The 106,000-nt window shown below is 69.6% G+C and carries 101 protein-coding genes, 4 tRNA genes and 2 pseudogenes; 25 read left to right on the top strand and 82 right to left on the bottom strand.

Features of this window, described 5'->3' with window-relative positions:
- Positions 1–31 precede the first annotated feature (31 nt).
- The 16 genes from Q673_RS36775 to Q673_RS34665 form a co-directional block, all read right to left on the bottom strand.
- Positions 32–184 carry a hypothetical protein gene (locus tag Q673_RS36775; protein WP_023007398.1) on the bottom strand — a complete coding sequence of 51 codons (153 nt, stop codon included), beginning with the start codon at positions 182–184 and terminating at the stop codon, positions 32–34.
- A gap of 147 nt (positions 185–331) precedes the next feature.
- Positions 332–673 (bottom strand): HGGxSTG domain-containing protein, encoded by a 342-nt coding sequence (locus tag Q673_RS37250; protein WP_081712109.1) that lies wholly within the window; start codon positions 671–673, stop codon positions 332–334.
- Between the two features lie 209 nt (positions 674–882).
- Positions 883–1,068, bottom strand: a complete 186-nt coding sequence (locus Q673_RS34605) for a hypothetical protein (protein ID WP_023007399.1) — start codon at positions 1,066–1,068, stop codon at positions 883–885.
- Positions 1,069–1,271: 203 nt separating this feature from the next.
- Positions 1,272–1,751 carry a hypothetical protein gene (locus tag Q673_RS34610; RefSeq protein ID WP_023007400.1) on the bottom strand — a complete coding sequence of 160 codons (480 nt, stop codon included), beginning with the start codon at positions 1,749–1,751 and terminating at the stop codon, positions 1,272–1,274.
- A 17-nt stretch (positions 1,752–1,768) separates the two neighbouring features.
- Positions 1,769–2,056, bottom strand: coding sequence for a hypothetical protein (locus Q673_RS34615; RefSeq protein WP_023007401.1), 288 nt, complete (start codon positions 2,054–2,056; stop codon positions 1,769–1,771).
- Positions 2,046–2,348, bottom strand: a complete 303-nt coding sequence (locus Q673_RS34620; RefSeq protein ID WP_023007402.1) for a hypothetical protein — start codon at positions 2,346–2,348, stop codon at positions 2,046–2,048. The genes Q673_RS34615 and Q673_RS34620 overlap by 11 nt, the downstream gene beginning before the upstream one ends.
- Positions 2,345–3,034, bottom strand: coding sequence for a hypothetical protein (locus Q673_RS34625; protein WP_023007403.1), 690 nt, complete (start codon positions 3,032–3,034; stop codon positions 2,345–2,347). The genes Q673_RS34620 and Q673_RS34625 overlap by 4 nt, the downstream gene beginning before the upstream one ends.
- 158 nt (positions 3,035–3,192) lie before the next feature.
- On the bottom strand, positions 3,193–5,157 hold the full coding sequence (locus Q673_RS34630) for a DUF927 domain-containing protein (protein ID WP_023007404.1): 1,965 nt from the start codon (positions 5,155–5,157) through the stop codon (positions 3,193–3,195).
- The gene (locus tag Q673_RS34635) at positions 5,154–6,107 is read right to left on the bottom strand and encodes a toprim domain-containing protein (RefSeq protein WP_023007405.1); all 954 of its coding nucleotides are present in this window, start codon (positions 6,105–6,107) and stop codon (positions 5,154–5,156) included. The genes Q673_RS34630 and Q673_RS34635 overlap by 4 nt, the downstream gene beginning before the upstream one ends.
- 107 nt (positions 6,108–6,214) lie before the next feature.
- Positions 6,215–6,433 (bottom strand): hypothetical protein, encoded by a 219-nt coding sequence (locus Q673_RS34640; RefSeq protein WP_023007406.1) that lies wholly within the window; start codon positions 6,431–6,433, stop codon positions 6,215–6,217.
- Entirely contained in the window at positions 6,430–6,636 is a 207-nt protein-coding gene (locus tag Q673_RS34645; protein ID WP_023007407.1) for a hypothetical protein, read from the bottom strand. The genes Q673_RS34640 and Q673_RS34645 overlap by 4 nt, the downstream gene beginning before the upstream one ends.
- Positions 6,633–6,803 carry a hypothetical protein gene (locus tag Q673_RS36875; RefSeq protein WP_023007408.1) on the bottom strand — a complete coding sequence of 57 codons (171 nt, stop codon included), beginning with the start codon at positions 6,801–6,803 and terminating at the stop codon, positions 6,633–6,635. Before Q673_RS36875 ends, Q673_RS34645 begins: the two co-directional genes overlap by 4 nt.
- A gap of 272 nt (positions 6,804–7,075) precedes the next feature.
- On the bottom strand, positions 7,076–7,318 hold the full coding sequence (locus Q673_RS34650; protein ID WP_023007409.1) for a helix-turn-helix transcriptional regulator: 243 nt from the start codon (positions 7,316–7,318) through the stop codon (positions 7,076–7,078).
- A 95-nt stretch (positions 7,319–7,413) separates the two neighbouring features.
- Complete coding sequence (locus Q673_RS34655) at positions 7,414–8,043, bottom strand: hypothetical protein (RefSeq protein WP_023007410.1); 630 nt, start codon at positions 8,041–8,043, stop codon at positions 7,414–7,416.
- Between the two features lie 108 nt (positions 8,044–8,151).
- Positions 8,152–9,435, bottom strand: a complete 1,284-nt coding sequence (locus Q673_RS34660) for a tyrosine-type recombinase/integrase (RefSeq protein ID WP_031218825.1) — start codon at positions 9,433–9,435, stop codon at positions 8,152–8,154.
- 101 nt (positions 9,436–9,536) lie between these two features.
- Positions 9,537–9,623 (bottom strand) — tRNA-Leu (locus Q673_RS34665).
- 138 nt (positions 9,624–9,761) lie between these two features.
- Between Q673_RS34665 and queA the strand changes: the two genes are divergently transcribed.
- The 5 genes from queA to secF all read left to right on the top strand — a co-directional run bounded on the left by queA (position 9,762) and on the right by secF (position 15,299).
- Positions 9,762–10,796, top strand: coding sequence for a tRNA preQ1(34) S-adenosylmethionine ribosyltransferase-isomerase QueA (queA, locus tag Q673_RS34670; protein ID WP_023007412.1), 1,035 nt, complete (start codon positions 9,762–9,764; stop codon positions 10,794–10,796).
- A 43-nt stretch (positions 10,797–10,839) separates the two neighbouring features.
- The gene (gene tgt, locus Q673_RS34675; RefSeq protein WP_200861430.1) at positions 10,840–11,955 is read left to right on the top strand and encodes a tRNA guanosine(34) transglycosylase Tgt; all 1,116 of its coding nucleotides are present in this window, start codon (positions 10,840–10,842) and stop codon (positions 11,953–11,955) included.
- A gap of 99 nt (positions 11,956–12,054) precedes the next feature.
- Positions 12,055–12,387 carry a preprotein translocase subunit YajC gene (gene yajC / locus Q673_RS34680; protein ID WP_023007414.1) on the top strand — a complete coding sequence of 111 codons (333 nt, stop codon included), beginning with the start codon at positions 12,055–12,057 and terminating at the stop codon, positions 12,385–12,387.
- A gap of 128 nt (positions 12,388–12,515) precedes the next feature.
- On the top strand, positions 12,516–14,366 hold the full coding sequence (gene secD, locus Q673_RS34685; RefSeq protein WP_023007415.1) for a protein translocase subunit SecD: 1,851 nt from the start codon (positions 12,516–12,518) through the stop codon (positions 14,364–14,366).
- Between the two features lie 9 nt (positions 14,367–14,375).
- A complete protein-coding gene (gene secF / locus Q673_RS34690; protein ID WP_023007416.1) occupies positions 14,376–15,299 on the top strand; it encodes a protein translocase subunit SecF in 924 nt (307 codons plus the stop codon).
- 87 nt (positions 15,300–15,386) lie between these two features.
- Here the strand turns inward: secF and Q673_RS34695 are convergent, their stop codons facing one another.
- Both Q673_RS34695 and Q673_RS34700 read right to left on the bottom strand, forming a co-directional pair.
- Positions 15,387–15,851, bottom strand: a complete 465-nt coding sequence (locus Q673_RS34695) for an META domain-containing protein (protein WP_023007417.1) — start codon at positions 15,849–15,851, stop codon at positions 15,387–15,389.
- Positions 15,845–16,285 (bottom strand): VOC family protein, encoded by a 441-nt coding sequence (locus tag Q673_RS34700; protein ID WP_023007418.1) that lies wholly within the window; start codon positions 16,283–16,285, stop codon positions 15,845–15,847. The genes Q673_RS34695 and Q673_RS34700 overlap by 7 nt, the downstream gene beginning before the upstream one ends.
- A gap of 94 nt (positions 16,286–16,379) precedes the next feature.
- Between Q673_RS34700 and Q673_RS34705 the strand changes: the two genes are divergently transcribed.
- Positions 16,380–16,916 carry a DNA-3-methyladenine glycosylase I gene (locus tag Q673_RS34705; RefSeq protein WP_023007419.1) on the top strand — a complete coding sequence of 179 codons (537 nt, stop codon included), beginning with the start codon at positions 16,380–16,382 and terminating at the stop codon, positions 16,914–16,916.
- Between the two features lie 82 nt (positions 16,917–16,998).
- A complete protein-coding gene (locus Q673_RS34710) occupies positions 16,999–18,066 on the top strand; it encodes a metal-dependent hydrolase (RefSeq protein ID WP_023007420.1) in 1,068 nt (355 codons plus the stop codon).
- A gap of 89 nt (positions 18,067–18,155) precedes the next feature.
- Here the strand turns inward: Q673_RS34710 and Q673_RS34715 are convergent, their stop codons facing one another.
- The 3 genes from Q673_RS34715 to metE all read right to left on the bottom strand — a co-directional run bounded on the left by Q673_RS34715 (position 18,156) and on the right by metE (position 22,140).
- Positions 18,156–18,764 carry an FMN-dependent NADH-azoreductase gene (locus Q673_RS34715; protein WP_023007421.1) on the bottom strand — a complete coding sequence of 203 codons (609 nt, stop codon included), beginning with the start codon at positions 18,762–18,764 and terminating at the stop codon, positions 18,156–18,158.
- A 105-nt stretch (positions 18,765–18,869) separates the two neighbouring features.
- The gene (locus tag Q673_RS34720; RefSeq protein ID WP_023007422.1) at positions 18,870–19,565 is read right to left on the bottom strand and encodes a COG3650 family protein; all 696 of its coding nucleotides are present in this window, start codon (positions 19,563–19,565) and stop codon (positions 18,870–18,872) included.
- A 274-nt stretch (positions 19,566–19,839) separates the two neighbouring features.
- Positions 19,840–22,140 carry a 5-methyltetrahydropteroyltriglutamate--homocysteine S-methyltransferase gene (gene metE, locus Q673_RS34725; RefSeq protein ID WP_023007423.1) on the bottom strand — a complete coding sequence of 767 codons (2,301 nt, stop codon included), beginning with the start codon at positions 22,138–22,140 and terminating at the stop codon, positions 19,840–19,842.
- 101 nt (positions 22,141–22,241) lie between these two features.
- Between metE and Q673_RS34730 the strand changes: the two genes are divergently transcribed.
- Positions 22,242–23,156 (top strand): LysR family transcriptional regulator, encoded by a 915-nt coding sequence (locus tag Q673_RS34730; protein WP_023007424.1) that lies wholly within the window; start codon positions 22,242–22,244, stop codon positions 23,154–23,156.
- On the opposite strand, the gene Q673_RS34735 is transcribed toward Q673_RS34730, so the two are convergent.
- Together Q673_RS34735 and Q673_RS34740 are read right to left on the bottom strand one after the other, a co-directional pair.
- Entirely contained in the window at positions 23,143–24,771 is a 1,629-nt protein-coding gene (locus Q673_RS34735) for an ATP-binding protein (RefSeq protein WP_023007425.1), read from the bottom strand. The genes Q673_RS34730 and Q673_RS34735 overlap by 14 nt on opposite strands.
- A 3-nt stretch (positions 24,772–24,774) precedes the next feature.
- On the bottom strand, positions 24,775–25,488 hold the full coding sequence (locus Q673_RS34740; protein WP_023007426.1) for a winged helix-turn-helix domain-containing protein: 714 nt from the start codon (positions 25,486–25,488) through the stop codon (positions 24,775–24,777).
- A gap of 359 nt (positions 25,489–25,847) precedes the next feature.
- On the opposite strand from Q673_RS34740, the gene Q673_RS34745 reads away from it, so the two are divergent.
- A complete protein-coding gene (locus tag Q673_RS34745; protein ID WP_023007428.1) occupies positions 25,848–26,060 on the top strand; it encodes a DUF3565 domain-containing protein in 213 nt (70 codons plus the stop codon).
- 63 nt (positions 26,061–26,123) lie between these two features.
- Here Q673_RS34745 and Q673_RS34750 read toward each other — a convergent pair whose 3' ends face one another.
- The 8 genes from Q673_RS34750 to Q673_RS34785 form a co-directional block, all read right to left on the bottom strand.
- Positions 26,124–26,303: a PLDc N-terminal domain-containing protein gene (locus Q673_RS34750; RefSeq protein ID WP_023007429.1), complete on the bottom strand. Its 180-nt coding sequence runs from the start codon at positions 26,301–26,303 to the stop codon at positions 26,124–26,126.
- Positions 26,304–26,406: 103 nt separating this feature from the next.
- The gene (locus Q673_RS34755) at positions 26,407–28,713 is read right to left on the bottom strand and encodes a helicase C-terminal domain-containing protein (RefSeq protein ID WP_152527161.1); all 2,307 of its coding nucleotides are present in this window, start codon (positions 28,711–28,713) and stop codon (positions 26,407–26,409) included.
- Positions 28,714–28,718: 5 nt separating this feature from the next.
- Entirely contained in the window at positions 28,719–30,425 is a 1,707-nt protein-coding gene (locus tag Q673_RS34760; protein WP_023007431.1) for a VRR-NUC domain-containing protein, read from the bottom strand.
- 31 nt (positions 30,426–30,456) lie between these two features.
- Positions 30,457–31,563, bottom strand: a complete 1,107-nt coding sequence (locus Q673_RS34765) for an NAD(P)H-dependent flavin oxidoreductase (protein WP_327050017.1) — start codon at positions 31,561–31,563, stop codon at positions 30,457–30,459.
- Positions 31,564–31,640: 77 nt separating this feature from the next.
- The gene (locus tag Q673_RS34770; RefSeq protein ID WP_023007433.1) at positions 31,641–32,162 is read right to left on the bottom strand and encodes a retropepsin-like aspartic protease family protein; all 522 of its coding nucleotides are present in this window, start codon (positions 32,160–32,162) and stop codon (positions 31,641–31,643) included.
- Between the two features lie 56 nt (positions 32,163–32,218).
- Entirely contained in the window at positions 32,219–32,965 is a 747-nt protein-coding gene (locus Q673_RS34775; protein WP_023007434.1) for a sulfite exporter TauE/SafE family protein, read from the bottom strand.
- Positions 32,966–32,977: 12 nt separating this feature from the next.
- Entirely contained in the window at positions 32,978–34,333 is a 1,356-nt protein-coding gene (locus Q673_RS34780) for an MFS transporter (RefSeq protein ID WP_023007435.1), read from the bottom strand.
- A 304-nt stretch (positions 34,334–34,637) separates the two neighbouring features.
- The gene (locus tag Q673_RS34785) at positions 34,638–36,272 is read right to left on the bottom strand and encodes a BCCT family transporter (protein WP_023007437.1); all 1,635 of its coding nucleotides are present in this window, start codon (positions 36,270–36,272) and stop codon (positions 34,638–34,640) included.
- A 244-nt stretch (positions 36,273–36,516) separates the two neighbouring features.
- Between Q673_RS34785 and Q673_RS34790 the strand changes: the two genes are divergently transcribed.
- Together Q673_RS34790 and Q673_RS34795 are read left to right on the top strand one after the other, a co-directional pair.
- Complete coding sequence (locus Q673_RS34790; protein WP_023007438.1) at positions 36,517–37,512, top strand: LLM class flavin-dependent oxidoreductase; 996 nt, start codon at positions 36,517–36,519, stop codon at positions 37,510–37,512.
- An 84-nt stretch (positions 37,513–37,596) separates the two neighbouring features.
- Entirely contained in the window at positions 37,597–38,001 is a 405-nt protein-coding gene (locus Q673_RS34795; RefSeq protein WP_023007439.1) for a hypothetical protein, read from the top strand.
- Positions 38,002–38,004: 3 nt separating this feature from the next.
- Here the strand turns inward: Q673_RS34795 and Q673_RS37130 are convergent, their stop codons facing one another.
- From Q673_RS37130 to Q673_RS34815, 5 genes and pseudogenes are all read right to left on the bottom strand, one after another.
- On the bottom strand, positions 38,005–38,154 hold the full coding sequence (locus tag Q673_RS37130) for a benzoate/H(+) symporter BenE family transporter (RefSeq protein ID WP_023007440.1): 150 nt from the start codon (positions 38,152–38,154) through the stop codon (positions 38,005–38,007).
- A gap of 88 nt (positions 38,155–38,242) precedes the next feature.
- Positions 38,243–38,506 (bottom strand): annotated as a pseudogene (locus Q673_RS37135) (benzoate/H(+) symporter BenE family transporter); the annotation flags it as partial.
- Positions 38,507–38,721: 215 nt separating this feature from the next.
- Positions 38,722–39,696: a catechol 1,2-dioxygenase gene (gene catA / locus Q673_RS34805; protein ID WP_023007443.1), complete on the bottom strand. Its 975-nt coding sequence runs from the start codon at positions 39,694–39,696 to the stop codon at positions 38,722–38,724.
- Between the two features lie 68 nt (positions 39,697–39,764).
- Entirely contained in the window at positions 39,765–40,055 is a 291-nt protein-coding gene (gene catC, locus Q673_RS34810; RefSeq protein ID WP_023007444.1) for a muconolactone Delta-isomerase, read from the bottom strand.
- A 60-nt stretch (positions 40,056–40,115) separates the two neighbouring features.
- The gene (locus tag Q673_RS34815) at positions 40,116–41,237 is read right to left on the bottom strand and encodes a muconate/chloromuconate family cycloisomerase (RefSeq protein ID WP_023007445.1); all 1,122 of its coding nucleotides are present in this window, start codon (positions 41,235–41,237) and stop codon (positions 40,116–40,118) included.
- Between the two features lie 102 nt (positions 41,238–41,339).
- Here Q673_RS34815 and Q673_RS34820 point away from each other — a divergent pair, with 102 nt between their 5' ends.
- Complete coding sequence (locus Q673_RS34820) at positions 41,340–42,242, top strand: LysR family transcriptional regulator (protein ID WP_023007446.1); 903 nt, start codon at positions 41,340–41,342, stop codon at positions 42,240–42,242.
- Positions 42,243–42,312: 70 nt separating this feature from the next.
- Here the strand turns inward: Q673_RS34820 and pobA are convergent, their stop codons facing one another.
- Entirely contained in the window at positions 42,313–43,497 is a 1,185-nt protein-coding gene (gene pobA, locus Q673_RS34825) for a 4-hydroxybenzoate 3-monooxygenase (protein WP_023007447.1), read from the bottom strand.
- Between the two features lie 161 nt (positions 43,498–43,658).
- On the opposite strand from pobA, the gene Q673_RS34830 reads away from it, so the two are divergent.
- Entirely contained in the window at positions 43,659–44,555 is an 897-nt protein-coding gene (locus Q673_RS34830; RefSeq protein WP_023007448.1) for a helix-turn-helix domain-containing protein, read from the top strand.
- A gap of 93 nt (positions 44,556–44,648) precedes the next feature.
- On the opposite strand, the gene Q673_RS34835 is transcribed toward Q673_RS34830, so the two are convergent.
- The 5 genes and pseudogenes from Q673_RS34835 to Q673_RS34855 form a co-directional block, all read right to left on the bottom strand.
- A complete protein-coding gene (locus Q673_RS34835) occupies positions 44,649–45,089 on the bottom strand; it encodes a hypothetical protein (RefSeq protein WP_023007449.1) in 441 nt (146 codons plus the stop codon).
- Positions 45,090–45,233: 144 nt separating this feature from the next.
- Positions 45,234–46,523, bottom strand: coding sequence for a TRAP transporter large permease (locus tag Q673_RS34840; protein ID WP_023007450.1), 1,290 nt, complete (start codon positions 46,521–46,523; stop codon positions 45,234–45,236).
- Positions 46,513–47,043, bottom strand: coding sequence for a TRAP transporter small permease (locus tag Q673_RS34845; RefSeq protein WP_023007451.1), 531 nt, complete (start codon positions 47,041–47,043; stop codon positions 46,513–46,515). The genes Q673_RS34840 and Q673_RS34845 overlap by 11 nt, the downstream gene beginning before the upstream one ends.
- A 3-nt stretch (positions 47,044–47,046) precedes the next feature.
- The gene (locus Q673_RS34850) at positions 47,047–48,078 is read right to left on the bottom strand and encodes a TRAP transporter substrate-binding protein (RefSeq protein WP_023007452.1); all 1,032 of its coding nucleotides are present in this window, start codon (positions 48,076–48,078) and stop codon (positions 47,047–47,049) included.
- 290 nt (positions 48,079–48,368) lie between these two features.
- Positions 48,369–48,566 (bottom strand): annotated as a pseudogene (locus Q673_RS34855) (3-hydroxybenzoate 4-monooxygenase); the annotation flags it as partial.
- Positions 48,567–48,661: 95 nt separating this feature from the next.
- Between Q673_RS34855 and Q673_RS0118855 the strand changes: the two are divergent.
- The gene (locus tag Q673_RS0118855) at positions 48,662–49,042 is read left to right on the top strand and encodes a MarR family winged helix-turn-helix transcriptional regulator (RefSeq protein ID WP_023007454.1); all 381 of its coding nucleotides are present in this window, start codon (positions 48,662–48,664) and stop codon (positions 49,040–49,042) included.
- 29 nt (positions 49,043–49,071) lie between these two features.
- On the opposite strand, the gene Q673_RS34860 is transcribed toward Q673_RS0118855, so the two are convergent.
- The 4 genes from Q673_RS34860 to guaB form a co-directional block, all read right to left on the bottom strand.
- Positions 49,072–49,527 (bottom strand): YchJ family protein, encoded by a 456-nt coding sequence (locus Q673_RS34860; RefSeq protein WP_023007455.1) that lies wholly within the window; start codon positions 49,525–49,527, stop codon positions 49,072–49,074.
- Positions 49,521–50,195 carry a glutathione S-transferase family protein gene (locus Q673_RS34865; protein WP_023007456.1) on the bottom strand — a complete coding sequence of 225 codons (675 nt, stop codon included), beginning with the start codon at positions 50,193–50,195 and terminating at the stop codon, positions 49,521–49,523. Before Q673_RS34865 ends, Q673_RS34860 begins: the two co-directional genes overlap by 7 nt.
- A gap of 138 nt (positions 50,196–50,333) precedes the next feature.
- Positions 50,334–51,911, bottom strand: coding sequence for a glutamine-hydrolyzing GMP synthase (gene guaA, locus Q673_RS34870; protein ID WP_023007457.1), 1,578 nt, complete (start codon positions 51,909–51,911; stop codon positions 50,334–50,336).
- A gap of 100 nt (positions 51,912–52,011) precedes the next feature.
- Positions 52,012–53,481: an IMP dehydrogenase gene (gene guaB / locus Q673_RS34875; RefSeq protein ID WP_031218839.1), complete on the bottom strand. Its 1,470-nt coding sequence runs from the start codon at positions 53,479–53,481 to the stop codon at positions 52,012–52,014.
- Between the two features lie 164 nt (positions 53,482–53,645).
- Here guaB and xseA point away from each other — a divergent pair, with 164 nt between their 5' ends.
- Both xseA and Q673_RS34885 read left to right on the top strand, forming a co-directional pair.
- Complete coding sequence (gene xseA, locus Q673_RS34880; RefSeq protein ID WP_023007459.1) at positions 53,646–55,010, top strand: exodeoxyribonuclease VII large subunit; 1,365 nt, start codon at positions 53,646–53,648, stop codon at positions 55,008–55,010.
- Between the two features lie 161 nt (positions 55,011–55,171).
- Positions 55,172–55,828, top strand: a complete 657-nt coding sequence (locus tag Q673_RS34885; RefSeq protein ID WP_023007460.1) for a peroxiredoxin — start codon at positions 55,172–55,174, stop codon at positions 55,826–55,828.
- A 66-nt stretch (positions 55,829–55,894) separates the two neighbouring features.
- Here Q673_RS34885 and Q673_RS34890 read toward each other — a convergent pair whose 3' ends face one another.
- The 6 genes from Q673_RS34890 to Q673_RS34915 all read right to left on the bottom strand — a co-directional run bounded on the left by Q673_RS34890 (position 55,895) and on the right by Q673_RS34915 (position 63,818).
- A complete protein-coding gene (locus tag Q673_RS34890; RefSeq protein WP_235048546.1) occupies positions 55,895–57,178 on the bottom strand; it encodes a sigma 54-interacting transcriptional regulator in 1,284 nt (427 codons plus the stop codon).
- Positions 57,179–57,323: 145 nt separating this feature from the next.
- Positions 57,324–57,902 (bottom strand): hypothetical protein, encoded by a 579-nt coding sequence (locus tag Q673_RS34895; RefSeq protein WP_023007462.1) that lies wholly within the window; start codon positions 57,900–57,902, stop codon positions 57,324–57,326.
- Between the two features lie 4 nt (positions 57,903–57,906).
- A complete protein-coding gene (locus Q673_RS34900; RefSeq protein WP_023007463.1) occupies positions 57,907–59,394 on the bottom strand; it encodes a sensor histidine kinase in 1,488 nt (495 codons plus the stop codon).
- An 834-nt stretch (positions 59,395–60,228) separates the two neighbouring features.
- A complete protein-coding gene (argA, locus tag Q673_RS34905; protein WP_023007464.1) occupies positions 60,229–61,542 on the bottom strand; it encodes an amino-acid N-acetyltransferase in 1,314 nt (437 codons plus the stop codon).
- Positions 61,543–61,798: 256 nt separating this feature from the next.
- On the bottom strand, positions 61,799–63,064 hold the full coding sequence (locus Q673_RS34910) for an inorganic phosphate transporter (RefSeq protein WP_023007465.1): 1,266 nt from the start codon (positions 63,062–63,064) through the stop codon (positions 61,799–61,801).
- 73 nt (positions 63,065–63,137) lie between these two features.
- Positions 63,138–63,818: a TIGR00153 family protein gene (locus Q673_RS34915; protein WP_023007466.1), complete on the bottom strand. Its 681-nt coding sequence runs from the start codon at positions 63,816–63,818 to the stop codon at positions 63,138–63,140.
- 104 nt (positions 63,819–63,922) lie between these two features.
- Between Q673_RS34915 and Q673_RS34920 the strand changes: the two genes are divergently transcribed.
- Together Q673_RS34920 and Q673_RS34925 are read left to right on the top strand one after the other, a co-directional pair.
- A complete protein-coding gene (locus Q673_RS34920; protein ID WP_023007467.1) occupies positions 63,923–64,789 on the top strand; it encodes a CYTH domain-containing protein in 867 nt (288 codons plus the stop codon).
- A gap of 24 nt (positions 64,790–64,813) precedes the next feature.
- On the top strand, positions 64,814–65,725 hold the full coding sequence (locus Q673_RS34925; RefSeq protein WP_023007468.1) for an ion transporter: 912 nt from the start codon (positions 64,814–64,816) through the stop codon (positions 65,723–65,725).
- Between the two features lie 15 nt (positions 65,726–65,740).
- Here Q673_RS34925 and Q673_RS34930 read toward each other — a convergent pair whose 3' ends face one another.
- Positions 65,741–66,364, bottom strand: a complete 624-nt coding sequence (locus tag Q673_RS34930; RefSeq protein WP_023007469.1) for an L-threonylcarbamoyladenylate synthase — start codon at positions 66,362–66,364, stop codon at positions 65,741–65,743.
- 2 nt (positions 66,365–66,366) lie between these two features.
- The gene (locus tag Q673_RS34935; RefSeq protein WP_043525529.1) at positions 66,367–67,272 is read right to left on the bottom strand and encodes a PHP domain-containing protein; all 906 of its coding nucleotides are present in this window, start codon (positions 67,270–67,272) and stop codon (positions 66,367–66,369) included.
- Between the two features lie 111 nt (positions 67,273–67,383).
- On the opposite strand from Q673_RS34935, the gene Q673_RS34940 reads away from it, so the two are divergent.
- Both Q673_RS34940 and mnmC read left to right on the top strand, forming a co-directional pair.
- Positions 67,384–67,683, top strand: a complete 300-nt coding sequence (locus Q673_RS34940) for a YciI family protein (RefSeq protein WP_023007471.1) — start codon at positions 67,384–67,386, stop codon at positions 67,681–67,683.
- A gap of 140 nt (positions 67,684–67,823) precedes the next feature.
- Positions 67,824–69,839 (top strand): bifunctional tRNA (5-methylaminomethyl-2-thiouridine)(34)-methyltransferase MnmD/FAD-dependent 5-carboxymethylaminomethyl-2-thiouridine(34) oxidoreductase MnmC, encoded by a 2,016-nt coding sequence (mnmC, locus tag Q673_RS34945; protein WP_023007472.1) that lies wholly within the window; start codon positions 67,824–67,826, stop codon positions 69,837–69,839.
- Positions 69,840–69,884: 45 nt separating this feature from the next.
- Here mnmC and Q673_RS34950 read toward each other — a convergent pair whose 3' ends face one another.
- The 13 genes from Q673_RS34950 to ccmA form a co-directional block, all read right to left on the bottom strand.
- Positions 69,885–70,157 carry a YheU family protein gene (locus tag Q673_RS34950; RefSeq protein WP_023007473.1) on the bottom strand — a complete coding sequence of 91 codons (273 nt, stop codon included), beginning with the start codon at positions 70,155–70,157 and terminating at the stop codon, positions 69,885–69,887.
- Positions 70,154–72,217 (bottom strand): NAD-dependent DNA ligase LigA, encoded by a 2,064-nt coding sequence (gene ligA / locus Q673_RS34955; protein WP_023007474.1) that lies wholly within the window; start codon positions 72,215–72,217, stop codon positions 70,154–70,156. The genes Q673_RS34950 and ligA overlap by 4 nt, the downstream gene beginning before the upstream one ends.
- Before the next feature lie 136 nt (positions 72,218–72,353).
- Entirely contained in the window at positions 72,354–73,934 is a 1,581-nt protein-coding gene (zipA, locus tag Q673_RS34960; RefSeq protein ID WP_023007475.1) for a cell division protein ZipA, read from the bottom strand.
- A 224-nt stretch (positions 73,935–74,158) separates the two neighbouring features.
- Positions 74,159–77,650, bottom strand: coding sequence for a chromosome segregation protein SMC (gene smc, locus Q673_RS34965; RefSeq protein WP_023007476.1), 3,492 nt, complete (start codon positions 77,648–77,650; stop codon positions 74,159–74,161).
- Positions 77,651–77,669: 19 nt separating this feature from the next.
- Positions 77,670–78,908: a c-type cytochrome biogenesis protein CcmI gene (gene ccmI, locus Q673_RS34970; protein ID WP_023007477.1), complete on the bottom strand. Its 1,239-nt coding sequence runs from the start codon at positions 78,906–78,908 to the stop codon at positions 77,670–77,672.
- On the bottom strand, positions 78,905–79,375 hold the full coding sequence (locus tag Q673_RS34975; RefSeq protein WP_023007478.1) for a cytochrome c-type biogenesis protein: 471 nt from the start codon (positions 79,373–79,375) through the stop codon (positions 78,905–78,907). The genes ccmI and Q673_RS34975 overlap by 4 nt, the downstream gene beginning before the upstream one ends.
- The gene (locus tag Q673_RS34980; RefSeq protein ID WP_023007479.1) at positions 79,363–79,893 is read right to left on the bottom strand and encodes a DsbE family thiol:disulfide interchange protein; all 531 of its coding nucleotides are present in this window, start codon (positions 79,891–79,893) and stop codon (positions 79,363–79,365) included. Before Q673_RS34980 ends, Q673_RS34975 begins: the two co-directional genes overlap by 13 nt.
- A complete protein-coding gene (locus Q673_RS34985; RefSeq protein ID WP_200861431.1) occupies positions 79,890–81,884 on the bottom strand; it encodes a heme lyase CcmF/NrfE family subunit in 1,995 nt (664 codons plus the stop codon). Before Q673_RS34985 ends, Q673_RS34980 begins: the two co-directional genes overlap by 4 nt.
- Positions 81,885–81,910: 26 nt before the next feature.
- Positions 81,911–82,414 (bottom strand): cytochrome c maturation protein CcmE, encoded by a 504-nt coding sequence (gene ccmE, locus Q673_RS34990; RefSeq protein WP_031218850.1) that lies wholly within the window; start codon positions 82,412–82,414, stop codon positions 81,911–81,913.
- Between the two features lies 1 nt (position 82,415).
- Positions 82,416–82,655 carry a heme exporter protein CcmD gene (ccmD, locus tag Q673_RS34995; RefSeq protein ID WP_023007482.1) on the bottom strand — a complete coding sequence of 80 codons (240 nt, stop codon included), beginning with the start codon at positions 82,653–82,655 and terminating at the stop codon, positions 82,416–82,418.
- Positions 82,655–83,395, bottom strand: a complete 741-nt coding sequence (locus Q673_RS35000) for a heme ABC transporter permease (RefSeq protein ID WP_023007483.1) — start codon at positions 83,393–83,395, stop codon at positions 82,655–82,657. The genes ccmD and Q673_RS35000 overlap by 1 nt, the downstream gene beginning before the upstream one ends.
- Before the next feature lie 14 nt (positions 83,396–83,409).
- Positions 83,410–84,153: a heme exporter protein CcmB gene (ccmB, locus tag Q673_RS35005; protein ID WP_023007484.1), complete on the bottom strand. Its 744-nt coding sequence runs from the start codon at positions 84,151–84,153 to the stop codon at positions 83,410–83,412.
- Positions 84,140–84,784 (bottom strand): cytochrome c biogenesis heme-transporting ATPase CcmA, encoded by a 645-nt coding sequence (gene ccmA / locus Q673_RS35010; protein ID WP_023007485.1) that lies wholly within the window; start codon positions 84,782–84,784, stop codon positions 84,140–84,142. Before ccmA ends, ccmB begins: the two co-directional genes overlap by 14 nt.
- Positions 84,785–84,972: 188 nt before the next feature.
- On the opposite strand from ccmA, the gene lexA reads away from it, so the two are divergent.
- Both lexA and Q673_RS35020 read left to right on the top strand, forming a co-directional pair.
- Complete coding sequence (gene lexA / locus Q673_RS35015; protein ID WP_023007486.1) at positions 84,973–85,455, top strand: transcriptional repressor LexA; 483 nt, start codon at positions 84,973–84,975, stop codon at positions 85,453–85,455.
- Positions 85,455–86,072: an IMPACT family protein gene (locus Q673_RS35020; protein WP_023007487.1), complete on the top strand. Its 618-nt coding sequence runs from the start codon at positions 85,455–85,457 to the stop codon at positions 86,070–86,072. The genes lexA and Q673_RS35020 overlap by 1 nt, the downstream gene beginning before the upstream one ends.
- A 243-nt stretch (positions 86,073–86,315) precedes the next feature.
- On the opposite strand, the gene Q673_RS35025 is transcribed toward Q673_RS35020, so the two are convergent.
- From Q673_RS35025 to Q673_RS35035, 3 genes are all read right to left on the bottom strand, one after another.
- Entirely contained in the window at positions 86,316–87,638 is a 1,323-nt protein-coding gene (locus Q673_RS35025) for a sodium ion-translocating decarboxylase subunit beta (RefSeq protein ID WP_023007488.1), read from the bottom strand.
- 10 nt (positions 87,639–87,648) lie between these two features.
- Positions 87,649–89,460, bottom strand: coding sequence for a sodium-extruding oxaloacetate decarboxylase subunit alpha (oadA, locus tag Q673_RS35030; protein WP_023007489.1), 1,812 nt, complete (start codon positions 89,458–89,460; stop codon positions 87,649–87,651).
- A 70-nt stretch (positions 89,461–89,530) separates the two neighbouring features.
- A complete protein-coding gene (locus tag Q673_RS35035) occupies positions 89,531–89,785 on the bottom strand; it encodes an OadG family protein (RefSeq protein ID WP_023007490.1) in 255 nt (84 codons plus the stop codon).
- 182 nt (positions 89,786–89,967) lie between these two features.
- Here Q673_RS35035 and Q673_RS35040 point away from each other — a divergent pair, with 182 nt between their 5' ends.
- The gene (locus Q673_RS35040; protein WP_023007491.1) at positions 89,968–90,969 is read left to right on the top strand and encodes a tRNA dihydrouridine synthase; all 1,002 of its coding nucleotides are present in this window, start codon (positions 89,968–89,970) and stop codon (positions 90,967–90,969) included.
- 160 nt (positions 90,970–91,129) lie between these two features.
- Here Q673_RS35040 and Q673_RS35045 read toward each other — a convergent pair.
- The 9 genes from Q673_RS35045 to Q673_RS35085 all read right to left on the bottom strand — a co-directional run bounded on the left by Q673_RS35045 (position 91,130) and on the right by Q673_RS35085 (position 98,244).
- Positions 91,130–91,206 (bottom strand) — tRNA-Arg (locus Q673_RS35045).
- A gap of 48 nt (positions 91,207–91,254) precedes the next feature.
- A tRNA-Arg gene (locus tag Q673_RS35050) sits at positions 91,255–91,331 on the bottom strand.
- 21 nt (positions 91,332–91,352) lie between these two features.
- Positions 91,353–91,445, bottom strand: a tRNA-Ser gene (locus Q673_RS35055).
- Between the two features lie 78 nt (positions 91,446–91,523).
- On the bottom strand, positions 91,524–91,721 hold the full coding sequence (csrA, locus tag Q673_RS35060; RefSeq protein ID WP_023007492.1) for a carbon storage regulator CsrA: 198 nt from the start codon (positions 91,719–91,721) through the stop codon (positions 91,524–91,526).
- A gap of 207 nt (positions 91,722–91,928) precedes the next feature.
- A complete protein-coding gene (locus Q673_RS35065) occupies positions 91,929–93,182 on the bottom strand; it encodes an aspartate kinase (protein WP_023007493.1) in 1,254 nt (417 codons plus the stop codon).
- 101 nt (positions 93,183–93,283) lie between these two features.
- Positions 93,284–95,899: an alanine--tRNA ligase gene (gene alaS, locus Q673_RS35070; RefSeq protein WP_023007494.1), complete on the bottom strand. Its 2,616-nt coding sequence runs from the start codon at positions 95,897–95,899 to the stop codon at positions 93,284–93,286.
- Between the two features lie 182 nt (positions 95,900–96,081).
- The gene (locus Q673_RS35075; protein WP_023007495.1) at positions 96,082–96,558 is read right to left on the bottom strand and encodes a regulatory protein RecX; all 477 of its coding nucleotides are present in this window, start codon (positions 96,556–96,558) and stop codon (positions 96,082–96,084) included.
- A gap of 3 nt (positions 96,559–96,561) precedes the next feature.
- Complete coding sequence (gene recA / locus Q673_RS35080) at positions 96,562–97,626, bottom strand: recombinase RecA (protein WP_023007496.1); 1,065 nt, start codon at positions 97,624–97,626, stop codon at positions 96,562–96,564.
- Between the two features lie 105 nt (positions 97,627–97,731).
- Positions 97,732–98,244 carry a CinA family protein gene (locus tag Q673_RS35085; RefSeq protein WP_023007497.1) on the bottom strand — a complete coding sequence of 171 codons (513 nt, stop codon included), beginning with the start codon at positions 98,242–98,244 and terminating at the stop codon, positions 97,732–97,734.
- 105 nt (positions 98,245–98,349) lie between these two features.
- Here Q673_RS35085 and mutS point away from each other — a divergent pair, with 105 nt between their 5' ends.
- Positions 98,350–100,932, top strand: a complete 2,583-nt coding sequence (mutS, locus tag Q673_RS35090; protein ID WP_023007498.1) for a DNA mismatch repair protein MutS — start codon at positions 98,350–98,352, stop codon at positions 100,930–100,932.
- Between the two features lie 156 nt (positions 100,933–101,088).
- Complete coding sequence (fdxA, locus tag Q673_RS35095) at positions 101,089–101,412, top strand: ferredoxin FdxA (protein ID WP_023007499.1); 324 nt, start codon at positions 101,089–101,091, stop codon at positions 101,410–101,412.
- 499 nt (positions 101,413–101,911) lie between these two features.
- On the opposite strand, the gene eno is transcribed toward fdxA, so the two are convergent.
- The 3 genes from eno to Q673_RS35110 all read right to left on the bottom strand — a co-directional run bounded on the left by eno (position 101,912) and on the right by Q673_RS35110 (position 105,808).
- Positions 101,912–103,204, bottom strand: a complete 1,293-nt coding sequence (gene eno, locus Q673_RS35100; protein WP_023007500.1) for a phosphopyruvate hydratase — start codon at positions 103,202–103,204, stop codon at positions 101,912–101,914.
- 91 nt (positions 103,205–103,295) lie between these two features.
- Positions 103,296–104,147, bottom strand: a complete 852-nt coding sequence (gene kdsA / locus Q673_RS35105) for a 3-deoxy-8-phosphooctulonate synthase (RefSeq protein WP_023007501.1) — start codon at positions 104,145–104,147, stop codon at positions 103,296–103,298.
- A gap of 5 nt (positions 104,148–104,152) precedes the next feature.
- Positions 104,153–105,808, bottom strand: coding sequence for a CTP synthase (locus Q673_RS35110; protein WP_023007502.1), 1,656 nt, complete (start codon positions 105,806–105,808; stop codon positions 104,153–104,155).
- Positions 105,809–106,000: the final 192 nt, after the last annotated feature.

The raw sequence follows: 106,000 nt of genomic DNA on the forward strand, positions 1-106,000 counted from the left end.
GCGTGACCTGAATAGTTACGTTTTCCCTACCTCAGTCATGGCCAGGACCAGCGCCCTCCTCGTTGTCGGCAGGGGTCAGGCTGTCGTCCTCCAGCACCTCCCGAATGGCGTCCTCCAGGGTCGGCGCCTGGCGGATGCGGTCGGCCAGCGAAGGCCGGTCGTCGTCGTGCGTCGTGTCGCCCATCACCAGCTCCTCGATGCCAACATTTGCCAACCTCGCATGGGGTTTGGACCTTGGGTTTTCTCAGGCTCTCATGGGGTATGGCCGTGATGAACCGTCATCGCCCATGGGGTATGGACCCGGCGCTCGGCTGGAATCTCAGCCGGTCGGCTACCGATACCGGACCCGTTCGGCAAGGTCGCCAACCGGGATGCCCTGACGACGCAGGGCGTCCAGCACCTCGGGATTGGTCGCTGGATCGTAGGGCGGTTCCACAGCCGGTGGCTCCGGTCGCTTCGCCCTCGGCCCCGACTTCGGCCCGGTGGATGCGCCCCCGTGGAGGTGGCAGCGGCCCGATGCGTACAGGTCGCGGCGCTTACAGGGTGTCCCGGCCCTCGTCTTCGCCCCGCAGCGCAGGTCGCGGCACTCCTCGGGAAAGGGTTGATGCTCGCCCCTGGCTCCGGCTCGGCACCATGCCCGGTATCGGCGGCGCAGCTCGGCTTGATCGTCCATCGGTGGTCCTCCTCACGTGCGTACTGCTCCGAAAACTCCCCCGCCTGGCGATGCCTCCAACTCTGGATGCGTCCAACCTTGGACACATCGGGCAGGGCCTCCAGGTGCGCACTTCCGACTGCGAACCAAAGGTGCGAACCACGGGATTCGTACCGGACCCTCGTACCAATGCGCGGCCAGGGTGCGCAATGCGGTGCGCGAACAGCCGTCTACCGCGTTGCCTTTGTCCACCAGCGGCGCAGCAGCAGCCAGCGGCAGCGCCAGCGGCGGGCGACTCGAACGGGCCATTCGTCGGGCAGCACCATGATATGCCGGGGCGGCGGTATGGCGACCATGTAGCGGTCGCCGTTCTCGAAGTGCAGGCAGCGGCTCGTGATCGTGTGGCGTCTCGGCATGGTGGGCTCCAACCGTAATGAATCGTCATGAGCATGGCGCCCTTGGGCCAGGACTGCGAGGGTCGCGCATTCGCTGTGCAGTCTCGTGTCGGCGTTGCGTTTTGTTGCCCTGAGCCGTTGCGTTCGTTGTCCGTTGCGCCAGGGCCAGATACAGGTCGGCCCCAGCGATTGCCGGGGCCGGTGGGTGCTCAGGTTTGCTCAGGTCAGTGCAGCGGGTGGACCTGGGGCGTCGTGCTCAACTGGTCCTGCATCCCCATGGCCTCGGCACGCGCCAGCAACTCCTCCTCGGACACGTCCAGGGCAGCGGCGATGTCGGCCAGGCGGTAGACCGGCTCGCCTGCATCATTGACCCCGGAAGGCGTCAGTCCCGGCAGGCACTCGACCATGCCCTGGCGCATCTCCTTCAGCATCGGCGCCCGGAGGAACATCGGGTGCGCCTCGTCATGTGCTGCCCGAATAATCGACTCGGCGTTGTCGCGGTCGGCACTGGCGAAGAACTGACGGGCGGCCATGCGCTCGACGTTCTCCAGCAGCGCGGCGATATGAGGCGCCAGCGGCTTCTCCAGGCGTTCCGGTGGCATGGCCAGACGATGGGCTGCCCATGCCTGCCCTGGGCTCAGGTGCGCGATGCCGGTGCCTTCCTGGGCGGCCTGGGCCAGTGAGTCGCGGGTGATAGTCGTCATGGTGGTGTCCTCCAGGGTCAGGCGGCAGATGGTGGCGTCGGGGTGTCGTCCTGCATCGCGGTGACGATGCCGGCCATGGTGCGGATGCGGACCCGCACGAACCCGGCCAGGGCGCCGTGGGGCAGGTTGGCGTCGATGCGCTCCAGGGCGTCGGCCACGAAGTCCAGCGTGTGGTGGCTGGGGTTGCCGTGCTCCAGGGCAGACAGCGCCAGCTCGGCCTCGTCCACCACCTCCTGGGTGGCACGCATCGAGCGCAGGCTGGCCAGCAGGCGGCTGGCCTCCAGAATGGCGTCGTCAATCAGCATGGCGCTTCCTCCTCCTGATAGACCCCTCGTCCACGACGCGCTGCCAATACTGGCGCCTGAAGGCGTGGCCACACGTCCGGCACCACAGGTCGCGTTGGTTGTTGTCGGGGTTGAGGGCGCGGTGGTGGCGAGTGTCCAGATGGACCCTGCCGCACAAGCTGGTGCCGTCCTCGAAGTAATGGGCCTTGCCCTTGAGGTGCGGCGGGCCGGCATACCAGCCCACTAGCCAGCGGGTGGAGGGCGACACGCTGCTGGTCGCCTTGTCGTCGATCTTCCTGAGCCAGCGATTCATTCGACCACCTCCACATCGGCATCGGGCCAGCGAGCCTTGGCGGCCTGCTGTGCCTGCTCTCGGGTGTATGGGTTGCCGGTCATCACCAGGCGCTTGTCGCCCACGCGGATCGTCCACGCCATCCTGACGCCTGCCGGTAGGCTGGGCGCCTCGGTGGTGGTGGTGGAGGGCTGGCGCGTGCTGCCTGTGGCCATCGGGCGGCTGTTTACCGGGAGGAGCGTCTGGTTCGCTGCCTGCCGGCCTGCATTGGCCTGGCGGTGGGGCTGGGCCTCTGCCTCGGCGGCGGCCTGCCAGGCGGCCACATAGCGGTGGGCGGCCTGCTCCTGCTCCCTGGGGGCCAGCCGCGCCAGCACCTTGCCGATGAACTCGACATCGCCATCCACCAGCGGGCACGCCTGCTTGATCCACTCCAGCCAGGTCGCCGGGGGCTGGGCCTCGATGCGCTGCCGGAGGAGCGCCAGCACGCGCTCCCTGCCCTTGGTGGCCAACTCGTCGTCGATCAGGGCGGCCAGGTCGGCACGGGCTCGCCTTCCCATCGCCAGCATGGCCAGCCGGATCGCTCCGGCCAGCTCGTTGTCGATGTCGTGAAGCGGCGCCCCGGTGTAGTCGAAGCGCAGGTTCTCCAGCAGCAGGTCGATGTCGGCCTCGGGTGCAGGCGGCTCCGGGTCGTTGGCGGCGCGCTCCACCTCTTGCTGGACCCTACCCTTGTGATTTGCCGGGGAACTCAGGGAACCGGGGGAACCTTGCTGATTTTCAAGGGGTTTTTCGGTTCCCTGGGGCGCCGGGGAACAGGGAACCGGGGGAACCGTGGCTGCCTGCCGGCGCTGTATCAGATCGCGAAGACTCATTGCTCGACCTCCTGGGGCAGAACCGCGAACAGCCGGTGCGTGCTGCCCTGCACCTTCTTGTTGACCGAACGCTTGCCGGCCTCCTTCTCGTAGAGCCAGCCGGCAGTATCGAGCGCGGCGGCAATCGTGCGGATGTCGTACCCCTTGGCCGATTCGCGCAGGGCGGCGCTGTTGAAGTAGAAGACGCGGCCATCATGGGTGTCGCACCAGAACCCGGCACGCTCGTTGGTACGCCTGGCGTCGTTCTCGTCGCCGCGCAGGGGCGCGAAGCGGGCGTCTCCGTGGCGCTGGATGAACTCGTTGACGCCATCGAGGATCGCGGCATCTTCCGGGGGCAGGCTGCCGCGCTCGGCCTTCCACAGTGCGAAGCAAGTGCTCACGGCCTCCAATGCCTCACCCTGCTGCCAGCCGGTGATGCCGGCCTCGGTAGCCAACTCGCCGGCCATGGCCAGCAGGCCGAAGGCGCCAGCGGCACGGCTGGCCACACCATCGGTCTCGCTGCTGAAGGCGGGGTCTTGCATCAGGTCGCGGTAGATACCGGGGAGGTCGTGGCCACAGCGCAGCAGGTAGTCGATGAAGGCCATACCAGCGTGGCCGTAGTGCTCTGCCGTGGCGGTCTTGATCGCGTTGGCGAAGTCGCTGGGGGCCATGCCATGCGGATCATCGAACGCGCCGTGGCGGCGCCCGGTGGCGGGAATATCGAGGAGTCGCGCATCCTGCCCCGCCTTGGTCGTCTTGCCGGCCTCGCTCAGATGGGAAGCCAGGGTGCGCTCGCCGCTGGACAACAGCATCAGGCGCCAGCGTTGGGCATCGCGGATGCCGCCTGTGCGAGCCGCCCGCTGCTTGCCGACGCCATTGGCCACCATGTACACCATGCTGCCGGCCTCGAACGGGCTGGCCTGGCTCAGCTCGTCCAGCACCATGCAGGTGTCGTTCTGGCTGACGGCCAGTGCCTCGATGCCGTTGCCGGTGGCGCTCCAGGGGCGAAGGAACTGCGGGCTACCCCAGACGCTTGCCGCAGCTTGCAGCCCGGTGGTCTTGCCCTTGCTGGAGGCGCCGCGCAGGTTGAAGCCAAGTCCACCAGCGGCCTGCTGTTTCGCCGGCCATATCAGCGGACCCGCCAGCGCTACGCATAGGCAGAAGATCAGGATGGGGTTGCCCTGGGCGCGACCAGCGACCTCCTGGCGCCAGCCGTCCAGGGTGCCCCGCGTCTCGAAGTAGGTGGAGCGCATCGCCTCGGCGCTGAAGTTGTAATCCTGATTGCCCAGCGTCCGGTGGGGCAGCACGAAGGCGCGGGCGTTGTCGTGCCAACCGGTGGTGGTGGCGGCGATGATGCGAGCCTCGGGGGTGCTCTCCATGATGAAGTCGGCCAGCTTGGCGCGATGCTTCAGGCTGTGCGTGTGCCCCATGTCCAGCAGCTCGCGGCGTAGGTCGGCCCCGCCCTCACTGAGCAAGCGCATGGGCAGGACACGCTTGCAGGTCTGCCCCTCGGCGTTGACGAAGCGCAGTTGCCGGCCAAAGTTGCCACCATGCTCGTCGCGGCTGACAGCCGTGACCTCGATGGGGTCGGCTATACGCACGTCGTCGTTGACCAGCTCGCCGCCCCGCTGCTTGGTGCCGTGCCACCACAGGCCGGCAGGGCGCCGCTTGCCATCCTCCAGCACGAAGCTGGCGTAGTGGGTGGCGAAGCATGGACGCTGCACCTTGGCAGGCAGCGGCTCGCCCTGGCGCGGGTCGATCTGCTCGCCCAGCGAGGTGATGCTGGTTCCCTGGGTTCCCTGGCGATTCCCTGCCGGGGGAACCGCCTGCTCGCCACCTAACTCGCTGTTCTGCTTAGGCTTGCCCTGGGCGGTTCCCTGGGTTCCCTCGGTTCCCTGGCCTTCGGTAGAGGTAGGGCTTTCAAGCGGCGGGGCGGCACCGCCGAACATGTCCAGGGTGTCGGTATCGGCGTAGTCGTTCATTGGCCACCTCCCAGACGGCACTGGCGCACGTCGGCAAAGTCGGTGCAGGTCTCGCAGCCCTCGCAGAAGCTCGGCATCAGCAGCGTGGCGTCGATAGCCAGGGCAGCGTGGCGGGCAGCGACTCGCCCCTTGTTGGCGAGCCCCTGGGCCGGCAGATGGCGGTCGTCGTCACCGCAGATGGTGATGTCCACCTCGGGGAGCCGCTGGCGCAGGCGACGGGCAACCAGGGCCAGGTTGTCGGCGTTGCGGGCGACCACGACCGGGCAGCCCATGGCTTCATGCAAGGCGGCAGCGGTAGACCAGCCCTCGGCCACCAGCACGCGCTCGGCGCCCTCCAGGCGGCCTATCAGGCTCGCCACGCCTTTGACGCGACCTCCCGGCAAGGGGCGCTTGCTGCCGTCAGGAAAGATGCGCTCCAAGTTGACCAGCTCACCCTCGAAGTACAGCGGCATCAGCAGCATGTCGCCGCGCTGGCGCAGGTTGAGGGGCGGCAGTTGCTTGCCGGCAAGGTAGTGGTGGGCAGGATCGCCGGGGCCAGCCTGAGCCCACCAGCGGCGGGCCTTCTCGGCAGCCTCGACTTGGTGCTGCTGGCGCTCCCGGTCGCGGCGCTCGCGCTCGCGCATGGCGTCCAGCCGTGCCTGGGCAGCGGCCTCGGGATCGCTGGGGCCGGCCAGGGTGACGGTCTCGGCCACGTCCAAGTGCCAGATACCGAAGCTCGCAGCCTGGGGCGTGTGGATGCGATACCAGCCGTTGGCGTTGCCCTTGGGCTTGTCCGGCGTGTCGAATCGCTCGAACCTGCCCGACGCCTTGGGCGTCAGCACGACGCCATGCTGGGCCAGGGCATCAGCCAGTGCGGCCTCGATGGTAGAATGGCGGCGAGTCGTCGCCCTGCTGGGCGCTTGCGCCTGCCCCTTCTTGGGGGTGGGCGTCTTTGTTTCTGGGGCCTGCATGAATACCTCCTGTCATCAGCGACGGTGGTGATTGGGGTGGCGCTTCGGTCGGATCGCCCCGGCCAGCCAGCGCCAGCAAGCGGCCAGGGCGTGGGAGATAGCAAGCATCAGTAAGCGGCCTCCAGCGTCTCCAGGCGCCGTTCCAGCAGCACGCTGAGGAACAGGCGGAGGTCGGCTTTCTCGCGCTCGGACAGCACGAGAACGCCATGCTCGGTGACGACCTGAAAGGCGGTGGGCGCCTGCTCGCGGATTGCCCAGCGGGTGTGGTCGATGGCATCGCCCAGACTCAGGGCGCCGGTCTCCATCACGATGTCGGTGGGCGTCATGAGTCACCCTCCTGCTCGCTGTTCAGCTCGCGGATGGCACGGAGGTGGTCGGCCATGTTCTCCATCAGGCCGGACATCACCTCGTTGCTCATGGTGCTGCGGTCCTCCTCGGCGTCGTTGTAGTACGCCAGCAGGAACTCGCTCAGCGCCCACGCCTGGCGGGTGTGATCGTCGATGCGGTCTTTGATCTGGAGGGGAGTCATGACGCCACCTCCTGGCCACGGGCAGCGGCCTCCAGGCGGCGGGCTTTCTCGGTGTGGTGGTTGTAACGCTTCAGGCGGGTGCTGGCGCTGGAGTCAGCGAACAGCGCAGCGCGGGCCATTGCCCGGTGGGCGGCGGCGCGTGCAGACGGATTGCGGGTAGGGAACATGGGTGAGACTCCTGAAGTTGAGGAGTCGTCCCCGGCTGCGGCCAAGCAGCGGATGGGGGCGACTGTACGCGGGTTGGCCGACCGGGACTTCAGGAACCCGGCACACCCGGAGGTGTCCCGCGCACAGCCGCCATTGCGCATGGCAGGCACGAAAAAAGCGCCCGACATGATGCTGGCGCTTGTGCGCCTGAAGTCTCTCGACCGGCCAAGGTCGGCTGCTGAATTTGCAGCAGCCCCCAGAGCATAGCGGCGCGGGGTGGCATGGGCAAGCATCAGGACGCCTCCCGCTGGCCCTGCTCCCAGCCTTCAACGTCGTTCAGTGACCAACGGGTGAGACTGCCCCCGGCCAGCTTTACGGGCTTGGGGTAGCGTCCCTCGCGCACCCAGCGCCAGATGGTCGCCTCATGGGTGCCATAGCGGTTGGACAGTTGCTTGACGGAAAGCCAGGCGCGGTCGGTGATGCTGGCGCCCTGGCTCTCCTGGGCGGTGGTGTCGCGGTGGGTAGCCTGTGCCATGTGGTTCTGCCTCGTGCTGTGGATTCACAGGCAGCATGGCGTGGCAGATTGGGGAATTGGTGCAGATGCATTTCTGCAAAATGCAGATGCAGAAACTACCGGCGCTTGTCGCGCCAGGCGTCCAGGGCGTCGCTCAGTAGGCCGGCCAGCTTCCTCTCGCCCATGCCGGGCGTATCGCCGGCCTGCTGGCTCATGGCCTGGGCTATCTGGGCACAGTTGGGCTTTCCTGCATCGCCTTTTCGATACTTCGGCCCCAGCTTGGCGAACGTCTCGGCCAGCAGCCCCAGCGCCTCAAGGGCACGCAGCTCATCGGCGCCAGCATCTTTCTGACGGTCGTCAGCGCCAAGGACCGCTTTCCCAGAACCGCCTCCTACCTTCAGTGCCTCGGGTATGTCGTCCATGGCAATGCCCAGCCCCATAAGCCATTGGCATAAATCCTCACGCTTGAACTTGGCAATCACCGTATGGTCGAGCGGGTGGTATCTCTCCATCCAGTCACTCGTCACGATCAGCGTCTCGCCTGTTTCTTTGCTCAATACCCGTAAGTTGCTTACTGGCTCAATGCTCCCTTCCAAAAGCGCATCAGCCAATGCGGTTCGCCAGTTGCACAGGCTCCTCATTTCCTCCGCGTTGAAGTTGATTTTCTCGTGCCCAATATCTGCCAGCAGCCGGGCAACATCATCGAAGCTCAGCAGCCTGCTGACGTGGTGCGGCGTCAGTGCCATGCGCTACTCCTCGCGCTCACTCCATGGAGGGATGGCTGGCGGGCATGGTGGAGTCGCCATGCTTTCGGGTGATCGGCCCTAGCCAGCCAACGGGGTCGGTGGCGCCGGCTACTCGGCGGCCACCTTGTTCTGGCGGATCGTTGCCACCTTGCCGCTGGCGCTGGCGGGGGTGGCCAGGAAGGTCGCCCACTGCTTCATCACGCGGGCACGCTTGGCCATGAGGTCGCCGCGCCGATAGGCGGCCTCGGCTTGGTTGCCGATGGCGTGCGCCAGCACCATCTCGGCCACGTCATGTGGGGTAGCGGTGCGCTCGCTCAGCCAGTCCCGCAGGGTGCTACGGAACCCGTGGACGGTCGCCCTCTCCTTCTCGCCCATGGTGGCCAGTAGGTCGGTCATCGCCCGGTCGCTCAGCTTGCGGCCATGGTTGCGGGTGAATACCAGCCCCTCCTCGGCCTGAGGGAGTGCTTGCAGCAGCTCGACGGCGGCTGGCGCCAGCGGAACTCGATGTTCGCGCCGGCCCTTCATGCGCTCAGGCGGGATGATCCAGGTGGCGTTGGCCAGGTCGATCTCCTCCCAGCGGGCGCCCAGCACCTCGCCGGACCGGCAGCCGGTCAGGATCGTGAATGCCAGCGCCAGGGCGGGGGTGTCGTCACGCTCGCGGAGCCGCGCCCAAAACTCGGGCATGGCGTCGATGGGCATGGCGCGGTGGTGGACCTTCTTCTTGATCTTGCCCGGTGCCGGCAGCACTGCATCCAGATTGCCTTTCCAGGCGGCGGGATTCGGGCCGGCACGGTGGCCATGGGCGGTTGCCCACGCCAGCACGGTCTCGATGCGCTGGCGCACGCGGGCGGCGGTGACGGGCTTGCTCTGCCAGATGGGCTCAAGCGCCTGTTTGACGTGGACCAGCTCGATGTCGCTCACCGCCATGCTGCCCAGCTCGGGAACTGCATAGGTGGCCAGCGAGGTCTCCCACTGGCGGGCGTGCTTGGCGCTGCTGGCCTCGGCCTGCTTGAGCTTCACCACGGCTTCAGCGGCCTGGGCGAAGGACAGCCGGCGCAGCTCAGCGGCTCGACGCGCCTGCTTGGCGGCCTTCTTCTCGGTGAGGGGGTCGATACCCTCGGCCAGCTTCTCGCGGATCGCCTCGGCCTTCTTCCGGGCGTTGGCCAGGCTGGTATTGGGAAAACTGCCCAGCCCAATATCGCGGTAGACGGAGAACGGCTTGCCGTTGGCAGATTCCCGCTTCTCCCCGGTGGGGTAGCGCAGCACCCACGACCGGCTGCCGGCTTTGGTCACTCGCAGGAATAGACCATCGACACCGCCGACCGCATGGCGGCCTGGGGCGGTGAGGCGTCGGACCTCAAGGGCGGATAGTTCGCGGGCTTTCCTCGGCATAGCGGCTTGTCCCAATACCTGTCCCAATATGGAAACGTTATTGGATGCTAGTCTATGCCACTCTCAGCCACAAGGAAGGAAGGCTAAGTGCTTGTTATGGCTGGTACCGGCGGTCGGACTCGAACCGACAAGGGCTTGCACCCGGCGGATTTTGAATCCGCTGCGTCTACCAATTCCGCCACGCCGGCAACGCGCGAAGCATTATACGTGGGCCCCACCGCGGGTCAATCGCGGGCCTGACTTCACGCCCGCCAGGCGGTATCCTAGACGGCTTGCCGGCTCCCGGCATCGCCCCCTTGCCCGCACCATCGGACCCGATACCGCCCATGCAGCGCGCCGACTTCCATTTCGAGCTTCCCGACGAGCTGATCGCCCGCTACCCCTCCGAGCAGCGCACCGATTGCCGGCTGCTGTGCGTGGAGGGCGAGAGCGGTGAGCTGACCCACCGCCGCTTCCCGGACCTGCTCGAGCTGCTCGAGCCCGGCGACCTGCTGGTGTTCAACGACACCCGGGTGATCCCGGCTCGCCTGCACGGCCACAAGGCCAGTGGGGGCAAGGTGGAGATGCTGCTCGAGCGCCCGCTGGATGCCCATCGCGGCCTGGCCCACCTGCGCTCGAGCAAGTCGCCCAAACCCGGCACCGAGCTCGTTTTCGAGGGCGGCATCCGCGCCGTGGTGGAGGGGCGCCGCGAGGCGCTGTTCGAGCTGCGCTTCCTCGGCGAGACGCCCCTGGTCGAGCTGCTGGAGCGCCACGGCCATATGCCGCTGCCCCCCTACATCGACCGCGAGGACGAGCTGGCCGATCGCGAGCGCTACCAGACCGTCTACGCCCGCCGCGAGGGCGCGGTGGCCGCGCCCACTGCCGGGCTGCACTTCGACGAGCCGCTGCTCGAGGCGCTTGCCGAGAAGGGCGTGGAGCGCGCCTTCGTCACCCTGCACGTGGGCGCCGGCACCTTCCAGCCGGTGCGCGCCGACGACATCCGCGAGCACGTCATGCACAGCGAGTGGCTGGAGGTGGACGAGACGGCGTGCGAGAAGGTGCGCGCCGCCCGCGCCGCCGGGCGCCGGGTGATCGCCGTGGGCACCACCAGCGTGCGCTGCCTGGAGAGCGCCAGCGACGCGCACGGCGAGATCGCCCCCTACCGCGGCGAGACCGATATCTTCATCTATCCCGGCTACCGGTGGCGCTGCGTGGACGCCCTGATCACCAACTTCCACCTGCCGGAATCCACCCTGCTGATGCTGGTGGCCTCCTTCGCCGGCTTCGAGACCACCCTCTCGGCCTACCGCGAGGCGGTGGCCGAACGCTACGCCTTCTTCAGCTATGGCGATGCGATGTTCCTCACCCGCCAGCCTTCCTGACCCGCAAGGGGCACCGAGATCGATCATGCGTAACGACTGCTTCATGACCTTCGAGCGCCTGGCCAGCGACGGCCGGGCACGCCGTGGCCGCCTCACCTTCCCCCGCGGAACGGTGGAAACCCCCGCCTTCATGCCAGTGGGCACCTACGGCACCGTCAAGGGCATGACCCCGGCCTCCGTGGAGGAGATCGGCGCCGAGATCATCCTCGGCAACACCTTCCACCTGTGGCTGCGCCCGGGCATGGAGGTGATCGAGGCCCACGGCGACCTTCATGACTTTGCCCAGTGGGACAGGCCGATCCTCACCGACTCCGGCGGCTTCCAGGTCTTCTCGCTGGGCGCCATGCGCAAGATCACCGAGCAGGGCGTGCACTTCCGCTCGCCGGTGGACGGCGCCAAGGTGTTCATGGGCCCCGAGGAGTCCATGGCGGTGCAGCGTTCGCTTGGCTCCGATGTGGTGATGATCTTCGACGAGTGCACCCCCTACCCGGCCACCGAGAAGGAGGCGCGACTCTCCATGGAGCGCTCGCTGCGCTGGGCAGGCCGCTCCCGGGAGGCCCACGGCGACTCGCCCTCGGCGCTGTTCGGCATCGTCCAGGGCGGGATGTATCCCGAGCTGCGCGAGCGCTCCCTGAAGGGGCTCATGGAGATCGGCTTCGATGGCCTGGCCATCGGCGGCCTCTCGGTGGGCGAGCCCAAGGAGGAGATGATCAAGGTCCTCGACTACCTGCCCACCTGGATGCCGGAGGACACCCCCCGCTACCTGATGGGGGTGGGCAAGCCCGAGGACCTGGTGGAGGGGGTGCGCCGCGGCATCGACATGTTCGACTGCGTAATGCCGACCCGCAACGCGAGGAACGGCCACCTCTTCACCGCCGAGGGCACGGTGAAGATCCGCAACGCCAAGCACCGCCACGACACCGCCCCGCTGGAGGCGGAGTGCGACTGCTACACCTGTCGGCACTTCTCCAGGGCCTACCTGCACCACCTGGATCGCTGCGGCGAGATGCTCGGCTCGATGCTCAATACCATCCACAACCTGCGCCACTATCAGCGCCTGATGGCCGGTTTGCGCGGTGCCATCGAAGCGGGTACATTGGCCAACTTCGTGGAAGGCTTCTATGCCCGGCGCGGCCTGCCGGTGCCTCCCGCCCCCTAACTGATCCGTGCGCGGTGCCGCCCCCGGCGGTCCGGCATCGCGCCAGGGCGCCCGACGCGGCGTCCCACCCCCTTACTCATAACCAGGAGACTCCCACCCATGCTGGACTTCTTCATCGCGCCGGCCTACGCCCAGGACGCCCCCGCCGGCGGCGGCATCGCCCAGATCGTCATGCTGGTCGGCTTCGTGGCCATCTTCTACTTCCTGCTGTGGCGCCCCCAGGCCAAGCGTGCCAAGCAGCACAAGCAGCTGATCGCCGGCCTCTCCAAGGGTGACGAGATCGTCATCGGCGGCGGCATGCTGGGTCGCATCACCAAGGTCAGCGACGACAGCGAGTTCCTGACCATGCAGATCGCCGAGGGTACCGAGGTCAACGTGCAGAAGAACGCCGTGGCCGCGGTGCTGCCCAAGGGCACCCTCAAGTCCATCTGACCCGCGGCCAACCCGGCCTCGCCAGCACCACGCGGCAGGCCGACCCACGACCGCCGCCGGCCTCGCCGGGGGCGGTCGTGGCGTGATCGCGCCAGCTCCCCTTCGTCAGCAACCTGGGACGAGCCCGCATGCTCAACCGTTACCCCCTGTGGAAGTACCTGCTGATCCTCATCGTGCTGCTCGTCGGCCTGGTCTACTCGCTGCCCAACCTCTTCCCCGAGGACCCGGCGATCCAGATCAGCAGCGAGCGCGGTGACGCCACCGTCGACGAGCGCCAGCTCGAGCGCATCCGCGGCGCGCTCACCGAGGCCGGCATCGACATCAAGGCCGTGGAGCGCAGCGAGACCAGCACCCTGCTACGCCTGGAGACCCCCGATGCCCAGCTGGCCGCCCGCGACCGCGTCGCCGCGATGCTCGGCGACGACTACGTGGTGGCCCTGAACCTCGCCGAGTCGACCCCCGAGTGGCTGCAGGCCCTCTCCGCCTCGCCCATGACCCTGGGCCTCGACCTGCGTGGCGGCGTGCACTTCCTGCTCGAGGTGGACATGGACGCCGCCGTGAGCAAGCGCCTGGAGGTCAACGCCAGCGCCATCCGCGAGCTGCTGCGCGACGAGCGCATCCGCTACCGCGACACCGACATCGACGGGCGCACCCTGACGCTGACCTTCACCGACGCCGAGGATCGCGACGCCGCCCGCCGCCTGATCAGCCGCGAGTTCCCCGACTTCCAGTACCAGAACCTGGGCGACGGCCGCGGCGCCGAGCTGGCCATGACCCTCACCGACCAGGCGGTCGACGAGATCCAGGACTACGCCATCAACCAGAACCTCACCACCCTGCGCAACCGGGTGAACGAGCTGGGCGTGGCGGAGCCGCTGGTGCAGCGCCAGGGGCCGGACCGCATCGTGGTGGAACTGCCCGGCGTGCAGGACACCGCCGAGGCCAAGCGCATTGTCGGCGCCACCGCCAACCTGGAGTTCCGCCTCGAGGCGCGCCCCGACACCCCGGAGAGCGAGATCGAGACGCTGCCGTTCCGCAACACCCCCTCGCGCTACGCCGACCTGATGCGCGACGTGATCATCACCGGCGACCAGGTCTCCAACGCCAGCCGCAGCTTCGACGAGAACGGCCGCCCCCAGGTCAACATCAACCTGGACGGCACCGGCGGCACCCTGATGAACCGCGCCACCCGCACCAACATCGGCCGCAACATGGCGGTCATCTACATCGAGCACAAGACCCGCGACCGGGTGGAGACGGTGGACGGCGAGGAGACCATCGTCCGCGAGCCCTACACCGAGCGCGGCATCATCAGCCTGGCCACCATCCAGAGCGCGCTGGGCAACAGCTTCCGCATCACCGGCCTGGACTCCCCCACCGAGGCCGCCGAACTGGCCCTGCTACTGCGCTCCGGCTCGCTCGCCGCGCCCATCTACTTCGCCCAGGAGCGCACCATCGGCCCGAGCCTGGGGGCCGAGAACATCGAGCGCGGGGTGATGTCGGTGCAGATCGGCCTGCTGCTGGTGGTGCTGTTCATGCTGATCCGCTACAAGGTGTTCGGCATCTTCGCCAACGTCGCCCTGGCGCTCAACCTGACCCTGCTGGTGGCGGCCATGTCGCTGCTGGGTGCCACCCTCACGCTGCCCGGCATCGCCGGCATCGTGCTGACGCTGGGCATGGCGGTGGACGCCAACGTGCTGATCTTCGAGCGCATCCGCGAGGAGCTGCGCACCGGACTCTCGGTGCAGCAGGCGATTCACGCCGGCTACGAGCGCGCCTTCAGCTCCATCGTCGACGCCAACATCACCACCCTGCTGGTGGCGGTGATCCTGTTCTCGATCGGCACCGGGCCGGTCAAGGGCTTCGCCGTGACCCTGTCGCTGGGGATCCTCACCTCGCTGTTCACCGCCCTGCTGGTGACCCGCGCCATGGTGAACCTCGTCTACGGCGGCAAGCCGGTCAAGAAGCTCTGGATATAAGAGGTGAGCATGAAAAGCCTGGCCAATCGACAGCTCGACTTCATGGGCAAGCGCAAGGTCGCCTTCGTGGTCTCCGGCCTGCTGATCCTGGCGTCGATCGCCTCGCTGCTGTTCCAGCAGCTCAGCCTGGGGCTGGACTTCACCGGCGGCACCCTGGTGGAGGTGCGCTACGCCGTGGCGCCCTCTCTGGACGCCGTGCGCCAGACCCTGGAGGCCGCCGGATTCCGTGACGTCTCGGTGCAGACCTTCGGCGCCGCCAACGAGGTGCTGATCCGCCTGCAGCAGGCCTTCGACGCCGACGTCGGCGACCGCGTGGTGGAGCTGCTGCGCCGCGGCGGCGAGGAGGTCACCCTGGTGCGCGCCGAGTTCGTCGGCGCCCAGGTGGGTGACCAGCTGCGCGACCAGTCCGGCCTCGGCCTGCTGGTGGCGCTGGGCATCGTGATGCTCTACGTCGCCTTCCGCTTCCAGTACAAGTTCGCCATCGGCGCGCTGCTGGCGCTGCTGCACGACGTGATCATCGTGGTGGGCATCTTCTCGCTGTTCCAGATCGAGTTCGACCTGACGGTGCTGGCCGCGGTGCTGGCGGTGATCGGCTACTCGCTCAACGACACCATCGTGGTCTACGACCGCATCCGCGAGAATATCCGCAAGTCGCGCATCGACGACATGGCGGCGATCTTCAACGAGTCGCTCAACCAGACCCTGTCGCGCACCCTGGCCACCTCCGGTACCACCCTGCTGGTGCTGGTGGCGCTGCTGGCGCTGGGCGGTGACATGATCGAGGGCTTCGCCATCGCCCTGATCCTCGGCGTGGTGGTGGGCACCTACTCTTCCATCTATATATCAGGCGCCCTGCTGCTGCCGCTGGGACTCAACCGCGAGGACCTGATTCCGGCGAGGAAGGAGGACCCCGAGGCCGAGGAGCTGCCCTGAGCGGCAGGCCTGCCGGGCCGAAAGGGAGCGCCCCCGCCGAGCCATCGGCGGGGGCGCTGTCGTTTCAGGTGCCCGATTGCCTGGGGCTCAGTTGGCCTGGCGCCAGCCACCCAGCACCCGCTGGTCGGGGCCGAAGAACACCAGCCGATCGTGGTCGATCAGGTAGCGGTAGGCGGTCTCCAGCATCCCGGTGACGCGGGCGGCGTCTTCCAGCTGCGGGCAGCCGCGCCGGGTGGTGGAAAGCTCGCTGACCTCGATGCGCTGGTTGTCGCCGAGGTGCACCCGGCCACGCATCTCGTTGCAGCCGTCGCTGCCCACCAGGCGACCATCGCGGTCGATCTCGAACCAGGGGGTCTCTGGCATCGAGAGCCTCTCGCTGGTGCCCACCAGCAGCAGGTTCCAGCGCTGTTCCACCAGCGGCCCCTCCAGGCCGCCGGAAGAGTCCTCGCTGGGAGCCGGGGAGCGACTTCCGCAGGCGGCCAGCAGGGCGGCGGCAGCCAGCACCAGCAGCGGGCGGGCCTTGCGCAGTCGCAGTGGTGTTGCCCTTACCATGTGCCGGTGTTCTCCATGGAGGCCCAGGGTTCGCGGGGCGGCTGTGCCTCGCCCTTCTGCAGGAGCTCCACGGAGATGCCGTCGGGGCTCCTGACGAAGGCCATGTGGCCGTCACGGGGCGGCCGGTTGATGGTCACCCCGGCGTTCTGCAGCTTCTCGCACAGGGTGTAGATGTCCTCCACCCGGTAGGCCAGGTGGCCGAAGTTGCGCCCGCCGGTGTACTCCTCGGGGTCCCAGTTCCAGGTCAGCTCGAGCTCCGGGGCCTGGAGCTCCGCGGAGCGCCCCTCGTCGTCGGGGGCGGCGAGGAAGACCAGGGTGAAGCGCCCCTTGTCGTTCTCCTTGCGGCGGACCTCGCGAAGGCCCAGCAGGTCGCAGTAGAAGTGCAGCGAGGCGTCCAGGTCGCTGACGCGCACCATGGTGTGCAGGTACTGCATATCGAACTCCCTGTCGTGTGGCATGAATCGTGTAGCGTGACGGGCAGTGTAAACCCGCAGAGGAGGGAAACGGAATGGCCAGGGAGATCCCCGCATGAGCGACTACTGTGACCTGGCCCCGGGGCATCCGTTTCATGGCCCCTACCATGACCACGAGTACGGCTTCCCGGTCGCGGGCGACGAGGCCCTGTTCGAGCGACTGGCCCTCGAGATCAACCAGGCGGGGCTCTCCTGGCTCACCGTGCTCAAGAAGCGCGAGGCCTTCCGGCGCGCCTTCGAGGGCTTCGATATCGACCGGGTGGCCGCCTACGGCGAGGCCGAGCGCGCCCGTCTGCTCGCCGACCCCGGCATCATCCGCAATCGTCTGAAGGTCGAGGCGGTGATCCACAACGCCGGTGTGCTCCAGACCCTGCGCGACGCCCACGGCAGCTTCCGCGGCTGGCTCGACCATCACCATCCTCTGCCCCACGCCGACTGGGTCAGGCTCTTCAAGCGCACCTTCAAGTTCACCGGACCGGAGATCGTCGGCGAGTTCCTGATGAGCACCGGCTACCTGCCCGGCGCCCACCGCGACGACTGCCCGGTGCAGGCGCGCATCCTCGCCGCCTCGCCGCCCTGGACACGCCGCTGATGCCGCCAGCCGGGCGGCCGGGGGAACCCTCGCCGCCGTCAGGCATCCCAGATCAGACCCCGACCACGAGGACACCTCGACCATGGATTCCCTGACCCAGGCGGCGCTGGGCGCCGCGGTGGGGGGCGCCGTGCTCGGCCGCCGCCTGGGCCGCAAGGCCGTGCTGATCGGCGCCGCGCTCGGCACCCTCCCCGACCTCGACGTGGTGATCGACTACGGCGACGCCGTGGCCAACGTCACCGAGCATCGCGGCTTCTCCCACTCGCTGTTCGTGCTGACGGGGCTGGCCGCGCTGCTCACCCTGCTGGCGAGGCGCCTCGCCCCGGCCCGGGACATCACCGCGGGGCGCTGGGCGACCTTCTTCGGCCTCTGCCTGCTCACCCACCCGCTGCTCGACGCCCTGACCACCTACGGCACCCAGATCTGGTGGCCGCTGGACGTGCGCCCCGCCGCCTACCCCATCGTCTTCATCATCGACCCGCTGGTCACGCTGCCGCTGCTGGTGGGGATCGGGGTGGCCCTGGTCACCGGCAACGGCCAGCGCGCCCCGGCCCGGGGGCTGGCGCTGGCGGGCGCCTACCTGGTGCTGGCCTTCGGCGCCAAGCAGCTGGTGGAGGCGCGTCTCGAACCGGTGCTGGCCGAGCGCGGCCTCGAGGCGAGCCCGCGACTGCTCCAGCCCACCCCCTTCAACATCCTGCTGTGGCGGGCCACGGTGGTGGCGGGTGACGACCACCACGAGCTGCTGGTGGGCGTGCTGGACGGCGACATCCCGCCAACGGTGGAGACCTACCGCCGCGGCGCCGAGCTCGAGGCGGCGGCACTGGAAACCGATCGCGGCCGGCGCCTGGCGTGGTTCGCCGGCCCCTTCCTGCGCTACGAGAGCCGTGAGATCGACGGCCGGGAGACCCTGGTGGCCACCGACCTGCGCCTGGGCTTCCCGGGATTCCACCCCTTCGCCTTCGACCTGGCGATCCGCGACGGGGAGGCATGGCGGCCGGTGGCGACCTCCCGCCAGCTCCCGGCGCCGTCCCGCGGCAACCGCGAGGCGCTGACGCGCCTCGCCGGGCGCATCCTGACCCCGAGCCCGGCACTGTGCACCAGCGACTTCGTCGCCGCCGGCTGGCTGCGGGAGGCGCCCGAGGGCTGCTGAGCCAGCACCGGGCAACACAAGCAACGGGGCGGCAACGGGGCGGCTCATGGGCCGCCCCGCTGCGTTGCCGTGGCTCGGCTGGTGTCGCCTTACAGGCGCTCCACCAGGCCATCGATGGCCTGGCGGGCCTCCTTGAGCGCCGCCTCGCGATGCGACTCGCCCATGTTGAGCCCCTCGGCGAAGACGGTGTCCACCTCGGTGATCCCCATCATGCCCAGCATCAGCTTGAGGTGAGGGGTCTGGGTGTCCTTCTCGGTGCCGGCGTACTGGCCGCCACGGGCCGCCAGGATCACCGCGCGCTTGCCCTCCACCAGGCCCTGGGGGCCGTTCTCGGTGTAGCGGAAGGTCTCGCCGGCACGCATCACCCGGTCGAACCACGCCTTGAGCTGGCTGGGGATCCCCAGGTTGTACATCGGCACCCCCAGCACCACGACGTCGTGGCCGCGCAGCTCGGCGAGCAGGACGTCGGAGCGGGCGGCCAGCGCGCGCTGCTCGTCGCTGCGCTCCTCGGCCGCCACCTGCCAGCTGCCCAGCTCGGCCAGCCCCAGGTGCGGCAGCTCCTCGGCCACCAGGTCGCGATGGGTGACCTCGACGCCGTCACGGGACGCGGCGCGGGCGATGAAGTGCTCGGCCAGCCCCTTGGACTGGCCGTTCTCGGCGAGGATGGAAGCGGTAAGCACGAGGACACGAGTGGTCATGGCGACCTCCTTGGATCAGACATGGAAGGATGATCGCCATGATAGTTGGATTATTTGCCAAGAAAAGCGCAAATATCCGCCTTCAATATTCGATAAAAACGAAAATCAGGGCGCAATCCCCTGGCCACAGCCCCGATACTGCTCCCCGTCGACGCTGAGGGTCACCCGCGCCGGGAAGGGCTCGCCGCTCATGTCGTCGAGGCAGGCGCCGGCCTCGATGCGCAGCGTGAAGGGGGTGTCGCCGCGCCCGCTGGCCAGGATCACCCGCCCTGCCTCGTTGTCGAGGGTCGTCACCCGATAGGGCAGGGTCTGCTCGCGGCTGCCGTAGTCGAGGGTCAGGGTAACCTCGGGCCGGTCGTGGGCGAGGCTCGCCATCCAGCCCGGCTCGTTGCCCCGGGCGTGGAACATCACCCCGGGGCGCTGCTCGCGGGTCAGCGCCTGGCGGCGCAGGCGGGCCTGGCACTCCAGCCGTCCGCGAGGCGACTCGACCACGGCCCCCTCCCCCTTGTTCCAGAAGCTCAGCTCGCCCTGCTCGAAGCGCGCCCCGCTGGCCACCACGGCGGGGGTCAGCCGCCAGGCGCCGTGGGCCGACCACAGCCGCAGCTCCTCCTCGCCGGCGGCGGTAACCAGCGCCTGGTCCGGGGTGCAACGCCAGGCGGTGAAGGCCTCCGCCTCGCCGGGGAAGAGGGTCGAGGGCAGCAGCGGGGCCTGGCCGGTCGGGGTGATCGGCGCGGGGGCGCTGGCACAGCCCCCCAGCAGCAGGGTGGCGCCGAACAGGACGGGGGCGAGCGGGCGGGACATGGCGACTCCTTGCATGAGCGGGTTCCGATGGCCCCGAGCATAGCAGCTCCCGCCGCCCGCCGGCGCCACCCGGCCATGTCACCCAGGGCAATCGCAGTTAGTCATGCGGCGATAGCGAAAGGCGCCGGGGACAGGTCGTGGAGGGGGTCCTATGCCAGGGAAGGCATCGGTAGCGCCCAGGGAGGGGTTCACAGCGCCCCCTCGAAGGCCTGTCGCCGGGAGAGCCTTGAGCGGTGCTTCCCTCTGCGATAGCCCCGCATGGCTGCAGGCACGCTCAGCCGAAGCGTCGCCGCAGCTCGCGCGCGGCCGCCACCATGTTGGCCAGCGCCGGTTCCACCTCCTCCCAGCGACGCGTCTTGAGGCCGCAGTCGGGGTTGACCCACAGCCGTTCGGCGGGGATGCGCTCGGCCGCCCGCGCCAGCAGCCTCACCATCGCGTCGACCTCGGGCACATTGGGTGAGTGGATGTCGTAGACGCCGGGGCCGATCTCGTTGGGGTAGGCGAAGTCGCGGAAGGCGTCGAGCAGCTCCATGTCCGAGCGCGAGGTCTCGATGGTGATGACGTCGGCATCCAGGGCGGCGATCGCCTCGATGATGTCGTTGAACTCCGAATAGCACATGTGGGTGTGGATCTGGGTCGCGTCGCCCACCCCCGAGGCGGCCAGGCGGAAGCAGGCGACCGCCCAGTCGAGGTAGCCGGCCCACTCGCTGCGCCGCAGCGGCAACCCCTCGCGCAAGGCCGGCTCGTCGATCTGGATGGCGCGGATGCCGGCGGCCTCGAGGTCGGCCACCTCGTCACGCAGGGCCAGGGCGATCTGGCGGCAGGTGGTCTCGCGGGGCTGGTCGTCGCGCACGAAGGCCCACTGCAGCAGGGTCACGGGGCCGGTCAACATGCCCTTCATGGGGCGCTCGGTCAGCGACTGGGCATACTCGCTCCAGCGCACCGTCATCGGCCCCGGCCGGCTGACGTCACCGACGATCACCGGCGGCTTGACGCAGCGCGAGCCGTAGCTCTGCACCCAGCCGAAGCGGGTGAAGGCGTAGCCGTCGAGCCGCTCGCCGAAGTACTCCACCATGTCGTTGCGCTCCGCCTCGCCGTGCACCGGCATGTCGAGACCCAGCGCCTCCTGGCGCGCCACGGCGTGGGCGATCTCCTCCTCCATGCGCGCCTCGTAGGCGTCGCGGTCGAGCTCGCCGGCCTTGAAGGCGCGCCGCGCCCCGCGGATGGCGTCGGTCTGGGGGAAGGAGCCGATGGTCGTGGTGGGAAAGAGCGGCAGGTCCAGGGCCCGGCGCTGGGCCAGGGCCCGCCGCGGGTAGGGGCTGGCGCGCTCGTGGTCCGTCGGCTCCACCCCGGCCAGGCGGTCGGCCACCTCGGGACGGTGCAGGCGGGTCGAGTCGCGGCGGGCCTGCAGGGCCGCGGTGGCATCCGCCAGCCGCTCGTGGTCGACCGCGGTGGCGCGGCCGTCGAGCAGGCGCGCCAGGGTCACCGTCTCGTCGAGCTTCTGGCGGGCGAAGGCGAGCCAGCGCCTGAGCTCGGGATCCAGTTCGGTCTCCCGCGCCAGATCCACCGGCACGTGCAGCAGCGAGCATGAAGGGGCGATCCACAGCCGCTCGCCGAGGCGCAGGCGCGCCGCGGCCAGGCGTTCGCGCCACAGGGCCAGGTCGGCGCGCCATACGTTGCGCCCGTCGATCGCCCCCACCGAGAGCACCTTGTAGGCGGGCAGGCGGTCGAGCACGGCCTCGAGCTCGCCGGGGGCACGCACGGCATCCACGTGCAGCCCGTCGGTGGGCAGCGAGGCGGCCAGCCCAAGGTTGTCGCCAAGGCCACCGAAGTAGCTGGCCAGCAGCAACTTCACCGGAGCGCGGGCAAGCACGCTGTAGGCGGCCTCATAGGCCTGCCGCCAGGCGGGCGGCAGCTCCTGCACCAGCGCCGGCTCGTCGAGCTGTACCCAGGCCACCCCCTGGGCCGCCAGGCGGGCGAGGAGCTCGCCGTAGACCGGCAGCAGGGCGTCCAGCAACGAGAGCCGGTCGAAGGGGACCTCGCCCTTCTCCTTGCCGAGCCACAGCCAGGTCAGCGGGCCGAGCAGGGTGACCTTGACCGGATGGCCGGCGGCCAGCGCCTCGTCCACCTGGTCGAACAGGCGCGTCGAGGCCAGGCGGAAGGCCTGGCCCGCGTGCAGCTCCGGCACCAGGTAGTGGTAGTTGGTATCGAAGTACTTGGTCATCTCGCAGGCCGCGGCAGGTGCCCCCGAGGGGGCCCGGCCCCGAGCCATGCGGAAGGCGGTGTCCAGATCCACCTCGCCGGCGGCCACCTCGGCCTCGGCGGCGAAGCGTGGCGGCACCGCCCCGAGGGTGACCGAAAGGTCGAGCACCTGGTCGTAGAAGGCGAAGTCGCCCACCGTCACCAGGTCAAGCCCCGCCTCGCGCTGGGCGTCCCAGTGGCGGGCGCGCAGCTGGCGGCCCACCGCCTCCAGCCCCTCGCGGTCGAGCTCGCCGCGCCAGTAGGCCTCCACGGCGTGCTTCAGCTCGCGGTCGGCGCCGATGCGCGGATAGCCCGAAACATGAGCCAACGTCATGATTAACTCCTTTGTGCATGAACGATTCGGGGGAGTCTGGCTGGCCAAAGGGAGTGAATCAAACTAAACTTCCTAATCTTAAAAATGAAAGCGACTCACCCATGCTCGAGCTGCGACACCTCCGTACCCTGATCGCCCTGCGCGACGCCGGCTCCCTGGTGGAGGCGGCGGAGCGGGTGCACCTGACCCAGTCCGCCCTCTCCCACCAGATCAAGGACCTGGAGGAGCGCCTGGGCAGCCCGCTGTTCGTGCGCAAGACCCGGCCGGTGGAGTTCACCCGCGCCGGCCAGCGGCTGCTGACCCTGGCCGAGCAGGTGCTGCCCCTGGTGCGCATGGCCGAGCGCGACCTGGCGCGCCTGGCCGGCAACGAGCAGGGGCGTCTGCACATGGCGATCGAGTGCCACAGCTGCTTCCAGTGGCTGATGCCCACGGTGGATCACTTCCGCGACCACTGGCCGGAGGTGGAGATCGACATCCCCGGCGGCCACCACTTCGACCCGCTGCCGGCGCTGGCCCGCGAGCAGCTCGACCTGGTGATCACCGCCGATCCCCAGCCGTTGCCGGGGGTGCACTACGAGCCGCTGTTCCGCTACGAGGGGCTCTTGGCGGTGGCACGCCAGCACCCGCTGGCCGGCAAGCCCTTCGTCACTCCCGAGGAACTGGCCGAGGAGACCCTGATCACCTACCCGGTGGAGCACTCGCGGCTGGATGTCTTCACCCAGTTCCTCGACCCGGCGGGGGTCAGGCCCCGGGAGGTGCGTACCGCCGAGCTGACCATCATGATGATGCAGCTGGTGGCCAGCGGGCGCGGCGTCTGCGCGCTGCCCAACTGGGCGCTGACCGAGTACCTGGAGCGCGACTACGTCAAGGCGGTGGCGCTGGGGGAGAAGGGAGTATGGAGCACGCTGTTCGCGGCGATCCGCGAGGAGACCCGCAGCGCCCCCTGGATGGAGGACTTCCTGCGCACCGCCCGAGAGACCTCCTTCGCGGTGCTGGACGGCATCAGGCCGGCGTGAGGGGGGCGCTGCCGCCCCGCCGCGGCAGCAACAGGGTGAAGCGGGCCCCGCCGAGCTCAGGGCTGTCGTCCACCCCCACGCTGCCGCCGTGCCAGCTCATCACCTTCTGCACGATGGAGAGCCCCAGGCCGTAGCCGCCGGAGCTGCGGGTGCGGCTGTCGTCCAGGCGGGCGAAGGGCTTGAAGACGGTCTGGCGATCGGCCACCGGCACCCCGGGACCATCGTCCTCCACGTCGATGCGCACCAGGGCGAGCTCCTCCCTGACGCGGATCCTCACCCGCGAGCGGGCGTGGCGGCAGGCGTTGGCCACCAGGTTCTGCACGGCACGCTGCAGGTAGCGCGGTTCGGCCAGCGCCTCCACCTGGCTGCCCTCGGCCAGGCTCAGGGTGAGCTGCGGGTGGAGCGGGCTGAGCGCCTCGATGACTCGGCGTGCCAGGTCGCGACAGTCGACCTGCTCGGCGTTCATCTCGCGGCCGTCGACCGCCTCGCTGCCCAGCCGGGCATAGGTCAGGATCTCGTCGATCAGGCCGTCGAGCTCCTCGATATCGGCGTCGACCCCCTGCAGCTGCCGGCGCACCCCCGGGTCCGTGGTCATGTCCTCGACCATCTGCACCGCGAAGCGGATGCGTGCCACCGGGGTGCGCAGCTCGTGGGAGACGGCGCGGATCATGTCCTGCTGGGCGCGCAGCAGCGACTGCACCTGGGCCGCCATGCCGTTGAGCGCCATGCCCAGGCGCCCCACGAAGTCGGCGCTCTCCACCTTGACCCGGGTGTCCAGGCGCCCGGCGGCGATCCGCGAGGCGGCCTGCTCCAGGCGCACCATGCGCGCCTCCACCCCGCGCACGATCAGGTAGATGGTCACCCCCAGCACCGCCAGCAGCACCAGGACCAGCAGCAGCTGCAGCGAGCCGGGCATCGGCTCGAAGGCGGAGACCGGCCCCACCACCAGCCAGCTGGCGTCGCCGCTGCGCTCGCGCAGCGCCAGGTAGATGGCCACCGACCAGCGCCCGGGCAGCAGCTGGATCACCACCTCGCCGTTGGAGAGGCGCCGCAGCTGGTGGTCGTCGAGCCCGGTGGGGGGCGCCTCCTGCAGGCGGATCGGCAGGCGCCCCTCCGCCAGGCGCTCGAGCCGGGCCTGGCGGGCCTCGGCGGGCACGCCCGCCAGCCACTCGCCGAGCAGCTCGGTCAGCCCGCGCAGCTGGTGCTCGCTGAGGTTGGTGAGCTCGACCCGCAGCAGCCGTTCGCCGCCGGGCAGCAGCGACTGCAGCCGCCAGCCGGTCTCCTCGCGAGGCTCGACCAGCACCCGTCCCCGCTCCAGGCGCAGGCGGGCGAAGTAGCCCGGTGCCGCCTCGTCCAGCGCCAGCACGCCGGCGGTCATGTCCAGGCGTCGGCTCTGGGCATCCAGCCAGTCGTCGTGGGCGCTGGCAGGCAGGGTGGCGAGGCGCGCGGCGAGCAGCCGCATGGGCGCCTCGGCGAGCTGCTCGCGGTGCGCCTCGCGGCGCACCTGGTCGACCAGCGCCAGGCCCAGCAGGGCCAGGCCGAAGGTCAGCAGCAGGGCCAGCGCCAGCAGCAGGTAGACGCGCAGGAAGGTGCTGTCGGCGAGGACCCGACGCATGGTTCAGCCGTCCTTGACGAAGAGGTAGCCCTTGCTGCGCACCGTCTTGATGCGGTGCGGCTGGTTGGGGTCGTCGCCGATCTTGGGGCGGATGCGCGACACGCGCACGTCGATGGAGCGGTCCTGGCCGTCGTACTTGATGCCGCGCAGCTGGGAGAAGATCTCCTCGCGGGTCAGCACCCGGCCGGCGTTGCTGGCCAGCAGCCAGAGCAGGTCGAACTCGGCGCTGGTGAGCTCGATGCGCTCGCCGGCCAGCCACGCCTCGCGGGTGGCGTTGTCGATCTCCAGGGTGTCGAAGGTGAGGCGGGTCTCGCCGCTGCCCTCGCCGATCTCGGCGCGGCGCAGCAGGGCGCGCATGCGCGCCAGCAGCACCCGCGGCTGCACCGGCTTGGCCACGTAGTCGTCGGCGCCCATCTCCAGGCCCAGCACCTGGTCCATGTCGTCGGTACGCGCGGTGAGCATCAGGATCGGCCCGGGATAGTCGTCGCGCACCCGGCGGCAGATCGACAGGCCATCCTCGCCCGGCAGCATCAGGTCGAGGATCACCAGGTCGGGCTGCAGGGAGAGGATCCGCTCGACCCCGCGGGCGCCATCGGCCTCCAGGGTCACCCGGAAGCCATTGGCCTCCAGGTAGTCCCGGGTCAGCTCGGCCAGGCGCTGGTCGTCCTCGATGATCAGCACGTGGTCCTGATCATGGGGCAGCAGGCTATCGTCCATCCTCGCGTCGTCTCCCTGGGTCGGTGGAAGGCGCACCCTGCGGTGCACCGCCATTTCCTGAAGGATACCCGAAAACGCGGCCGCCGCCTGCCCGTCGGTGTCCGGCGACAGCGTGCTCCCCGGGATAACCCCGGGGATAGCCCCGGGAATAGCCCGGCGGAGGTATTGTCGGACCCGGGACGCCGCGCCACACTGATGGTGTGCCTCGCCGTCGCGAGGCGTGGCAGTGGAGGTCCCCGCATGGAGAAGAGTGTCATCACCCGCGTCTACGTTCCCACCCACGTGCGCACCGGCCCGGACAGCGAGCGCGTGATCGTTCCCGGCCACTACCGGGCGCTTGACAGGCGCCGTTGAGCGCCATGCGCCAGCCCATCGTCGGCTACCACCGTGACGAGGAGGGGCACTGGGTGGCCGAGCTCGCCTGCGGCCATAACCAGCACGTGCGCCACCAGCCGCCCTGGGTCGAGCGCCCCTGGGTGACCAGCGAGGCGGGGCGACGCTCGCGCCTGGGCCTGGAACTTCGGTGCGTGAAGTGCGACCGCGGCGAGCCCCGCGACAATCCACTCCCCTGAACGCCTTCGGGCCACCCGAGGGTGGCCCGAAGGCTGGTCCGACGGCTCACGCCGGGGGCATCGCTACCCCTTGGGACCGAACAGAAACCACACGATCAGCCCCAACAGCGGGAAGAACAGCAGCACCAGGATCCAGATCAGCTTGGCCAGGCCACCGGCCGAGCTCTTGGCCACCTTGACGATGGCCCAGATCACGATGATCAGCCAGATCAGGCCGAGCAGCCCGGTCACTTCGATACCCATCCTGCACCTCCTTGTTGCCGTTTGCCTCGAATGCCTTGCCCCTCCATAGGTAGCACAGCCCCCGGCGGCGAACCAACCGTCTCCCGACCGCGACAGGCCTCGCTCACCCTAGCGGCGTCGGTTCGATGGCCGGCTCGCCCCACCACCCCGGCAGCTGCCGGCGCACCTCGGGGCGGGCGAAGCGGTCGTCCAGCAGCAGCAGGGTGCCGCGGTCCTCGGGCCCGCGGATCACGCGGCCGGCGGCCTGTACCACCTTGACCAGCCCCGGCACCCGGTAGGCGTACTCGTCGCCGCGCCCGAAGCGTGCCTGCAGGCGCGCCTTGAGCACCTCGTTGACCGGGTCGGCCGGCGGCAGCCCCAGGGTGGCGACGAAGGCCCCCACCAGCCGCTCGCCGGGGAGGTCGATCCCCTCGCCGAAGGCGCCGCCGAGCACCGCGAAGCCGATGCCGCGGCCATCCTCGGTGAAGCGGGCCAGGAAGGCGTCGCGCTCGGGCTCGGCCATGCCGCGATGCTGGGCCCAGGCCGGGATCCCGGGATGACTGGCGGTGAAGCGGGCGAACGCCGCCTCCAGGTAGACGAAGCTGCTGAAGAAGGCCAGGTAGAGGCCGGGGCGGCGCGCGTACTGGGCGGCGATCGCCTCGCCGATGGGCGAAAGCGACGCCTCGCGGTCGCGCAGCCGGGTGGAGAGGTCGGCGCGGATGCGCAGCTCGAGTTGGTCGGCGGCGAAGGGGGACGGCATCTCGCGCCAGACGCTGTCGGTGGGCAGCCCCAACAGGTCGCGCTGGTAGTCCGGCGGCCCCAGGGTGGCGGAGAACAGCACCGTGCTGTGGGCCGCGGCGAAGCGCGGGGCCAGGAAGTCCGCCGGGATCAGGTTGCGCAGCGCCAGCCGCGCCCTGCCCCGCCCCTCGCGGGTCAGCTCGCACAGGCTATGGTCGCCGAAGCGCTCCGCCAGGCGCGTGAAGGCCAGGGTCTCGAACAGCAGCTCCTGCCACTCGACGCCGAGCTCCGGGCGCTCGCCCAGCGCCTCGGTGAGCGCCCCGGCGAGCCCCTGCAGCACGCCGGGAAGGCCCTCGGGCAGCACCTCCAGCCGCCGCCAGGCGGGGCGCCCCGGCGCGCCGGACTCGCCAAGCCCCGCCTCGCGCACCAGGGCCTGCCAGTGCCGCTGCAGGCGCCCCAGCGGCGCCTTGAGCACGGCCGGGGCGGTACGGCGCAGCCGCGCCAGGTCGCGCTGGCGCAGGCTGACGCTGTACATGCCGCGCGCCCGGCCCACCAGGTTGTGGGCCTCGTCCACCAACAGGCCGACCCGCCAACCATTCTCCCGGGCCAGCCCATGGAGCAGGGCGTGGTCATCGAACCAGTGGTTGACGTCGCCCACCGTCACGTCGCTCCAGCGCGCCATCTCCTGGCCAAGGTAGTAGGGGCAGACGCCGTGCTCGGCGGCCAGCGCGCGCAGCGCCTCGCGGTCGAGCCAGCGCCGCTCGGCGGCCGCCTCGCGCGCCGCCGGCAGCCGGTCGTAGAAGCCCGCTGCCAGGGGGCAGGCCTCGCCGTGGCAGGCGCGCCCGGGGTATTCGCAGGCCTTGTCGCGGGCGGTCAGCTCCAGCACCCGCAGCGCCATGCCCCCCTCCCCGGAGGGGGTCGCGGCGCCGAGGCGGGCCAGGGCCTCCAACGCCAGCCGCCGTCCCGGGGTCTTCATGGTCAGGAAGGCGAGGCGGTCCAGGCCGTGGCGCGGCATCGCCTTGAGCAGCGGGAAGAGGGTACCCAGGGTCTTGCCGATGCCGGTGGGCGCCTGGGCCAGCAGCACCCGGCCGGTGGCCGCGGCCCGGTAGCACGCCTCGGCCAGGGGGCGCTGGCCGGGGCGGAAGTCGTCGAAGGGGAAGGCGAGGGCCTCGAGGGCCGCGTCGCGAGCAGCACGGTGACGCGCCTCACGTTCGGCCCAGGCGCGATAGCGCATGCAGCGCTCGGTGAGCTCCGTCATCAGCTCGGACGCCGTGGCCCGCTCGCTCACCCGCGTCTCGCGGCCGCTGCCCACCTCCAGGTAGACCAGCGCCAGCTCCACCTCGTCGAGCCCGCGCTCGGCGCACAGCAGGGCGCCGTAGCTGCGCAGCTGGGCGCGATGCAGGGCGCGCTGGTTGGCGGCCAGCCGCGAAAGCTCGCCGCGATGGGTCTTGACCTCCTCCAGGCGGTTGGCCGCCGGGTCATAGCCGTCGGCGCGCCCGCTCACCGAAAGCCCCGCCACCTCGCCGGAAAGCGGCAGCTCGGCCAGGTAGCCGGTACCGCGGCGACGCGCCACCTCGCGATGCCCCTCCTGGCCCTCCCGGGCAGTGGGCGAGGGGGTGAAGCGGTGGTCCAGGTCACCCTCCCGGGCGGTGACGTCACACAGGGTGCGCACCGCCACCCTGAGCCCCGACACGGCGCTCACGCGCTCACCTCCCAGCTCAGCTGGCACACCGCCGCGGGGATGCCGTGGCGCCGGAAGAAGGCCAGCCAGCGACGCTGGTTGTCCTGCAGGCGATCACCCGGCCCCTTGACCTCGATCAGCCGGTAGCGGGGCTCCCCCGCCGGGGCCTCGGGGAGGAACTGGACCAGGTCCGGCAGGCCGGCACGGTTGGCGCGCAGGTCGCCCAGCAGGCGCTCGAAGCAGGCGCGCAGGTGGGCCGGCGGGATGCAGGCCAGGGCCTGCGCCAGCAGCGCCTCGGAGAGCGCGCCCCAGTGTACGAAGGGGTTGGCCAGCCCCTGCTTGTCGCGCCAGGCGGCGAGGATGGCCTCGCGATGCGCCCCCGCCTCGAGGCGCGCCAGGCAGGCGTCGAAGCGCCCCCGCCGCCGCGCCACGAAGTCCTCGCGGTAGAGATCGGCGGGCCCGGACTGGAAGGGGTGGAAGAAGGCCCCGGGCAGCGGCGCGAAGAGCGCCTCCCAGCAGAGCAGGCCGAAGAGCCCGGTGACCAGGGTGTTCTCGACGTAGTGGACCGGTGCCGCCTCACGATGCAGGTGGTCGCGCACCGCGCCCTCGACCCAGGCGGGGCCGGGCAGGCGCAGGGTGAAGCGTTCGGGGGCCGGCTCAGTGGAGATCGCCCGGGGCGGCAGGCCCAGCCGGCGGCGCAGCCGCAGCAGCAGCCGGCCGAGCGCCTGGGCCTCGGCCTCGTCGCGGGTCAGCCGGGCCAGGGGCTCGGCCAGGGTCAGCGCCTTGCGCGTCTCGCCGCGCCGCTCGGCCAGGCGCAGCAGACGGATGCGCCCCTCGCCGCTCGCCGCGGGGGCCGGCCAGCCGGCGCGGCCATAGAGCGACAGCGCCAGCGCCCCCTCGCCCTGGCGCTCCGCCTGGCGTCCCAGGGCCAGGCAGAGCCGGGCGTGGCGCGACGCCAGCCAGGGGTTGGCGGGCCGCGCCGGCAGCGCCGCGGCCAGCAGGTCCGGCGCCTCACCCTCCTCCAGGCGGCCGCGCAGCGCGTGCAGCGCCAGGTAGGCGTCCACCTCCTCGCGGCGACGGAAGGCGCGGGCGTCGACGCCGAAGGGCACCGACTCGAAGCGCTGATGGCCCAGCTCGGCGAGCACGAACTCCGACCAGTCCTGGCGCAGGTTGCCGAAGAACATCAGCCGCAGGCGGTCGCAGGTGGCCATCACCGCCAGGCGCACCACCCCCTCCGGGGCCTCGGGCCACCAGGCGGCCAGCGGCCGCGGCGACGCGTCCCGAGCCAGCAGCGCCTCGCGCAGCACCGCCTTACCGGCACCGGCGGGCAGGCCGGCGGCGCGGATCTCGTCGGCCAGGGCCTGTCGCAGCTCGGGGAGGCGCAGCTGGGCGAAGAGGGTCTCGAGGGCGAGAGGTGGCGCCTCCTCCACCAGGCCGGCCGCCACCAGCGGCACCAGCGCCGCCGCGGTGTCGCCGGCATCGGCGTCGATCTCGGGGTAGGCGAGCCGCGAGGGGCGGAAGTGCTCGCCCTTGCGCATCACCATGCGCACCAGCAGCGCCCGGGCGGGCCGCGGCAGGTCGGCGAAGGCGGCGAGGAAGGCGTGCTCCGCCTCGCCGAGCAGGTCGCCGTGGCGTTCGGTTACCCAGGCCAGCACGAACTCGAAGTTCGTCAGGTAGTAGAAGGGATCATCGAGGGGGGCGGCAACCGCCGCGGCACTGTTCATGCATCCATGATATCAGCCCTGTCCACCGGGCTCACAGCCCCGCGGCGAGTGACTCGATCACCTCGGCGGCGGGCACCTCGCGACAGCGGCTGGCGTTCTGCCCGGCCCACAGCGGCGAGAAGTCGCCGCTGCCGCTGGCCTCGGCGGCGGCGCGCAGCGGGGCGATGGCCGCGGTGGCCAGGGGGAAGGCCGGTGCCACCTCGGCCATGGGGCCCAGCTCGCGCATTAGCCGGGTGATGATGCCCCGGGCCGGGCGGCCGCTGTAGAGATTGGTCAGCGCGGTGTGGCGTGCTGCCTCGGACTGCAGCGCTCGGCGATGGATCGCCGAGATCGTCGCCTCCGGACAGCACAGCAGCGCGGTGCCTACCTGGACGCCATCGGCACCCAGCGCCCGGGCAGCCGCCACACCGCAGGCATCGGCGATGCCGCCCGCGGCGATCAGCGGCAGACCGATCGCCTCGCGCACCTGGGGCAACAGGGCGAAGGTGCCGACCTGGGTGGTGACCTCCCCGTCGAGGAACATGCCGCGGTGTCCGCCCGCCTCCAGCCCCTGCACGATCACCGCATCGGCCCCCCGGGCCTCGAGCCACTCTGCCTCGGCCACGGTAGTCGCCGAGGCCAGCACCGTGGCCCCCCAGGCCTTGACCCGCTCGAGCAGCGCGGCCTCGGGCAGGCCGAAATGGAAGCTCACCACCTCGGGACGCAAAGGCTCCAGGGCGTCACACGTCTCGCGATCGAAGGGGCGTCGCCCCGGGCCCTCCGGCACGGCATCGATATCCAGGCCGAACTCGGCGAAGAAGGGGGCGAGGGCCGCGTGCCAGCGTGCCTGGGCCGCAGGGTCCGGCTCGGGCGGGACGTGACAGAAGAAGTTGACATTGAGGGGTGCCGGCGTGGCGGCGCGGAACGCCGCAAACTCCTCGGCCATGGCCTCCGGGGAGAGCATGGCGCAGGGCAGTGCCCCCAGCCCACCGGCACGCGCCACGGCGATGGCCAGGGCACTGCCCTGGGCACCGGCCATGGGTGCCTGGAGGATGGGCAGCGCGATACCGAGACGCTGATGGAGGGCTGGTGACTGGCTCATGGCGGACTCCGGCAGGATCAAGAGGGATCCTGGAGCCTGCCTGCCCTCCCCGTCCACGACAAGTCGACATTGGGGGAGTGCGGCGAGAGCGCCGGGCTTCCAGCACAGCGGGGCTGCTCCGGGAAACGGGTGACTCAGCCGTCGGCAGGCTCCAACACCATCTGTGCGTCGCGGATGCGTATATCGAAATGGTCCAGGAAGCTCATACCCAGCAGGGCGGTATCGCCCTCCAGCCCGGCGCTGATGGAGCCGCGCACATCGCGGGCCACATGGCCGCCCAGGCTGACCTCGTCGAGGGTGGTGAGCTCACCGCGCACCCGCCCGTTGGCAGTATTGAACCAGGCGCTGCCGGAGGGCTCGAGCCCCAGCCGCTTGGCCATCTCCCGCGGCAGCGCCACGTAGGTGGCGCCGGTATCCACCAGGAACTCCACCGGCTCGCCGTTGATGCGCCCCGTGGCCACGAAGTGGCCGCCGCGATTGCGCTCGAGCACCACCGGCGCTCCCTCCGCCACGGCGCTGACCAGGTGGCTGTTGGGATTGCGCTGGCGCTCCACATAGCCGTGAAACCACCAGGTTCCGGTGGCGATGAACAACATCCAGAACAGCAGCATCATGCCGAGGCCGGTGCGCCGCACCGCCCTGTTGTCATCTGTCATCGCGTTCCCCTTCGCCTGCCTGAGGGTTGGACCTCCCGAAACCGACCAGGCTCCCGCTATCCGGATACCGCACGCACCAGCAGGTAGCTGCCCATGGCCAGCAGGCCGCTGTGGAAGGCGCGCCGGAAGGTCGCTTCCGAGAGGCGCCCGCGCAGCCACTGCCCCAGCCGCATGCCCACCAGCGCAGGCACCACCGCCGCCAGGGAGAGCAGGCCCAGCTCCACGCTGAGCAGACGCTGGCCGCCCAGGGCGAGGCCCAGCGCCAGGGTGGTGGTCACGAAGAGCACGCCCATGGCCTGGATCAGCATCTCCCGCGGCAGGCCCAGGGACTGCAGGTAGGCCACGCCCGGAAAGACCGAGGAGCCGGTCATGCCGGTCAGGAGGCCGGTCAGGGCCCCGTTGACCGGCGCGGCATGACGCCCGCCGCCGACCAGCCTCGCCAGGCCCAGGTTGCACAGCCCGGCGAGCGCATAGAAGACGATCAGCACGCCCAGTAGCCCCGAGAGCCAGCGCACCTCGACCCGGGCCAGGACGCTCACCCCCAGCCACACCGTCACCACCGAGGCCAGCAGGAAGGGCCAGAGCTGCCTGGCGATGCGTCCCAGGTGGCCCCCGACCAGCGCCTGCCAGACATTGGTGATCAGGGTGGGCGCCAGCAGCAGCGCCATGGCCGGCTGCAGCCCCAGGGTGGCGGCCAGCAGCGCCAGCGACACCGTGGGCATGCCCATGCCGATGATGCCCTTGACCCCGCCGGCCACCAGGAAGGTGGCGGCGACAAGCAACAGGGTGAGCGGTTCCCCCATCACGCGCGCCCCTCAGCGGCCATTGCGCGCCTCCCACTCCGCCGCCGCCCGCTGGCCGCGGGCCTGGTCGACGAACAGGCAGATCAGGATGGCGACGATGAAGAGCGCCGCACAGAGCAGGATCGAGGCCTGCAGCCCCACCACCGTCTGCAGCAGCCCCAGGGCAATGATGCCGAACACCCCGGCAAGCTTGTTGGCCAGCCCCCAGAAACCGAAGAATTCGGCGGCCTTGCGTGTCGGCGAGAAGAGCCCGACCAGGGCACGGCTGGCGGACTGGCTGGAGCCCAGCGAGAGTCCCGCCAGGCAGCCGACGAAGAGGAACAGGTGCTGAGCCTCCCAGTCGAGGCCGAAGCGTGTATTGAGCAGCGTGGTCACCTCCGGGGTGGCCCAGATCGCCAGGATCGCCGCCACCCACAGCACCAGGGTGAACTGGTAGGTCAGCTTGGTGCCGATGCGGTCCTGGATGAAGCCGAAGCCCAGCGCCCCTGCCGCCGCGGTGATCTGCACGATGATGAACATCAGGTTGCGGATCGACTCGTCCCAGCCGATCACCTGGGCGCCGTAGATGAAGGCGAAGGCGATGATGATGTAGACCCCGGCCATGGAGAACAGCAGCGACACCAGAAAGGTGGCCAGGTCACGGAAGCGCTTGAGCTCATGGAGAGTCGTCGAGACACGCTCGATGGCGATCTCGCGATAGGGCTTGCCGGCCGGCTGGGGCGTGCCGCGCTCCTTCACCCACAGGAAGGTGGGGATGGCGGTGACCAGGAAGAAACCGGCGGCGAAGGGCCCCACCCAGCGGATGCGTTCGAAGTTCTCCGCCGTGGCCTCGCCCAGCACCACCAGGGTGAAGCCCGCGGCGAAGAGCCCACCGACGTAACCCAGAGCCCAGCCGAAGCCCGAGATCTTGCCCAGGTCCTCGGGCGGGCCGAGGTCGGGCAGGAAGGCGGCGATGAAGGACTCGCCCATGGAGTAGGCGTAGTTGGAAACCACGATCAGCAGTAGGCCCAGCACCACGTAGCCCGGCGCCACAAAATAGAGCATGGCGGTAGCGGCCACGGTGGCCAGGTAGCTGGCGAACAGGAAGCGCTTCTTCTCCGCCCGATAGTCCATCACCGCCCCGCACAGCGGGCCGGTGACCACCACCAGCAGGTAGCTCACCGCCAGCGCCAGGCTCCACAGGAAGTTGGCCAGCCGATAGTCGCCGCCGCGCTCGCCGACGATCACCGTGGTGAACAGCTCGCCGAACACCACGGTGATGATCAGCAGGGTATAGGCCTGGTTGGCGAAATCGAACATCGCCCAGCCGACGATCTCACGGCGCGAGGCACGGCTCCTGGCGGGCAGCAGGCTGTCGGTCGAGCTCATCGCAACGTCCCTGTGGATAGCGGCCCCTCACCATAGCAGCCCGCCCCCGATCGAGCGAGATGACGCTAGCGCAGCAGCGTGAGCACCAGGGCGATGCCTCCCACCAGCAAGGCGATGATCACGGCGGCATCCACCAGGCGATCGAGCCAGCGATCGAAGCGGGCGCCGCGGGCAGCGGGCACGCGCCGTCGGGTAGCCCCCCGACGGCGACGGTCACCTGCGATGGGAAAGAGAGACATGGCGGAAGTCCGATTTCACCATTTATCCCCAAAGCTTACGACCTCCGCCGCCGTCGGGCCAGCGACTAGATGCCGTCGCGACGATTGATACGCCGATTGACCACGCTGGGGGCCCGGCGCAGCCGCTCCTCCTCGGCCAGCTGATCCGCCTCGAAGGCATCGGCACCCACCGGGGTCTCGCCATGGCGGCGATAGAGCTGGGTGAGCATCGCTCGGCGATCGGCGCGCAGCTCACGCACCAGCACGATCACCATGCCGTAGAGGATGAAGGTGAAGGGCAGCGCCGAGAGTACCGAGGCCGCCTGCAGCCCGGAGAGGCCCCCGGCGGCGATCAGCGTCAGACAGATCGCCGCGATCAGCACGCCCCAGGTCACTCGCTTGTAGAGCGGCGGGTTGATGGAGCCATTGTCGGTCATCTGGGCGACGATATAGGAGGCGGAGTCCGCCGAGGTCACCAGGAAGACGAAGATCAGCATCATCGCCACCACCGAGAGCACCCCCGAGAAGGGCATCAGGTCGAACATCTCGAACAGCGCCACGGTGATATTGGCCTGGGTGGCCGCGGCAAGGCCCACGTCACCGCCCAGCTCCATGTTGAGCGCCGCACCGCCGAACACGCCGATCCACAGGCAGGCCAGCAGCGGCGGCACGACCAGCACGCCGAACACGTACTCCTTGATGGTACGACCACGGGAGACACGCGCCACGAAGGTGCCCACGAAGGGCGACCAGGCGATGACCCAGGCCCAGTAGAAGATCGTCCAGCTGCTCGCCCAGGTGTTGTCGCTGTAGGGCGAGATGCGCAGGCTCATGCCGATGAAGTTCTGCAGGTAATCGCCGATCCCCAGGGTGATGGTCTCCAGTATCGCCAGCGTCGGACCGGTGACGAGCACCCACAGCATCAGGCCGATGCAGAGGATCATGTTGAGGTTGGAGAGCCGCTTGATGCCCTTGTCCAGGCCCGACCAGGTGGAGGCCATGTAGGCCAGGAACATCACGAAGAGGATGATGAACTGCCACAGTACCGACTCGGGCAGGCCGAACACGGCGTTGAGGCCGCCGTTCATCTGCAGCACGCCGAGCCCCAGCGAGGTGGCCACCCCCATCACCGTGGCGACCACGGCGAAGATGTCCAGTGCCGGCGCGTAGCGGCGCGCCCCGGGATGCTTGGCGGTGACCGAGGAGAGCACCGAGGAGACCAGGCCGGCCTGCCCCTTGCGGAACTGGAAGTAGGCGATGATCAGGCCCACCACCGAGAAGGCTGCCCACTGATGGATGCCCCAGTTGAAGTAGCTGTACTGGATGGCGTAGCGAGCCGAGGCCTCCGTCTGCGCAGGCACGTCGCCGTAGGGTGGCTCGATGTAGTGAAACATCGGCTCGGCCATGCCGTAGAACACCAGCCCCACGCCGAAACCGGCGGCCAGCAGCATGCTGATCCAGGAGAAGAAACTGAAGCTCGGCGTGCTGTCCTGGGGCCCGAGGCGAATCTTGCCGTACTTGCTGAAGGCCAGCACCAGCAGGAAGATGACGAAGCCGAACACCGAGAACAGGTAGAACCAGCCGAACATTCGGGTCACGCTGCCGAGAGCGGTGGTGGCAATGTTGCCGAACCCTTCCGGGAAGGCGGCGCCCACCGCCACCAGGGCGAGTATGATGATCGTCGAGACGGTAAAGACCGTCTTGCCTCCATGATCTGCCATCTAATGGTTCCTGCTGTCTAGAATTTGTACAATAATGATACCAGCCTGCCGCACGCCAGACAGGTGGCATTGGCGCTGCAGCACACTTGTACGCACGTTGACACACCACTGCAGAGGGCGAGACAGAGAGATGCAAGACGAGAGATAGTGCCAGACGGTGCAAGGGGCATTGCATCCGACGGGGAACGCCCCCATCAACATCTCTCAGCAGGCTAACTATTCACCCGTCCCAATCGGAGCCGTCATGCCCCGTCTCGCCGATGCACCCCTCTCCGTCCTCGACCTCGCCCCCATCCGCGAAGGCGGCAGCGCCGCCGACAGCTTCCGGGAGAGCGTGGCCCTGGCACGGCTCACCGAGCGCCTGGGCTATACCCGCTACTGGCTCGCCGAGCACCACAGCATCGAGGGCATCGCCAGCGCCGCCACCGCGGTGCTGATCGGCCATATCGCCGGCGCCACCGAGCGCATCCGGGTGGGCAGCGGCGGCATCATGCTGCCCAACCACCCGCCGCTGGTGATCGCCGAGCAGTTCGGCACCCTGGAGACCCTCTACCCGGGGCGCATCGACCTGGGCCTGGGGCGCGCGCCGGGCTCCGACGCCGCCACCATGGCGGCGCTGCGCCGCGACCCCTACGCCGGGGTGGAGGACTTCCCCCAGCGCCTGGAGGAGCTCCAGGGCTTCCTCGGCGACGAACAGCCCGGCCAGCGGGTGCGCGCGGTGCCCGGCCAGGGCACCCGGGTGCCGATCTGGCTGCTCGGCTCCAGCGGCTACAGCGCCCAGCTGGCGGCGCGGCTGGGCCTGCCCTTCGCCTTCGCCGCCCAGTTCGCCCCGGGCTACCTGTTCGAGGCCCTGCGCCTCTACCGCGACAACTTCCGCCCCTCGGCGGTGCTGGAGAAGCCCCACGCCATGGTGGGGCTGCCGGTGGTCGCCGCCGACAACGACGCCCACGCCGCGTACCTGGCCACCACCTCCCAGCAGAAGTTCCTGGGCATGATCCGCGGCCAGCGCACCTGCGCCAGACCGCCGGTGGAGCACCTGGAGATGACGCCCATGGAGGAGGCCCAGCTGCAGCAGTTCCTCGGTGCCGCCATCGTCGGCGGCCCCGAGACCGTGCGCCAGGGGTTGGAGAGCTTCCTCGAGCAGACCGGCGCCGACGAGCTGATGCTCAATACCGACGTCTATGCCCTGGAGGACCGCCTGAGAAGCTACGAGATCGTGGCCGAGGTGTGGAAGGGCTAGCCTGAAAGGAACGAACCTGCCTTCTGGCCTTCCAAGGGGCAGCACATTTCGCGGCGCACCGACGCCGCCCCTCAGGAGAGTCAGATGCCCGATTCCCAAGGTCCCCACCGCGACCCCCGCCAGAACCCCGCCTGGCGCGCCGCCCAGGCATGGCAGCAGCGCGCCCGCCAGAGTCAGGGTGGCGGCCTGCTCGACAGCCTCAAGATGCTGCTCGCCTGGCTGCTGTTCGGCACCCTGATGATCGTGGCCATGGTGTTCGGCCTGATCTTCCTGCTGCTGGGCTGGGCGCTGATGCCGCTGCTGCGCCACCGGCTGAAGAAACGCATGGAACAGATGCGCGCCGAACAGGCCGAGGACGTGGACGGCGCCAGCTTCCACTATCAGGAAACCCGTTATCGGGAGACGCACACCTCCAGCGGCAGCCATCGCGAGCAGCAGGTGCTGGAGGGGGATTATGAGGTAAGACCTGACGAGCAGGACAAGCGCTGAGTGTCAGGTGGCCTCTCGCCGAGCCTCCCGACTGGCCTGGCGCCACGGGCGATGTAACAGCTGGTAGGCCAGCGCCCCTGCCACCACTCCCCAGAAGGCCGATCCGAGCCCCATGAAGCTGATGCCCGAGGCGGTGGCAATGAAGGTGATCACCGTCGAGGTGGTCCCTGTGGGCGGCAAAGGCGCTCAGGTTGCTGGTGATGGCACCGATCAGCGCCAGCCCCGCCAGGATGGCAACGAACTCGCCGGGCAACGAGGTAAACAGCGCCACGATGGTACCGGCAAAGGTGCCCCCCACCAGGTAGAAGACGCCGTTGGCCACTCCCGCCACATAGCGCTTGCTCGGGTCCTCGTGGGCCTCCTCGCTGGTGCAGATCGCCGCCGTGATCGCCGCGATCACCGTGGTGATCCCGCCGAAGAAGGCGGTGACGAAGGAGGTCAGGCTAGCCAGGGTGACGATCGGCCTGGCCGGGGTGTTGTAGCCGGCGCCGCGCAGGATCGCCATGCCCGGCAGGAACTGCCCCGTCAGGCTGACGGGTCGGTGAACATGCTGCGATGGCAGCGGAAGACGCCCTTCTCGGCATCGTCCTGGACGGCGCCGCGGACGCGCTCCTCGAGTTGATCAAGCTTGCTGGTCATGATCCATATCCTCGGTATCTTGTCGTATTGGTCCGGCGGGCCCAGGGGGTGGCCCGCCGTCATCAAGGGATGGCCTGCCGATCAGACCTTGGCGGTACCTGCCAGTTGGCTGGCCTGGTCCTGCTCGTCTTCCTTGGCGCGCGGACGGGCATGGCGAGTCTGCAGCTCGGCCTTGTCGGTCTTCGACAGCTCGACGTCGAACACCACCTCGGAGAAGGGACCGTCCATCTCGCGCTTGGCGATCTCGTCCTGCTCCTCGATGCGCTTGGCCGGCACCACCAGCTCCTCGCGGGTCGCGAAGGCGAAGTCGTCGTAGGTGTAGGGGTCGCCGGCCAGGTTGATCTGGGTGGTCAGGTGCTGGTGACCCGGTGCGGAGACGAAGTAGTGGATGTGCGCCGGACGCTCCCCGTGGCGGCCCAGGGACTTGAGCACCACGTCGGTGGGAGCACCTTCCGGCACGCCGTAGCCGGAGGGGATGATGCTGCGCGCGGTGTAGCGGCCTTCGCTGTCGGTGTAGATGGTGCGGCGCAGGTTGTACTCGCTCTGGGTCTGGTCGAAGAAGGAGTAGCCGCCCTTGGAGTTGGCATGCCAGATCTCGACCTTGGCGCCGGCGATCGGGGTGCCGTCAACATCACGCACCTGGCCGGTCAGCCACATGGCCTCGCCGTCCTGGTCCTGGCCGTCGTCCATGCGCGCGAAGCCCTCGGCTTCCGGGGCGCCGGCCACGTAGAGCGGACCCTCGATGGTGCGCGGGGTACCGCCGGTACGCTGGGCCTCGGCGTCGATGGCGTCCTGACGCATGTCGAGGAAGTGGTCGAAGCCCAGGCCCGGGGAGAGCAGGCCGAACTGGGTCTGGCTGCCTAGGGCGTTGAGCAGATTGACGGCGGACCAGTACTCCTCCTCGGTGACATCGAAGTCGTCGATCAGTTTGAACAGGTCGGAGATCAGGCGATGGACGATCTGCTTGGCGCGCTCGTTGCCGCCCTCCTGGTCGAAGCCGGCGATGGTCTTCAGGAAGTCCTGAACCTCGAGGGTATCGAAAATCTTCACGGTCATGGTCGGTTATCCTCGTTCGTTATATGGTTGTGTTCCGCTAGACGGAACTGACTGGCTTCATCCGTGACTCACGAGTCGTCCTCGCGCACGGAGGACGGGTGACGACACAGCGGCTTGACGCTGATCTCCATGTAGGGAAAGAGCGGCAGGTTGCTGACCAGCTCCTGAAGCTCGGCGTTGTCCTCGACGTCGAAGATGCTGACGTTCGAATAGCTGCCGGCCACGCGCCACAGGTGGCGCCACTTGCCGGAGCGCTGCAGCTCCTGTGAGTAGGCCTTCTCGGTCGCCTTGATCTCGGCGGCCTGCTCGGCCGGCATCGACGGCGGCAGCTTGACGGTCATTTCCACCTGAAACAGCATGACGTTCTCCTCTTCAGCGAAAGCACACCGACGTGCTTGCGGGACTCGGTTCTCTGGGACTCAGCCCTTGCGGGAATAGTGGGCCAGCTTGTCTTCGTCTAGCGTGATACCCAGCCCCGGCCCCTTGGGCAGTTCCACGCCGAACTCGCGATAGGCCAGCGGCTCGACGACGATGTCGTCCTTGAGCAGCAGCGGGCCGAACATCTCGGTACCCCAGGCCATCTCCGGCAGTGTCGCCCAGGCATGCAGGGAGGCGGCGGTGCCGATGGTGCCCTCGAGCAGGGTGCCGCCGTAGAGGCCGATGCCGGCAGCCTGTGCCACGTGGGCCAGCTCCAGTACGCCGTGTACACCGCCGGACTTGGCGATCTTGAGGGCGAAGGCGCCGCTGAAGCCCCCCCGGGCCAGGTCGAGGCCGTCGCGGGCATCCTGCACCGCCTCATCGGCGAGCATCGGCACGTTGAAGCGGTCGGCCAGGCGGATCAGGCCGGCATGCTCGCGCGCCGGGATGGCCTGCTCGATCAGCTCGATGCCGGCGTCCTGCAGGGCCTGGATGCCATATACGGCGGTGGACTCGTCCCAGGCCTGGTTGACGTCGACACGCACACTGGCGCGATCGCCCAGGGCCTCCTTGATGGCGGCCACGTGGCGCACATCCTGCTTGACCGGATTGGCACCGATCTTCAGCTTGAAGTCACAGTGACGACGCTGCTCCAGGCGCAGCAGGGCCTCGTCGATATCCTTGGCGGTGTCGCCGCTGGCCAGGGTCCACAGCACCGGCAGGTGGGACTGGCGGGCGCCGCCCAGCAGCTCGGCTACGGAGAGCCCCAGGCGCTTGCCCTGGGCGTCGAGCAGCGCGGTCTCCAGCGCCGACTTGGCGATCATGTTGCCGCGCGCGTTGCGGTTGAGCCGGGCGCGCAGGGCGTTGACGTTGGCGGAAGGCTGGCCGATCAGCAGCGGCGCCAGGTAGGTATCGATATTGCGCTTGATGCTCTCGGGGCTCTCGGGGCCGTAGGCCAGCCCACCGATGGTGGTGCCCTCGCCCAGGCCCTCGATGCCGTCGGAGTGGCGCATGCGCACGATCACCATGGTCTGGCAGGCCATGGTGGTCATGGAGAGCTTGTGCGGACGGATGGTCGGCAGGTCGACCAACAGCGTCTGGATGGATTCGATCACGGATGACATGGCGGCTCCCGCTCGGGTATTCGGTGATTGAGTGGCAGTCTGATTGCAGCGGGAAGACGTAACCAATATTGTTTGGGTGGCCCGCCATACCCTGGAGGCATCATGGAGCTGCGCCATCTGAGGTATTTCTGTGTGGTCGCCGAAGAGCTCAACCTGACCTGCGCGGCCGAGCGCCTGCACATGTCACAGCCGCCTTTATCAAGGCAGATCAAGCAGTTGGAGAAGGAAGTCGGGGCCGAACTCTTCGAGCGCAGCTCTCGCGGTCTGCGCCTGACCCCCACCGGGCAGTTCTTTCGGCAGCATGCCCTGCAGATACTCGAGAAGGTGGATGTCACCCTGGAGTCGACCCGGCGCATGGCCCGAAGCAAGCGCAGCCTGTTCGGCATCGGCTTCGTACCCTCGGTGTTCTATGGACAGCTGCCCCTGCTCGTGCGCGATTTACGACAAAAGGATGATGTGGAGTTGACCCTGGCCGAGCTGACCACGGTGCAGCAGATCCAGGCGCTGAAGGCGGGACGCATCGACCTGGGCTTCGGTCGTCTGCGCATCGACGACCCGGACGTGGAGCAGGAGGTGCTGTTCGACGAGCCGCTGATCGCCGCCCTGCCCAGCGGGCACCCGCTGGAGGGGACCACCCCCACCCTCGAGGAGCTGGCCTGCTACCCGCTGATCCTGTTTCCCGCCAGGCCGCGGCCGAGCATGGCCGACATGGTGCTGGGGCTATTCCGCCGCAAGGCGCTCAAGGTGGAGGTGGTGCAGGAGGCCAACGAGCTGCAGACGGCACTGGGGCTGGTCGCCTCGGAGGTGGGGATCACCCTGGTGCCGGAACAGGTCAGGCGCGTGCAGCGCGACGGCATCTCCTACGTCTACCTGGCCGATCCAAGCCTCACCTCACCGGTGATCTGCAGTCGCCGCCGCGGAGAGGCCCTCTCCCCGGTCATGCAGGAGGCGTTCCGCATTCTCGAGGTACTGGTGGAGAACCGACGCAGCGGACGCTACCCCTGAATCGACGACGCCCCGGACCCGCCGCTGGCGGATCCGGGGCGTCAATGGAGGTACGCGACTGGCGTGCGGCCTACTCCAGCGACTCGTAGGGCAGGCCCACGTAGTTTTCGGCGATGGTGGTCAGCCCCGCCTCGGAGCTTGTCACGTAGTCCAGCTCCGCCTGCTGCATGCGGGTGTTGAAGTCCTCCTCCTCGGAGAACTTGTGCAGCATGGAAGTCATCCACCAAGAGAAGCGCTCGGCCTTCCAGATCCGCTTGAGACAGGTCTCGGAGTAGTTCGGGATCAGGTCGGTACGCCCCTCCTGGTAGACCTTCACCATCAGCCGGTAGAGGGTGTTGACGTCGCTGGCCGCCAGATTGAGGCCCTTGGCGCCGGTGGGCGGCACGATATGGGCGGCGTCACCCACCAGGAACAGCCGCCCGTACTGCATCGGCTCGACCACGAAGCTGCGCAGCGGGGCGATGCTCTTCTCGATGGAGGGGCCGGTGACCAGCTTCTCGGCCACCTCATCGGGGATGCGCCGCTTGAGCTCCTCCCAGAAGCGCTCGTCGGACCACTCCTCGACCTTCTCGTCCAGCCCCACCTGGATGTAGTAGCGGCTGCGGGTCGACGAACGCATGCTGCACAGGGCGAAGCCACGCTCGTGGCGGGCGTAGATCAGCTCCTCGGCCACCGGCGGGGTGTCGGAGAGCAGGCCCAGCCAGCCGAAGGGATAGACCTTCTCGAACTCCTTGATGCGATCCGCCGGGATCGACTGGCGCGAGATCCCATGGAAGCCATCGCAGCCGGCCACGTAGTCGCAGTCGAGGCGATGGGTCTCGCCATCCTTCTCGAAGGTGACATAGGGGCTGTCGCTCTCCAGGTCGTGGGGCTGGACGTTGTCGGCCTCATAGATCGTGGTGGCACCGATCGACTCGCGCGCCTCCATCAGGTCACGGGTGACCTCGGTCTGGCCGTAGACCATCACCGTCTTGCCGCCGGTGAGCCCGGCGAGGTCGACGCGCACGCGGCGGTTGTCCAGGGCCAACTCGACGCCGTCGTGCACCTCGCCCTCCTCGTCCATGCGCCGGTCGACGCCCGCCTCGCGCAGCAGGTCCACCATGCCCTGCTCCAGCACGCCCGCGCGGATGCGGCTCAGCACATACTCGCCGGACTTGCGCTCGAGGATGACGTTGTCGATGCCCTGGCGGCTGAGCAGCTGACCCAGCAGCAGGCCAGAGGGGCCGGCGCCGATGATCGCGACCTGTGTCTTCATGGGAAACTCCGTGCGTTCGGTCAGGGTGAACAAGTGTTCGCTATGTGGATTGTATTTTTCACTGAAAAACCGCCCAGCTTAAGGCAATATTGGCAGGGTTATCTGGACAATCCCAATATCACTCTCCATCTTTGGTCGAAGCTGTTCCCCGGGGAGGCCCCATGCCCGATGCCGCCGTTCCTGTCTTCAAGCTGTATGGCGAGACCCGCCACTGGCCCACGCCCGACCTGCTGCACTGCGAATCAATCCCCGAACGAAGCCGCCTGCACGACTGGCGCATCCGGCCCCATCGCCACAGCGATCTGGTGCACCTGCTCCACCTCTCCGCCGGCGAGGTGGAGCTGGAGCTCGAGGGCAGCCTGCACCGCGGCCGGGCGCCACTGCTGATCGTGGTGCCGGCCCTGTGCATCCACGGCTTCCGCTTCTCTCCGGACACCCAGGGTCACATCATCACCCTGGCCCGACCCCTCGGCGAGGCGCTGGCGAGCCGGCTGGGCGAGGCCGCCGCCATCCTCAACCGGGCGGCGCCCTACCCGCTTGGCGAGCCCCAGGCCCGGCGCATCGCGCGCCTGGTCGCCCAGGTCGACGAGGAGTACCGCCACCCCGCCCCCGGGCGCGAGAGGCTGCTGGGCGCCCTGTGCGACGCGCTGGTGGTGGAGGCCTCGCGCCTCTCGGTGCCACCGGGCGATGCCGCCCGCTCCCCGGGCCCGCGTCGCGAGGCGCGCTCGCTGCGTCACCTGAAGCACTACCAGGCGTTGATCGAGCAGCAGTTCCGCCAGCAGCCCAGCGTCGAGCGCTTCGCCGAGCAGCTGGGCATGACGAGCGCCCACCTCAACCTGCTGTGCCGGCGCCTGGCCGGGCGCAGTGCGCTGCAGCTGCTGCACGAGCGCCTGCTGCTGGAGGCCAAGCGACAGCTCACCTACACCAACATGACCGTCGGCCAGGTGGCCGACTCCCTGGGCTTCTCGGAGCCCGCCTACTTCACCCGCTTCTTCAAGCGGCTAACCGGCTTCTCGCCCCGGGACTTCCGCCGCCGCCAGCCCGAGACGGCCGACTGAGACGGCTCACCGAGCCGCCAGCAACGACGACGCCCCCGGCAGCAAGGCTGCCGGGGGCGTCGTGGGGATGTGACCGAGGGCCGCTGGCGTGCGTCAGCTCGCCGCGGCCATCGCCCTGTGCTCGAAGGCCGCCGCGTTGGGACAGAAGGCGCGGCACACCTCCCGGGACGCCCCGGCACGCATCGCCTTCCAGCAGCGCCCCACCGCCGGGCAGCGGTTGCAGACCCGCTCGAGCTTGGCGTAGCCGCTCGGCTCGCCGGCGAAGGCCTCTCGGGAGAGCGAGAAGCGGGCCATCATCTCGGGCATCAGGGTCTCGGCAGGGATCAGGTCGCGCTGGCCGGCGGCGTTCAGGGTGCGGGCCGCCTCGCGCTCGAAGCCCAGTACCATCGGCGCCTCGAGGTCGCGCACCAGGGCGCGGAACTCGACGCTCGCCTCATGGCGCATGCCCTGTACCACTTGGGGCAGGCTCGCCTCGAAGAGCCGCCGCTCGAGTCGGGCCAGCCAACCCTGGCCTTGGGTCTGCTTGTCGCTCATCTCGCACCTCCATGGGGCCCGCCGGCACCACCGGCCACCCATCGTCATTGGTCTGTGGTCAGCATGGCCCCATGCGTAGCGGCTGCCAATTGAGGATTCGGCGCACCTCTATAACTCCAGGGTTATGCCAATCCCCCTCGCCCCTCACAGCAGGAACAGCGTGGTGAGCACCGGGAAGGCGATCAGCAGCGCCAGGCGCAGGAAGTCCGAGACGATGAAGGGTGCCACGCCGCGGAAGATCTCGCCCAGCCCCACGTGGGGCGCCATCGCCTTGATCACGAAGACGTTCATCCCCACCGGCGGGGTGATCAGCCCCAGCTCCACGGTCAGCACCGTGATGATGCCGAACCATACCGGGTCGATGCCCAGCGACTGGATGATCGGGAACACCACCGGCACCGTGATCACCAGCATGGCGATGGCATCCATGAACATCCCCAGCACGAAGTAGAGCGCAAGGATGCACAGCACCACCACCATCGGCGACAGCTCCATGCCATAGAGCAGGTCGGTGATCGAGAAGGAGATCCGCGACACCGAGATGAAGTAGCCGAGCATCTCGGCCCCCACCAGCATGAAGAACACCACCGTGGAGAGCGCCAGGGTCTCCTGCACGCTGCGCCACAGCTCGGCGCCGCGCATGCCCTTGACCAGGGCGTAGAGCAGGGTGGCGAAGGCGCCGACGCTGGCCCCCTCGGTGGGGGTGAAGGCGCCGAAGTAGATCCCCAGGATCATCACCAGGAAGACCGCGAAGAAGGGCACCAGGCCGGTCATCGAGGCCAGCTTCTCGCGCCATGCCGTGGGCTCGCCGGCCACCGCCAGGGACGGCTTGAGGCGCATCACCACGGTCACCGTCAGCGCGTACATCGCGAGCCCCATCAGCCCCGGCACCAGGCCGGCCATGAACATGTCGCCCACCGACTGCTCGGTGAGGATGGCGTAGATCAGCAGCGCGATGGAGGGCGGGATCATGATCCCCAGGGTGCCGCCGGCGGCGAGTGCCCCGGTGGCCAGGCCGCGATGGTAGCCGTAGCGCTCCATCTCCGGCAGGGCGACCCGGGTCATGGTGCTGGCGGTGGCCAGCGACGAGCCGGAGATCGCCGAGAAGATGCCGCAGGAGCCCACCGCGGCGATGGCAAGCCCCCCCTTCCAGCCGCCGCAGATCACCCGGGTGGAGTGGAACAGCTTGCCGGCCATGCCGGAGTGGGCCGCCAGCACCCCCATCAGGATGAACATCGGCACCGCGCTGAAGCTGTAGTTGGAGAGCACCTCCACCGGCACGGTCTTGAGCTGGGCGATGGCGGCCCCCCAGCTGATCACCTGGGCGAAGCCCACCACGCCGACGATCAGCATGGTCAGGGCCACGGGCACGCGCAGCGCCATCAGCAGCAGCAGTAGTCCCAGGCCGATGGCGCCGATCATCTCACTCCCCATGGCTCACCTCCCCCTCGGCCCCGAACAGGGCGCCGAGCAGCGCGTGGATCAGGGCCCTGACGCCCAGCAGCAGGCTGAGCGCCGCCGCCACAGAGTAGATCGGCCCCATGGGCAGCCGCAGGTCCTGGGTCACCTCGCCATGGCGGGCCGCCGCGGCGGCGGAGTCCACCAGGCCGAGGCACAGGATCAGCCCGAGCGCCGCGAAGCCCAGCAGGTAGACGCCGTGCAGGCGGTGCTTGAGGCCGGGCGAGAGCCCATGGGAGAAGGCCTCCACCACCACCTGACTCTTCTCCACGTTGGCGGCCATGGCCGCCAGCAGCGAGCAGAGCATCAGGTAGCTGACCAGCTCGACGCTGCCCAGCAGGGTCACCGCCACCGCACCATCGCTGAGCCGGTCGAGGTAGCGCGTGGCCACGTCGACGATGGTCACCCCCAGCATCGCGATCAGGGCGACGCCGGCGACGACACGACAGACGAGGGCCAGCCAGTGGCTGGCCCTCTCCAGGATCGACCGCATCATCCCTTACCCCTGCTCGGCGGCACAGGACTCGCTGGCCACCCGTGCCGCCTCGTAGACCTCGCGACCCGGCAGGCCACGCTCCTCGAGCTCGGCCAGGTAGCTGTCGATGCCGGCCTGCAGCGGCTGCTGCCAGTCCGGGTGTTCCAGGGGGTTCTCGATCTCGCGGATGGTGTGGCCGGCGTCCTTGGCCTCCTGCTTGCCCTCGACGTCCAGGCGGTCGAAGACCACGCCGGCGTTATCAGCCCAGCGCATGCCGGAGTTGGCGTCGATCACGGCCTGCTGCTCGGGGGAGAGGCCGTCATAGGTGCGCTGGTTCATGGTGGCCACGAAGATCAGCGTGTAGAAGGGCACCTCGGTGTGGTAGTTGACCAGCTCGTTGATGCGGAAGCCCTTCAGCCCCTCCCAGGGGAAGCTCAGGCCGTCGATCACGCCGCGCTGCATGGAGGTGTAGATGTCCGGCGCCGGCATGCCCACGGGGCTCGCCCCCATGTTCTCCAGCATCTGGCCGGCCACCGCGGTGGGACGGCGGATGCGCAGCCCTTCGAGATCGGAAGGCACCTGCACGTCGGTATCGATGGTATGGATGCCGCCCGGGCCGGTGGTGAAGAAGAACAGCGGACGGGTGTCCTCGTATTCGCTATCCAGGTGGCCCTCGTCATACAGGGTCTGCAGCACACAGGCGCCCTGGGTCGCGGTGGTGGCCACCCCCGGCAGCTCGACGATCTGGGAGAGCGGGAAGCGCCCGGCGGTGTAACCCTGAGCGGTGGCGCCGACGTCGGCGATGCCGTTGGCCGCCGCCTCGTAGATGGAGTCGGGCTTGGCCAGGGTGCCGGAGGGAAACATCTCCACCCGGAGCTCGCCGCCGGACTCCTCCTCCAGGGTGGCCGCCCACTGCTCGAAGATCTCCTGGTTGACCCCGGAGGCGCCGGGCCAGAAGTGCGCCATGCGCAGGGTGGTGGAGGCCTGGGCGGCGGAAGCGGCGGTCAGGCCGGCGATGGACACGGTCAGCAGGCAGCGAGTCAGGACGCGTTTCATGGGAGTCCTCCGGGGCGTTGTTGTATGGGCATGGCTGTATGGACTTATCGAAAGTTCGCATCCCGAATACACGTTCGGGACAAGGGCAAGCTACCCCACTCTCTCGGCCCTGAAAAATGGACCTTGGTCTAGGATAGGACGCCCGCCGGCGATACACCCATGCCCCGACAAACGGAAACGCCCCGGCCAGGACAAATCGCCAGTAAAGTTGGACGATTCGCATATTCCTGTCGGGGCGTCGTGCTTCCCGTCAGCCGCGTCGTCCTCGGCAACGGGCCGAAAGAGCGGCGTCAGCGTGGTTCCACCATGAAGCCGGAGAAGAAGTCGTCGAGCTCAACGAAGCCATCCAGCGGCAGCAACAGGGAGACGTACTGGTCCGGGCGCACCACTACCAGCGCGCCGGCGCCGCGGTCGATGCCGCGCAGGTCGAAGATGTCCCGGTCGGTGCCCGGCACCGGCGCATGCGCCTTCTGGTAGTCCTGCAAGCCGAGGGGGCCCTTATGGCGGCCTCTCGACGGCCAGCGCCCTGCCCGGCAACCTGCTGCGGCGCTGCCACCAGATCAGCGTCGCGATCTTCCTGCGCATGTGCGAGGCCTTCGAGCTGACCCAGCTGCAGTACATCATCCTCTGCGCCCTGGAGGAGAAAGGGGCCATCGACCAGATCACCCTGGGCGGTCACACCGCGCTGGACCGCAACACCGTGGCCGTGGTGGTACGCAAGCTTGAAGAGCGCGGCCTGGTGAGCCGCGACCGCAACCCCGAGGATCGCCGCTCGATGCTGGTGAGCCTGACCGAGGAGGGCCGTCGGCTACGCCACGCCGCCGAGCCCGCCGTGGCCGAGGTGCAGGAGGCGCTGCTCGCCCCCCTGGCTAAGGAGGAGCAGGAAACGCTCTGCCGACTGCTGCAGACCGTGGCCGACGAGAACAATCACCTGAGCCGGGTCCCCGTGCGCCAGGCGGGCTGAGTCACCGAGTCGGAAACGCCGTTCAGGCTCTAGGAGAGACCGCAGCAGGCCTTGGCCTTGCGCCCACTGCCGCAGGGGCAAGGCGCATTGCGACCGGGCTTGAGGCGTTCTACCACCGGGGTGCCGTCCAGGTAGGTCCAGTGCCCCGCCTCGCGCACGAAGCGCGAGCGCTCCTCGAGTACCGCCCAGCGTCGCCCCTCGCGGAAGGTGGCACGGAAGTGCACCCAGCCGCTCTCGCCCGCCTCCCCACTGTCGAGGATCTCGAGGCGCTTCCAGGCGGTCGCCTCGTCACGCTCGAGCATCGACGGCCGGGTGCTGGGGTGCCAGGTCGAGAGCAGATAGTCGGTCAGCTGCAGCGCGAAGGCGCTGTAGCGCGAGCGCATCAGCGCCTCCGGGGTCGGCGCGGGCTCGCCGGCGTGGTAGCGACCGCAGCAGTCGGCCAGCGGCAGGCCACTGCCGCAGGGACAGGTGGTGGGACTCAGCATAACTTGCCCATCTCCATGGCCGGTTCGGGCGAGACCCCCTGGTCCAGGGCCGCCTCTCGCTCCACGGCCAGGGCGCGGCGGAAGGCCGGGCGCCGTTGCAGGCGCTCCCAGTAGGCGGCCACCGCGGGCTTGAAGCGCTCGGCGAGCCCCACATGCTCGGCCAGCAGCAGCGCATACCCCACCGAGACATCGGCGGCGGTAAAGCGCCCCGCGCACAGGAAGGGCTCACGCTCTAGACGCGGCACCAGGGTGCGCAGGCGCGACAGGCACCAGCGGGCATAGTCTTCCACCACCTGGGGCTGGCGCCGCTCCGGCGGCTCGAAGTGGCCGTAGCGCAGCACCAGGGTCTGCGGGAAGGTGAGCGTCGCCTCACCGAAATGCAGGAAGTTGAGGTAGTCGCCATAGGCGGGCTCACCCGGCGCCACCTCGAGCCCCGCCTCGGGCAGCCTCGATGCGAGATACTGGCAGATGGCCGCGGACTCGGTCATCGCCACCTCGCCGTCGAACAGCGCCGGTACGGTGCCCAGCGGGTTGATCTCGAGGAAGGCCTCGTCATGCGCCCGCGGCGGGAAGGGGTGCATCACCAGCTCATAGGGCAGCCCCAGCTCCTCCAGCATCCACAGGGGGCGGAAGGAGCGTGCGCTGACACAGTGGTGGAGCTTGATCATGGCGGTATCCAGGCAACGGTCTTACGGTCATGGTGCCCCGAACGCCGCGGGTCGCGAAAGCCCCTCTCCCTCACCAGTCTAAAGACGCCGAACCCGCCACTTGGGCGGGTTCGGAAAGTTGCCATCAAGACAGCGGGCTCACTCCCACTCGATGGTCGCGGGCGGCTTGCTGCTGACATCGTAGGTGACGCGGGAGACGCCGCTGAGCTCGTTGATGATGCGGTTGGAGACCGTCTCCAGCAGCTCGTAGGGCAGGTGGGCCCAGCGGGCGGTCATGAAGTCGATGGTCTCCACCGCACGCAGGGCGATGACCCACTCGTAGCGGCGGGCGTCGCCGACCACGCCCACCGAGCGCACCGGCAGGAAGACGGCGAAGGCCTGGCTGGTCTTGTGGTACCAGTCCGCCTTGTGCAGCTCCTCGATGAAGATGGCGTCGGCCTCGCGCAGGATGTCGGCATACTCCTTCTTAACCTCGCCGAGGATGCGCACGCCCAGGCCCGGCCCCGGGAAGGGGTGGCGGTAGACCATGTCGTAGGGCAGGCCGAGCTCGACGCCGAGCTTGCGCACCTCGTCCTTGAACAGCTCGCGCAGCGGCTCGACGAGCTTGAGCTTCATGGTCTCGGGCAGGCCGCCAACGTTGTGGTGCGACTTGATGACATGCGCCTTGCCGGTCTTGGCGGCGGCGGACTCGATGACGTCCGGGTAGATGGTGCCCTGGGCCAGGAAGTCGACGCCCTCGATCTTGGCGGCCTCGGCGTCGAAGACGTCGATGAAGGTGTTGCCGATGATCTTGCGCTTGGCCTCGGGGTCGGCCTCGCCCTCGAGGCGCGACAGAAACTGCTCCTCGGCGTCGACGCGGATCACCCGCACGCCCATATGGCGGGCGAAGGTCTCCATCACCTGGTCGCCCTCGGCCTTGCGCAGCAGGCCGTTGTCGACGAACACGCAGGTGAGCTGGTCGCCGATCGCCTTGTGCAGCAGCGCGGCCACCACCGAGGAGTCGACGCCGCCGGAGAGGCCGAGCAGCACATGACGGTCGCCCACCTGGGCGCGGACGCGCTCGATCTGGTCTTCGATGATCTGGGCCGGGGTCCAGTTGCACTCAGCCTGGCAGATATCGATCACGAAGTGCTCGAGGATGCGCTGGCCCTGCAGGGTGTGGGTCACCTCAGGGTGGAACTGCACGCCGAAGAAGCGCTTCTCCTCCCAGGCCATGGCGGCGATGGGGCAGCTCGGCGTGGAGGCGGTGACGGTGAAGGCGTCGGGCACCCGGGCCACCTTGTCGCCGTGGCTCATCCACACGTCCAGCAGGCTCTTGCCGGTCTCAGGGTCGACGTGGTCGGCGATGTCCTTGAACAGCGCGGTCTCCTCGTCGAGGCGGATCTGGGCGTAGCCGAACTCGCGGACGTGGGAGCCCTCCACGGCGCCGCCGAGCTGCTCGGCCATGGTCTGCATGCCGTAGCAGATGCCCAGCACCGGCAGGCCCAGCTCGAACACGCACTGGGGGGCGCGGGGCGAGCCCAGCTCGGTGACCGACTCCGGGCCGCCGGCGAGGATGATGCCGTTGGGGGCGTACTCGCGGATCTCGGCCTCGGTGATGTCGAAGGCGCGGATCTCGGAGTAGACGCCGATCTCGCGCACGCGGCGGGCGATCAGCTGGGTGTACTGGGAGCCGAAGTCCAGGATCAGGATCTTGTGGGCGTGAATATCGGTCATCTGGCTTTCCTTTGGGAAACAACAGCGCCGAAAACACGAAAGCTGGAAGCGGCCCTCACGGGTCCGCTCCCAGCTTCACGCGTCCGGCATCAAGCTTGGCTCAACCCGCGCGGTAGTTGGGGGCTTCCTTGGTGATCTGGACGTCGTGCACGTGCGACTCGTTGAAGCCGGCCCCGGTGATCTGCACGAACTGCGGCTTGGTGCGCATCTCCTGGATGTCGCGGCAGCCGGTGTAGCCCATGGAGGCGCGCAGGCCACCCATCAGCTGGTGGACGATGGCGCCCATCATGCCCTTGTAGGGCACGCGGCCCTCGATGCCCTCCGGCACCAGCTTCTCGGCGCCGGCGTCCTTGTCCTGGAAGTAGCGGTCGGCGCTGCCCTGGCTCTGGGACATGGCGCCCATGGAGCCCATGCCGCGGTAGGCCTTGTAGGTGCGGCCCTGGTAGAGCTCGATCTCGCCGGGGGCCTCCTCGGTGCCGGCCAGCAGGCCACCCACCATCACCGCGCTGGCGCCGGCGGCGATCGCCTTGGCCAGGTCGCCGGAGAAGCGCACGCCGCCATCGGCGATCAGCGGGACGTCGTAGGGGGCGAGCGCCGCGGCGACGTTGGAGACCGCGGTGATCTGCGGCACGCCGACGCCGGCCACCACCCGGGTGGTGCAGATGGAGCCGGGGCCGATGCCCACCTTGACGGCGTCGGCGCCGGCCTCAGCGAGGTCACGCGCCGCCTCGGCGGTGGCGATATTGCCGCCCACCACCTGGATCCGCGGGAAGTGCTCCTTGACCCAGCGCACCCGGTCGATCACGCCCTTGGAGTGGCCGTGGGCGGTGTCGACGATGATCAGGTCCACGCCGGCCTCGGCCAGGGCCGCCACGCGGTCCGGGGTCTCGGGGCCGGTGCCCACGGCGGCGCCGGCCAGCAGGCGGCCGTCGGCATCCTTGGCGGCGTGGGGGAAGGTGCGCGCCTTCTCGATGTCCTGGAAGGTGACCAGGCCGCGCAGGCGGAAGGCGTCGTCCACCACCAGCATCTTCTCGACCCGGTGCTCCTGCATCTTGCCCTTGATCACGTCGAGCCCGGTGCCCTCCGGCACGGTGACCAGCCGCTCGCGCGGGGTCATGATGTCGGCGACGCTGTCGCCATGGTTAGGCTGGAAGCGCATGTCACGCTCGGTGACGATGCCCACCAGGGTCTCGCCCTCGACCACGGGGAAGCCAGAGAAGCCGTGCTCCTCGGCCATGGCCAGCAGGTCCTCGAGCTTGGCCTTGGGGCCCACGGTGACCGGGTCCTTGACGATCACGCTCTCGTGCTTCTTGACCTTGCGCACCTCGGCGGCCTGGTGGGCGATGGTCATGTTCTTGTGGATGATGCCGATGCCCCCTTCCTGGGCCATGGCGATGGCCAGGCGCGCCTCGGTCACGGTATCCATGGCCGCGGAGAGCAGCGGGATGTTGAGGTGAAGGTCACGGGTCAGGCGAGTCCGCAGGCTGACGTCCTTGGGCAGGACCTCGGAGTAGCCGGGTACGAGAAGGACGTCGTCGAACGTCAGGGCTTCTTGGGCCATACGTAGCATAGTCGGCACACCCAGTGGGCTGGTGGGAGGAGAGAGGTGAAGTTAATCCCCCATTATAACGGGTGGAGGCGCCACTCGTCACGGGCAGTACGCCCTTCGCCCAAGCCCCTGATGGCAGCCGCGTGATAGGCTGGCGCCAACGCGCCCCGTGACGAGTCGCCGCCATGCCCGATGCCACCCCGCTCTCCGTCAGCGAGCTCAATCGCCACGCCCGCCAGTGCCTCGAGGGGCGCTTCGGCGAGGTGTGGGTGGAGGGCGAGCTCTCGGGGGTATCGCGGCCGAGCTCCGGCCACGTCTATTTCACCCTCAAGGATGAGCGTGCCCAGCTGCGCGGCGCGCTGTTCCGCCAGCGGGCGCGCTTCGTCGGCGCGCCGATGCGCGACGGCGACCGGGTCAAGGTACGCGGGCGGCTGTCGATATTCGAGCCCCGCGGCGACTACCAGCTGATCGCCGAGGCGGTACAGGCGGCCGGTGTGGGCGAGCTGCTGGCGGCCTACGAGCGGCTCAAGGCGCGCCTCTCCGCCGAGGGCGTGTTCGCCAACGCCCGTCCCCTGCCCTGCCCGCCGCGCCACCTGCTGGTGGTCACCTCGCCCACCGGGGCGGCGATCCGCGACGTGCTGGCGGTACTCGACGCGCGCTGGCCGCTGACCCGGGTGACGCTGATCCCGGTACCGGTGCAGGGGCGCGAGGCGGCGCCGGCGATGATCTCGGCGCTGGGCCTGCTCAACCGCCAGTCGGCGCTGGACCCGGCCCGCGACGCCGTGCTACTGACCCGCGGCGGCGGCAGCCTGGAGGACCTGTGGGCCTTCAACGACGAGCACCTTGCCCGGGCCATCTTCCATTCGCGACTGCCGGTGATGTCGGCGGTGGGCCACGAGGTGGACGTCTCACTCGCCGACTTCGCCGCCGATGCCCGCGCGCCCACCCCCTCCGCCGCCGCGGAGCGGCTGGTGCCGGACCGCCGCGAGCTCGCCGGGCGCCTGGCGACCCTGGGCGAGCGCCTGGGCCGCGCCACTCAGGCCCGCCTGGACGGCGAGGGCCAGCGCCTGGACCACCTGCGCGCCCGGCTGCGCCACCCCGGCGAGGGGCTGGCTCGCCAGCGCCAGGCCCTCGCGCAGCAACAGGAACGGCTACGGCGCGCCATGCGGCTACGCCTGGCGGAGGAGCGCCGTCGCCAGGCGCAGCTGGCCCACCGCCTGACGGCGCATCCGCCCGAGCGCCAGCTGGCCCAGGCCGAGCAGCGGTTGCAGGCAGCGCGGCGACGCCTGGCCACCGCCGCGCCGCGGGAGCTCTCCCGGCATCGCGAGCGGCTGGCCGGGGTGGTGCGCGAGCTCCAGGCGGTCAGCCCGCTGGCGGTGCTGGGCCGCGGCTATGCGATCCTCGAGGACCGCCATGGCCGGGTGGTACGCCGCGCGGAGGACGCTGCCCCCGGCGAGCGGCTGGCCGCGCGCCTCGGCGAGGGGCGCCTGACCCTCGAGGTGCTGGAGCGCGACAAGGCGCCGCAGGACAAGCCCCCATCGACTCGATAGATTATGAAATATGATTATTCCATAAAAACCTATCTATACTGGAGTCACTAAGCTTAGTCACAACGAATCTTGACGCGCTCGGCCAGATGCCGTTTCGTCGTCTGTCTCAACCGCCCGCGCCGCCGGCGAGGGCCCATCACCACGCAACAGGGAGTACCCCCATGTCTCTGCGCATCAATGACGTCGTACCGGACTTCGAAGCCGACACCAGCCAGGGTCCCATCCGCTTCCACGAGTGGCTCGACGGCCAGTGGGCGATCCTGTTCTCCCATCCCAAGGACTTCACCCCGGTGTGCACCACCGAGTTCGGTGCGGTGGCCCGGCTCGGCGAGGAGTGGAAGAAGCGCAACACCAAGGTGATCGGCGTCTCGGTGGACGGCGTGGAGGAGCACAAGGGCTGGATCAAGGACATCGCCAGCTACGCCAGCTGCGACGTCGGCTTCCCGATCATCGCCGACGAGGACCTCAAGGTCGCCAAGCTGTTCGACATGCTGCCGGCCGACGCCTACCTGCCGGACGGCCGCACCCCGGCGGACAGCGCCACCGTGCGCTCGGTGTTCATCATCGGCCCGGACAAGCAGCTCAAGCTCTCCATGACCTACCCGATGAACGTCGGCCGCAACTTCGCCGAGATACTGCGCGCGCTGGACGCCCTGCAGACCGCCAACGGCGAAAACGTCGCCACCCCGGCGGACTGGACCGTCGGCCAGGACGTGATCATCCCCACCAGCGTCTCCGACGAGGACGCCAAGGCGAAGTACGGCGAGTTCGAGACCGTCTTCCCCTACCTGCGCCGCGCCAAGCTGCCGCAGAAGTAAGCGACCCGGCAGCCGCCGTCGCCTCCGACCCCTGCCCTTCGGCAGGGGTCTTGCGTTGGGCGGGCGTCAGCGGCCTGGCTTGAAGGCGGAAGGCTCCAGGTCGTGGCGCCCCAGCAGCTTGTAGAAGTCGGTGCGGTTGCGACCGGCGATGCGCGCCGCCTGGGTGACGTTGCCCTCGGTGAGCTTGAGCACCTTGATCAGGTAGCGCCGCTCGAAGGCCGCCCGGGCGTCGTTGAAGGTGGGCAGGGCCTGCTCCTCGGCAGCCAGCGCCTGGGCCACCAGCGCCTCGGGGATGATGGCGGTGCTGGTCAGCGCCACGCACTGTTCCACCACGTTGAGCAGCTGGCGCACGTTGCCCGGCCAGGCGCTGCCCGCGAGCAGCTTCAGCGCCTCCGGCGAGAAGCCCTTGACGAAGGGCTTGTGGCGCTCCGCGGCCTGGGCCACCAGGTGCTTGGCCAGCAGCGGCACGTCCTCGGCGCGCTCCTGGAGCGGCGGCAGGCGTAGGTTGACCACGTTGAGGCGGTAGTAGAGGTCCTCGCGGAACTCCCCCTCGGCCATGGCGCGATCGAGGTCGCGGTGGGTGGCGGAGATCAGCCGCACGTCCACCGGCACCGAGGCGGTGGAGCCCAGCGGGCGGATCTGGCGCTCCTGCAGGGCGCGCAGCAGCTTGACCTGCAGTGGCAGCGGCATGTCGCCGATCTCGTCGAGGAACAGGGTGCCGCCGTCGGCGGCCTGGAAGAGCCCGCGATGCTCGCTCACCGCCCCGGTGAAGGCGCCCTTGGCGTGGCCGAACAGCTCGCTCTCCAGCAGCTGCTCCGGCAGCGCGCCGCAGTTGAGCGCCACGAAGGGCTTGTCGGCGCGGCGGCTGGCACGGTGGATGGCTCGCGCCATCAGTTCCTTGCCGGAGCCGGAGGGGCCGGTGACCAGCACGCTGACGTCGGAGGCGGCGACCATGCGCGCCTGCTCCAGCAGTCGCTCCATCTCGGGGCTGTGGGTGATGATCTCGGCGCGCCAGGCGTCGTCGCCCTCGGCCACCACCCCCGGCGTCTGGGCCAGCGCCTCCTCGATGGCGGCGAACAGCTCGTCGCGATCCACCGGCTTGGTGAGGAAGCTGAACACCCCTTCGCGGGTGGCGGCGACGGCGTCGGGGATCGAGCCGTGGGCGGTGAGCAGGATCACCGGCAGCCCCGGCACCTCGCGCTGCACCTCACGGAACAGCGCCAGGCCGTCCATCTCGTCCATGCGCAGGTCGGTGAGCACCAGGTCGGGGCGGTGGACCTCCAGGGCGCGCAGCGCCTCGCGGCCGCTCTCGGCGGTGGTCACCCGGTAGCCGCGGCTCTCCAGGCGCATGCCCAGCAGCTTGAGCAGGCTGACGTCGTCATCCACCAGCAGAATGTGCGCCGCCGGTCGTCGGCCGGTGCCGCCGGCCGGCGCCACGCGGGTGGCGTCGGCGCGGCCTTGCAGGGGAAACAGGGTCTTCACGGAGTGGCCTCCCTCAGGGTTCGGACTGCTGTCGCAGGTTGATGCTGCGCTCGATGGCGGTGAGCGCCTCGAGCTTCTTCTCCAGCGCCGCCTTCTCCTCCACCAGCTCGGCCTCGCGCGACTCGTGACGGCCCACCGCCGCGCGGCTCTCGGCCAGGCGTGCGGCCCGGGCGCGCCGCCCCTCCAGCTCGTTGAGCCAGTAGCGCAGCAGCGGCTGCAGGGCGACCGGCGCGGTGGCGAGATCGGCCTTGTAGAGCTCCGAGGCGCGCTCCCACTGGGACTCGCTGCCCCAGGCGAGGGCCACCGCCCGGGCGAGGCGCCGCTGCGGCAGCGACCCCTCCAGGCGGCCCAACACGTCATCGCGCCAGGCGCGATCGCCGCGCTGGGAGGCCAGCCCGAAGGCCACCCACTCCGGCAGCAGGCAGTCGTCGTCGTCGAAGTCCGGCAGCTCGGCACGGCAGCCGCTGGCCGCATCCTCGGCGGTCGAACGGCTGGCGGGCAGCTCGAAGGGCACCCGAGGCAGCGCCTCGCAGCCGGCGAGCCAGGTCACCGCCAGGCAGACCAGCAGGGGGCGAAGGCGAAGAAGGGTCATGGCATCAGTTCCTTGCGTGGGCGTCCGCCTCCAGGGCGGACTCGCTGTTGTCGTTCGCCGGCGACGGCGTGGCGGCCGGCAGCGTCAGCCGGAAGCACACCGCCAGGCGCGGGTCGTCCACCAGCGCCAGCTCGCCGCCCTGGAGCCGCGCGCAGTCGGCTGCCACCGAGAGGCCGATTCCCGAGCCCTTGAGCGGCCCCTTGCGGCGGGTCTGTCCCTGATAGAAGGCCTCGAACAGCCGCGGGCGGTCGGCCTCGGCGATGGGCTCGCCGCTGTTGGCCACCTCCAGCTCCAGGCGGTCGCGGCGCCGCCGGGCACGGATGACCAGCTCGCCGCCATCGGCGCCGTAGGCCAGCGCGTTGGAGACCAGGTTGTCCAGCAGGCGCATGGTGGCGGTGCGGTCCAGGGCACACTCCACGGGCCCATCGAAGCACTCGACCCGCATCCCCTTGTGGGAGAGCGCCAGGCGGTGCTTGGCCAGCACCTCCCGCACCAGGGTGGCCAGGTCGTGGCGGGCGATCTCCACCCGGCGGCTGTGCTGGAGGAGGTTGTAGTCGAGCAGCTGCTCGATCAGCCGCTGCAGCTCGCGGCCGCTGCCGTCGATCAGCTCGAGGATCTCGAGCTGGCGCGGGGTGAGGTCGCCGGCCACGCCGTCGGCGAGCAGCGCCGAGCCCTCGCGCACGCTGGCCAGCGGGGTCTTGAGCTCGTGGGACATGTGGCGCAGGAACTGCTGCTTCTCGGCCTCCAGCTCGTCGAGGCGCGATGCTAGCCAGCGCAGGCGCTCATCCAGCTGGACCAGCTCGGCCGGCCCCTGGACGGGCCGCGGGGGCTCGCTGCGGCTGCCGCTGCCGATGCGCAGGATGCGCCGCTCCAGCTGGCGCACCGGGCGGATGATCAGCCACGAGAACAGCAGCATCAGCACCAGGCTGGCAGAGACCAGGGCGCCGGTCTGCCACCACAGCCGCGCCTGCACGTCCTGGGCACTCTCGCGGATCGAGTCGATGCGGGTATCGATGCGCCGATTGGTGGCCTGGCGGATCGCCTCGGTGCGTTGGGCGAACTCCGGGAAGTCGGCGAGCCGCGCCTCGAACGCCTCCAGAGGCAGCCCGGGCAGCTCCGCCAGCTCGTCGAGCTGCCGCGACAGCGCCGCCACGTCGGGGTCATCGGGGAGCAGGCGGCGCTGCAGCGCCAGCAGCTCGCGATACTCCGCCAGCCGCTCAGCGTAGATCTCCAGCAGGCTCTGCTGCTCGAGCACGGCGTACTGGCGGGCGCTGCGCTCCATCTCCAGGGCCAGGGCCCCCAGGGTGCGGGCGCGACGGGTCTCCTCCACCGCCTGGCGGGCGCTGACGTCGGCGAGCCGGGAGAGCTCGGAAAGCGCCTGGGCGGCCTGGAACATCAGCACGGCCAGGGGCAGCATCACGGTCAGGAACGCGATCAGCACGAGTTGCAGCAGGGAACGGGGGCGCCAACGGCGCACGGCGCGGGTGGTCATGTCCAGCGATCTTCGCAGCGGGCCGATGGGCGGGGCGGTGGATGGGGCTGCCATCATGTCGAACCTTCAGGATACCAGAGTTTGCTTGGCGACCTCGGCCTCCGCTCCCGGCCCGGGTGGGCCGCGAAAAAAAGGGCCGGCAGGGCCGGCCCAAGTACGCAGGGAACTGAAGGGTCTGGAAACGTCGACGCCGGTCGACCTGGTCCGTCCGGCGTCTCCCCTTCCAGGCGGGCCGGGGAGGGCCCTCGAAGCCATGAGGCCACCCTGTGCCACCAGGGGCGGGTCGTCTCATGCGGCCGATGCGCCAGGCGCATCGCCCTGCTTCGTCGGTGGCGGCGTCGCCCGCTCGGGGCGCCGCCGCGCGATTCGATCCCCCGAGAGGGGGAGAGGCATCCATGCCAGGGCATCCTTGCCCCTTGGGGTACGCGTCCCTGAACGTGTCGGTACCCGTCTCATCGCAACCTAAGTCACACATCGCTAGGAGCAGACGCTGATCGCCGGGAGAGCGAGGCACAGGGCAGTGTGGTTCCGCCCCCCTCGGCGATCGAAAGCGGCTCGAGCCGTAATGAACCGCTTCCGTTTGCTCACCCATGGCATTGCGATCCGCGTGCCAGAATCTTGATTTCCTATAAATATCAGTAAGATAAAAATATACAGCGGAGGCGGACGGCGATCTCGAGGGAGAAGGGACGGGAATTCGGGGCATTTCTGTCGCCATATGGCAACGCGCAATCAGAGCAGGGCAATAACCCCTGATATGTCAGAAGGTTACGGCGTCGCCTATCGGCGACGCCGCCGGCCTGGGTGGCGCCGCCCGGCGACAGCTCGCCGGCCTCAGCCCAGCGTCTTGACCAGTACCTTGGACTTGCGGGCGTGGTTGTAGGTGTCGCGGCGCAGCGGCGGCAGCGCCTGGAGGTCGGCCAGGCGGAAGCCGTGCTCGAAGAACCAGTGAGTGGTGTGGGTGGTTAGGGCGAACAGCGCCGCCAGCCCCAGGCGCCGCGCCCGACGCTCGATCTCGGCGAGCAGCAGCTCGCCCCGGGCGCCGCCGCGGTAGTCGTCGTGGACAGCCACGCAGGCCAGCTCGCCCATGGCGGCATCGTCGAAGCGGTGCAGGGCCGCGCTGCCGATGATCATGCCGTCGCGCTCGATCACCACGTAGTCGTCGATCTCGTGCTCCAGGCGCTCCCGGGAACGCGGCACCAGCATGCCGCGCCGCTCCAGCGGCTCGAGCAGCTCCAGCAGGCCGCCGATATCACGCAGCTCCGCCGGGCGCAGCTGCTCGTAGCGGTGCCGGGTGATCATGGTGCCCACGCCGTCGCGGGTGAAGAGCTCGCCTAGCAGGGCGTCGTGGTCGTGCCAGGAGAGCAGGTGGGTGCGTGCCACGCCATGGCGCGCCGCCCGGCAGGCGGCCCCCAGGTGACGGGCCAGCTCGCTGCCGGCGGGCGCCTGGTCGAGCAGCGGCAGAGCCTCGTCCGGGGTCAGCTGGCGCTGCAGCTGGCCGCTGGCATCGAACAGGCCGCTGGCCTCGCCGAGCAGGATCAGCTTGTCGGCGGAAAGCGCCATGGCGGCGTGCTGGGCCACGTCGGAGGCATCCAGATCGAACACCTCGCCGGTGCTGGAGAATCCCAGCGGCGGCAGCACCACCAGCGAGCCCTTCTCCAGCAGCCCCTCGATGGCGGTGGCACGCACCCGGCGCACCTCGCCGCTGCGGTCGAAGTCGACCCCCTCGCGCACCCCCAGCGGCTTGGCCATCATCAGGTTGCCGGAGACCGCGGTGAGCTCGACGCCGTGCATGGGGGTGTTTGGCAACCCCAGCGAGAAGCGTGCCTCCAGCCACAGCCGCTGCTGGGCGGCGACCCGCTCGATGCAGGCCATCACCTCGCCATCGGCGACCCAGCGCCCCTGGTGCTGGCCCGGGGAGACCCCCGCCGCTTCCAGCGCCTGCTGCACCTGGGGCCGGATGCCGAACACCACCACCAGCCGCACTCCGAGGGTGTGCAGCAGCGCCAGGTCCTGGATCAGCTGCTCGCCGCGTCCCCGGGCCATCGCCTCGCCCTCGATCAGGATGACGAAGGTGCGTCCGCGATGGGCGTTGATGTAGGGCGAGGAGTTGCGGAACCAGTCGACGAAGGGGAAGCGTGTATCCAAGGGCCGCTCTCCGGCAGCGGGTGAACGAAAGGCGCTGGGGCGCCACGACTATAGCAGAGCAACGAAAACGGCGGCACCACTGCCGTGGTACCGCCGATCAGCAAGATTTCCCCACTGAAGGAAGCTCGATTTACGTCGCGAGCGACGTCAGGCTGGCCGCCGCCGCAGCGCAGCCGCCGGAGTGTAGCCCGCTACATGAGGACGGCGAGCAGCGCCGGCGGCCAGGATGGCGAGCGCAGCAGTAAATCGTTTTCCTTCAGCCGAACATGCCCTTGAACATGAAGAAAAACAGGATCGCCAGCGCCGCGCCGGCCGGCAGGGTGATCAGCCACGACATGGCGATGGTGCCGATCACGCGCAGGTTGAGCGCCGCCATGCCCCGCGCCAGGCCCACGCCCAGCACCGCGCCCACCAGGGTGTGGGTGGTGGAGATGGGCAGGCCGGTGCCCGAGGCCAGCACCACGGTGACCGCGGCGGCCAGGGTGGCGGCGAAGCCACGGCTAGGGGTGAGCTCGGTGATGCCGGTACCCACGGTGGCGATCACCTTGTGGCCGTAGGTGACCAGGCCGACGACGATGCCGCCACCGCCCAGCACCAGCACCCACCAGGGCACCAGGGCCGCGGCCTCGATCTCGCCGCCGGTCTGCACCACGCTGATCACCGCCGCCAGCGGCCCCACCGCGTTGGCCACGTCGTTGGAGCCGTGGGCGAAGGCCATGGCGCAGGCGGTGAAGATCATCAGCACGCCGAACACCCGCTCCACGCCCGAGAAGCCGAACTGGTCGGTCTGGCGGCTGCTGGCCTGGACCCGACGCTCCATCACCGTGCCCAGCGCCGCCACCGCGACGCCGGCGAGGATGGAGAGCAGCAGGCTGGCGCCGAAGCTCAGGTCGAGGCCGACATGCTTGAGCCCCTTGGTCAGGGTCACCATGGTCACCGCGAAGCCGACCAGGAAGACGTACATGGGCACGTAGCGCTTGGCCGCGGCGAAGGGATCCCGGGCCTCGAAGATCAGGTGCTGCACCGACTTGAACAGGGTGAAGGCGATGGTGCCGGAGAGCACCGGTGACACCACCCAGCTGGCGGCGATAGTCATCACCGAGCCCCAGTCCACCGAGGCGGCCCCCAGGCCCGCCACCGAGAAGCCGACGATGGCGCCGACGATGGAGTGGGTGGTGGAGACCGGCCAGCCCTTTATGGAGGCGATCAGCAGCCAGGTGGCCGCCGCCAGCAGCGCCGCTAGCATGCCGTAGACCAGCAGCTGGGGATCACCCTGGAGCAGCTCGGGGTCGATGATCCCCTTGCGGATGGTGTTGGTGACCTCCCCCCCGGCGAGCCAGGCGCCGAGGAACTCGAAGATCACGGCGATGATGATCGCCTGCTTGATGGTGATGGCGCGAGAGCCCACCGAGGTGCCCATTGCATTGGCCACGTCGTTGGCACCTACGCCCCAGGCCATGAAGAAGCCGAAGAGGCAGGCCAGGATGATGAAGATCTCGCCGTGCTGCGCAATGATCGACATGAGGATGTGTCCCCTCGTTGCGGTCGTGAGATGGCGTAACGTTTCGGCCCCGGGATCGCCGGGGCCGTGGTGTTCAGCTGGCCGTCATGATCTGCAGGCGGCTGCCGACGCGCTCGGCGCGGTCGGAGAGCTCGCCCACCCAGTCGATGATCTTGTAGAGGAACATCACGTCCACCGGCGGCAGGCGATCCTCGAGGCCGAACAGCTGGCGGCGGATGGCGATCTGCTGGTCATCGGCCTGCTGCTCCAGGCGGTGCAGCTCGCGGATCAGCTTCTGCATGACGTCGCTGACGTTGCGGCCGAAGCCCGACTCGAGCAGGTCCTTGAGCTCCTCGAGGGCATGGCGCGCCTGGGCCACGCAGGCCACCGCGGTGCGCATGTAGTCGCGCATCGGCTGGGCCAGCTCCTCGGGCACCTGCATGCGGCGGCCGAGCATGATGCCGGTGATGTCGCGCACTTTGTTGGCGATCTTGTCCTGTACGCTGATCAGGTCGAGCAGGTCGGAGCGCGACACTGGCAGAAAGAGGGTGCTGGGGAGATTGAGGCGCAACTCGGTCTTGAGCTCGTCGGCATCGTGCTCGAGCCGTGTGACCGTCTCACGGTGGGTCGCCGCCGCCTCCCAGTCGCCCTCGAGGGTGGCCTCGAAGAAGGGCAGCAGCTGGTCGGCGCACTCACTCGTCTTGACGATATGGGCCAGCAGCGGCTGGAATGGCGAGCGACCGAACATCGCGGAGAAGGGGTTGGATGTCACCATGGGGCATCTCGAAACCTGGAAAATGGCGGCGTCAGTATAGTGACCGAGGCTGCTATCGTCATGAAAAATTCACTTAAGCGTCACCCACACAAGGTAGCCCCGCCATGAGCCAGGAGATCGAACTCAAGCTCGCCCTGGGGCCCGAGGGGCCCGCCGCCCTGAGGGGCCATCCGCTGCTCCGGGTCCTCCCCGCGACGGTCGCCGAGCTCGGCAACACCTACTACGACACCCCCGAGGGCGAGCTCGAGTCGGCACGCATGGCGCTGCGCCTGAGGCGCCTCGACGGGCGCCTGCTGCAGACGGTGAAGACCCGCGGCGAGGGCGGCGGCGGGTTGTCGCGACGCGGCGAGTGGGAATGGGAGGTGCCAGGCCCGGGGCTCGACCTCGCGGGGCTTGCGGGGCTGCCGCCGGCGGCGCTCGGCGAGGCCGTGCTGGAGCGGCTGGAGGCACGCTTCACCACCGACTTCCGCCGCGAGGCCTGGACCCTCGAGCACCGGGGGGCGCGTATCGAGCTGGCCCTGGACGAGGGGGCGATCCTCGCCGCCGGGCGGCGGGTGGCGATCCGCGAGCTGGAGCTGGAGCTCAAGGCGGGCGAGCCGGCCGCCCTGTGGTCGCTGGCCGAGGCGCTGGCCGAGCGGGTGGCGCTGCGTCCCTCGGACACCAGCAAGGCGGCCCGTGGCGGCGCCCTGCTCGCCGGCGAATGGCGCCTGCCCGAGGGCAACTCGGCCACGGCCTGGCTGCACCGGGCGGTGGTGGCGCTGGATGCCCACGCCGACACCGGCGAGCCACGCCTTCGCGAGGCGGCCCGGGAGGCCTTCCAGCGCCTGGCCGCCCTGGGCGACACCGAGACCCGCGACGACGCCCGCGCCCTGGCGGCGGCGCTGGCCGACGAGACGTCGCCGACGCCGGCCCTGGGCCGCAGACTGCTGCGCCTGTCACGACGCCTTTCCAGCGCCTCGCCGCTGGCCTGATCGCCCCACCACAAGGATGCCGCCGTGAACCACCTCCCCAAGCCCGCCGCCGAAGGCCTGCGCACCCGGGTCTTCCAGATCATCTTCGAGTCCGACACCCCGCTGGCCAAGGGCTTCGACATCGCCCTGATCGTGGCGATTCTCGCCAGCGTGCTGGTGGTGATGTTGGAGAGCATCGAGAGCCTGCGCGCCGACTACGGCACCCTCTTCTTCTGGCTCGAGTGGGGCTTCACCATCGCCTTCACCCTGGAGCTGGCGGTGCGCCTCTACTGCCTGGAGCGGCCGCTGCCGTACCTCAGGAGCTTCTACGGCATGGTGGACCTGATCGCCATCCTGCCCACCTGGCTGGCGCTGCTGCTGCCCGGCGCCCAGACCCTGGTGATGGTGCGCCTGCTGCGCACCCTGCGCATCTTCCGGGTGCTGCGGCTGATGGAGTTCGTGGGCGAGGGGCGGCTGCTGATCGGGGCGCTGAAGCGCAGCAGCCACCAGATCTTCCTGTTCCTGTTCACGGTCTTCATGCTGGTCTCGATCTTCGCCTCGATCGTCTACCTGATCGAGCCCGCCGAGGCCGGCTTCACCAGCATCCCCACGGCGATCTACTGGGCCATCGTCACCCTGACCACGGTGGGCTTCGGCGACATCGTGCCGGTGACCCCGCTGGGCCAGGCGATCTCGGTGATGGTGATGCTGATCGGCTACTCGATCATCGCCGTGCCCACCGGGGTCTTCTCCGCCGAGGTGATCCGCTCGATCCGCGCCGACCGTTACTCCGACGAGGCCTGCCCGGGGTGCGGCCACGACCGCCACGAGCAGCGCGCCAAGTACTGCTTGCTGTGCGGCACCTGGCTCGACGAGGACAGCCCCGACCCGCGGCTCAGCGAGGAGGAGCAGGCGGCCTGGTGGGAGGAACATGGCGGCCGGGGCAACGACGCCTGACCGCCAGGGAGGGAGTTACTCGCGGAAGGGTTCGACGTCGCCGCGCCCCTCACGCAGGATCCTGGGCGGCAGCTCGCGCAGGTCCACCACGCTGGTGGGCTCCAGGTGGCAGGCGCCGCCGTCGATCACCAGGTCGAGGTGGGCACCGAAGCGCTCGCGGATCTCCTCGCCGTCGGTCATCGGCAGCTCCTCGCCCACCGGGATCAGGGTCACGCTCATCAACGGCTCGCCCAGCGCCTCGAGCAGGGCATGGGTGATGCGGTGGTCGGGCACGCGCACGCCGATGGAGCGCCGCTTGGGGTGCAGCAGCAGCCGCGGCACCTCGGTGGTGGCGGTGAGGATGAAGGTGTAGGGCCCCGGGGTGTGGGCCTTGAGCAGGCGGAAGACGGCGTTGTCCACCTTGGCGTAGGTGCCGATCTCGGAGAGGTCGGAACAGACCAGGGTGAAGTTGTGCTTGTCGTCGAGCGATCGCAGCCACTTGATCTTGTCGATCGCCTTCTTCTCGCCCAGGGAACAGCCCAGGGCGTAGCCGGAGTCGGTGGGATAGGCCACCACCCCGCCCGAGCGGATGATCTGGATCGCCTGGTCGATCAGGCGCTTCTGGGGATTCTCGGGGTGGATCTGGAAGAACTGGCTCATGGTCACGCTCCTTGGGTGAACCGCGGCGCCAGCCGCGGGTGGGTCCATACCGGTGGCGTGGCGGTGCGCGGCACCGGGCCGAGGCTACCCGGGGCCAGGTGGCCGCCGGGGGAGTGGAAGTCGCTGCCCAGCGAAGCATAGAGCGAGCGCTCCTGGAGCTGGCGCGCCAGGTCACGGGTCACGTCGGCATTCTGGAAGCCGCTGACCAGCTCGGCGGCCTGGCCGCCGGCGGCGGCGAAGTCATCCAGCAGCAACCCGCGCTTGCGTCGGGTCAGGCCGTGGCGCAGGGGATGGGCCAGCACCGCCACCCCGCCGGCATCCAGGATCCAGCCCACCGCCTCGGGGATCCCCGGCCACAGCATCTTGACGTCGCCAGGCTTGCCGTCGCCCAGGTACTTGTTGAAGGCGGTAGCGATGTCGGGCACCCGCCCGGCCGCCACCAGCGCCCGGGCGAAGTCGGGGCGGCCCAGCGGCCGCTCGCTGCCGGCCTGCTCCCGCGCCCGGGCCAGGGCATCGGGCAGGCCCAACTTCTCCATGCGCGCGGCGATGGTCTCGGCGCGCCGGGTGCGCGCCTCGGCCTGGGCCGCCAGGCCCGCCACCAGGGTGCCCCGGGCGCCCGCCGGCAGCAGCCCCACCACGTGGATGTTGTGGCCGCGCCACTGGGTCGAAAGCTCGCAGCCGGCGATTAGCACCAGCCCCTGCGCCTCGGCGGCCGCGGCGGCCTCGGCCACGCCGTCGACGGTGTCGTGGTCGGTCAGCGCCATGTGGGTCAGGCCCCGCGCGGCGCACAGCGTCACCAGCTCGGCAGGCGGCAGGGTGCCGTCCGAGGCGGTGGAGTGCATGTGCAGGTCGATGGTGAGCGGGCCGGGGTCGCCCGTGAAGCGGTCGGGAAGCGGGTGCATTGGCATGACGCCGGGCGGCGACTTTGTCAGAATGGCCCTTCATGGTGCGCGCCAGACCGGTGCCGGTCAATGGCGCCCGAGCCCGCGGCGCGAGCCGCCCCACAGAAGGAAGCCCCCATGCTCTACGCCATCATCAGCGAAGATGTGAACAACAGCCTGGAGCGTCGCCTGGCCGCGCGTCCCGACCACCTGGCCCGCCTCGAGGCGTTGCGCGACGAGGGCCGCCTGGTGCTGGCCGGCCCCCACCCCGCCATCGACGGCGAGGACCCGGGCGAGGCCGGCTTCTCCGGCAGCCTGGTGGTCGCCGAGTTCGAGAACCAGAAGGCGGCCCAAGCCTGGGCCGATGCCGACCCCTACATGATCGCCGGCGTCTACGCCCGGGTGACGGTCAAGCCCTTCAAGAAGGTCCTCCCCTGACCCACCGCACTTCCCCACAGGCGGTTTTGCACAGCGACTGTGGATAACGCTGTTGAAACGCCGCGGATGCCTGCCGGAAGCCCCCGGCCCCTGCCGCCGCGGCCCCATCGATCACATCCTGACCAGCGCCCGGAGCCACCGTGACCGCCGCCCCCGATGGCCTGCCGCCCCTCGCCGCCCTGGAGACCGCCCGCCTCGACTGGCGCGACGACCCCGACGGTGAGGCCGCGCCGCACTCGGCCGCCTTCGACGACGTCTACTTCTCGCGCCAAGACGGTCGCGCCGAGACCGAACATGTCTTCCTCGCCGGCAATCGCCTGCCCGAGCGCTTCGCCGCCTGGCGGGCCACCCGCCCCTTCGTGATCGGCGAGACCGGCTGCGGCACCGGGCTCAACCTGCTGTGCGCCTGGGCCTGCTTCGATGCCCATGCCCCGGCCGGGGCGCGCCTCCACCTGGTCTCCACCGAGAAGTTTCCCCTCACCCGCGAGGACCTGGCCCGGGCGCTCGGCGCCTGGCCCGACCTGGCCGAGCGGGCCCGCGCCCTGATCGAGCAGTGGCCCCGGCCGGTGGCCGGGGTCCACCGCCTATGGCTCGATGAACGTGTCACCCTGGACCTGCACCTGGGCGATGCCGCCGAACGCCTGGCGCTGCTCGAGGGCCGGGTCGACGCCTGGTTCCTGGACGGCTTCGCGCCGGCCAGGAACCCCGAGATGTGGCGGCCCGAGCTGTTCGCCGCCATCGCGGCCCGCTCACGGCCGGGCGCCACCTTCGCCACTTTCACCTGCGCCGGCGTGGTCAAGCGCGGCCTCGCGGCGGCCGGCTTCGCCTGGCGCAAGGCGCCGGGCTTCGGGCGCAAGCGCGAGATGCTCTGCGGCGAGATCGAGGCACCACCGGCACAGGCTCGCCGCCACGCCACCCCCTGGTTCACCCCGCCGGCACCGCGGCCGCCGCATCGGGTGGCGGTGATCGGCGCCGGCATCGCCGGGGCCAGCACCGCCGCCGCCCTGGCCCGGCGCGGGGTCGAGGTGACGCTGATCGACCGCCTCGACCGCGCCGAGCTGGCCGAGCTCCCCCTGCAGGGCGCCCTCTACGTCAAGCTCGCCGCCGATACCAACCGCCAGAGCCGTGTCTACCTGGCGGGGCTCCTGCACAGCCGCCGCTGGCTCGCCCGCCTCGACCCCGAGGAAGAGGTGTGGCGACGCTGCGGCGTGCTGCAGCTAGCGCTGGGCGAGAAGGAGCAGCGCCGCCAGGCGCGCTTCCTGGCCAACCACCCGCTGCCCGAGGCCGTGGTGCGTGGCCTCGATGCCGAGGCGGCCGGCGCTGCCGCCGGCGTGGCGGTGGAGGCCCCGGCGCTGGAGTATCCCGAGGCGGCCTGGGTCAGGCCGCTGGCGCTATGCGCCCGGCTGGCGCGCACGCCGGGGATCCGCTTCCGGCAAGGTGAGGTCAGGTCGCTCGAGCGCGACGGTGAGGGGTGGCGGCTGACGTTCGCCGAGGGGGAGGCCGAGCTCGCCGACCAGGTGGTGGTCGCCACCGCGACCGAGGCGGGACGCTTCGCCGAGACCGCTCCCCTGCCGCTGCAGCCGGTACGCGGCCAGCTCAGCCAGCTGCGCCTGCCGCCAGGGGCGCCCGCGCTCAAGCGGGTGGTGTGCGCCGGCGGCTATGTGCCGCCGGCCGCCGACGGGGTGCTCAACTTCGGCGCCACCTTCGGCCCCGGCGACACCGACACCGCCGAGCGCGAGGCGGACCACGCTGCCAACCTCGCCGAGCTCGAGCACGGCCTGCCGCGCTTCGTGGCGGCCCTGCGCGAGGCCGGCGCCAACCTCTCCCCGGCGGCGCTGTCCGGGGTGGTGGGGATACGCGCGGCCAGCCCCGACAAGAGCCCCTACGCGGGCCCGGTGCCCGACGCCGCCGCCTGGCGGGCGAGCTACGCCGTGCTGGCCCGGGACGCCACCCGCATCCCCGACGTCCCGGGCGCCCACCACGACGGGCTCTGGATCAGCGCCGCCCATGGCTCGCGCGGCATGGCCAGCGCGCCGCTGTGCGCGGAGTTGCTCGCCTCGCGAATCTGCGACGAGCCGCTGCCCCTGGAGCAGCCGCTGGTGGACCACCTGCACCCGGGGCGGCGGCTGATCCGCGACCTGATCCAGGGGAAGTAGCCTCGGCGCAGGACAGCGGGCAGCGCAGATGGCGGAGCCTGCGCCCTACCCCTCTTCTTCGTCGTCGGCCAGGTCTCGACCGAAGGCGCGCCACTGGGCCAGGGTCATCACCTCGGTGGACTCGGTCCTGAGGTCATGGGCGATGATCAGCTCGCCACGCTCGAGCTGGTGACGGAGCTCGGCGACCCAGCCACGCATCCCCTCGCCGGTATCGGTGGTATCGTAGCCCTGGCGGGTGACGAAGGCCTCGAGCAGCGCCTCCAGGGTCTCCCCGGGCAACATGCGGTGGGGCACCTCGATGAAGCGATCGCCACTCATGGCCCATTCCCCCTCGAAGCGTCCTCGGCGGGTTCGCCGGCCTCCCAGGCGGCCAGGCGCGCCAGGAAGGCCGCCTCGTCCAGCACCGGCACCCCCAGCTGCATCGCCTTCTCGAGCTTGCTGCCGGCGGCCTCGCCGGCCACCAGGCCGGCGGTCTTCTTCGACACGCTGCCGGCCACCTTGGCCCCCAGCGCCTGGAGGCGCGCCTTGCCCTGGTCGCGGGTCATGCTCTCCAGGGTGCCGGTGAGCACCCAGGTCTGCCCCGCCAGGGGCTGGGGCCGCTCGGCCACGGCCTCCTCCTCCCAGCGCAGGCCGCAGGCGAGCAGGTCATCGATGGTCTCGCGGTTGTGGGGCTGGCGAAAGAAGGTGTGCACGTGGGCCGCCACCACCGGCCCCACGTCCTCCACCGCCTCCAGGGCCTCGATATCGGCCGCCATCAGCGCCTCCAGGGTGCCGAAGTGGCGTGCCAGGTTGGCCGCGGTGGCCTCGCCCACCTCGCGGATGCCCAGGGCGTAGATGAAGCGCGGCAGCGTCGTCGTTTTCGCCTTCTCCAGCGCCGCCACCAGGTTCTCGGCGGACTTCCGGCCCATGCGGGGCAGCTCGGCGAGCCGCTCGGCCTCGAGGCGGAAGAGGTCCGCCGGGGTGGTGACCCACTCCCGCTCCACCAGCGCCTCGATTAGCTTCTCGCCCAGGCCCTCGATGTCCAGCGCGCGGCGCGAGGCGAAGTGCTTCAGCGCCTCCTTGCGCTGGGCCGGGCAGTAGAGCCCGCCCGAGCAGCGCGCCACCGCCTCGCCCTCGAGGCGCTCGATCTGCGAGCCGCAGGCCGGGCAGCGCGTCGGGAAGACGATCTCCCGGGCCTCGGCCGCCGCCTCGACCACCCGTACCACCTGGGGAATGACATCCCCGGCACGACGGATGGCCACGCTGTCGCCGATCCTCACGCCGAGGCGGGCGATCTCGTCGGCATTGTGCAGGGTGGCGTTGGCGACGGTGACCCCGGCCACCGAGACCGGCTCGAGGCGGGCCACCGGGGTGATGGCACCGGTGCGCCCGACCTGGAACTCCACGTCGTTGAGCCGCGTGACCTGCTCCTGAGCGGGAAACTTGAAGGCGATGGCCCAGCGCGGTGCCCGGGCGACGAAGCCCAGCTCGCGCTGCAGGCGCAGGTCGTCGACCTTGATCACCACGCCATCGATATCGTATCCGAGGCTGTCGCGGGCCTCGCCCAGCCGCCGGCAGTAGTCGATCACCCCCGCGGCGCCCTGGACCACCTCGAGGCGACTGCTGGTGCGCAGGCCGAAATCGCCCAGGCGGGCCATCAGGGCGCTGTGGGTGGTTTCGCCCGGGTCGGGCTCGACGCGGGCCACCTGGTAGGCGGTGAACTCCAGCGGGCGGCTGGCGGTGACCTTGGGGTCAAGCTGGCGCAGGCTGCCGGCGGCGGCGTTACGCGGGTTGGCGAAGACCTTGGTCTCCTCCGCCCGGGCCCGCTCGTTCATCGCCTCGAAGCCGGCGTGGCTCATGATCACCTCGCCGCGCACCTCGAGCAGGTCGGGTGGGGCCTCGCCGCGCAGCCTGAGCGGCACCGAGCGCAGGGTGCGCAGGTTGGAGGTGATCCCCTCGCCGGTGCGCCCGTCGCCACGGGTGGCACCGCTGGCCAGTCGCCCGTTCTCGTAGACCAGCGACACCGCGGCCCCATCGAGCTTGGGCTCGCAGCAGAAGGCGATCGCCTCGCCGTCGCGCTCCAGCCGCTCGGCCACGCGCTGGACGAAGGCCTCGAGCTCGGCCTCGTCGAAGGCGTTGTCCAGCGAGAGCATGGGCACCGCATGCACCACCTCGGGGAAGCCCGCCTCCGGCGGCGCGCCGACCCGCTGGGTGGGCGAATCGGGGCTGGCGAGCTCGGGATGGTCGGCCTCGAGCTCCTGCAAGCGTCGCAGCCGGCGGTCGTAGTCGGCGTCGGTCAGGCGAGGATCGTCGAGGACGTAGTAGCGGTAGTTGGCATCGTCGAGTTCGGCGCGCAGGCGCTCGACCTCGTCGCGGGTCGTCGAGTCGGGCTGGGTCATTGCGTCCTGGTTCTCGGTCCTTGGCGGAGCCTCGACGGGCGAGGCGGGCATGTGCGCCTAGCTTATCAAAGCGACGACCCCCGTGGGCGGTGCCTCACGGGGGTCGTCTCGGGGCTGCCGAGCGCTGGTCGCCGGGTCAGTTCACCTGGTAACGATGCAGGCGGTTGCGCCGCACGAACTCCTGCACGCGCTGGCGGGAGAACTCCACGGTCTGGGCTGTCATCACGCTGTGATGCTCGTCCTTCAGCTCGCCGCCCAGGTGGCGCACGATCACCATGGCGGTCTCGACCATCGCCTCGAAGGCCGCGCCGCAATCCTCGGCGCCCGGCAGCGGCATCAGCAGGGTGATGCCCGCGGTGCGGAAGTCGTCCATCGCCTCGATGGGGAAGGTGCCGGGCTTGACCACGTTGACCATAGAGAACTGCAGCCGGCTCTCGGGATCCTCGGTCTCGAAGCGGTGGAAGACCCCCATCTCGCGATCGTAGCGCAGGCCGCAGGCCATCATCAGGTCGAGCAGGGCGGTGCCGGAGAAGCCCTCATCGTCGCGGGCCATCACCGAGATCACGATGATCTCCTCGGCCTGGCTCAGGGTGAGGCGGGCATGCTCGGCGCTGACGTCGTGGCGCAGGGCCTTCTCGAGCACCGGATGCACGCGCACCTTGTCACTGTGCCGGGACGCTTCTAGGGCGGCTTCCTCGGGAGCCAGGGTCTCGTTGGCCTCGGCGGCTACCGGGCGCGAGGGAGCGAAGAGCGGATCGCCCTCGTCCTCGTCCATGGCGGCCGCGGCCTGACGCCGACTCTCCGCCTCCTTCGCGGCAAGCGCCGACGCCTCCTCGGCCTGGCGGCGCTGCTCGGCCTGTTCGGCCGCACGACGCGCCTTCTCCTCCTCGCGGCGGGCCTTCTCGCGACGCTTCTGCTCGCGCCGCTCGGCCAGCCCCTTCTGCAGGGAGGCGCCGAAGCGCTGCACAGAGGCGCCCATGCGCTTCGAGCCACTCTTCAGGGAGTCGCCCATGCCGTCGAGGTCCACCAGGCGGTAGCGTTCGACGTCATCGAGCTCCTCGTGATCCCGGGGATCGGCGGCCAGGGGCGCCTCGCCATTCGAGGCGGCCGTCGCCGGAGCGGCATCGTCATCATCCAGTGCCGACAGGGTCGGCTCGTGGCGCGACGGCGGGACGGCCTCGGCACGCGGCTCATCGGACGCCGCCAGCGGCGACGCCTCGGCGGGCGCTTCTGGCTCAGACTCTGGCTCCGGCGTCTGGGTCACACCTGGCGTGGCTGCCGTCGGCTGCTCGGGCGCGGGACGCGGCGGCGCGGCGCGCCCGGCGGAAGCCGGGGTGGCAGGCGACGACGGGGCGGCGGCCCCTGCGGAGGGCATGGCGGCCTGGCCCCGCTCGGGTCCGGCCGCCTCGTCGGTGGTCGACGCCTTCCAGCTGGAGAGCACCCGGGAGGGCCCGGGATGCTCCTGGCGCTGCAGCTTGGGCTTGGATTGCACACGGCTGTAATCCGCGGGCCTGACGACTCGCGCCCCTCCGTTGGGCAGTTCCCAGTTGATTTCGGCCTCGCGGGCCGCCGCGTCGGGGTCGGTGCTGTGGGCGTCTTCCGCCACCTCATCGAGACGAGGGATGCGTCGCTGGCGCTGCAGGCGACGCACACCATCCACCACGATGAGGGTCACCAGCGCCAACCCCAGGATGATCAGCCACTCTCTAAGTTCCATGGGTCGTCAGCCTTTGCTAGGGCGCCATGCCTGATGGTTGTCCGTCACCAGCATAGCGCGATTGCCGAAAAAAGGGCCACTTTTTTTGTTTGTCAAGCCTTGGCGTTTGGTCACACCAGGCGACGACTACCCTTCGCAATCGCCCTTCGATGATCCCCCTGCTTCCATGCGATGCAGCATGTCATCCTTCCTTGTTACCCGTTTTCGGCCTTTCCTTCAAGCGTTCACGCCTCCGCCAGGGCGGCGGCCTCCTCGACGTCCACCGCCACCAGGCGGGAGACACCCGGCTCCTGCATGGTCACCCCCATCAACCTCTCGCCTGCCTCCATGGCGATCTTGTTGTGGGTGATATAGATGAACTGGACGCTCTCGGACATCTCCTTCACCAGCTTCGCATAGCGTCCCACGTTGGCATCATCCAGCGGCGCATCCACCTCATCGAGCATGCAGAACGGGGCCGGGTTGAGCTGGAAGATGGCGAACACCAGCGAGAGGGCGGTCAACGCCTTTTCCCCCCCCGAGAGGAGGTGAATGGTGCTGTTCTTCTTGCCCGGCGGGCGTGCCATGATCGCCACCCCGGTCTCCAGCAAATCGTCGCCGGTCAGCGTCAACCATGCGGTTCCGCCACCGAAGACTCGTGGAAAAAGTGACTGCAGGCCGGTGTTGACTCGCTCGAAGGTGTCGCGGAAACGGCTGCGGGTTTCCTGGTCGATGCGCCGGATCGCCCGGTCGAGGGTCTCCAGGGCCTCGCTGAGCTCGGCGTGCTGGGCCTCCAGGTAGTCACGCCGCTCGGCCTGCTGGTCATACTCCTCGATCGCCGCCAGGTTGATGGCGCCGAGCCGGCGGATGCGCTCGCCGAGCTCCTCGAGGCGGGTCTGCCAGGCGGACTCGGTGGCGTTGGGGTCGAGCCCCTCGCCCAGGGCCTGGGCGTCATGGCCCAGCTCGCGCAGCTGCTCGTCCTGCCCCTCGGCCTTGAGGCGCAGCGCCTGGACCTGCATGCGGGACTCCTGCAGCCGCTCGCGGATGCCCTCCAGGCCGCGCTCGTGGCCCTGGCGCGCTTGCTCGTCCTCGCGCAGCCGCTCCACCAGTTCGGCGGCACGGGCACGCACCGCGTTGAGGCTGCGCTCCTCGCGTTCGCGACGGTCGAGCAGCTCCTCGAGCCGCTCGCGGCGCTCCTCCTCCGGCTCGCGCAGCAGCTCGCGCTCCTCCTCGAGCTCCTCGAGGCGGCCCTCCAGGCGCTCACGCGCCTCGCCGGCGCGGCCCTGCTGCTCGGCCAGCCCGGCCCGTTCGGCGGCCAGGCGCTCCTGCTCTAGGGCCAGGCGCTGCAGCTGTTCCGCCAGGGGACGCTGCTGCCCACGCAGTTGGGTGAGCCGCTCTCGGGCCGCCAGGCGCTCGCGCTCCAGGCGCTCGCGCCGCTCGGCCCCCTCCTCCAGGCGCGCCATGGCGGCCTGCCAGGCCTCACGCGCCTCATCGATGGCGAGCACCGCCTCCTCCCGGGACTCGGCGAGGTCGGCGAGCTCCTGGTCGAGCTCCTCGGCACGTCCCTGGAGGTGCTCCAGGCGGCTGGCCAGGCCGCTCTGCTGGACGGCGAGCTGCTGGTGCTGCCGGTCGAGTTCGCGCTCCTCGCCGCGGCACGCCTCGAGCGCGTCATCGGCGAGGGCTACGCGCTCCCGGGCCGTCTCCAGGCGCGCCTCCTCCTCGGCGAGCCGGTCGTCCACCGCCGCCAGCTCGGTGCGTGCCTCCTGCTCGCGGCGGCGGCTGACCAGCAGTGCATCCGGTCCCTCGGCGGCGCCGCGGCGGCGTGCCCAGTCGGGCCCCAGCCAGAGGCCGTCCGGGGTGATCACGCTCTCGCCGGGCGCGAGTGAGCCACGCAGGGCCCAGGCCGCCTGCGGGTCCTCGACGCAGCGGATCGCCGCCAGCCAGCGTGCGGCGGCGCCGGCCCCTGCGACCCGCGCGGCGAGGCTCGCCTCGGGCGCCTCGGCCTCGCTCGCCTCGATCAGCCCCAGCTCCGCCGGGGCGGCGGACAGGGCCGCCTCGCGGCCGGCCAGGGGCGCGACCCGGGCGCGCAGCCAGGGGGCCAGCACCCAGGAGACGACCTCCTCCCAGCCGGGGTCGACGGCGAGGCGTTCGCCCAGCCGCGGCGCCGCGGCGAGGTCGTGGTCGGCGAGGTGGGCGTCGAGCGCCTCGTCGTGGTCGGCAAGCCCGGCCTCGATCAGCGCCTCCAGGGAGGCGAGCTCGCCGGAGAGCTCGCTGCGCCGCTGGCGCTGGGCCTCGCGGGCCGCCTCGGCCTGCTGCACCGCCTCCCGAGCCGCCTCGCGTTCGAGGGTGAGGGCCTCGCGGCGCTCCTCCAGGGCCTCACGCGACAGCGAAAGCTCGGCCAGCTCCTCACCGGCCGCCGCGTGCTGGGCAGCGAGGCCGCCGAGGTCCGGCAGCTCCTGCTGCTGCTGGCGCCGACGGGTGAGGTCCACCTCCAGGCGCTCGAGCCGCGACTCCCGCTCACGCAGCCGGTCCTGGCCGCGCTCGGCCTCGCGGCTCGCCGTTCGCCACTGCTCGCTGAACGCCTCCCAGGCGGCGTCGGCCTCCTCCGCCTCGGGCTCGGCCTCCTCCAGCGCCGCCTCCAGCTCCTCCAGGCGCTCGGCCAACGCCTCGCGCTCCGGCACCAGAGTCGCCAGGCGCTCGTCGAGGCCGGCCAGGCGCTCGCCGTCGTCCTCGCCCAGGCGGTCGAGCTCGGCGAGCTCGCGGCGGGCGGCCTCGAGGTCACGGGCCAGCTGGCCGTCACGGGCACGGGCATGCTCCAGGTCCTGCTCCAGGCGGGCGATGGCGGTGGTGGTCTCGAAGAAGCGCGCCTGCTCGGCATCGAGCTCGGTGGCCAGGCGGTCGTGGTCGGCGCGGGCCTCCTCCAGGCGGGTCTCGCACTGGCGCAGGCCCAGCACCTCGCGCTCCACCGCGGTCTCCAGCTCGGCGACGCGGCGCTCCTCCTCGCCCTGGCTGGTGCGCAGGGCGCGGGCGCGCAGCAGCGCCAGCTCGCCCTTGACCCGGTGCTCCTCGTTCTTGAGCTGCTGGTAGCGGCGCGCCGCCTCGGCCTGGCGCCTGAGGCGCTCGAGCTGCTTGTCGAGCTCCTCGCGGATGTCCTCCAGGCGCTCCAAGTTCTCCTGGGTGCGGCGCATGCGGTTCTCGGTCTCGCGGCGCCGCTCCTTGTACTTGGAGATGCCGGCGGCCTCCTCGAGGGTGGCCCGCAGCTCCTCGGGGCGCGCCTCGATCAGCCGCGAGATCATGCCCTGGCCGATGATGGCGTAGGAGCGCGGTCCCAGGCCGGTCCCCAGGAAGAGGTCGGCGATGTCGCGGCGGCGGCACTTCTGGCCGTTGAAGAAGTAGCTGGACTGCCCCTCGCGGGTGACCTGGCGCTTCACCGCGATCTCGGCGTACTGGGCATAGGGGCCGCCCATGCTGCCGTCGCGGTTGTCGAAGCGCAGCTCGATGGCGGCCTGCCCCACCGGCTTGCGCCCGGTGGAGCCGTTGAAGATGACGTCGGCCATGGACTCGCCGCGCAGGGTCTTGGCGGAGGACTCCCCCATGACCCAGCGCACGGCGTCGATGATGTTGGACTTGCCGCAGCCGTTGGGCCCGACGATGGCAGTCATGTTGCCATCGAAGGGCACCGTGACCGGGTCGACGAAGGACTTGAAGCCCACCAGGCGGATCGAGGTCAGACGCATCGACGGCGGCCCGCGCGGCTCATTCGACGACGCTGTCGATCACAACCTCGACCGGCTCGCCGTCGGTCTCGCCTACGGCGACGCCGGCGCGCTGGCCGAACATGTCGCCCGGCTGGGGCTCGGCCTGGCCACCCGCCGAGACCCGCACCACCAGGCGCGCCTGCTCCACCTGGGCGAGGCTGGCCTGGGGCGACATCGCGTGGCGGCCATCGAGCACCAGGTCGGCGGGGAGCTCCCCCAGGGTCAGGCGCGCCACCGCCAGGGGCGGCAGCTCACCGGCCATGTCTCGGGCGACCACGAACACCGGGGTGTCGGCATCCAGTCGGCCGGCGAGTTCCTCGTCGAGGCGGACCCGGGCATGGATGCCGGGCCCCTGGGCCGCCGCCTCCCCCTCGGGAGCCTGGCCGAGGCGCTGCTGGGCGATCTGGATGCCCTGGCGCAGCGCATCCGCCGAGCCGGGGTCGTTCATGCCGGCGATGGCGCGCCGCCAGTGGTCGATCGCCTCCTGGTAGGCGCCGCGGTCGAAGGCCTCGATGCCCAGCAGGCCGAGCACGGTGGGCTCGCTGGAGTTTTTCTCCAGGGTCTCGTCGACCAGCGACTGGACGCGCTCGGTGAGGCGGCGGCCGGCGACGAAGAACTCGATCTGGGCCAGCTGCGCCAGCAGCTGGGGATGGCGCCCCTCGATCTCGATCAGCCGCTCCAGGGCGTCGATGGCCTGGTCGCCCTGGCCGCTGTCGCGATAGAGCGGGAAGAGCATGCTCCAGACGTTGGGGTTCTCCGGCTGGCGCGCGGCCTGCTCCTCGAGGCGCTCGATCAACATCTCGGGGGAGCCCTGGGGGTCGCTCATTACCTCCTGGCGCACGTCCATCAGCGCCAGGTCGCCCTCGGCGCCCTCGTGCTGGTACCAGAGGGCACTGGCTACCACCAGCGCCAGCATCACCACCGGCACCGCCAGCCGGCCGGAGGCGGAGGGCTTCAGCGGCGCGCGCTTGAGACGTTCGGTATCCTCCAGCAGGCTCCGCTCGAGTTCCAGGCGGTCCTCCTCGAAGCGTGCCTCGTCGATATCGCCGCGCTCCCGGGCCTCCTCCAGGGAGGCGAGGCGGCGCCGGAAGACGGCCACGTTCTGTTCGGCGGTGCGGTCGTTGGCCTCATGGTCGCGCTGGGCGTCATGCACCGCGCGCGCCCGCTTGAGGGGCGCCACCAGCAGCCACAGGGCCGGCAGCAGCAGGAGGGCGAAGGCGATCCACAGCAGGGTCATTCGGTTCTCTCGCGGTTGATCAGGGCATCCAGGCGCTTGCGCTCCTCGGCGGAGAGCGCCTGGGCGGAGGCGTTGCGGCGGGAGCGCACCAGCAGCCCCACCAGCACCAGCCCCAGCACGGCCAGGGCGGCAGGGAGCCCCCACAGCAGGAAGGTGCGCCCCTCCAGCCGCGGGTTGTAGAGCACGTAGTCGCCGAAGCGATCCACCATGAAGTCGAGGATCTCCTTGTCCGAGCGCCCGTCCTGGAGCAGTGCATAGACGCGGTCGCGCATGTCACCGGCGATGGGGGAGTCGGAGTCATCGATGGCCTGGTTCTGGCACTTGGGGCAGCGCAGGGTCGCGGTCAGCTCCGCATAGCGCCGCTCCATGACCGGGCCATCGAACTCGCGAACCTCGATGCCCCCGGCCAGCGCCAGCCCCGGCAGCAGGAAGAGCAGCAACAGGGAGATCGATATCACTCGCACCATTTTTCCACCTCCGGCAGGATCACCTCGGTCACGTCCTGGGGCTTGATGTAACCGGTATGGTGATAGCGAATCACCCCGTCGGCGTCGACCAGGAAGGTTTCCGGCGCGCCATAGACGCCGAGGTCGAAGCCCAGGTCGCCGTCCGGGTCGAAGATATTGACCTCGAAGGGGTTGCCGAACTCCGCAAGGAAGCCCAGCCCCTTCTCACGGGTGTCCTTGTAGTCGACCCCCACCAGGCGCACGCCGCGTTCGGCGAGCTCCAGCAGCTGCGGCATCTCCTGCTTGCAGGTCGGGCACCACTCGCCCCAGACGTTGACCAGGGTGACCTCCCCCCGAAGCAGGGACTCGTCGACCGTGCGGGAAGGATCCTCCAGGGTCGTCAGCTCGAAGGCGGGAAAGGTCTCCGCCATCAGCGCCGAATCACGCTGGAAGGGGTTGAGCGACAGGCCCTGGTAGAAGAACACCGCCAGCACCAGGAAGATCGCCAGTGGCAGCAGCAGGATGAGGCGACGCTTCATGCGGTGGCCTCCCGGCCCGCCGGGCGGGCGGCCTTCTCCTCGGGGTCCGGCGCGGTGGCCAGGCGCCGGTAGCGCCGGTCGGCCACCGCCAGCACCCCGCCGAAGGCCATCAGCAGGCCACCCAGCCACAGCCAGCGTACGAAGGGCTTGTACTGCACCCTCAGCGCCCAGCTGCCGTCGCCCAGGTCCTCGCCCATGGCCACGTAGAGGTCACGGAAGAAGCCGGGGCGCAGCGCCACCTGGGACATCGGCATGCGGGTCGCCAGGTAGAGGCGCTTCTCGGGGTTCATGGCGAAGCTCCGGCGGCTGTCGCCGTGCTGCACGGTGATGTTGGCACGGTCGGCCAGGAAGTTGGGGCCCTGGCGGTGGGAGAGTTCGTTCATGGTGAAGGTGTAGCCGGCCACCTCGACGCTGTCGCCGGGGGCCATGCGCACGTTCTGCTCGATGCTGTAGTTGGAGACCACCGCCACGCCGACGATGGTCACCGCCACGCCGAGGTGGCCGAACTGCATTCCCCAGTAGGCCAGCGACAGCTTCTTGAGGCCGGCGCCCACGGAGCGGGCGTTGCGGGTCTTGTCGACCAGGTCACGCAGCATCGGCAGCACGATCCACAGCGCGGCGACCAGCCCCAGCGCCACCGCCGGGCTCCAGCGCTCGGCGAACAGCAGCGGCAGCACGCCGCCGAGGACCACGGCGCCCAGCGCGGCCAGCCACAGGCGCCGCACCAGCAGCGCCACCGGGGTCTGCTTCCAGCGCGCCACCGGGCCGAGCCCCATGAACAGCGCCAGCACCAGGGTCAGCGGCACGAACAGGGCGTTGAAGTAGGGAGGGCCGACGCTGATCTTGCCCAGCTCCAGGGCGTCGAGCAGCAGCGGGTAGACGGTCCCCATCAGCACGGTGATGGTCATGATCACCAGCAGGATGTTGTTGATCAGCAGCAGGGCGTCCCGGGAGAGCCAGGTGAAACCCACCTTGTGGCTGACCCGCGGGGCGCGCAGGGCGAACACCAGCAGCGACAGGCCCACGGTGATCCCCAGCAGCATCAGGATGAACTGGCCGCGGGTGGGGTCGTTGGCGAAGGCGTGCACCGAGGTGAGCACCCCGGAGCGCACCAGGAAGGTGCCCAGCAGCGACAGCGAGAAGGTGAAGATCGCCAGCAGCAGGGTCCAGCTCTTGAAGGCACCGCGCTTCTCGGTCACCGCCAGGGAGTGCATCAGCGCGGTGCCGGTCAGCCAGGGCAGCAGCGAGGCGTTCTCGACGGGGTCCCAGAACCACCAGCCGCCCCAGCCCAGCTCGTAGTAGGCCCACCAGCTGCCGAGGGCGATGCCCACGGTGAGGAAGGCCCAGGCCAGGTTGGTCCAGGGACGTGCCCAGCGAGCCCAGGCGGCGTCGAGACGGCCGCCCAGCAGGGCGGCGATGGCGAAGGCGAAGACCACCGAGAAGCCCACGTAGCCCATGTAGAGCATCGGCGGATGCATGATCAGGCCGATGTCCTGGAGCAGCGGGTTGAGGTCGGCGCCGTCGCTCGGCACGTTGGGCAGCAGCCGCTCGAAGGGGTTGGAGGTGATCAGCACGAAGGCCAGGAAGCCGGTGGCCACCAGGCCCAGCACCCCCAGCACCCGGGCCACCATGTCCCGGGGCAGCTCGCGGGAGAAGCGCGCAGCGAAGTAGCCCCAGGCCGCCAGCAGCAGGCTCCACAGCAGCACCGAGCCCTCGTGGTTGCCCCATACCGCGCTGAACTTGTAGTACCAGGGCAGCAGCGAGTTGGAGTTGTTGGCCACGTTGGCCACGCTGAAGTCGTCCAGCATGTAACTGGCGGTGAGACAGGCGTAGGCGATGGCCACGAACAGGAACTGCCCGGCCGCCATGGGCCGGGCGTAGGCCATCCACAGCGGGCGGCGGGTGGCCGCCCCGGCCAGCGGCATCACGCCCTGCACCGCGGCCATCAGCATGGCGATGACCAGGGCGTAGTGGCCGATCTCGGGGATCATCAGGGTCTGCATGGGCTCTCCGCTGGTTACTGGGTGGCGCCTTGCTGCTCGGCTTCCATCCGCTTGCCCACCTCGGCGGCCTTGGCCTGGTAGTCCTCCGGCGCATAGCCGGCCTCCTCCAGCGCCTGGGCCACCTCGGGGGGCATGTAGTTCTCGTCGTGGCGCGCCAGCACCTGGTCGGCACGCAGCCAGCCCTCGGGCTGCAGCTCGCCGACCACCACCACGCCCTGCCCCTCGCGGAAGAGGTCGGGCAGGATGCCGCTGTAGCGCACCTCCAGGTCGTCGACGTAGTCGGTGACCACGAAGGCGACGTCGAGGCTCTCGGGGTCACGCGCCACGCTGCCCTCCTTGACCATACCGCCGGCGCGGATCTGGCGTTCGAGGGGGGCGTCGCCGGCAGCGATCTGCACCGGGCTGAAGAAGAGGTTGATGTTGCTGCGCAGGGCGTAGAGGGTCAGGCCCACGGCGATCGCGGCCAGGGCGACGAGCCCCAGGATCACGAACAGCCTCTGCTTGCGCTTCGGTGTCAGGCTAAGTGTCATGACGATTACCACCCGATTGATGTGAAACTCTCGCCGCCTCGCCCTGTTCGGCCCCCAGGCGCTGCTCGCGGCGGGCACGGCGCCGCAGCTGGCGCAGCAGCTGGCGGCGCTCGGCGCGGGCGTGGAGGACGATGGCGACGAGCAGCGCGGCGGTCGCCGCCCAGGCCGCCCAGACATAGGGGGCATGGCCCCCCATGGCGATGAATTCGTTGAAGGAGTCGAAGGCCATCAGTGTCCCTCCCCGGCCAGCTCGCGCACCCAGCGCTTGTTGGATTCGCGGCGCAGGATCTCGCTGCGGGTACGCATCAGGGTGACGGCGATGAAGAAGCTGTAGAACCCCAGCACCATGATCAGCAGCGGGGCCCACATCTCCATGGGCATACCGACACGCCCGGTGACGGTGAAGGTGGCGGGCTGGTGCAGGGTGTACCACCAGTCCACCGAGTACTTGATGATGGGGATATTGATCACCCCCACCATGGCCAGCACGGAGGCGGCTCTGGAGGCGCTGTCACGGCTCGCGAAGGCGCCACGCAGGGCGATCACCCCCAGGTAGAGGAAGAACAGGATCAGCATCGAGGTCAGCCGCGCATCCCACATCCACCAGGTGCCCCAGGTGGGCACGCCCCACACCGCCCCGGAGAACAGCGAGATGAAGGTCATGGCGGCCCCCAGCGGTGCCACCATGGCGGCGACCATGTCGGCCACCTTGATCTTCCACACCATGTAGACCAGGCCACACACCGCCATGCTGACGAAGATCGACTGGGCCAGGAAGGCCGCCGGCACGTGGACATAGATGATACGGAAGCTGTTGCCCTGCTGGTAGTCTGCGGGGGCGAAGGCCAGCCCCCAGACGCTGCCCACCAGGATCAGCGCCGTCGCCGCCACCCAGAACCACGGCAGCAGCCGTTCGCTGATGGCGTAGAACCACTTTGGGGAACGCAACTTGTTAATGAAGGCCCACATGCCTCTTCCACCTCTCAACCGTTGATGCTGATGCGCAGTGACGCCGCGATCGCCCAGGGGGCCAGCATCAGCGCCAGCGCCAGCAGGGCCCCCAGGATGGCCAGATGGGCCGCGGCCCCGTCGCCGAGGATCGCCGCCTGGACGGCGCCGGCGCCGAAGATCAGCACCGGGATGTAGAGCGGCAGCACCAGCAGCGACAGCAGCACTCCGCCCCGGGAGAGGCCCACGGTGAGCGCCGCGCCGATGGCGCCGATCAGGCTCAGGCTGGCGGAGCCCAGCGCCAGCGAGATCGCCAGGGTCAGGTAGCTGCCCGCGGGCAGCGCCAGCATGATGCCCAGCACCGGGGCCATCAGCGCCAGCGGCAGGCCGGTCAGCAGCCAGTGCACCGCCACCTTGGCTAGCCCCAGCATGGCCAGCGGCTGCGGCGCCAGCAGCAGCTGCTCCAGGGAGCCGTCGTCGTAGTCGCCGCGGAACAGGCTGTCCAGGGAGAGCAGCGCGGCGAGCAGCGCCGCCACCCACAGCAGGCCAGGCGCGATGGTGGCCAGCAGCTCGGGGTCGGGCGAGATGCCGATCGGGAACAGCGTGATCACCAGGGCGAAGAACACCAGCGGGTTGAGCACCTCGCCACGACGCCGCAGCATCAGGGTCAGGTCGCGCTTCAGGGTGGCCCACACTGCGACCGCCAGGCCGCCGCCGGGTTCCCCGACCGCCGCCGGGCGGGCCGCATCACGCTGCACGGGGGCGTCAGCCTTCGACATCCGGCCCTCCCGATCCGAGACGCACTCGCCGCAGTTCCTGCGAGGCCTTGAGTTCATGGTGGGTGGTCACCAGCACGCTGCCGCCCGCGCGGGCATGCATCACCAGCCGCTCCTCCAGCGCCGCCACCCCCTCGCGGTCGATGGCGGTGAAAGGCTCGTCGAGCACCCATAGCGGGCGCGGCGTCAGCTCCAGCCGGGCCAGCGCCACCCGGCGCTGCTGGCCGGCGGAGAGCTGCCCCGCGGGAACGTCCTCGAAGCCAGCCAGGCCCACCGACTCCAGCGCCGCCAGGCGTGGCGCCTCGTGGCTCACCTCACCGGCCAGCGCCTGGTACCAGGCGAGGTTCTCGAGCGGCGTCAGCGCCGCCTTCACCCCCGGGGCATGCCCCAGGTAGAGCAGGTTCTCCAGGAAGGCCTGGCGCGCCTGGCGCATGGGTCGCTCGTTCCAGAACAGCTCGCCATGGTAGTCGCTGAGCTGGCCGGAAAGGATCTTGAGCAGGGTGGTCTTGCCGCTGCCGTTGGGGCCTTCGACGCGCACGATCTCGCCGCCGCGAATGTCCAGGTCGAGCTCCTCGAACAGCCACCGATCATCCCGTTCACAGGCCAGGCCTCTGGCTTGCAGGCGCAGGGTCAAGACACTCTCCGGCATGGGTAATTTGGCTCGAGACTCTACACGGAAAGGCCTTTTTCTACCAGAGACGCCGGCTGCGTCAGCCGGTCGCGGTTGACATGCATCAAGCGGCGTGCGGATCGCGCGCCTTGCCAGATTCGGGCGCCCTGCTATGCTCAACGAACACTGTATGTTTCAACAGGAGATGCAGCATGCCCGAGGTCACCACGCGGTTCATGATCCGTCGCCCCAACCTGCCCCTGGCCGAGGCCTGGCATCCCTGCCCCGAACCCGATGCCAGCGAGGCGCTGGTGGAGGTGCCGCTGCTCGGCAGCGTCGCCGCGGGCCTGCCCATCGAGGCCTGCCCCAGCGTGAGCCATATCCACGTCCCCCGGCGCATGGTGCGGCGCAACACCTATGCCCTGCGCGTACGCGGCGACTCAATGATCGATTGCAACATCTTCGATGGCGATGTGATCATCATCGAGCAGTGCGAGAGCGCCGAGAACGGCGAGACCGCGGTGGTGATGATCAACAACCAGGAGGTCACCCTGAAGAAGCTCTACATCGAGAAGTCCGGCGTGCGCCTGCAGCCGGCCAACGAGCGCATGGCCCCCATCTTCCTGAAGAACAGCGACATCCAGGTACTGGGCATGGTGATGGGCGTGGTGCGCCAGGCCGAGATGGCCGCCTGATGCGCTACCCGGTGCCCGACCTGCCGCCCGGGGAGTGGACCCACAGCGAGCTCGAGGTGGAGAGGAGCCGCTTCCTCACCTGGGTGTGCCATGCCCCCGACGTAGCCGCCTTCGAGACGCTGCTGGCCGAGGCGCGGCGACGCTACCCCGACGCCAGCCACCACTGCAGCGCCTTCATCGCCGGCCCGCCGGGGGAGCAGGCCGCCATCGGCTTCTCCGACGACGGCGAGCCCGGCGGCACCGCCGGCCGCCCCATGTTCCAGGTGCTCGAGGGCTCGGGGCTGGGCCAGGTGGGCTGCGTGGTCACCCGCTACTTCGGCGGCACCAAGCTGGGCACCGGCGGCCTGGCGCGGGCCTACGCCCAGGCCGTCGCCCAGGCCCTGGAGGCCCTCCCCCGCCGTGAGGTGGTGGAGCGCGACCCGCTGCGCCTGCGCCTCGACTTCGCCGGCGAGGCCGAGGCCCGGGCCTGGCTCGCCGAGCGCGAGATCCCCGTGGAGGCGGCCGACTACGACGCCCGGGGCGTGCGCCTCACCGTCGGCTGGCCGCGCGACCTGGCGGTGGACCTGAGCCCGCTGGCATCGCGGCTGCGCGGCCACCTCGAGCTCCTCGAGGCCTGACCCTTCCGCCTTTTTGCCACCCAGGAAAGACGAAAGGCGCCCGCAGGCGCCTTTCGAGTGGCTAGGAGCCTGTCGGGCTTAACACTGATCTACTGCGAGATCCGGTCTTTCGGCCAATTTCATCGATCTGATTCGTTAAATAGCACGCTATTCGCCTTATCAGATCGATAAACTTGTCTCGAAATCCGAATCTCTCGTTACGATCGGTCAAACCCGACAGGCTCCTAGGGGTCGCCGCGGCGATCACCCCAGGTACTTGATCATCACCCCGGCGGCCACCGCCGAGCCGATCACCCCCGCCACGTTGGGCCCCATGGCGTGCATCAGCAGGAAGTTGTGGGGGTTGGACTCCAGCCCCACCTTGTTGGAGACCCGCGCCGCCATGGGCACCGCCGAGACCCCGGCGGAGCCGATCAGCGGGTTGATCGGCATGCGGCTCACCGCGTTCATCAGCTTGGCCATCAGGATCCCGCAGGCGGTGCCGATGGCGAAGGCCACCATGCCCAGCCCCAGGATGCCCAAGGTCTCCACCGCCAGGAAACGATCGGCCATCAGCTTGGAGCCCACCGAGAGCCCCAGGAAGATGGTGACGATGTTGATCAGGGCGTTCTGGGCGGTATCGGAGAGGCGCTCGACCACGCCGCACTCGCGCATCAGGTTGCCGAAGCAGAACATCCCCAGCAGCGGCGCCGCATCGGGCAGGAAGAGCACCACCAGGATCAGCAGCGCCAGCGGGAAGACGATCTTCTCCAGCTTGGACACCGGGCGCAGCTGGGTCATGACGATCTCGCGCTCCTTCTGCGAGGTCAGCGCCTTCATGATCGGCGGCTGGATCAGGGGCACCAGGGCCATGTAGGAGTAGGAGGCGACGGCGATGGCGCCCAGCAGTTCCGGGGCCAGGATGCTCGACACGTAGATCGATGTGGGGCCGTCGGCGCCGCCGATGATGCCGATGGCGGCGGCCTGGTTGAGCGAGAAGTCCATCCAGCCCATGGCCGTCATGCCCACCGCCCCGAGCAGGGTGGCGAAGATGCCGAACTGCGCCGCCGCGCCCAGGAACAGCGTCCGGGGGTTGGCCAGCAGCGGCCCGAAGTCGGTCATGGCGCCCACGCCCATGAAGATCACCAGCGGGGCGATGCCCGAGGCGATGGCCACGCTGTAGAACTGGTAGAGCATGCCGTGGGCATAACCGGCGTCCATGGCCACGTCGTTGGCGGCGCGCACCAGCGCCGGTGAGATGTCGCCATGCAGCACCTCGGCGATGGCGTGGCGCCACCCCTCGACGCCGGCGGCGGGGTCGAGGGAGGTGCCAAGGGCGGTGGCCAGCTGCTCGAGCACGCCGGGGCGCGCCAGGTGGGCGGCCTGTTCGGCCGCCGAGAGCGCCAGCCCCGCCTCGGGGATGTTGGCCAGTATCCCGCCGAAGCCGATCGGCACCAGCAGCAGCGGCTCGAACTTCTTAGCGATGGCCAGATAGAGCAGCCCCAGACCCACCAGGACCATGACGCCCTGGCCCAGGCTCAGGTTGTAGAGCCCCGAGCCGTACCAGAGGGTAAGCAGTTTCTCCATGACGGGGCCCCTAGAGTTCGATCAGCACGTCGCCGACGGCGACGCTGTCGCCCTCGCCGACCTTGACGGCGGAGACGGTACCGGCGCTCGCCGCGCGCACCTCGGTCTCCATCTTCATCGCCTCGAGGATGATCACCACGTCGCCCTCGGCGACGCTGTCACCCTCGCGCACGTTGACCTTGAAGATGTTGCCGGCCAGCGGCGCGGTGATCGCCTCGCCGCTGGACGCCGGGGCCGGGGCGCTGGCGGCCTGGGCCTCGCCCTGGGCGGTGACGTCGCCGATCTCGCCCCCCTCGGCGACCTCCACCACATAGGCCTTGCCGTTGACCTTGACGGTATAGGTCTCGGGGCCGGACGGCGCGGCCGCGGCCCCCTTGACCTCGGCCTTCGCCGGCGGCTGCGATGCCTGGGCATCCGGTGCCTGGGGCGCCGGCTCGAAGGCATCGGGGTTGTCGCGGTTGTTGAGGAACTTCAGGCCGATCTGCGGGAAGAGCGCGTAGGTGAGCACGTCATCGATCTCGCGCTCGCCCTCGGCCAGGCGGATGCCGTCGGCCTTGGCCTTCTCCTTGAGCTCGGCGGCCAGGCGGTCCATCTCGGGGCTGAGGTTGTCGGCCGGGCGGCAGGTGATCGGCTTGCCCCCCTCCAGCACGCGGGCCTGCAGCTCCTGGTTGAGCTCGGCGGGGGCGGCGCCGTACTCGCCCTTGAGCAGCGCCTGGACCTCCTTGGAGATCGACTTGTAGCGCTCCCCCATCATCACGTTCATCACCGCCTGGGTGCCGACGATCTGGGAGGTGGGCGTGACCAGCGGGATGAAGCCCAGATCCTCGCGCACGCGCGGAATCTCGGCCAGCACGTCGTCGAGCTTGTCGCCGGCGCCCTGCTCCTTGAGCTGGTTCTCCATGTTGGTGAGCATGCCGCCCGGGACCTGGGCGACCAGGATGCGCGAATCGATGCCCTTGAGCGAGCCCTCGAAGGCGGCGTACTTCTTGCGCACCTCGCGGAAGTAGGCAGCGATCTCCTCGAGCAGCTCGAGGTCGAGGCCGGTGTCGCGCTCGGTGCCCTGGAGGATGGCCACCACCGACTCGGTGGGACTGTGGCCGTAGGTCATGGACATCGAGGAGATGGCGGTGTCGACGTTGTCGATGCCCGCCTCGGCGGCCTTGAGGGCGGTCGCGGTGGACATGCCGGTGGTGGCATGGCAGTGCATATGGATGGGGATATCCACCGCCTTCTTGAGCTTGGTGACCAGCTCATAGGCGTCGTAGGGCTTGAGCAGGCCGGCCATGTCCTTGATCGCCAGGGAGTCGGCGCCCATGGCGGCGATGGTCTTGCCGAGCTCGACCCAGCCGTCCAGGGTGTGCACCGGGCTTACCGTGTAGGAGAGGGTGCCCTGGGCGTGGCCCTCGACCTGGCGCACCGCCTGGATGGCGCGCTCCAGGTTGCGCGGGTCGTTCATGGCATCGAAGACACGGAAGACGTCGACGCCGTTGGTCTTCGCCCGCTCGACGAACTTGTCCACCACGTCATCGGCGTAGTGGCGGTAGCCGAGCAGGTTCTGGCCGCGCAGCAACATCTGCTGGGGGGTGTTGGGCATGGCGGCCTTCAACGCCCGTATCCGCTCCCACGGATCCTCGCCGAGGTAGCGGATACAGGCGTCGAAGGTGGCCCCACCCCAGGACTCCAGCGACCAGAAGCCGACGCGGTCGAGCTTCTCGGCGATGGGCAGCATGTCATCGAGGCGCATGCGGGTGGCGAACAGCGACTGGTGGGCGTCGCGCAGGACGACATCGGTGATGCCAAGCGGGCGTACGGTGTCAGTCATGGTCGTGACCTTGTCGTTATGAATGGAAAAGAGAAGGGGACGGAAGAGGAGAGATCTGGCAGGCTGCCGCTCAGCGACGGTGGCGGCGGCGGTAGCGATGCACCGCGGCGCTGATGGCCACCATGACGTCATCGTCCTGGCGAGGCGCGGCGGCGCCACGACCACGGGCCGGCGTGGCCGGGGCCACGGGCTCCGGGAAGAAGCGGCCGATGACCTTGGACATCAGGGTGGTGACGATGACTAGCAAGGTAAGAAAAACAAAAACAAAGCCCATGCCCAGGGCCATGAGGGAGAGTCCCTCTTCCAGCAGCTGCATGTCCTGCATCGCGCGCCTCTCCTGTTGAACATGTACCTCCATGCGCCTCAACGGTGCGAGACATGGCGGCTTGCGCAAAATTTTCGATGCTATAACCTGCCACACTCTGATCAGATTGCAATGGTGCTGTGGTGGAAGTCGGCGTTGTTAATTTACTACAAGATGTACCGGGCAGGGTCGGCCTGGCCCCCATGGAGGGCGTTATCGACGCTCACACCCGGGACCTGCTGACCCGGCAGCCGGGCTTCGACTGGGCGGTCACCGAGTTCGTCCGCGTGGTAGATGCCCGACTGCCACCGCGTGTCTTCCACAAGCACTGCCCCGAACTGCGTGAGCCGCGCCTCGTCACCCCCGCCGGCGTGCCGGTGCAGCTGCAGCTGCTCGGCTCCGACCCGACGGCGCTGGCCGCCAATGCCGAGCAGGCCCTGCGCCTGGGCGCCACCGGCATCGACCTCAACTTCGGCTGCCCGGCCAAGCTGGTCAACCGCCACGACGGCGGCGCCTCGCTGCTGCGCGACCCCGGGCGCGTCCGCGCCGCGGTGGCGGCGGTGCACGACGCCGTGGGGCACGCCATCCCGGTGACCGCCAAGATCCGCCTGGGCTTCGCCGACCGGCGCCTGGCCTTGGCCTGTGGCCGTGCCGCCCAGGCCGGCGGCGCCCGCCACCTGGTGGTCCACGGCCGCACCCGCAACGAGGGCTACCGCCCCCCCGCCCACTGGGAGTGGATCGGCAGGCTCAGGCACGACCTCGCCATCCCGGTGGTCGCCAACGGCGACATCTGGACCTTGGAGGACTACTGGAAGGCACGCACCCTCTCCGGCTGCCGCGATGTCATGCTCGGCCGCGGGGCGCTGGCCGACCCCTGGCTGGCGTCACGCATCCGCCACTGGCAGCACACCGGCGAGCGCCTGGCGCCCACCCCCTGGGCGGCGCGGGCCAAGATCCTGAACGAATTCGCTGCATTGCAGCGTAGCACACTCCCCGAGCGCGTCGTCACGTCGCTGGTCAAGCAGTGGCTCAACCATATGCGCCAGGGCGACGCCGAGGCGGCGCGATGCTTCCAGCGCCTCAAGCGGCTCACGGCGCTGGACGAGCTGCTGGCAGGCCTGGCGGCCGATACTCCGGAACACGATGAGGCCGCCGCCCGGTCGACGAGCGCCATGACGACAGTCCAGGCGCTCTCTGCGGGATAACCATGATGGCAGGATAAAAAGGAGGCGCACGTCGCGGGGGCGACGGCGCCTCAAACGATCGCTGGGGCGCCGGGAGGCGGCGCCCCGGCTAGCAGAACCGGGCGGGACAGAGGTCCCGAGAAAGAGAAGACCCGCCCTCCGAGGAGGACGGGTCACAATCTGGCGCGCCCGGGAGGATTCGAACCTCCGACCACCTGATTCGTAGTCAGGTACTCTATCCAGCTGAGCTACGGGCGCGAAGTGCGGTGTTGTGGGTGACCGCCATCACCTGTCTTGCGTGGAAGCTGGCGCGCCCGGGAGGATTCGAACCTCCGACCACCTGATTCGTAGTCAGGTACTCTATCCAGCTGAGCTACGGGCGCTTGTGCTTCACGGTGTCGCTGTGGCGGAGAGGGAGGGATTCGAACCCTCGATGAGGCTATAAACCCCATACTCCCTTAGCAGGGGAGCGCCTTCAGCCACTCGGCCACCTCTCCCTAACGACACGGCGCATATCCTACCGTTACCGAAGGGGTTTGTCCAGCCTCCCTGCGGTTTTTTGCATCGCGGCGAGGCTACTCCTCATGATCGCCGGCATCCTCGTCGCTCTTCTCGCGCTGGATGCGCTGGTAGATCTCCTCGCGATGCACCGCCACATCCTTCGGCGCATTGACGCCGATACGCACCTGGTTGCCTTTCACGCCCAGTACCGTCACGGTGATGTCGTCCCCGATCATCAGGGTCTCGCCGACGCGGCGGGTCAGGATGAGCATGGCTGATCTCCTTCTCAGACTTTGTTCTCTGGCTGGCAACGGGATGTTGGCCGGCGGTACCACGCCGCCCCATTATGTGGCAGAACGTCCTCCGTGACCAACACGACAGCCCATCAGACAGGGGCCGCCCGTTGAAGGGAAGCGCCGCGACGCGACGCCTGGCGCTTCCCTACCAGCGTAGAAGGTAATCCGCCGCCGGGGGTCGGCTTATTCCTCGCCCTCGATGTCGGCCTTGTCCAGGCCGAAGGCTTTGTGCAGGGCGCGCACGGCGAGCTCCATCTGCTTCTCGTCGATCACCACGGAGATCTTGATCTCGGAGGTGGAGACCATGCGGATGTTGATGTTCTCCTCGGCGAGCACGCGGAACATCTTCGAGGCCACGCCGGCATGGGAGCGCATGCCCACGCCCACCAGGGAGACCTTGGCGATGTTGTCGTCGCCCTTGACCTCGCCCTCGCCCAGGTCCGACAGCACCTGCTCGTTGAGGATCTTGAGGGTCTGCTTGTAGTCGCCCTTGGCCACGGTGAAGGTGAAGTCGGTGTAGTCGCCGGCCGGGGCCACGTTCTGGACGATCATGTCGACTTCGATGTTGGCGTCGGCGATGGGGCCGAGGATGCGCGAGGCCACGCCCGGCACGTCCGGGGTGTTGAGCAGGGTCAGCTTGGCCTCGTTGGCGGTGAAGGCGATACCGGAGATCAGCGGTTCTTCCATGGAGTCCTCGTCTTGGTCGGAGTCTGCAACGATCAGGGTGCCGGGGCCATCCTCGAAGCTGGACAGCACGCGCAGCGGGACATTGTACTTGCCGGCGAACTCGACGGCGCGAATCTGCAGGACCTTGGAGCCCAGGCTCGCCAGCTCCAGCATCTCCTCGACGGTGATGGTCTCGAGGCGCTGGGCCTTGCTGCAGACCCGCGGGTCAGTGGTGTAGACGCCGTCGACGTCGGTGTAGATCTGGCACTCATCGGCCTTGAGCGCCGCGGCCAGCGCCACGCCGGTGGTATCGGAGCCGCCGCGTCCGAGGGTGGTGATGTTGCCCTCCTCGTCGACGCCCTGGAAGCCGGCGACCACCACCACCTGGCCGTCGTCCAGGTCGGACTGCAGCTCGTCGGTCTCGATGCGCTGGATGCGCGCCTTGGTGTGGGCGCTGTCGGTCTGGATGCCTACCTGGGAGCCGGTGTAGGAGGTCGCCGGCACGCCCAGCTTGTGCAGCGCCATGGCCAGCAGCGAGATGGTGACCTGCTCACCGGTGGAGACCAGCATGTCCATCTCGCGCGGCGTCGGCTCGTCGTTGATCTCGTTGGCCAGGCCGATCAGGCGGTTGGTCTCGCCGCTCATGGCGGAGACCACCACCACCACCTGGTGGCCGTTGTCACGGAAGCCCTTGACCTTCTCGGCCACGGCCTTGATGCGCTCCACGGAGCCCACCGAGGTACCGCCGAATTTCTGTACGTATAGTGCCATCTGTGAGTTTTCCCTCGCGCGTCGGGCATCGATGCCCGGATGAGTGAAAGGTGACTCGCTACGAACAGGGCCGGCGCCCTTCGGCGACCGGCCCTTGGTATCTACTCGCCGAGGCGCTCCTCGACCCAGGCGGCGACGCTCTCCAGGGCGCCCGGCAGGGCCGCCACGTCGCTGCCGCCGGCCTGGGCCATATCGGCCCGGCCGCCGCCCTTGCCGCCGACCTGGCCGGCCACGTGGTTGACCAGCTCGCCGGCCTTGACGCGGCCGGTGAGGTCGTCGGTGACCCCGGCGATCAGGCTGACCTTGCCGGCGGCCTCGTCGGCCACGCCGAGCACGATGATGCCGGAGCCCAGCTTGTTCTTGAGCTGGTCGAGCAGGCCACGCAGCTCCTTGCCGGAGACGCCCTCCAGCACCCGGGCCAGCACCTTGACCCCGTGGATCTCGCGGGCCTCGGCGACCATGTCGCTGCCGGCGGCGCTGGCCAGCTTGGCCTTGAGTCGCTCGAGCTCCTTCTCCAGGCCGCGATTGCGCTCCACCAGGGCCTCGACGCGCTCCTCAACCTGCTCGGGCTTGGCCTTGAGGCGCTCGCCGATGCGGTTGACCCGCGCCTCCTGCTCGCGGAACCAGGCGAGTGCCTCTTCGCCGGTGATCGCCTCGATGCGGCGCACGCCGGAGGCGATGCCCTGCTCGCCAACGATATGGAAGCAGCCGATGTCGCCGCTGCGCGCCACGTGGGTGCCACCACACAGCTCGATGGAGAAGTCGTCGGCGCCGATGGTCAGCACCCGCACGCTGTCGGCGTACTTGGCTTCGAAGAGCGCCGCCGCCCCCTTGGCCTTGGCCTGTTCGAGGGTCATCTGCTCGATGCGGGTCGGCGCGTTGGCCAGCACCTGCTCGTTGACCAGGCGCTCCACCTCGGCGAGCTGCTCGGCTGTCATGGGCTCGAAGTGGCTGAAGTCGAAGCGCAGCCGTTCGGGGGTCACCAGCGACCCCTTCTGCGCCACGTGGTCGCCCAGCACCAGGCGCAGCGCCTTGTGCATGAGGTGGGTGGCGGAGTGGTTGCGCATCGTGGCGGCACGCAAGCCGGCATCTACCTCGGGACGCACCGCGGCCCCCACGGCAAGCTCACCCTCGAGCAGTACGCCGTGGTGCAGGTGGTGGCCGCCCTGCTTCTGGGTGTCCTCCACCAGGAAGCGGCCGCCGCCCTCGAGGTGCAGGTAGCCGGTATCCCCGACCTGGCCGCCGGACTCGCCGTAGAAGGGGGTACGGTCGAGCACCACCACCGCCCTCTGCTCGGGGGAAAGGGCGTCCAGGGCATTGCCGTCACGGTCGGCCAAGGCGGTCACGGTGGCGCTGTCCGTGAGGCGCTCGTAGCCGGTGAAGGTGGTCTCGCCCTCCAGCTCCAGGGCGGCGCCGTAGTCGGCGCCGAACTGGCTGGCGGCACGGGCGCGCTCGCGCTGGGCCTCGAGGGCGCGCTCGAAGCCGACCTCGTCCAGGGTCACGCCGCGCTCACGGCAGACGTCGGCGGTCAGGTCATAGGGGAAGCCGTAGGTGTCGTAGAGCTTGAACACCGTCTCGCCGGGCAGCACCTCGCCGTCGAGACCGGCCAGGGCCTCCTCGAGCAGGCCCATGCCGTGCTCGAGGGTGCGGGCGAACTGCTCCTCCTCCTTGAGCAGCACGCGCTCGATCTGCTGGCGCGCCTCGCGAAGCTCGGGATAGGCGTCGCCCATCTCGGCATCCAGCGCCCCCACCAGCTTGTGGAAGAAGTGGCCCTGGGCGCCCAGCTTGTGGCCATGGCGGATGGCGCGACGGATAATCCGGCGCAGCACGTAGCCACGCCCCTCGTTGGAGGGCAACACGCCGTCGGCGACCAGGAAGGCGCAGGAGCGGATATGGTCGGCGATCACCCGCAGCGAGGGGTGGCGGGTATCGGCGTGGCCGGTATGGCGCGCCGCCGCCTCGAGCAGGTTCTGGAAGAGGTCGATCTCGTAGTTGGAGTGCACCCCCTGCATCACCGCGGCGATACGCTCCAGGCCCATGCCGGTGTCGATGGAGGGCTTGGGCAGCGGATGCATGGTGCCCTCGGCATCGCGATCGAACTGCATGAACACCAGGTTCCAGATCTCGATGTAGCGATCGCCATCCTCCTCGGGGCTCCCGGGCGGCCCGCCCCATACCTCCGGGCCATGGTCATAGAAGATCTCGGAGCTGGGGCCGCAGGGGCCGGTATCGCCCATCTGCCAGAAGTTGTCCTCGTCCAGCTTCGAGAAGCGCTCGGGGTCGATGCCGATCTCCTCCTTCCAGATCGCCTCGGCCTCGTCGTCGCTGACGTGGACCGTGACCCACAGCTTCTCCTTGGGCAGCGCCAGGGTGCCGGTGAGGAACTCCCAGGCGAAGCGGATGGCGTCGCGCTTGAAGTAGTCGCCGAAGCTGAAGTTGCCCAGCATCTCGAAGAAGGTGTGGTGGCGGGCGGTGTAGCCGACGTTGTCGAGATCGTTGTGCTTGCCGCCGGCGCGCACGCAGCGCTGGGCCGAGGTGGCACGCACATAGGGGCGCGGGTCGCGACCCAGGAAGACATCCTTGAAGGGCACCATGCCCGCGTTGGTGAACAGCAGGGTCGGGTCGTTGCCGGGAACCAGGGAGCTGGAGGGCACGACGGTATGGTCGTGCGCCTCGAAGTAACTCAGAAAGGCCTGTCTGATGTCTGCGCTTTTCATGGGGTATCCGTGGCGATGAACGGGGTGACCCGGCGGGCGACGCTGGCTCGACACAGGCGCCACGACGCGGCGGATAGCGACGCGTCGCGGTGCCGCGGGATGCCACCCGGGGCGTTCGCAAAGGGAATCATTATAGCGCAGCTGTCAAGGGACTGAAGGGGCGGGGCGCCCCGGCGAGGTGATCAGGCATCGTCCCAGGCATGCGCCAGGGCGTGACGCACCTGGTCGAAGTCGAAGCCGCGGCCAGCCAGGAAGCGCTCGCGGCGGGCGCGCTCGCGGGGAGAGTCGCCGGGCCCCGAGAAGCGTCGCGCCAGGGTCTCGGCGGCAAGCGCAAACCAGTCGGTCGCACCGCCGGCCTCCTGCTCGGCGAAGGCCGCGGCGACGAGCTCACGCTCGACGCCGCGGCGCTCGAGCTCCAGGCGAATCTTGACGGGCCCCTGCCCCCGCGCCAGGCGCGAGCGCAGGAAACTCTCGGCGAAGCGTGCATCGGACTGCAGCCCCTCCCGGGCCAGGGCGTCGAGGCAGGCCTCGACCTCCGCGGCGGCGTGCCCCTTCGCCGCCAGGCGCTCGGCCAGCTCGGCGCGGGCATACTCGCGCCGGGCCAGCAGGCGGATGGCGTCGTCGCGGGGCGTGGCCTCGCCCGGGGTCCGCTCGCGCATGGCTTACAGCAGGTCGTCGTCCGCGTCGCCGCCGGCAGGCAGGGCGGCCTCCTCGGCCTCCTCCTTGGGCTTGGGCACGGTGAGCAGCTGGGCGCGGATCTCGCTCTCGATCTCCTCCATGATCGCCGGGTTGTCCTCGAGGAACTGGGCGGCATTGGCCTTGCCCTGGCCGATCTTGTTGCCCTGGTAGCTGTACCAGGCGCCCGCCTTGTCGACCAGCTTGCACTGCACGCCCAGGTCGATCACCTCGCCGGCGTGGTAGATCCCCTTGCCGTAGAGGATCTGGAACTCGGCCTGGCGGAACGGCGGCGCCACCTTGTTCTTGACCACCTTGACCCGGGTCTCGTTGCCGGTGACCTCGTCGCCCTGCTTCACCGAGCCGGTACGGCGGATATCGAGGCGCACGCTGGAGTAGAACTTCAGGGCGTTGCCGCCGGTGGTGGTCTCGGGGCTGCCGAACATCACGCCGATCTTCATGCGGATCTGGTTGATGAACACCACCAGGCAGTTGGCGTTCTTGATGTGGCCGGTGATCTTGCGCAGCGCCTGGGACATCAGGCGCGCCTGCAGGCCGACGTGGGAGTCGCCCATCTCGCCCTCGATCTCGGCCCGCGGGGTCAGCGCGGCCACCGAGTCGATGATGATCACGTCGACGCCACCGGAGCGCACCAGCATGTCGGTGATCTCGAGGGCCTGCTCGCCGGTGTCGGGCTGGGAGACCAGCAGGTCGTCGAGGTTGACGCCCAGCTTCTCGGCGTAGCTCGGGTCCAGGGCGTGCTCGGCGTCGACGAAGGCGCACACCTTGCCCTGCTTCTGGGCCTCGGCGATCACCGACAGGGTCAGGGTGGTCTTGCCCGAGGACTCGGGGCCGAAGATCTCCACCACGCGGCCATAGGGCAGGCCGCCGATGCCCAGCGCGATGTCCAGGCCCAGCGAGCCGGTGGAGACCGCCGGCATGGCCACCCGGGGCGCGTCGCCCAGGCGCATCACGGTGCCCTTGCCGAACTGGCGCTCGATCTGGGAGAGGGCGGCGTCGAGCGCCTTGGAGCGGTTGTCATCCTGAGCCATCACGGGCCTCCTGAATCTGGGGTCTCTGAAATACTGTATGACTGCACAGTAGTATGGCGAAAAATCGCGGGCGCGGCCAGTGCCGATTCTCCCGGGAGGGAGGCGTCACGCCTGCTCAAGGCGCCGCACCAGCCCGACCAGCGCCTCGCGCACCGCCTGCTCGCGCACCGCCCGGCGATCACCGGGGAAATGGTGGCACGCCGCCTCGGCCGCTTCGGCGCCGCCCCAGGCCAGCCACACCATGCCCACCGGCTTCTCGGGGCTGCCGCCGCCGGGGCCGGCGACGCCACTGATCGCCACGCCGAGCGTGGCACCGCTTTCGCCACAGGCGCCGCGCACCATGGCCTCCACCACCTCGCGGCTGACCGCACCGTGGGCCTCGAGCAGCGCCTCGGGCACCCCCAGCAGGCGGGTCTTGGCGGCATTGGAGTAGGTGACGTAGCCGGTCTCGAAGTAGTCGGAGCTGCCGGCCACCGCGGTGATGGCGCTGGCCACGCCACCGCCGGTGCAGGACTCGGCGGTGGTGAGGATGGCGCCGCGCCGTCGGCACTGCCGCCCCAGGCGCTCGGCCAGGGTGACCAGGTCGAGGTTGGCGAGGCTCGCCGGGGAGTGGGACATGGGAACACCTCCTGGGTCGGGTGCAATCGCTCCTGACGGAGCCGCTGCCTGGGGGCTAGAATACTGGCTTTTGCCCGCGAGTGCAGAGTCCCAACAGGATCCCCGATGTCACAGGCCGCAAGCCCGCAACACACGCCGATGATGGCCCAGTACCTGAAGATCAAGCGCGAGCACCCGGACGTGCTGCTCTTCTACCGCATGGGCGACTTCTACGAGCTCTTCTACGACGACGCCCGGCGCGCCGCGGCGCTGCTCGACATCACCCTGACCCAGCGCGGCCAGTCCGCCGGCAAGCCGATTCCCATGGCCGGGGTGCCCTACCACAGCGCCGAGGGGTACCTGGCACGGCTGGTGGCCGCCGGCGAGTCGGTGGCGATCTGCGAGCAGATCGGCGACCCCGCCGCCGCCAAGGGGCCGGTGGAGCGCCGCGTGGTGCGCATCGTCACCCCCGGCACCCTCTACGACGAGGCGCTGCTCGACGCCCGCCGCGATAACCTGCTGGTGGCGGTGCACGGCGCCGGGGAGCGCATCGGCCTGGCCTGGCTGGAGCTCTCCAGCGGGCGCTTCGGGGTACTGGAGGTGGAGGGCGAAGGCGAGATGCTCGCCGAGCTCCAGCGCCTCGACCCCGCCGAGCTGCTGGTGGCGGAGAGCCTCTCCCTGCCGCCGGCCCTGGAGGGGCGCCGCGGCCTGCGCCGCCAGAGCGACTGGCTGTTCGACCTGGAGAGCGCGACCCGCCTGCTCTGCGACCAGTTCGGCGTGGCCGACCTGCGCGGCTTCGGTTGCGCCCACCTGGAGGCCGCCATCACCGCCGCCGGGGTGCTGGTGGAGTACGCCAGGGACACCCAGCGCTCGCGCCTGCCCCATGTCACCGCCATCGGCGTGGAGAGCCGCGACGACGCCGTGGTGATCGACGCCGCCAGCCGCCGCAACCTGGAGATCGACGTGAACCTCGGCGGCGGCGGCGACAACACCCTGGCCAGCGTGCTGGACACCAGCGCCACCGCCATGGGCTCGCGGCTGCTCAAGCGCTGGCTCAACCGTCCGCTGCGCGACCGCCAGCGGGTGGAGGCGCGCCAGGCGGCGGTGGCGCTGCTGCTGGCGCACGATGGCTTCGCGGCGCTGCGCGACGACCTCAAGGCGATCGGTGACGTGGAGCGTATCCTTGCCCGGGTGGCCCTCTACAGCGCCCGCCCCCGGGACCTCGCCCGCCTGCGCGATGCCCTGGCGGCGCTGCCGGCGCTGGAGCAGGCGCTCGCCGACTACCCCGAGGGCTCGGCCCTGGACGAGCTCAGGCGGCACGTCCACCCCTACCCCGAGCTGGCCAACACCCTGACCCGCGCCCTGGTGGAGAACCCGCCGGTGGTGATCCGCGACGGCGGGGTGATCGCCGAGGGCTTCGATGCCGAGCTCGACGAGCATCGCGGCCTGGCCGAGCACGCCGGCGACTACCTGGTGCAGCTGGAGACCCGGGAGCGCGAACGCACCGGCCTGCCCGGCCTCAAGGTGGGCTACAACCGTGTCCACGGCTACTACATCGAGATCCCCCGCGCCCAGGCCAAGGAGGCCCCCGCGGACTACATCCGCCGCCAGACCCTGAAGAACGCCGAGCGCTTCATCATCCCCGAGCTCAAGGCGTTCGAGGACAAGGCGCTGTCGGCCAAGTCCCGAGCCCTGGCCCGGGAGAAGCTGCTCTACGACGGCCTGCTCGACACCCTCAACGCCGAGCTCGATGCCCTCCAGGCCAGTGCCCGGGCGCTGGCCGCCCTGGACGTGCTGTGCGCCTTCGCGGAGCGCGCCCAGGCGCTGGACTTCACACGGCCGCGGCTCGCCGATGCCCCGGGGATCGCCATCCGCGGCGGCCGCCACCCGGTGGTAGAGCACGTCTCCGACGCCCCCTTCGTGCCCAACGACCTGGTGATGGGCGATGAGCGCCGCATGCTGGTGATCACCGGCCCCAACATGGGCGGCAAGTCCACCTACATGCGCCAGGCGGCGCTGATCGTGCTGCTCGCCCACACCGGCGCCTTCGTGCCGGCAGACGAGGCCGAGATCGGCCCGGTGGACCGCATCTTCACCCGCATCGGCTCCTCGGATGACCTGGCCGGGGGTCGCTCCACCTTCATGGTGGAGATGACCGAGACCGCCAGCATCCTGCACAACGCCACCGACCAGAGCCTGGTGCTGATGGACGAGATCGGCCGCGGCACCAGCACCTTCGATGGCCTCTCGCTGGCCTGGGCCAGCGCCGAACACCTGACCCGCACCCGCGCCTTCACGCTGTTCGCCACCCACTACTTCGAGATGACCGCGCTGGCCGAGCAGGCCGAGGGCGTCGCCAACGTGCACCTGACGGCGGCGGAGCACAAGGACGGCATCGTCTTCATGCACCGCGTCGAGGAGGGTCCGGCAAGCCAGAGCTACGGCCTGCAGGTGGCCCAGCTGGCCGGCGTGCCTCAGGGGGTGATCGCCCGGGCCCGTGAGAAGCTCGCCCAGCTCGAGCAGCAGGAGGTCGACCAGGGCAGCCGCGCCGCGCCGGGCGCCGAGGGCGGCGGCTCGGCACCGCTGCAGAGCGACCTCTTCGCCAGCGCCCCCCACCCGCTGTTGGAGGAACTCAGCGGCCTCGCCCTGGACGACCTCACCCCGCGCCAGGCGCTGGAGCTGCTCTATCGCTGGCGGGAAACGCTTTAAGAGGCAGCGCCCTCGCTTGCGGCGGCCTGGCGGCCGCGACTAGAATGGACGGATTACCGAACACCTTAGAATAAGAAAGCTTCTTTTTATTACCTTTTACTATTCACAGCGGCCGCGGCCCCAGGCGCGCCCGGCCATGAGGGAGGGAAGAGCGGCATGACATTCGTCGTCACCGAGAACTGCATCAAGTGCAAGTACACCGACTGCGTCGAGGTGTGTCCGGTGGACTGCTTCTACGAGGGGCCCAACTTCCTGGTGATCCACCCCGACGAGTGCATCGACTGCGCCCTGTGCGAGCCGGAATGCCCCGCCGAGGCGATCTTCTCGGAGGATGAGCTGCCCGACGGCCAGGAACCCTTCATCGAGATCAATGCCGAACTCGCCGAGGTGTGGCCCAACATCAGCGAGAAGAAGGACCCGCTGCCCGACGCCGAGGAGTGGGACGGCAAGCCCGGCAAGCTCGAGCAGCTGGAGCGCTGAGCCGGCCGCCACTCCGCCGGCAGTCTGGCCATGAAAAAAGCGCCGACCATCTCGCGATGGTCGGCGCTTTTTATGCTGCCCCGCCGGGCAGCAGGAGAAGCACACCACTCACTGAAGGAAAAAAGGCGGCCCTCAGGCCGCCAGCTCCAAGCCGTTCCTCGAGCGGGTCCTTCCGCCCTGACTCCCGTGATGACATCCCTACCCGGAGGCGGCGTCCTGCCGCACCTGGCGCATCACTCAGCATCCCGTTGCATCCTGCCGGGGGCATCGTCCCATGCCCCCTCGTCCCGCTGTGCATTCTGGCAGAGCCTGGCGAGGGCACAAGCACCCGGTTCGCCGCCACCGGCGACGCTCCCTGCTCCTTCAGGGCAGCACCCTCTCGAGAAAAACACTTCAATTTCAAAGGGATAAGAAAAATGCCGGCACCCTGGGGTGCCGGCCTTCTCGCCGCCATGTAGGCCATCGCCTACGCAACATGTAGGCGATTTCCTACATGAGGTTACTGTCCCTTGATCGCCGCGAGGCCGGGATAGCCCACGCCATCGCCAAGCTCCTGCTCGATCACCAGCAGGCGGTTGTACTTGGCCACGCGGTCGCTGCGGCACAGCGAGCCGGTCTTGATCTGGCCGGCGCTGGTCCCCACGGCGAGGTCGGCGATGGTGGTGTCCTCGGTCTCGCCGGAGCGGTGGGAGATCACCGCGGTGAAGCCGGCATCCTGGGCCATGCGGATAGCGTCCAGGGTCTCGGAGAGCGAGCCGATCTGGTTGAACTTGATCAGGATGGAGTTGCCGATCTTCTCGTCGATGCCGCGCTTGAGGATGCGGGTGTTGGTGACGAAGAGGTCGTCGCCCACCAGCTGCACCTTGTCACCCAGCCGGTCGGTCAGCGCCTTCCAGCCCTCCCAGTCGGATTCGTCCATGCCATCCTCGATGGAGACGATGGGGTACTGGTCACACAGCTCGGCCAGGTAGTCGACGAAGCCGGCGGCGTCGAAGGCCTTGCCCTCGCCGGCCAGGTCGTAGCGGCCGTCCTTGAAGAACTCGGAGGAGGCGCAGTCCAGTGCCAGGGTCACGTCGCGGCCCAGCGCGTAGCCGGCGTCCTCGACGGCCTGCTGGATCACCGCCAGGGCCTCGGCGTTTGAGGCCAGGTTGGGGGCGAAGCCGCCCTCGTCGCCCACCGAGGTGGAGAGGCCGCGGCCGGCGAGCACCTTCTTCAGGGCATGGAAGATCTCGGCGCCCATGCGCAGGCCCTCGCGGAAGCTCGCCGCGCCCACCGGCTGGACCATGAACTCCTGGATGTCGACGTTGTTGTCGGCATGCTCGCCACCGTTGAGGATATTCATCATCGGCACCGGCATCAGATACTGGCCCGGCTGGCCGTAGAGCTCGGCGATATGCGCGTAGAGGGGCACGCCCTTGGCGTTGGCGGCGGCCTTGGCGGCGGCCAGCGACACCGCCAGGATGGCATTGGCGCCGAGCTTGGCCTTGTTGTCGGTGCCGTCGAGGGCCAGCATGGCGTCGTCGAGGCCGCGCTGGTCGCGGGCGTCCATGCCGACGAGGGCCTCGCGGATGGCGCCGTTGACGGCTTCCACCGCCTTCAGCACGCCCTTGCCCAGGTAGCGGGCCTTGTCGCCGTCGCGCAGCTCCAGCGCCTCGCGGGAGCCGGTGGAGGCACCGCTGGGGGCACAGGCCACGCCCACGGCGCCGCTCTCCAGGCGTACCTCGCCCTGGACGGTGGGGTTGCCGCGGGAGTCGAGCACCTCGAGGGCGCGAATATCGACAATCTTGGTCATCTTTGTCGTCCTTTCATGATGTCAGCGTTGATGGCGTCGATGGGAAACCGCCGTGCTCTCTCGGCTTGCCGGTGCTGCCTGGGTAGCCGGGTTATTCGATATCCAGGGCGGGGAACCCCTTGACCAGCTCGTCGATGGCCTTGAGCTGCGCCAGGAAGGGCTCGAGGCGGTCCAGCGGCAGCGCGCAGGGGCCATCGCACTTGGCGCTGTCGGGGTCGGGATGCGCCTCCAGGAAGAGCCCCGCCAGGCCCACGGCGACCCCGGCGCGGGCCAGCTCGGCGACCTGAGCGCGACGGCCGTCGGTGCTGTCGGCGCGCCCGCCGGGGCGCTGCAGCGAGTGGGTGACGTCGAAGAACACCGGCAGGCCGGTGGCCTTCATCTCGCCGAAGCCGAGCATGTCCACCACCAGGTTGTTGTAGCCGAAGCTCGAGCCGCGTTCGCAGAGGATTACCCGGTCGTTGCCGGCCTCCTCGCACTTGCGCACGATATGGCGCATCTCGTGGGGTGCCAGGAACTGCGGCTTCTTGACGTTGATCACCGCCCCGGTCTTCGCCATGGCCACGACGAGGTCGGTCTGGCGGGCCAGGAAGGCCGGCAACTGGATGACGTCGGCCACCTCGGCGGCCGGTTCGGCCTGCCAGGGCTCATGGACGTCGGTGAGGATCGGCACGCCGAAGCGCGCCTTCACCTCGGCCAGGATCTCGAGCCCCTTCTCGAGGCCGGGGCCGCGGAAGGAGTGGATGGAGCTGCGGTTGGCCTTGTCGAAGCTGGCCTTGAAGACGTAGGGCATGCCGAGCCTGCCGGTGACTTCGACGTAGGTCTCGGCGACCTCCAGGGCCAGCCCGCGGGACTCCAGCACGTTCATGCCGCCGAACAGCATCAGCGGCAACGAATTGCCGGCCTTCAGGCCGGCAATCTCGAGGGTACGTTCGGGGGCGCTCATCGGCATCACTCCTGGTGGGAGGACTGGGCGCGGGTCCGTGCCGCCTTGTGCTCCAGCGCGGCGTTGACGAAGCCGGTGAACAGCGGATGGCCATCGCGGGGCGTGGAGGTGAACTCCGGGTGGAACTGGCAGGCGACGTACCAGGGATGGTCGGGCAGCTCCACGACCTCCACCAGGGAGTTGTCGACGCTCTTGCCGGAGACCACAAGGCCGGCCTGCTCGAGCTGCTCGACGAACTGCTCGTTGACCTCGAAGCGGTGGCGGTGGCGCTCGACGATCTCGTCGGCCCCGTAGGCCTCGCGGGCCTTGCTGCCGGCCTTGAGCTGGCACACCTGGCCCCCCAGGCGCATGGTGCCGCCGAGGTCGGAGGCCGCGTCGCGCAGCTCGACCTTGCCCTCGGGGCTCAGCCACTCGGTGATCAGGCCTACCACCGGGTGCAGGGTGTCGTGGGTGAACTCGGTGGAGTTGGCGTCCTCCCAGCCGGCCACGTGGCGGGCGAACTCGATCACCGCCACCTGCATGCCGAGGCAGATGCCGAGATAGGGGATGCCGTTCTCGCGGGCGAAGCGGGCCGTGGCGATCTTGCCCTCGACGCCGCGCTCGCCGAAGCCGCCGGGCACCAGGATGGCGTCCTTGCCGGCCAGGCGCTCGGTGCCGTGGCGCTCGATGTCCTCGGAGTCGATGTAGTCGACGTTGACCTTCACCCGGGTCTGGATGCCGGCGTGGATCAGCGCCTCGTTGAGGGACTTGTAGGCGTCGAGCAGCTCCATGTACTTGCCGACCATGGCGATGTTGATCGACTTGAGCGGGTTGAGCTTGGCGTCGAGCACCTTGACCCACTCGGAGAGGTCGGCCTCGTCGGCGGTGAGCCGCAGCTTGTCACAGACGATCTCGTCCAGGCCGTGCTCATGGAGCATCAACGGGATGCGGTAGATGGTGTCGGCATCCTGGAGCGGGATGACCGCGCGCTCCTCGACGTTGGTGAACAGCGCGATCTTGCGCCGCTCGGTCTCCTCCAGCTCCACCTCGCTGCGGCAGATCAGGATGTCCGGCTGGATACCGATGGAGCGCAGCTCCTTGACGCTGTGCTGGGTCGGCTTGGTCTTGGTCTCGCCGGCGGTCTTGATGTAGGGCACCAGGGTGAGGTGCATGAAGATCGCCCGGCTGGCGCCCAGCTCGCTTCTGATCTGGCGGATCGACTCCAGGAAGGGCAGCGACTCGATGTCGCCCACGGTGCCACCGATCTCCACCAGGGCCACGTCGAAGCCCTCGCCGCCCTCGTAGACGCGGCGCTTGATCTCGTCGGTGATATGGGGGATCACCTGCACGGTGCCGCCCAGGTAGTCGCCGCGGCGCTCCTTGCGCAGCACGTGCTCGTAGACCCGGCCGGTGGTGAAGTTGTTGCCCTGGGTCATCTTGGTGCGGATGAAACGCTCGTAGTGCCCAAGGTCCAGGTCGGTCTCGGCGCCATCCTCGGTGACGAACACCTCGCCGTGCTGGAAGGGGCTCATGGTGCCCGGGTCCACGTTGATGTACGGGTCGAGCTTGAGCATGGTGACCTTGAGGCCGCGCGCCTCGAGAATCGCCGCCAGCGAGGCCGACGCGATGCCCTTGCCGAGAGAGGACACAACGCCGCCGGTCACGAAGATGTATCGTGTCATGGAGAACCTGTCGAAACGTGATCGGTAGGCCCGGCAGGAAGCCGCGCCAGGATGGGTCGACAGGATAGCAGAGGGCGACCTTGGTCTCAATTTCGGGCTATAGCACCGTGTGCCCGACATGTCATCAGAGCCCACTCGGGGCTGATCTGGCGGCAAGCCTACGAGGAGGCGCTGTGAATACCTCCCTGTACG

The organism is Halomonas sp. PBN3, assembly GCF_000475415.1.
GTDB lineage: Bacteria > Pseudomonadota > Gammaproteobacteria > Pseudomonadales > Halomonadaceae > Halomonas > Halomonas shengliensis.

Bases quoted from the DNA above. Each gene is read 5' to 3' on its own strand.
- Q673_RS36775 (WP_023007398.1), bottom strand. From the start codon at position 184: ATGGGCGACACGACGCACGACGACGACCGGCCTTCGCTGGCCGACCGC.
- Q673_RS37250 (WP_081712109.1), bottom strand. From the start codon at position 673: ATGGACGATCAAGCCGAGCTGCGCCGCCGATACCGGGCATGGTGCCGA.
- Q673_RS34605 (WP_023007399.1), bottom strand. From the start codon at position 1,068: ATGCCGAGACGCCACACGATCACGAGCCGCTGCCTGCACTTCGAGAAC.
- Q673_RS34610 (WP_023007400.1), bottom strand. From the start codon at position 1,751: ATGACGACTATCACCCGCGACTCACTGGCCCAGGCCGCCCAGGAAGGC.
- Q673_RS34615 (WP_023007401.1), bottom strand. From the start codon at position 2,056: ATGCTGATTGACGACGCCATTCTGGAGGCCAGCCGCCTGCTGGCCAGC.
- Q673_RS34620 (WP_023007402.1), bottom strand. From the start codon at position 2,348: ATGAATCGCTGGCTCAGGAAGATCGACGACAAGGCGACCAGCAGCGTG.
- Q673_RS34630 (WP_023007404.1), bottom strand. From the start codon at position 5,157: ATGAACGACTACGCCGATACCGACACCCTGGACATGTTCGGCGGTGCC.
- Q673_RS34635 (WP_023007405.1), bottom strand. From the start codon at position 6,107: ATGCAGGCCCCAGAAACAAAGACGCCCACCCCCAAGAAGGGGCAGGCG.
- Q673_RS34640 (WP_023007406.1), bottom strand. From the start codon at position 6,433: ATGACGCCCACCGACATCGTGATGGAGACCGGCGCCCTGAGTCTGGGC.
- Q673_RS34645 (WP_023007407.1), bottom strand. From the start codon at position 6,636: ATGACTCCCCTCCAGATCAAAGACCGCATCGACGATCACACCCGCCAG.
- Q673_RS36875 (WP_023007408.1), bottom strand. From the start codon at position 6,803: ATGTTCCCTACCCGCAATCCGTCTGCACGCGCCGCCGCCCACCGGGCA.
- Q673_RS34650 (WP_023007409.1), bottom strand. From the start codon at position 7,318: ATGGCACAGGCTACCCACCGCGACACCACCGCCCAGGAGAGCCAGGGC.
- Q673_RS34655 (WP_023007410.1), bottom strand. From the start codon at position 8,043: ATGGCACTGACGCCGCACCACGTCAGCAGGCTGCTGAGCTTCGATGAT.
- Q673_RS34660 (WP_031218825.1), bottom strand. From the start codon at position 9,435: ATGCCGAGGAAAGCCCGCGAACTATCCGCCCTTGAGGTCCGACGCCTC.
- queA (WP_023007412.1), top strand. From the start codon at position 9,762: ATGCAGCGCGCCGACTTCCATTTCGAGCTTCCCGACGAGCTGATCGCC.
- tgt (WP_200861430.1), top strand. From the start codon at position 10,840: ATGACCTTCGAGCGCCTGGCCAGCGACGGCCGGGCACGCCGTGGCCGC.
- yajC (WP_023007414.1), top strand. From the start codon at position 12,055: ATGCTGGACTTCTTCATCGCGCCGGCCTACGCCCAGGACGCCCCCGCC.
- secD (WP_023007415.1), top strand. From the start codon at position 12,516: ATGCTCAACCGTTACCCCCTGTGGAAGTACCTGCTGATCCTCATCGTG.
- secF (WP_023007416.1), top strand. From the start codon at position 14,376: ATGAAAAGCCTGGCCAATCGACAGCTCGACTTCATGGGCAAGCGCAAG.
- Q673_RS34695 (WP_023007417.1), bottom strand. From the start codon at position 15,851: ATGGTAAGGGCAACACCACTGCGACTGCGCAAGGCCCGCCCGCTGCTG.
- Q673_RS34700 (WP_023007418.1), bottom strand. From the start codon at position 16,285: ATGCAGTACCTGCACACCATGGTGCGCGTCAGCGACCTGGACGCCTCG.
- Q673_RS34705 (WP_023007419.1), top strand. From the start codon at position 16,380: ATGAGCGACTACTGTGACCTGGCCCCGGGGCATCCGTTTCATGGCCCC.
- Q673_RS34710 (WP_023007420.1), top strand. From the start codon at position 16,999: ATGGATTCCCTGACCCAGGCGGCGCTGGGCGCCGCGGTGGGGGGCGCC.
- Q673_RS34715 (WP_023007421.1), bottom strand. From the start codon at position 18,764: ATGACCACTCGTGTCCTCGTGCTTACCGCTTCCATCCTCGCCGAGAAC.
- Q673_RS34720 (WP_023007422.1), bottom strand. From the start codon at position 19,565: ATGTCCCGCCCGCTCGCCCCCGTCCTGTTCGGCGCCACCCTGCTGCTG.
- metE (WP_023007423.1), bottom strand. From the start codon at position 22,140: ATGACGTTGGCTCATGTTTCGGGCTATCCGCGCATCGGCGCCGACCGC.
- Q673_RS34730 (WP_023007424.1), top strand. From the start codon at position 22,242: ATGCTCGAGCTGCGACACCTCCGTACCCTGATCGCCCTGCGCGACGCC.
- Q673_RS34735 (WP_023007425.1), bottom strand. From the start codon at position 24,771: ATGCGTCGGGTCCTCGCCGACAGCACCTTCCTGCGCGTCTACCTGCTG.
- Q673_RS34740 (WP_023007426.1), bottom strand. From the start codon at position 25,488: ATGGACGATAGCCTGCTGCCCCATGATCAGGACCACGTGCTGATCATC.
- Q673_RS34745 (WP_023007428.1), top strand. From the start codon at position 25,848: ATGCGCCAGCCCATCGTCGGCTACCACCGTGACGAGGAGGGGCACTGG.
- Q673_RS34750 (WP_023007429.1), bottom strand. From the start codon at position 26,303: ATGGGTATCGAAGTGACCGGGCTGCTCGGCCTGATCTGGCTGATCATC.
- Q673_RS34760 (WP_023007431.1), bottom strand. From the start codon at position 30,425: ATGAACAGTGCCGCGGCGGTTGCCGCCCCCCTCGATGATCCCTTCTAC.
- Q673_RS34770 (WP_023007433.1), bottom strand. From the start codon at position 32,162: ATGACAGATGACAACAGGGCGGTGCGGCGCACCGGCCTCGGCATGATG.
- Q673_RS34775 (WP_023007434.1), bottom strand. From the start codon at position 32,965: ATGGGGGAACCGCTCACCCTGTTGCTTGTCGCCGCCACCTTCCTGGTG.
- Q673_RS34780 (WP_023007435.1), bottom strand. From the start codon at position 34,333: ATGAGCTCGACCGACAGCCTGCTGCCCGCCAGGAGCCGTGCCTCGCGC.
- Q673_RS34785 (WP_023007437.1), bottom strand. From the start codon at position 36,272: ATGGCAGATCATGGAGGCAAGACGGTCTTTACCGTCTCGACGATCATC.
- Q673_RS34790 (WP_023007438.1), top strand. From the start codon at position 36,517: ATGCCCCGTCTCGCCGATGCACCCCTCTCCGTCCTCGACCTCGCCCCC.
- Q673_RS34795 (WP_023007439.1), top strand. From the start codon at position 37,597: ATGCCCGATTCCCAAGGTCCCCACCGCGACCCCCGCCAGAACCCCGCC.
- catA (WP_023007443.1), bottom strand. From the start codon at position 39,696: ATGACCGTGAAGATTTTCGATACCCTCGAGGTTCAGGACTTCCTGAAG.
- catC (WP_023007444.1), bottom strand. From the start codon at position 40,055: ATGCTGTTTCAGGTGGAAATGACCGTCAAGCTGCCGCCGTCGATGCCG.
- Q673_RS34815 (WP_023007445.1), bottom strand. From the start codon at position 41,237: ATGTCATCCGTGATCGAATCCATCCAGACGCTGTTGGTCGACCTGCCG.
- Q673_RS34820 (WP_023007446.1), top strand. From the start codon at position 41,340: ATGGAGCTGCGCCATCTGAGGTATTTCTGTGTGGTCGCCGAAGAGCTC.
- pobA (WP_023007447.1), bottom strand. From the start codon at position 43,497: ATGAAGACACAGGTCGCGATCATCGGCGCCGGCCCCTCTGGCCTGCTG.
- Q673_RS34830 (WP_023007448.1), top strand. From the start codon at position 43,659: ATGCCCGATGCCGCCGTTCCTGTCTTCAAGCTGTATGGCGAGACCCGC.
- Q673_RS34835 (WP_023007449.1), bottom strand. From the start codon at position 45,089: ATGAGCGACAAGCAGACCCAAGGCCAGGGTTGGCTGGCCCGACTCGAG.
- Q673_RS34840 (WP_023007450.1), bottom strand. From the start codon at position 46,523: ATGGGGAGTGAGATGATCGGCGCCATCGGCCTGGGACTACTGCTGCTG.
- Q673_RS34845 (WP_023007451.1), bottom strand. From the start codon at position 47,043: ATGATGCGGTCGATCCTGGAGAGGGCCAGCCACTGGCTGGCCCTCGTC.
- Q673_RS34850 (WP_023007452.1), bottom strand. From the start codon at position 48,078: ATGAAACGCGTCCTGACTCGCTGCCTGCTGACCGTGTCCATCGCCGGC.
- Q673_RS0118855 (WP_023007454.1), top strand. From the start codon at position 48,662: ATGTGCGAGGCCTTCGAGCTGACCCAGCTGCAGTACATCATCCTCTGC.
- Q673_RS34860 (WP_023007455.1), bottom strand. From the start codon at position 49,527: ATGCTGAGTCCCACCACCTGTCCCTGCGGCAGTGGCCTGCCGCTGGCC.
- Q673_RS34865 (WP_023007456.1), bottom strand. From the start codon at position 50,195: ATGATCAAGCTCCACCACTGTGTCAGCGCACGCTCCTTCCGCCCCCTG.
- guaA (WP_023007457.1), bottom strand. From the start codon at position 51,911: ATGACCGATATTCACGCCCACAAGATCCTGATCCTGGACTTCGGCTCC.
- guaB (WP_031218839.1), bottom strand. From the start codon at position 53,481: ATGCTACGTATGGCCCAAGAAGCCCTGACGTTCGACGACGTCCTTCTC.
- xseA (WP_023007459.1), top strand. From the start codon at position 53,646: ATGCCCGATGCCACCCCGCTCTCCGTCAGCGAGCTCAATCGCCACGCC.
- Q673_RS34885 (WP_023007460.1), top strand. From the start codon at position 55,172: ATGTCTCTGCGCATCAATGACGTCGTACCGGACTTCGAAGCCGACACC.
- Q673_RS34890 (WP_235048546.1), bottom strand. From the start codon at position 57,178: ATGCGCCTGGAGAGCCGCGGCTACCGGGTGACCACCGCCGAGAGCGGC.
- Q673_RS34895 (WP_023007462.1), bottom strand. From the start codon at position 57,902: ATGACCCTTCTTCGCCTTCGCCCCCTGCTGGTCTGCCTGGCGGTGACC.
- Q673_RS34900 (WP_023007463.1), bottom strand. From the start codon at position 59,394: ATGACCACCCGCGCCGTGCGCCGTTGGCGCCCCCGTTCCCTGCTGCAA.
- Q673_RS34910 (WP_023007465.1), bottom strand. From the start codon at position 63,064: ATGTCGATCATTGCGCAGCACGGCGAGATCTTCATCATCCTGGCCTGC.
- Q673_RS34915 (WP_023007466.1), bottom strand. From the start codon at position 63,818: ATGGTGACATCCAACCCCTTCTCCGCGATGTTCGGTCGCTCGCCATTC.
- Q673_RS34920 (WP_023007467.1), top strand. From the start codon at position 63,923: ATGAGCCAGGAGATCGAACTCAAGCTCGCCCTGGGGCCCGAGGGGCCC.
- Q673_RS34930 (WP_023007469.1), bottom strand. From the start codon at position 66,364: ATGAGCCAGTTCTTCCAGATCCACCCCGAGAATCCCCAGAAGCGCCTG.
- Q673_RS34935 (WP_043525529.1), bottom strand. From the start codon at position 67,272: ATGCCAATGCACCCGCTTCCCGACCGCTTCACGGGCGACCCCGGCCCG.
- Q673_RS34940 (WP_023007471.1), top strand. From the start codon at position 67,384: ATGCTCTACGCCATCATCAGCGAAGATGTGAACAACAGCCTGGAGCGT.
- Q673_RS34950 (WP_023007473.1), bottom strand. From the start codon at position 70,157: ATGAGTGGCGATCGCTTCATCGAGGTGCCCCACCGCATGTTGCCCGGG.
- ligA (WP_023007474.1), bottom strand. From the start codon at position 72,217: ATGACCCAGCCCGACTCGACGACCCGCGACGAGGTCGAGCGCCTGCGC.
- zipA (WP_023007475.1), bottom strand. From the start codon at position 73,934: ATGGAACTTAGAGAGTGGCTGATCATCCTGGGGTTGGCGCTGGTGACC.
- smc (WP_023007476.1), bottom strand. From the start codon at position 77,650: ATGCGTCTGACCTCGATCCGCCTGGTGGGCTTCAAGTCCTTCGTCGAC.
- ccmI (WP_023007477.1), bottom strand. From the start codon at position 78,908: ATGACCCTGCTGTGGATCGCCTTCGCCCTCCTGCTGCTGCCGGCCCTG.
- Q673_RS34975 (WP_023007478.1), bottom strand. From the start codon at position 79,375: ATGGTGCGAGTGATATCGATCTCCCTGTTGCTGCTCTTCCTGCTGCCG.
- Q673_RS34980 (WP_023007479.1), bottom strand. From the start codon at position 79,893: ATGAAGCGTCGCCTCATCCTGCTGCTGCCACTGGCGATCTTCCTGGTG.
- Q673_RS34985 (WP_200861431.1), bottom strand. From the start codon at position 81,884: ATGATCCCCGAGATCGGCCACTACGCCCTGGTCATCGCCATGCTGATG.
- ccmD (WP_023007482.1), bottom strand. From the start codon at position 82,655: ATGGCCTTCGACTCCTTCAACGAATTCATCGCCATGGGGGGCCATGCC.
- Q673_RS35000 (WP_023007483.1), bottom strand. From the start codon at position 83,395: ATGTGGGCCTTCATTAACAAGTTGCGTTCCCCAAAGTGGTTCTACGCC.
- ccmB (WP_023007484.1), bottom strand. From the start codon at position 84,153: ATGTCGAAGGCTGACGCCCCCGTGCAGCGTGATGCGGCCCGCCCGGCG.
- lexA (WP_023007486.1), top strand. From the start codon at position 84,973: ATGCCCGAGGTCACCACGCGGTTCATGATCCGTCGCCCCAACCTGCCC.
- Q673_RS35020 (WP_023007487.1), top strand. From the start codon at position 85,455: ATGCGCTACCCGGTGCCCGACCTGCCGCCCGGGGAGTGGACCCACAGC.
- Q673_RS35025 (WP_023007488.1), bottom strand. From the start codon at position 87,638: ATGGAGAAACTGCTTACCCTCTGGTACGGCTCGGGGCTCTACAACCTG.
- oadA (WP_023007489.1), bottom strand. From the start codon at position 89,460: ATGACTGACACCGTACGCCCGCTTGGCATCACCGATGTCGTCCTGCGC.
- Q673_RS35035 (WP_023007490.1), bottom strand. From the start codon at position 89,785: ATGCAGGACATGCAGCTGCTGGAAGAGGGACTCTCCCTCATGGCCCTG.
- Q673_RS35040 (WP_023007491.1), top strand. From the start codon at position 89,968: ATGGAGGGCGTTATCGACGCTCACACCCGGGACCTGCTGACCCGGCAG.
- csrA (WP_023007492.1), bottom strand. From the start codon at position 91,721: ATGCTCATCCTGACCCGCCGCGTCGGCGAGACCCTGATGATCGGGGAC.
- Q673_RS35065 (WP_023007493.1), bottom strand. From the start codon at position 93,182: ATGGCACTATACGTACAGAAATTCGGCGGTACCTCGGTGGGCTCCGTG.
- alaS (WP_023007494.1), bottom strand. From the start codon at position 95,899: ATGAAAAGCGCAGACATCAGACAGGCCTTTCTGAGTTACTTCGAGGCG.
- Q673_RS35075 (WP_023007495.1), bottom strand. From the start codon at position 96,558: ATGCGCGAGCGGACCCCGGGCGAGGCCACGCCCCGCGACGACGCCATC.
- recA (WP_023007496.1), bottom strand. From the start codon at position 97,626: ATGGCTCAGGATGACAACCGCTCCAAGGCGCTCGACGCCGCCCTCTCC.
- Q673_RS35085 (WP_023007497.1), bottom strand. From the start codon at position 98,244: ATGTCCCACTCCCCGGCGAGCCTCGCCAACCTCGACCTGGTCACCCTG.
- mutS (WP_023007498.1), top strand. From the start codon at position 98,350: ATGTCACAGGCCGCAAGCCCGCAACACACGCCGATGATGGCCCAGTAC.
- fdxA (WP_023007499.1), top strand. From the start codon at position 101,089: ATGACATTCGTCGTCACCGAGAACTGCATCAAGTGCAAGTACACCGAC.
- eno (WP_023007500.1), bottom strand. From the start codon at position 103,204: ATGACCAAGATTGTCGATATTCGCGCCCTCGAGGTGCTCGACTCCCGC.
- kdsA (WP_023007501.1), bottom strand. From the start codon at position 104,147: ATGAGCGCCCCCGAACGTACCCTCGAGATTGCCGGCCTGAAGGCCGGC.
- Q673_RS35110 (WP_023007502.1), bottom strand. From the start codon at position 105,808: ATGACACGATACATCTTCGTGACCGGCGGCGTTGTGTCCTCTCTCGGC.